Origin of the sequence: Enterococcus sp. DIV0574 (assembly GCF_051711125.1) — a bacterium.
Classification (GTDB): domain Bacteria; phylum Bacillota; class Bacilli; order Lactobacillales; family Enterococcaceae; genus Enterococcus_D; species Enterococcus_D gallinarum.
In genome coordinates this window covers 2,284,558-2,399,900 of the sequence record NZ_JBIOMA010000001.1, presented here as the reverse complement: position 1 = coordinate 2,399,900, position 115,343 = coordinate 2,284,558, and the positions used below count along the sequence as shown (strand labels likewise).

Here is a 115,343-nt window from a genome sequence, read left to right as displayed (position 1 = left end):
ACAGACAAATTAAAGGAGATTAGTTATGAAATTTATTGATAAATTAGCAGAGAAGATGGTTCCTTTTGCCCAAATCATTGCCAATAATAAGTATTTATTGAGTCTGCGTGATGGCTTTATGGTTGCTTTTCCCGCGACAATGTTTGCTTCAATCATGATCATTATTCAAAATTTACCCGCTACCTTTGGCTTATCTGAGAAACTGCCCGCAGGACTGATGACCTTTTTGAATGATTTCTTTGGTCCTATCGGGAACGCAACCATGAGTATCACAGCGATTTTTGTTGTTTTCGGGATCGGCTATCAATTGGCAGGAAAATATGGCCAGCCAAAACTTTTTGCCGGAGCAATCTCATTGTCCTCTTTCTTAATGCTTTTGCCCTACGGTTCTTCCGATGACCTGGGAACAGTGATTCCCCTTTCAAAATTAGGTGCGGAAGGGATGTTCGTTGGGATCATCACAGCGATTATCGCTACACAAATTTATTGCAAGATCAGTGCTTCTGGGTTAACGATCAAAATGCCTGAATCGGTTCCACCGATGATCGCTGAGTCTTTCCTTGCTATCATTCCAGGTGCTGCGCCATTGTTTTTATTTAATTTGATCCGTTACTTGTTTACATTCACGTCATGGGGCAATGCGGTCGACTTTGTCTACGAAATCTTACAGAAACCATTAATGGGATTGGGAGGCACGTTGCCTGCAGTCTTGATTGCCGTTTTATTCACCCAATTCTTCTGGTGGTTTGGGATCCATGGCACACTGGTTGTTAACGCCGTGATTGATCCGATCATGAATGCATTGGCGATTGAAAACTACGAAGCCTATAAAGCAGGTGCAGAACAACTGCCTCATATCATCAATACAACCTTCATGGGCGTTTTTGTAAACCAAGGAATGCAATTAGGGATCTCGATTACGATGGCATTTTTTATTGCTCGTTCGATTCGGATGAAGAAGCTGATGAAGACAGTCATTGCACCATCTGTTTTCAATGTGTCAGAGCCAATGACATTCGGGTTGCCGATCGTATTGAACCCGATTGCTTTTGTTCCGTGGATTTTGGCCCCGCTTGCTAGTACGACGATTTCTTATTTTGCAATCGCTGCTGGTCTTGTGCCTCGCCCAATCGGAGCAACGGTAGTCTGGACGACACCGGTCTTCTTATCTGGCTGGCTGGGAACTGGCTCTGTAGCAGGTGCCATTCTACAATTGGTAACTGTTGCTGTGATGACATTGATTTGGGTGCCATTCCTAATCGTGATGGATCGTGGCTATTTGAAAGAAGAAAAAGAAGAGCTAGCCAAAGAATCGCTCGCACAAACTGGCCCTGCCATCGACGAAAGAATCAAAGAAAGCTAAGCTTAGTATTCCGTTCTGTCAGCATGGCAACTGAAAAATGGAGGATCGAAGATGCGAACAGATACATTGACCTATACTTATCAGATGCGTACAACGCCGGAACGATTCTATCAAGTAATGATCGCGCAACAAGCGGCATTCTTTCGCTCAAAAGGAGCAGAAGAACCTTTCGGCGAGAACAGTCAAATTGATTTGATGATTCGCACAAAATCAGCGGCCACGCTGGTGCCAGCGGTGATGAAAGTCAAAAAAATCGCGCAAGATGAGATTGCTTTGATAACAGCCTATGAACAAGGAAAAATCTGTCAAAGGTATCGCTTTGTTCCTAGTGGAGCAGAAAAGATTGAGGTTACGTATTCGGAACAGAATTCTTTTGATCGTTCCCGCAATACGTATAGTTTCATGCTGGCAGCATTATTCTATAAGTTCTTTTTTAACAAAGGGGTCAAAAAACGCATGCAGTATTTGGAAACTGCATGCCAGAAACATAATGAAATAGACGAGAATAAAGTTGAAATTAGAGGAAAAAAATGATTGAGATAATAACCGATACGATTTTTCATTTATACAATGAAAAGATTAGTTATGTGATGCATGTTTTACCAAATCGACAATTAGGTCATCTTTACTTTGGTCCATCTTTGGGGCATTTGAGTGCCAATGACATGGACTATTTAACCAAAAAAGAAAATAAATCTGCCGGCACAGTCAAATTTTTTGAAAATGATGGCCTGTTTACGTTAGCAGATCGCTTTCAAGAGTTGCCAACCTATGGTTCTTCTGACTTTCGAGAAGGAGCCGTTACTATTTTTGCAGAAGACGTGCCTTTGTATGTGGATTTTAAAGTCGCAGAAGTCGAAACTTTCGCAGGAAAGGAACGAGAGCTGGCCAAACCGGCGAGTTTTGCCGAAAAAACAGAAAGCCAAAGCCTGCGAATAATGTTGATCGATGAGCAGCGGCAATTGAAAATGGAAATCACCTACACTATTTTTGCTGGTTTAGGCACGATTGCGCGCAATCAGCGGATCACCAATCTTGGCGCTGAGAAAAAACAACTTTCTTCGTTGATGAGCGGGGTACTGGAATTAAGAAATCAGCAATTTGAATTTGTTCACCTTTCTGGTGCTTGGCTAAAGGAACGCCAAATCAAAGCCACACCATTGACGCAAGGAACCATTCGAGTGGGGTCTTTAAAAGGGGCCTCTGGGCATCAGCACAATCCCTTCGTGGCACTGAAGGCTGCCAATGCCACCAATGATCAGGGACGTGTCTATGGAGCAAATCTGATTTATTCAGGGAATTTTCTCGCGCAAGTCGAGATGGATGAGTGGGACAATGTCCGCTTGATGCTGGGGATTCATCCCGAACAGTTTTCTTGGACATTGCAGCAAGATGCAGTCTTTGAAGCCCCAGAATGTATTTTGACATTTACCGATGAAGGGTTGAATGGGTTAGGGCAAGAGTCTGCTGCGTTTATTGAAAAGCACGTGATTGCCCCTTATTGGCAAAAACGGCCGCGGCCGATTGTCTTCAATAATTGGGAAGCAACTTATTTTGATTTTGACCAAGAGAAATTAGTAGCATTAGCAGCAGAAAGTCAGGCATTAGGAATGGAATGCTTCGTCTTAGATGATGGCTGGTTTGGTAAAAGAGACAACGATCGCAGTTCTTTAGGGGATTGGGTGCCAGATCCAGCGAAATTTCCTAATGGCATCGGTCATTTTGCAAAACAAATCCACGATCTAGGGTTGCAGTTAGGCGTTTGGTTTGAACCGGAAATGGTCTCTCCTGACAGCCAGCTTTATCAAAAACATCCCGATTGGGTGGTCCGACATCCTTATGAACGCATCTCTGTGGGACGCGGCCAGTATGTCTTAGATTTTGCCAATCCGGCAGTCGTGGAGGCGATCTTTGCTGCTATCAAAAAAGTCATCGTCGAAACGGATCTTGATTATATCAAGTGGGACATGAATCGGAATATCACAGAAGCTTATTCACCTTATTTAGCAGATGAAGGGATTCCCCAAACAGAATTCTTTCATCGCTATATTTTAGGGGTCTATGCCCTTTATCAGAAAATATTAACAGAATTTCCGGAGATTTTGATCGAAGGCTGTGCTGGCGGCGGCGGTCGTTATGATTTAGGGATCTTGTTTTACAGTCCTCAGATTTGGCCGAGTGACGACAGCGATGCCGTGGAACGACTACAAATTCAAACCGGCACATTACTTGGCTATCCGATGTCTTCATTCAGCAATCATGTCTCCGCTTGTCCCAATCATCAAGTGGGGCGCAATACGTCACTGGCATTTCGGCAATCGGTGGCTATGTTTGGCCCATTAGGCTACGAGTTGGATCTTTTCAGTTTATCAGCAGCTGAAAAACAAGCAATCAAAGAACAAATCATTTTCTATAAAGCTCATCGACAACTTCTGACTTATGGCGCCTTCTATCGGATGAACGATTTGAGCCAAAAAAATGAAGTTGTATGGGGAGTCTCTCATCAAGAGGAAGCACTGATTGCCTATTTTCGGATTCTTGCTGAAGCAAATCCTGCAGCGGAAGCTTTTATACCGGTACCGTTCATTGATCCGGATCGAAGCTATCTGCTGGAGAATGAGCAGTTGTCTGGCAAGGTTCTGAAGCAAATTGGACTGCGCAAACCGTACTTATTCAATGCTGTCAATCACCAAACGGCGCAAGTAACAGGAGATTTCCAGTCATTTGTTTATCAAATCAAAGCAATCAAAAAGGAGTAAAAAGATGACGAATTATTTCTTTGATCAGCGATTCCTGCATGGTGGGGACTATAATCCCGATCAGTGGCTTGATTATCCGGAAATCCTAAAGAAGGATTTGGCGTATATGCAAAAAGCCCACGTCAATACGGTCACACTTGGGGTGTTTGCTTGGAGCGTTTTGGAGCCAACAGAAGGGGTCTATCAGTTTGACTGGCTTGATGAACAGTTTGATGCGATCCATGCTATGGGGGGCAATGTCATTTTGGCTACCCCCAGCGGTGGTCGTCCCCAGTGGTTGAGTCAGAAATATCCGGAAGTCAATCGCACCAATGCGTATGGACAAAAACATACCCATGGCTTTCGCCATAATCATTGCTATTCTTCACCAATCTATCGCGAAAAAGTGCGGCAGATCAACACAAAATTAGCTGAACGCTATGGCGACCATCCGGCACTAGCCATGTGGCACATTTCCAATGAGTATTCAGGGGAATGTTTTTGCGAATACTGCCAAGAAAAATGGCGTGACTGGTTAAAGAAAAAGTACAAAAACCTAGAAGCATTGAATCATGCGTGGTGGATGAGTTTCTGGGGCAATCGCTATTCCGATTGGGAACAAGTCTTGCCACCATCACCTTTAGGAGAACATAAAGTTCATGGGATGGATCTGGATTGGAAACGATTCGTCACTGATCAGACCATTGATTTTTATTTGAATGAGATTGTCCCTATTCGGGAACGAACCCCTGATATCCCGGTAACGACGAATTTTATGGCGGAAGGTCATGCCACACAGGATTTCATTCCTCTGGAAGGAATCGACTATGGCAAGTTTTCTCAGTATGTGGATGTGGTTAGTTGGGATAGTTATCCCGATTGGAACAATCGCTTTGAAGCAATCGCTAAAACCGCTATGAAGTCTGCCTATGTCCATGATCAGTATTGGTCTTTGAAGAAACAACCCTTTTTAGTTATGGAATGTACCCCAAGTTATGTCAATTGGCACCAATACAACAAATCGAAGCGCCCCGGGGTCCATATTTTAAGTAGTATGCAGCAGTTAGCTCATGGGTCAGATAGTACCTTGTATTTCCAGTGGCGCCAATCTCGTGGCAATTCGGAGAAATTTCATGGCGCCGTTGTCAGTCATGATGATTCCACAAACAATCGAGTGTTTAAAGAAGTTGCTGAATATGGCGCTCGTCTCGAAAAAATCAGTGAAATCAAAGGAACCACTCGCAAGAAAGAAGTGGCGATTCTCTTTGACTGGGAAAGCAATTGGGCGTTGAAGCGCGGGGGAGGATTCGGCCGTCCTACGAGACGTTATCCCCAAACGTTGCAAGAGCATTATCAGGTTTTCTGGGAACAAGACATTCCGGTTGATATTCTGACTCCTGAGCAGGATTTTTCTGATTATCAATTAGTCATTGCGCCAATGCTATATATGATGACAGAAAAAACGATGCTAAAATTAACGAGCTATGTTGAAAAGGGTGGAATACTAGTATCCAGCTATTTCACAGGAATGGTCAATGAAACAGATTTGCTTTATATTGGCGGATTGCCTCAACCATTAAAGGCGCTCTTTGGCATTGAGGTATTAGAGCTTGAAACACTTTTAGAAGACGAACACAATCAGATTGATTTTCAAGATCAGCGATTTGTCACCAAAGACTATTCAGCAATCATTGACGTGTTGGATGCAGAAGTTTTAAGCCATTATCAGACAGATTTCTATCAAGGCACGCCTGCGGTTACGAAGAAGCCATTCGGTGCAGGGGCTTCGTATTATTTGGCTGCCCGAACGAACAGTGATTTCTTAGCTGCTTTTTATCAAAAGTTGATTGAAAAGTTGGGATTGAGAAGAACAGCGATTGCTGAAGCACTTCCTGAGGTGTCGATTCAAACGCGAGTTGGGACGCAACGAGACTATTCATTTATTATGAATTTTTCAGAGGAAGAACAGCATCTAGTATTGAAGCAGCCAGTAACCGATCTGGAAACCAATGGACATCTAGTGGGAGCAATCACGTTGGCACCCTATGAAGTCAGGATCGTATATCACCCCTCTGAAGTACACTAAGAAAAAAGGACCATTGGTTACGCCAATCAGCGCAACGAATGGTCCTTCATAAATGTAGGCAATGCTTCACTGATCTGTGTCGGCAAGACAACATAATTCGTGGCAGCTAAATGTTCGCCAATCAAACTGTGGAGATAAACCGCTGCGTGGATCGTTTCTTCGGTTCGATCAAATTGTGCCAAAAAACTGGTAATGATCCCGGCTAAGGTATCCCCGGTGCCGCCAGTGGCCATAGCTGGCGTTCCTAATGGGTTTTCGACGATTTCTGTGCCATAAATCTGGGTGCGATGGCTTTTTAAGACCACGATACTGGCTAATTTTTTTTGGAAGGCTGCGTTTTTCTCCGGTGTTTGCTCACTGATCTCAATGCCGCTTAATCGTTGCCACTCCATTTGATGAGGGGTAAATACGACGTGACTGGGGTAAGGAAAAGTCAATGGGTATTTCGCAGCTAAATTGATCGCTGACCCATCAACAACTAGCCATTGATGGCTTTTTTGTGCAGCGACGACTGTTTGCAACAGATTGAAACTGGTTTTGCCTTCACCCATGCCTGGGCCAATCAATAGGACATCCGCAGATTCAGTGACCGTGCTGATAAGCTCAGTCTGGTCCCAAGAGACGAACATCGCTTCTGGCAGTCGCGCATGTAGCGCCGTACGATTGACAGGATCGGAGATCACCGTGGTTAGTCCAGTTCCGCCATAAACACTGGCTTGTGCCGCCATCAAGATTGCGCCTCCGTACTGTTGGTTACCGCCAATCACTACGGCACGGCCAAAGGTTCCTTTGTGACTTTCGACGGGGCGTTTGCGAATCACTGCTGCTAAAATAGTTTGCTCCAGTTGCTTCATACAATGACTCCTTTTCTGCTTCTTTCACTGGGCTCATTTTCTAGAATAAACCTATTGCTTTTATTATACTCGTTTTATGAAAGATATCGTCTGAAAATACACAATTTTTTTTCCTTTTTTCAGCTAAGAGTGTTATCATAAAAGGCGAGAAAAGAATTGGAGGGAATCGTATGACAATCGATTGGAAAAAAGAAGTCGAAGCGCGTAAAGACGATTTGCTAAATGACTTGATTGATCTTTTGAAAGTAAAAAGTGAACGAGAAGATGACAAGGTAACGGCAGATGCTCCGTTTGGACCTGGACCTCGTGATGCCTTGCTGCACATGTTGGCTTATGGGGAACGTGATGGTTTCGCTGTGAAAAATGTCGATAACTATGCTGGACATATCGAATTTGGTGAAGGAGACGAAACATTAGGGATCTTCGGCCACATGGATGTTGTCCCTGCTGGTGACGGTTGGGCGACAGATCCCTACGATCCTGTGATCAAAGACAATAAAATTTATGCTCGCGGATCTTCCGATGATAAAGGTCCTTCAATGGCTGCTTATTACGGAATGAAGATCATTAAAGAGTTAGGGTTGCCATTATCTAAAAAAATCCGCTTTGTCGTAGGATCTGATGAAGAAAGCGGCTGGGGTGATATGGATTATTATTTCGAGCATGAAGAAAAACCTGATTTTGGTTTCTCTCCCGATGCGGAATTCCCAATCATCAATGGCGAAAAAGGGAATGTAACATTAGGGCTTCATTTCCAAGGAAATAACGAAGGTGCTTATCAACTGCAACAATTCACTGCTGGTTTGCGGGAAAACATGGTACCAGGAACTGCGGTTGCAAAATTGACTGCCCCATCTACAGAAGCTGCATTAGAAATGGAAAAAGCTTTTTTTGATTATGTCGAAGGTCAACCAGTGACTGGCACCATCGAAACAGAAAATGAAGAAGTTACCATTGAACTAGTCGGTAAAGGCGCCCATGGTGCAAGTCCTCAGTCTGGGATCAATGCGGGAACTTTCTTGGCAGTCTTTTTAGACAACTTTGCCTTTGGCGGCGGCGCAAGACAATTTATCCATACGGCGGCAGCTTATGTCCATGAAGATTTTTATGGTGAAAAATTAGGCGTGGCGCATGAAGATGAAAAAATGGGTAAACTAACCATGAATGCTGGTTTGTTTGCTTTTAAAGCTAATCAATCAGGTGTTCAAGCAGACAACTTTATTGCCTTGAATTTCCGCTACCCTCAAGGGGTAACTGCAGAAGGTCTGGAAATCGGCATTGAAAAAACCGTTGGCATGGAAGGCGCAACAGTGACTCGGAACGAGCGCAACATGGAGCCTCACTATGTGCCAATTGATGATCCATTGGTGAAAACATTGCTTGAAGTTTATGAAGAACATACTGGTCAAAAAGGCTATGAACAAATCATTGGCGGTGGCACTTATGGCCGTTTATTAAAACGTGGTGTCGCATATGGGGCAATGTTCCCAGGCTACACAGATACGATGCACCAAGCAAACGAATTTATGAGCTTGGATGATCTATTCAACGCGGCAGTGATTTATGCAGATGCCATCTACCGTTTGGCACGTTAGATCAATAATTTAATCGTTTTTCCTCTTTTTCATTCATCGATAAAAGTTGATAATTCAATAAAGTTGATTTTGAAAAGATGATTGAAAAAGTTGAATATAGAAATAGCGGTGTGATTTTGGTGTGATATTTTTCGAAATATCACCAAAAATCACACCGCTATTTTTAGTATCCATAATTACTACTATTCAGCTGTTTTGATACTATATTGATAACTTCGGTAGCAGTCTCATTTTGAATATGTGTATAGTACTCGGTCATAGTTTTATTTTTATGACCTAAATAAGCTGCAGCGTGTTCTTTAGGAACACCAGCTATTGCGGCTTGAGTTGCGAAAAAGTGTCTCAACATGTGCGGAGAAATTTTTATATTACAGCTTTTTGAAACTTTATCAAATAATCGGTTTAATTGACTAGGAACAAATGGATTGCAAGTTGTAGGATTGAGCAAGAGAAAATCATCTTGGTGTAAAATTTGTCCGTAATCTTTTTTTATTTCTTTCGCTTCATGAATGATACATTCAACTGCTTCTGTACCTTTTTTGTCTAAAACAATGTATCTGTGGCTACTTGATGTTTTAAGCCCACCTTTACCGTATTTTTGCGTTCGCTGTGTGCGACTATCCGCAATGTGTAGCGTTGCTAATTCTGGATGGTCACTGTATCGGATCGAAGATAATCGAAGACCACACACTTCACCTCGACGTAGGCCAAACACACAAAGATAAACCATGGAAAACTCGTATTTTGTCAATATTTTCTCTGCCATTTCCATCCATTGTTGATACTCTTGGAGAGATATACGTTTATTTTTCTCAGGAAGAGTGCCACTACCAATAATTACACGTTGTAATCTATTACGTTCGAGAACACCATTGTAAACAGCATCATTCAGTAAGGCCATGAACATAACATGGATTGATTGAACAGATCGTCGTCTCAATTTTTCAAGTTTTTGATTGATAAAAATTTCGTAACTATCTCGTTTTATTTTGTTTAATGGCATATTACCGAATGTAGGTTCAATATGATTTTTAAAAAGGGAATCGTTACTGTATCTTGATTCAACGGACCAGACATGAGTTCTAGTTTTGCGATTTGCATATTCTTTATAGTATTCTGTAACAGTTAATTTTTGAGATCGAATATAATCTATTTCTGATTTATCAATACTCTCTTCAATTTCTCTTAATCTGGCTTTAGCATGTGCAACAGTTTTAAAGCCAGATTCATCAATAATATCTTCTTTACCAGCTATACGTATTTTTTTTCGTATACGGTAACGAGTGCCAGCTTTTATCTCATAAATAAGAATGTTTGGGTATTTTGTTTTTTTATATTTAGCCATTTTATTCTCCTTTTGCTCCCGGACAGAATGCTCTAGAGAATTTTCGACCATCACCTCCTTTAAATTATAAATATCTTTCCATTTCAAGTGGAAGACCATAGTAATTAAGGATATCTCGTTTTGTTGGATCATAGAGTTCGGTTTGATGCAAACCATTAATCAATAAATGAGTTGCACCACAATTAGCTTGTGCTTCTATTTTTGAAGTGGATGAGAAGCTATCCGCAGACATATGTGCAGTATTCTCATTTTGATGAAAAATAGCATGGAACAATTCGTGAGCACAGACAAAAAGAGATTTAGAATAAGATAGTTCGGCATTCAAATGTATGAACTTACTGCGATGATTTTTGGTATAAAATCCATATACTTCCTCACCAAAATAGCCATAGAGAATAAAAATCCCTCTTTTTTTTGCTATTTTAAAAGGATCGTTTGTCCCATGCTGTAGTTTTAATTTATTGATTGCAGCAGGCACATCGGATAAAAGCATACGAAAATCCTCCCCTAATTGTTACTTTACTTATCACGATATTTTTTAGGAGTATACTTTTTCTTCGCGAGTGCCTTCCCTATTCGCAAAGATTCTTCAATGGAAGAAAGAATTGCAGCTCGAGCTTCGGGAGAGAGTTCTTCAGTATCTTTTGAGAAAGCAATTGCATCGGAATTTTTCATATCTTCGATAATCAGTTCTAATTCTTTTTGGATATCTCTTTCATCTTTTTCAGTGAGATCGTAGTAACGGCGCTTCTCAGTTCTTCCCAATAAGTAATCAGTACTAACGTCAAAAAAATCTGCAACTTTTTGAATTTTGTCTATACCAGGATTTTTTTTATTCCAATTTCTGATACTACCTTGACTTAAATCTAATCTTCGTTCCAACTCCGCTCGAGACATTTTTTTTTCGGCAATTAACCTATCAACGCGTTCTAAAAGCATTTACATCAAGCCTTTCAGCCCACAAATAAATAAAATGGTCTATTTTCCATTATAGTGTTGACAAATGCAATATAGTCCACTATACTATATTTTGTAAGCGAGATATTTACGACACACAAAACCTGTGAGCAATAACTAAATAGTCTCCCCGGATATCAGTAAAGCTCACATTTTGTGTGCTGCATTTTGTATGCTTACATTATGAACTATATTCCATTTATTGTCAACTGAATGGAAAATAAAAATGTAATTAATTCTATTTTGGAGGTGATGGACATGACATTAAAGCAACAAGTAAAAATTGCGCTTATTCAAAAGAAATGGAGCCAACGAGAATTGGCTCGTCAAATGGGTATCTCAATGGCTTATCTTCAAGACATCTTGGCAGAAAACCGAACACCTACTAAACGATTGAAACAAATCGAGGAATTACTAGATATTGATTTAGGAGTGGTTGACCATGAACCTGTTTGCAACTGACTTCGTTAATTCATTCAAAGAAATGTTGAAGTCTGTACTGACGAAAGCTATTCATGAAATTTTAGATGAAATTAACGACGAAGAAAAATTTCTTCTAAATAGAAAAGAGATTTCAGCTGCTATCGGTTGCGACCCAGATACTTTTGACAAATCGTTTCGTTACCTTGATGGATTTCCTTATCACATAAAAGGAAACACTGAATGTTGGAATAAAAAAGAAGTATTTGAATATTTACACAAGCATAAATTAATTAGATGAGACTCCCGGACAGAGTGTTATCGATAAAGAAGTATTGAAGGGCGTTATTCATTTTGAATCATGATCTTTTAATCATTAAGTTAATCGAGGAGAAGGTAAATGAGTTGCATTCTTTATTACATGATAAGAAAAGCGTATTAAGTGATAGACAGCTTGAAATTGCTAGAAGAGAGCTTAATCAGTATCAAGAGCTACTTTATCAAAACCGATTGAATCAGCAAATGGAAATGAGGTGAGGAGAATGAAAAAAATGGAACTCGAAGTAAATGCCGTAGTAGAAACATTTGAGCAAGCCAAAGAACTCCTAGCCGACCTAGAAGTTCTATGTGAAAAATATGATATTACCTTTGGCATCAATAAGAATAACTACTTGGTTACTTTAGCAGGTTTATCAACAGACGAAACTGTATCAAAAACAGTCTTGTAATAGCGTTTAACATGTTCAATGTCGATTTGTGAGTGGCTTGCTTTGACATCAATACGTCTATTTAAGTGTTCAATATACGCTTTGGTCAGTTCCAGAGAAATCTCCTTATCAGTCATACTCATATTTTTCACCTCCCTATAAGATATTTCAGTCTGTCACCCTGATAAGGAAATTATACGACAAAATAGTTATGAATTTTGGAAATAGTTATTTTCTAAAACCTCATATCCATCGGGCAAAACACTTATGAAGAGGCAATAAAATCTACCATTCGGCAAATAACCAACTTCACTATCGATAAGTTTTTTTGCAGTTAAGAACAATAAAGCGTTCTCAATTTATTCGCGAGAATAGGAAGTTAAATATGGATGCTGGAAGAAAGTGTCAGCTTTTGGATGATCTCTAGGAGCAAAAGATTCAGCAACCGCAAGAACATCATAAGCAATTACAGGAATTTGTTTCATAGAATCACCTCCCCATTAATTATAATAAGTTAATTTGGGGACGTAAATATTAAAAACTAATAGATGGAGGATAGTAAATGTTAAAAGAAAAATTAGATTTTATCAAAACGGTATTCCCGAATGTTGAAAAGATAATCCCGTTTGCGACAGAAGATAACTTAGAAAAGTTATTTGAACAAGCGCAACAAAAAGTAGACTACGAGTTGACGGAGGCGCAGTTTGAATGAAAATAATATCGTGTTTATTCGGAATAGGAACGATTATTGTTTTGCTTCAAACGAGAAGAGAGTTTATCAGACAAATAAAAAGGACACCAAGATCTAGGTATCCAAAAAATCATCAATGAGTAATTCTCGTTCTTTTATTTGATTATCAATAATGGTTTTCAATTGATAATAAGAACGGGTATCAATGGGATTGAGAGCAGATAGACGGGTTTTCTTATTGAATAAAAAAATACAGTATTCAAAATGATTTACTGAATGGATTAGTCCAGCGATATGTTTATCGTTTTCAAACCAGTAGCTGTCGAATGGAAAAATGGGAAGATTATTTGTTTTTTCTTTAAAAGCAATTTCGAGAATTCTATTTGGATGTTGTGATAAATCATTCCAATTATAGGATCGATGTAAAGAGTTATTTACTAGTTTATCAATGAGTTGTTTAGTTTTTGGTTGTGGATTCAAGAGATTTTCCCTTCTTTCAAAAGTTTTGCTTCTAGTTTCCTTAATAGTTCTTGGAATTGGAGAACGGAATTAAGATCATTTTTATTTAGTTGGATGTTTTCTAATTTCTTAATAGTTCTTTTGGTGGAAAAAGTAAAAAAAGTGTAATTGTATTTTAGTTTTGCTAAGTAATCATGGAGTTGAAGTTTTATTGCTTGTTCATTATAGATATCTGAATTAAGTAAATTAATAAATCCAGCGGCTTCTCCAGACCATTGTTCGTAATCTTTTCTAAATTCGATTCTTTCGATGGTTCTATTTACTTCTTTTTTCAAAAATAAAGCCAATAAAAAAGTAGCAATTCCAATGAAAGGATCAATTAGATTGACTAGGTTATAGACAATTTGAAATGAATTGTGAAAGGAATCTAGCATAACCTCAATACCTCCAAATAAATTTGTATGGATTATTTTGTCACTATTATAGCAAAAAAGACCGCCTAAGCGATCATTTTTTGTCGGTGCGGCCCACGAGGTAGTCGATAGAAACACCTAGGATATTTGCTATAGAAATTAGTTGATCAATGCTAGGCTCATACTTTCCAGATTCCCATATTCGTATTGTCCGTGGTGATACCCCTAATAATTCAGCGAGGGCTTTTTGTTGAATATTTTTAGATATTCTTAATTCTTTGATTCTTAAATTAGCCATGTTTAAATATTCCTCCTGTTGACAGGAAAGAAACTTACCTCTATAATAAAACTCGAAGAGGAAAGAAACTTACCTCTTTAATAAAGAAAGTGGGATGTGATTTGTTATTAGAAAGCTATCGTAAACAAAAAAAGCTAACTCAATCTGAGGTAGCAGAAAGACTTGGTGTAACAGCTAGATATTATCGTGGGATTGAATTAGGAACTTCTTTCCCAAGACAAAAAGTGCTAAACGCACTAGAAGACTTGTTCGAGCGACCTCAGCGTGTACTTTTGGCGAAGAACGCTGAGGAAGTTCCGAACTACATGAAAAACTATTTGTAAATAGTATACCACGGAGGAATAGACATGGAAATGAAAACGTTAGAAGAGTACAAAAAAGAAAATGAACGATTAAGACTTGAAATCCAATTATTAAAACGTCCGATGGAAAAGGTAACTCAGAATACGCTGTTTAAAGACATTGCTTTGGATGATGCTGATATTTTACGTATTAATCAAACACACGACACAACAAAGAAACTCGAATCATGGGAAGGATTACCTTTTTCAAGAATCTATACGCTTCATCCAAGAGCACATGGATTAGTGAAAAATGAATCTCCACATTATAACGTTTCAACGACTAATTTACATGATGCATTACGAAAACTCGCTTTAGGAGTTACAGGAGCGACAAAAAATACAGATTTAGATGTAACAGAGTACAGGCTTGTTAGAGAAACTTATCAAGCGTTGAAAGATTTATTCTTACAAAAGTATGATGAGAGATTAAAGCAGTTAGATAGAGAAAAATCAATGGAGGAGTAACCATGAAAAAAATCTACTGGGTCCGGCGGACCGCATTTATCTTAACGATTTTTGCGTTAGGCGCACTAATCACAGGACAAGTACCAATGTGGGTTAGAATCGGCTATCCAACAGCTGTCATGTGGTTGATGATGATTTATGATGAGGCATTATTTGAACTGAGAGAACAAAAAGAGCCTACACCGTTTTCCGCCAGTGTAAGCTCAAAAAAATGAAAAAGGTAAAAAAATTATAGCACAGCTAGGAGGAAAAAATCAAAATGGCTGAAAATATTAATGTTCCTTTGAGCGGGATCAGCGATGGAGAATATTCACGAATTTTTGAATAGTGAATTAGATGAATTGCTTAAAGAAGAGGTAGTAACCATTATTGCATAAGAACTATTAAGGAAAACAAAAAAGTGCTCACACCAGTTTCCGCTAGTGTGAGCCAAACAAAACTATAACAAAAAATCTATACAAAGGAAGTATAACAAAATGAACGAAAAAATTCAAAGATTAATTGAGGAACTAGCAGAAGAATGTCACAAAGAAAATGTTGGATTGTCCTTAGCCGTGCTTGATGATGAAGGAGAAATGGCATTAGCGCAAGCAGGTCCAGAATCACTTGTGTCAATCGCTACTCTTGAACAATATAACCATGTAAAAGAAGAATTAACCGAATTGGATTGCGACTGTCCGAAACACCGCATGTTGAAAGAATTATACGGCATCGAAACGGAAAATACTCCGAAACAAACGCATACATTCGTGACAGACAACCCAAACGATGTGCTTGATATTATTTCACGTGCTTTGCGAGGTGAATTTAAATGATGGATTACATCGCAACGAATTACGATACCTTAATGCAAGACGAAACCAGTCACGTGTTCCCGAACATCTTATCTGATGATATTCAAGAGGTAGAAGACCCATCTGCACACTGGAATGAAGACGATAACGGTACAACAGTTTACGAATCGGATTGGCTGTTTATCGGCTATCGAATGAATAAATGTGGCACACGCAATAAATTCGTTTTACACCATGAGAATTTCTTGGATATGATCAATGATTTCGGTGCAGATTCTATCACAATGCCAGAGCTACGGATTGTTAGCGGAAAAGACTGGCTCAAGCAAAGACAGGAGGAACTTTTTAATGAGTTATGATTTAGAAATGAGTTTTCAACAACAATCAGTTACAAACCAACAAGGACAAAGCGGATTAATGACTACTGCAATTAGCCGAGAAGTGGAAGAGGTAAAAGGTCAGATTTTCATGGCAAAGCAATTTCCAAGAAATCCATTTGATGCAGAACGGCGAATTTTAGATGCATGCAAACGACAGTCTTTAGCCAAAACAGCAGTTTATAACTATCCGCGAGGTGGTCAAATGGTCAGTGGTCCATCGATTCGATTGGCAGAAGTAATCGCTCAAAATTGGGGAAATTTATCCTTTGGTATTAAAGAACTACAACAATTGCCCGGGGAATCAATTGCCATGGCTTATGCATGGGACCTTGAAACGAATACACGGCAAGAGAAAGTATTCACAGTAAAACATGAACGCCACACAAAAAAAGGAGTTACTTTCTTAAAGGATCCAAGAGATATTTATGAGTTAGTGGCTAACAATGGTGCACGGCGTGTGCGGGCGTGTATTTTGGGGGTTATTCCGGGAGATATTATTGAAGCCGCAGTTGAAGAATGCAACAAAACGATGGCTGGGGCGAATGACAAACCGTTAAAAGAGCGACTGGATCAAATGTTCAAATTGTTTAAAGAAAAACTTGACGTTACTCAAGAAATGATTGAAGCCAGATTTGGTTATAAAGCAACTGCTTTTACCGAAAAAAATGGTGTGGATTTAGCAAATATCTATAACTCAATCAAAGATGGTATGAGTAAAGTAGAGGATTGGTTTGAGATTCCGACTGCTGAAAAGAAAGAATCATCGAAATTAGAGCAAGAATTTTCTAAAACAAAGAAAGACCCGTTGAAAGAAGCAAAGGCGGTAGGTACCGATGGACCTAAACAAGAAGAACTATTATAGCAATGAAGCTGACTGGCAATATATGTCAGTCAGCCAGTTTAAATCATTTCAAGAATGTGAAGCGGCTACTTTGGCAAAATTAAAAGAAGAGTGGTCACCAGAGAGCGATCCTACGGCTTTGTTAGTTGGAAACTATGTCCATTCTTATTTTGAATCTTCTGAGGCACACCAAGAATTTTTAAAGGAGAATGCAAGTGCAATCTATAAAAAGAATGGTTCTGAGCGTGCAGAATTTGTTCAAGCAATCAATATGATTGAAGCGTTAGAATATGATGATTTTTTCCGCTTTGTTTATCAAGGGGAGAAGGAATTGATTTTAACCGGTACGCTATTTAATACGCAATGGAAAGCCAGAATAGATTGTTTCAATCTAGAGAAAGGCTATCTTGTTGATTTAAAAACGACTCGAAGTCTCGATCAAAGGTACTGGTCAAAGAAATATGGTGGATATGTTTCATTTGTTGAACATTATGGTTACATTTTACAAATGGCTGTTTATAAACACTTACTCGAACAAAACTATAACAGGAAAATCACCCCCTATATCTTTGCAGTAACGAAAGAATCCCCTCCTGATATTGCGGGTATCAGCATCTACCCAGGACGGTTTGATTTTGAACTTCGATTATTGGAACAGGAACTTCCCCATATCTTACGAGTAAAAAACGGAGAAGAAGCACCAAAAATGTGTGGGAAATGTGAATACTGTCGTCAACATAAGGCATTAACAGGTTTTGTAGAAGTCGGCGATTTATTGGGATAAGGTGGTGATTTAAATGACCGGCGGATGGATAAAGATTTACCGTCAATTACTTGAAAAGCCAATATGGCAAGAATCTACACCAGAACAAAAAGTCATATTGATTACACTTCTTTCTATGGCGAATCATGAGAAAAAAGAATGGGAATGGCAAGGTAAACCTTACAAGGCTATTCCTGGTCAATTTATTACGTCACTAGAAAAGATTAAAAGCAAATGTGGTAAAGGAATCTCTGTACAGAATGTAAGAACTGCTCTAAAACGATTTGAAAAATATGAATTTCTAACAAGCGAATCAACAAACAAAAATAGGCTTATAACCATTGTCAATTGGGAGATTTATCAATCTAGGGAATCTGACTCAACAAAGGAATTAACAAGCAATCAACAAGCAACTAACAAGCAGCTAACAACTAACAAGAATGATAAAGAAATAAAGAATGATAAGAATATAAAGAATAAAACATTATCGTCGCAAACACGCAAAGCGCGCGTTTACGACCATGCCTCGAATTATTATCAACTCGCAGAACGGCTATTCAAACAGATTTGTCAGAATCAGGAAATCAAGGAACCGAACCTCCAACGTTGGGCGGATGACATTCGGAAAATGATCGAGATCGACAAGCGGACCGAAGACCAAGTAAGCCGGATGATTGATTGGAGTCAGAAAAATAATTTTTGGTCAGCAAATATCTTATCTGCCCGCAAGTTACGTGAAAAATACGACACCATGGCGGTACAAGCCAACAGGGAGTACAAACAAGCGGGAACAAGTTATAGCGCCTTATCCTACAAGCCAGTGCGCACAGAGCCTATTCCAGAATGGCTAGATGATCCAGAAGGATACAATGCCCGGAAAGAAGCGGAAATCATGGAACGATTACGAAAAGAAGCGGGGGACGATCCATTTGGAAATTGATCAATTAAACCGAATCACTGTAATTAAGCAAATCTACACTGCATTAGACCCTAGTCACAAGAACTTGATGGAAAATGTTAAGCGAATCCTTGATAGTGATCAGCCAGAAGAGGTCCGCTTTCGAATCTTCATGGTGATGTATCGCCATACTCGAATTAGCTTGGGCAAAGTATCAAAGATGCACTATGGCGAATTTCTCACTGCCGGAACTACTGAATCTATGTGGCAAGAAGCCAAGTTGCTATATCGAGGACTGATGGCAAGAAAGGAGAAGACCGGATGAAGCAAGCAAAGAAAACTCAATCGTCTCGATCCACCTATCAAAAACGGTTTTTACGTCAAAAAATCAGTGAATTGACCTACTTAGAAGGTTGGGACAATGATCCAGAGATTGTGGAGAAAGTCCAACGGCTGAGCAAAGCACTAGAACGAGTGGGAACGCAAGAAAAACAGTTGTCTAGTGATCGAGCGATCTGCACGATGGAGGAACTGAGTGTAAATAGTTATATACAGCTAAAAAAACAGGGCTATCTAGACCGTGAGATCAAGTATATTTTCAATATCACCGCATATGCTTTAGCTCGATGGAAGAAATCGCTCGGATTAACGAAAGGCGTCGTTCGCGATTTGTTAGAGGTGATGTAGATGGGCCTGAGACAATACAGAGTTGATTATGTGAATTGGAAAGGTCGCCATGCGGTGATGTATCTGCACGGCTACAGCTACTCAGAAATTGAACAACAAGCAATGGTTGCACAGGGTGTGTTCAAAATAATGAAGATTACTGTGAGTCAGTAGTTGAATTTAATAGTTCAATATATTGTAGGCGAAAATTAGTTCCCACAATATATTGTGTATAACTTTGTGGATATGTGCAAAACTAAAATTTGGAGGAATAAACATGGATGAGTTAATAAAATCAGTTGAGCAATGGGCTAGGAATAAAGGATTGGATGAAGCGAAATCTAGTAAACAGTATGCCTATATTGAAGAATTTCCCCATCATGTAATTACCAGTTTTGGGGAAGTTGTTGTTTTGAGTTATGTAAATCAAAGAGGGCATTATCGAAAAGCAAGAGTTTTGCAACAGCGTTTAAGTGCAGATGGGTATCCTACTGTAAAGTTAACCTATTTTGGAAAAAAGAAAACAGTAAAGGTTCATAGATTAGTCGCTGAAGCATTCATTCCCAATATTGATAATAAGGAGACTGTTAATCATATTGATGGGAACAAGAGGAATAACCATGTATCTAATCTTGAATGGGCTGATAGATCAGAGCAACTCTATCATGCGTATGGTTTAGGATTAAAAAAATATACGGAAATGATAAAAGTATGTCTAAAAATCAGGAATGCAAAGCCTGTTAAGTGTTTTGAAAAAGAAACTGGAATAACTAGATATTTTCTTAGTGCAAGAGATTGCTCCGAATACTATGGCTATTCAAGTAGATGGTGTGATAAAAACATTTCTGAAATGAATGGAGATACACGAAATTATATTTTTGAGTATGTGTCGCTTGAAGAAGTTAAAGAAAATACTGATAAAGTTACAATTTCAACACTGATTGATTTAATCAAATTATGGGCTGTAGACAAAAATTTGCATAATGCCTCTTCGGAAAAACAGATGCTTAAAGTTGTCGAGGAAGTAGCTGAAATTGCAGCTGGTATGGCTCGTGACAATATGGAAGCAGTAAAAGATGGTATAGGCGACACAATCGTTACCCTAATCATCTTAGCAATGCAACAAGACTTAAATATTCAAGAGTGTTTGAATTGCGCTTATGACGAAATCAAGGGGCGCACTGGACAGATGGTCAACGGAGTGTTTGTTAAATCAAGTGACCTGAAATAATTCTAAAAGCGGAAAAGAAAGGTAATTAAAAAAGGGGGATTATTATGGATAAATTATTTATACCAGTTGAAATAACAAATATGGAAGAATTAAAAAAACTGATCAATCGGGCCGGATACCAAATTGATCAGTTAAAAGATACTTTAGAAAAAATCGAAAAATTTAAAGCCCAAGCTGTTTTTTTGTCCAAAGACCAGCAGCTTTAGACTTCATAGAGTTCCAAGAATCAAAACTTGAATTTTCTTTTATGAAAGAATCTAATTCATTTTCGTCAATTGATTCCATGTTAGAAAAATCAAAACCTGACTTTTCAACAAATTCATCAATGTTAGAAAAGTTAGTATAAGACTGCATAAAACCATCATGAAATAATTCGTTAAAAGGAACAGAATGACTACCATTAACAGAATCTGCTTTCTTTTCTAAATTTTTTAGGTTTCTTTGCAGTTCTTTTAAACCTTTAATTTTAACTCCCATGTATATGTCTCCTTTCATTATAGATTTGAATAATACATTGGCAGACGCATTATTCAGTAAAAATATAGCACAATATACAGAGTTGCGTTTTACACTAACACTACATGTTGTGTCAATTTATTTACAAATGTTACGAACGTGAGTTCTTTTGGAGGTATGGAAATGTGGTGTAAAGTTGAACAAATATTAATTGAAAAAGATATATCACAATATGAACTAGCAAAGAGAATGGGCGTTTCAACTGGGACTATCACTGAATTGAAAAAAGGAAGAATAAAGAAACCTAGTTTTGAGCTGATAAAAAAAATCGCTGATGCTTTAGAAGTCAGTATGGATAGGTTTAGATAGGTTTCCATCAGTGGAAGAAATATACAAATAATAAAGGCGGTTTAACAATGACTGATAAAAAGATAAAGCAAATAGTGATTTACGTTGAAATCGAGGATGACTGTGTAGAAGTAGCAGGTTTCAAGATTCCAAAAGAGCTAGATGAAGAAAATGTTGAGTATATATTGGGTAGCGTACTCGCAAACATAATTGATGATTAAGTCAGCTATACGACAAAAAATAACTAAGCGGGGGTATAGAAATGCTTAACGAAGAAAATATTATGGGTATTATCCAATCACACAAAGACGAGATTAACGAAATTTCTAATGAATTAATTAAAGCAAAAGTGCTGGGGGTGAATATCCCAAAGCTTACTAAGATAGCTGAAAACAGATTGGCGTATTTGCACGACAACAAATATCGTTATGAAATGCAGGCGAAAGCTTGGGGATTGCTTGGATCAACTGATAAACAGGTGTCTAGTGAGTATGATGTGTGAGTCAGCTAACCGAAGAAGTAATAGAAAGCGAGGAATGAATGTGGGTGGGAAATTAATCATCCAAGGTAAAGCTTGGGGAGAATTCGAAAATGCTAAGCGATCAAAAGGAAATATCGAAATCAGTGGATACAGGTCATATGGAGGCACACACACTGTGCGAATGGTAGATCAACCGCAACTCAACGAGAATCAGCAAAAGTGGATTAATAGATTGACAATTAATTACGCTTGGTATGGCGAAACGGCGCAACATGCATTGCATGCAACTTTACAAGAACCTGAAATGCCTGATTTACCACAGAATGGATTTGCCCAAGTCTTAGAAGTATTTTCTAAATGGGTGCAGGAACAGGAGGAAGAATGATGATTCTTAGACCAGTAGTAATTCGAGAGAAGAAAGAAGAGCATGCTTTTAGTGAAATAACGAGTGTGCGGTATTGCGTTAGTTGCGAATACACAGACACAGAAATAAAAGGCAAATTTCATCAGTGGATATCCGAATATGCTGCTAACGAGTATGGAGAAAGATCCAACCTATACGCAGTAGTAGAAATGAACGATGGAACAATAGCGCTATATGAGCATGACTTGATAAGATTTATCGATTAATTCCACAATCGTCAGCGATAGCGAACAGGAGGGATAAGATGGAACCAAAATTTAGAGCTTGGGATAAAGAAAATGACAGAATGGTTTATCCAAGTACAGAAGATGTTTGCTTTGAATTAACCGAGGAAGGTATTAATATTTTAGATTTGTCAATTGAACCCTACGACTGGGTGTTCCCTCATTTAGATTCAGTCCTCATGCAATCCACTGGCTTGAAAGACAAGAACGGCGTGGAGATTTTTGAAGGCGACGTTGTAAAAGTATCTGACGGGGGCAACGAAGAAGACAGCTACACCAGTGTGGTTAAGAATTATGCGGACGAGGGTTACCCAGCCTTTGATATTGAAGCTCCCAGCTCGTGGTATTACGAAAGCAACGTTTTGTCTACAATTATGGGGGGAGATTACGAGACAATCGAAGTTATCGGCAATATCTACGAGAACCCAGAACTTTTGGAGGTGAAATGATGAATTGGTTAGATTTTTGTAAAAAAGTAAGTGAACTGTCTGATAAGTTGGAAAAACTTGATAGTGAGTTAGAACATGGAGAAAATTTTGGCGATGCACTCCGCAGAGAGTACGGTGGCGAGATTAAGTCTAGCAGTTATGAGTTGTGTTTTTGGGATGCGTTTGAAGGAAACAAGAAGCATTTTTGTGTTCCTCGTAAGATCTTGGAGAAAGCTATCAATGATGCGAAAGCTGATTTGTTTGAGCAGATTTATGAGGTAGAGAATGAATTACTCGTGTTAGTTCAGGAGCAAGTCGATGAAAATTAATCACTATACAGTACTAGCGATGGTATCAATACTGTTAACGATCGCAGGCTTGAGTTGGCTATCCTATACAATTGCTGAATTAGAGAGGGGAACAGATGAAAAGTAAACACGTGATTTATATATTGTTAGCAATGCTTGCTGTGTCATGCTGGGGATCAACGTACGTAATTTGGTCCCAATCAAAGCAAATTGAGCAGTTAGAGAATCAATTGCAAGAAGTGCAAAGGAAGTATGAAATTATCAAAAATGATCCGTTAGCTAAGGATGCAATGGAAGCAGGAGGGTAACTAATGACTTTTATAGTGTTAGGATTCGTGGCAGTTGTTGGGATTATTTTTGTAAGCATTATAATCGGTAAGTCTGTTGATGAAAAGGAGCATGATTTTATTGGGAAAGACGAAATCAAAAATCAAGAAGAAAAAGCGTAAACTGTTGGAGAAAGCACAGGCAAATGGAACAATAAGTAACAAATATCTAAAGAAGGAGAAGTCATCAAATGGAAACACCACAAATTTTTAGTTTTGAAGACAATCAAGTTAGAACAATTCTAGTGAATGATGAGCCATATTTTGTAGGGAAAGATGTGGCAGAAATTCTTGGTTATAAAAACACGAGTAAAGCACTTAAAGATCATGTCGACAATGAAGATAAAAGGGGGGAACGAATCGTTACCCCCTCAGGAGAACAAGTTGCCACCATAATCAATGAATCCGGACTATACAGCTTAATCTTAAAATCAAAACTTCTAAATGCAAGGAAGTTCAAGCGTTGGGTCACAAGCGAAGTGCTGCCACAAATCAGAAAATACGGTATGTACGCTAAAGATGAAATACTTGAAAATCCTGATTTGTTGATTGAAGTAGCTACGAAACTGAAAGAGGAACGAACGAAACGATTAATTGCGGAACAAAAAGTCGCTGAATATGAACCGAAAATCACCTATCTTGATACAATTCTAGCATCGAAAGATGCAGTGACTACCTCACAGATTGCAGCGGATTATGGAATGTCAGCAGTCAAATTAAATAAGCTGTTGCATCAATTAGGTATACAACGAAAAGTAGGCGGTCAATGGTTACTTTACAAGAAGTATATGAATTGCGGATATACAAAATCTCACACGAGCGAAATTCTTCAAACAGACGGAACGAAAAAAATTGTGATGAGTACCAAGTGGACACAAAAAGGAAGGCTGTTTATTTATGATTTGTTGAAGGAAGAAGGCTATTATCCTCAAATGGATCTTTGGGAAATAGCATAAAAAAACGAACCTTCTATGGAGAGTGATCTAGATGATTGATAAGTATATAGAAGGTTCGAAAAAAGGCTAGGTGGACCATGTTTTGATAGAAAGAAAACTAAACATTATTTTGGGCACAATAAAAAATCTAGCCTTTTTTACTAGAATAAATGGTTTTATAAAAAAATCAATATTATTTTATAATTAAATAAAAAAGAATCCTCCGTAGTTGATTGGGTGTTTCAGGGACTACAAAGGATTCAAAAAGGCTAAGAAGTGGATACAGCAAGTGAAAGCTTTTCAAAAATAAAACTTGCTAGTTAGCCTTTTTTACTAGAATAATAGGTTTTCATAAAAAGTCAATAGGTTAAAAATAAAAAACGAGCTTTCTACATGAACTAGAAAAGGACTGTAAAGTGTAGAAAGCTCGAAAAAGGCTATAGCTAAAAAGAAGAATACAAAGTTTTGTGCACTGCGTTTGGAGAATAGCCTTTTTTTATTAGAATAATACGTTTTATAAAATTGTCAATGTTATTTTATGCTTTAATAAAAAAACCGAATCTACTATGGATAGAGCAGGTTAGGCAACATAGAGATTCGGAAAAGGCTAAAAACTTTAAAAGGTACTATCAGAAAAAATAGACTGGATATGTTGTTTTTGTTCGAGACTTAGCCTTTTATTTTATGATATAAAATCATCATTATTTGTCAAGATTATTTGATAAAAAAGACAGCCGACCACTGGCTGCCTGTACATAGAATATTGAATGGTATCAAAAATCTTTTTTCATTTTAACATATCTTGGAGTGATTTGAAATGATTAAAGAGGCGGATATTAAACAGACGAAAGAGAATGCAAGAGTTATTTTAAAACAATATCGAAGTTTAGAACGGAAAGCTGAGCGAAGTCCGATCGATCTTCGCTCACCATTCATTGATGACATGCCGAAGGCACCAAGTAGAGGAAATAATTTAGAAAATGCATTGGTTCAAACTATTGAAATAAAAGAAAAAATCCAAGCTATTGAATATGCTTTGAGTCGATTGAGCTTGATGAGCCGACAGGTACTGTATTACACTTATTGTGTAAAAGAGATTATGACAAACGACGAGATTGCCGATAATCTTGGAGTAGCTACACGGACATTGAACCGCATGAAGTCAGAAGCGCTCTTAGAATTTGCGGATGTATTTGGAATCGTTGCTTATCGATGAAAATTTTGGCGTAAATGGCGTAAATTTGGCGTTTTTGGCGCAGATTTGGCGCAAATTGTCCGATTTTAGGTGTTATTATAGTAGTGTCGGAAAGATTAAGAGAGACGGTGATTGGACTACTCACAATATTCCATAAACCGAAAGGAGGCAATCTCCTTATCGCTTATTCTTCTTTGACAAAATAAAAGACAGCACACTATTTGATGGAGGTGATTCCTCTTTTCAAAATTCGCTAGGGCTGTCTTTTTGTGTTGGAAAAAGATATTATGTTGAATTAATATTTTAGAGGTGTTAAAATAATTATAGAATAAAAAAATATAGGAGGTTTGGTATGAAAAAGCTGTTTATTGTATCGTTACTTGTTTTAGTATTAGGAGGAACAATTTCATCAGGTGTAGTTGCAGTTGCCACGGAGGTAGATAACCAAGGACAGAATACAGTTACCGATAAAGACAATGACTTAGAAAATATTGTAGTGTACAAAGATGAAGATGGAAGTACAGTTGTTAGAAAATATGAGGATGAATACTATAATAGTCCCACCACTTTTGCAAGAGCTAGTACAAGTGTAACAAAATGGGGTAGTTGGCAATATACGAATATTGCAGTGTCCACAGGTGTTTTAGCTAATGCAATAAATGCTGCTTTTTATGCTGGTGGTGCGGCTGCTATCTCTATGTTTGGTATTCCTGGATGGGCCATTGCAGGCTTGTTGGGTGTAACAAGTTGGACGGAGTTTGGCTCAGCTCCAGGTAGAGAAATTGCCAAAAAATGGGATACGAACAAAAACGGATGGGTTGGTTTCTATATGAGAAAAGGTTACAATGCTAACGGTAAGCATGTGGCAACAGAATATAAAACCAAATAGCAAGTAGGTGAAGACTATTGTATAGAAAATGGGTTTCTTATACACGAGAACATCCAATTGTCAGCATTTTGATTGCTGTGGTGCTTGGTAGTGTTTTAGGAATATCAATTGAGTATTTAGTCAATAAGGATATTCGTTTTGAAGGATTGCTAGGATTAGTTATTGTAACTTTAATACAACTCCAAATTGTATCAAAGTCAAAAAAATAAAAAGAATATGAAAAGGCATCTGATCTCAGGTGTCTTTTTTTGTACATAAAAAGGAGCGGTAAAAATGAAGAGATCACAAGAACAAGATTACCTGAAAATTTTAAAAGATATCCGCGAATCAAAAGACATGGATGAGATTGCTGATTTGTTCATGACAATGATTAGCATTTGCGGATTGAAGATGGATGAAGTTGCTGCTTTGAATTATTACATTACTGAACGAACACTGAAAGCTGATCACAACGCTCGGTTTTTAAGGGAGCGAATGGAGATAGATATCAATGATCTTAGTATCGATGGAATCTTACAAATACAACGATCGCTAGTAAATGTCTACGTTGGCAAATTGAAGAAATGATTCCGATTGTCAAAACAAAAGCGGATCGTGCTAGGTTTTATGGATCTACTAAGTGGCGAAATCTAAGGCAGTCAATACTTGAGAGAGATCACTACGAATGCTTGTGGTGTAAAGCAGAAGGCAGACTGACTACACAATATGATTCTGTTCTTGAAGTCGATCACATTAAGGAGTTAGAAACAAATCCAGAGCTGGCATTTGATCCAGACAACCTAAGAACGTTATGCAAGGACTGCCACAACAAGCGACACGATCGCATGAACTATCGTGGCCAACCAAAGAAACGAAAGTGGGATGACGAATGGTGGTAAACGTAATAATCAAATCCCAAAATTAGACTGAATAACGAACTAAAGTGGGGATCAACATACCCCCGGTCGAATTATTTTGGGGTCAAATCCCAATCTAGGGAACCGGTGGAAGGGGTCAATTCTGCAAATGCGACGAATTTTTTGTACCCCTCCCCCCTCTACCCCTAAGTTAGTAAATATTGAAGGAAGGTGATTAGTTTGGATTCTAAGTTAGTTGGGACGAGAATGAAGCAAAAAAGACTCGAAAAAAAGATGACTCAAGTTGATGTAGCAACAAAAAGCGGGATTTCTAGTAAGTATTACGGAAGTATTGAGAATGGAAAAAATTCGCCGAGTATTGAAAAGTTAAGTGCTATTGCAAAGGTGCTTGGATGCAGTTTACATTTCTTACTAAATGATCGTATGGACGACATGGAAAATCGTGTGAAATTAGAAACTAACCGGCTTCAAGAAATTTTTGAAAAAATTCCTCGGGACAAACTTAGTTTGGTTGAAGGACTAATTACACAAGCTGCGCGACTAAGGGTCTTGCTAGATGATAATTGGAAGGACATCCTCGAAAACGGAGAGTATGAAAAATTCAAGCAAAGCGAAAATCAAATGGCATATGATAGGAAACGGCCTATTGTCGAGAATTACGATAATAGAGATAAAACATACCAAACTATTATCAAACAACTCACCGATTTATTACCTCCAAATGTGAAAGTAGATAAAAAAAGTAAGTTGCTTGGTAGGAAATAGAAATGCTTTCTAACAAGTATGTTGATCAATATATTCGTAAATGGAAATCTGGTGAGTTAATCCTTAACGAAAAAAGGATACTTCTTTTAAAACTAATAGAAAAAGAAATTTTACCTCGCAGCGATATTTATTATTTCGATGAGGAACAAATAAATAATTATATTGAGTTTAGTCAGGCTTGGTATTTTGAGTTGGATGAATGGGAAAAATTTATTTCCGCATTCATTTTTTTGTTTTACAAAGAAGATGATGAAGTTGTTTTTGATGAATTTGTCATCAATATGGGACGCGGTGGCGGAAAAAATGGTTTCATTTCAACTCTTTCAAATTACTTTGTCAGTTCACTTCATGGGATTGATTACTATGATGTTTCGATTGTAGCTAATAGCGAGAAACAGGCCAAACGAAGTTTTCAAGAATGCTATCGAGTTATTAATAAAAAAGGCAATGAAGATTTGAAAGAAGAGTTTGAAGCCTATAAAAGCAGCTTGACAGGTTTAGAAACGCAATCTGTTTTTGAGTATAAAACGAGCAATGCAAGTTCACAAGATGGCGGCCGAGAAGGTGCAGTAATCTATGACGAATATCATGAGATGGAAAATACAGATATTGTTGATGTATTTTCAGGCGGACTTGGGAAGGTAGATCATGGGCGACAGTTCTTCATTGGTACAAAGGGATTTGTACGTGAGGGATATTTTGATATTAAATATCGCGAATGTGAAGATATTTTGAATGGCTTAACAGAATTTAAAGGGGTGTTTCCTTATATCTGTGAGTTGGATGCCATTGAGGAAATGGATAATCCGGAAAATTGGCCAAAAGCAAACCCAGCATTGCAACCACCTTTGAATAAGCGTGGAAAGCGTCTTTTTAATGAAGTTATGAAAAAGTACAAGAAGTTGGCTACTGAGCCTTCTGGACGTGCTGCATTTGTTACTAAACGTATGAATTTTCTTGAGGACAATATGGAGAATTCTGTTGCTACAAGGGAAGAGATGATGGCAACGAATCGTCCTTTCTTTGAGCTAGATACAGTACCAATCGGGTCAATTGACTTTGGTAGTGTTCGAGATTTTGCTACTTGCGGTTTACTATTTAAAAATCGTAAGAAATTGGAATATGCATTTAAGACATTTACGTTTGCGATGAAACATTTTTGTGACATTCACTACGGATATTCATTGAAAGAGCAATTAGTTGGTAGTGAAAAACGCGCACCAATAAAAGCTTGGGAAAGAATGGGACTGATGAAAGTTATAGACGAACCATCTTTGAATCCTAAGTATATTGTTGACTGGTTTATTCAAGCAAGAGAAGAATATGGCATGAGAGTAATTGTCATGGATAACTACAAGGCAGATATTTTAGGACCTATGCTTGAAAAAGAAGGATTTGAAGTAGTCCGATTGAAAAGGCCGTCTAACTTGCACCCATTATTAGCTCCTCGTGTAGAAGATGGATTTGCAAATCACAAATTTATCTTTGGTGATAATCCATTAATGCGATGGTTTACCAATAATGTATATGTAAAGGAAACGCAAGCGGGAAAACAATTCTTAAAAAAAGAAGAAATTAAGCGAAAAACAGATGGATTCCAAGCATTTGTCCACGCGTTATATAAAGCCACAGAGTTAGATGATCAGATTGATTATGACGAAGCTTTTGATATGCTTGATGACATTGATTTTTAGAAAGGTGGTGAAATTATTTGGGAATCTTAGATATTTTTAAAAAGAATAATGAGATCGAATGGATGCTAGATTATGAGTTTGCAGAAAACTTAGCGCAACGATCTTATTTAAAAACTATGGCGAAAAATACTGTTCTTGATTTTGTCTCAAGAACGATGTCAACACTGGAAGTGAAATTTCAAGGTAAGAATAACACAGCCGATTGGGATTATATTTTAAATGTGCGTCCTAATTCGGATATGTCAGCCGCTACGTTCTGGGAAAAATTTTTCTATCGTCTTTTGGATGACAATGAAGTCTTAGTGATTTTTACTGATGATAACCAGATGCTAATTGCAGATGATTATTATAGACAAGAGTATGCGGTATATGAAGATACTTTTTCTATGGTAACAGTCAAAAACTACACATTTAAGAGAACGTATAAAATGTCGGAAGTTATATACCTTGAATACAACAACGAAAAGTTAGAGAAATTTACAAAAGGGTTGTTTGATGATTACGCGGAACTTTTTGGACGTATACTGGAAATATCTATGCGTAACAACCAAATTCGTGCATCAGTCGGCATAGATGCCACAGGTGGTATTGGTGATGAAAAAGGAAAAGACGGGAAATCTAAAAGTGAAAGATTACAAGCGTTTATCAATAAAGTTTATAACTCTTTTCGAACCAACTCAGTAGCGATCGTACCAAAATTAAAGGGATTCGAATATGAAGAATATACCAACAAGCAGGGTGTGTCTAATCAGTCATTAGAAGAATTGAATAAAATGAAATCCTCTCTCATTGATGATATCGCCAACGCCATAGGAGTACCCACGGCGCTTATTTATGGTGAGAAAGCTGAATTAAATTCCAATATCAAAGCGTTCCGCCAATTATGTATTGTTCCGCTGGTAAAAAAACTACAAGATGAATTGATCGCAAAGATCATCAGTTGCCAAGAATATACAAAAGGTGAACGCATCAAAATTAACAACGTTTTACCTAAAGACATATTAGAATACGCAACTCAGATTGACAAGATTGTTTCATCTGGAACGTTCTTACGAGATGAAGTTCGTGAGCCACTCGGTTTTGACCCATTGCCGAATGGAGAAGGACAGAAATTAATCATGACTAAAAACTATCAAAAAATATTAGAAGGAGGTGAGAATGAAAATGACGGTGAAGATTAAAATTAACGGTCCAATCATTTCAAGTGATGACAAATGGTTTTATGACTGGTTTGACATGGAAGCAACTTGTCCAAAAGATGTATTATCTAAACTTCCCACAAATGGAGAAGATGTAGAAGTTACAATCAATTCATATGGTGGTTTAGTTGACATGGGAAATGAAATCTATACTGGATTACGTGCTTACAGTGGTAAAGTGATTGCTAATGTTGTAATGGCTGGAAGTGCGGCAAGTATTATTGCAATGGCTGCAACCCAAATAAAAATTAGCCCAGTCGGTCAAATCATGATCCATAACGTTTCTATGGGGTCACAAGGCGATTATCATGAAATGGACAAAGCCAGCGAGATTCTACAAAAGGCTAATCTTTCTCTAGCTAATGCATATGTGGCTAAAACTGGTAAAAGTAAAGATGAAATCTTGTCACTGATGGATAAAGAGACTTGGCTCACTGCTGAAGAAGCTGTTGAGTATGGTTTCGCAGATTCAATTATGTTCGAAAATACAGAACGTCCACAACTTGTCGCTGATGGAGGTAGCGGATTGATTCCGTCTAACGTTATCAACGAAGTGAATAAACTTAGAAACCAAAAACCTTTTGCACAAGTTGTGATTGATGAAGAAAAAATGAAACAAATTGTGGATGATAGTATTGAAGATTTAAAAACAAATACAATTATTCAAGGAAAGTCTATCCAAGAGTGGATGGATGAAAAACAAAATACTAAAAACGCGGAACCAACAAATGAATCTCCATTTGCTAGGTTTCTTTTTTAATACAAAAAATGAGGAGGACATAAAATGACTATTAAATTATCACAAGATTTTGAGAACGCAAAAAAAGCATGGATTCAAGCTGTACAAAATAACGAATCAACTGAAAAAGTTGGGGAACTTTACGGTGAAATGTTGGATCAAATGATTTCAGAGGCGAAAAAAGCCGGTGAAATTGCTGCTGAATCATACGCTGCTGGAACTAAATTAGATGCAAAACTCGCTGCCGAACAACGTAAATTCTTCAATGAAATCAACAAAGAAGTTGGTTACAAAGAAGAAACACTATTGCCACAAGAAACAATTGACACTATTTTTGAAGATGTTGTTTCTGAACATCCGTTGTTAGCTGCAATCGGTGTGAAAAATGCTGGATTACGCTTGAAATTCTTGAAATCTGAGACAAGCGGTGTAGCTGTTTGGGGTAAGATTTTTGATGAAATTAAAGGTCAGCTAGATGCTGCGTTCAGTGAAGAAGAGTCAATTCAAAACAAATTGACCGCATTTGTAGTCTTACCAAAAGATTTAACGCAATTTGGTCCAGCGTGGGTTGAATCATTTGTACGTTTACAAATTCAAGAAGCGTTTGCTGTAGCTATGGAATTAGCTTTCTTATCAGGAACTGGTAAAGATCAGCCAGTCGGGTTAAATCGACAAGTTCAAAAAGATGTATCGATCACCGGTGGTGTGTATCCAGAAAAAACACCAGAAGGGACTTTGACAATTGATCCTTTAGCAAATGGAAAAGAAAACCTTTTGGAAATGGGGAAAATTAAGAAATTTCATTCCGTAAAAGAAAATGGGAAACGATTAAACACTGCTGGAAAACTTTGTTTGGTAATCTCGCCAGAAGATGCCACAGATTTAGATGTCGCTTTTACAATTGTCACTAATGCTGGATTGTATGTTAAGAACACACCATTCAATATTCAAATTATCGAGTCAGAGGCGCAAGCAACTGGTAAGTGTTTGAGCTTTGTAAACGGGCGTTATGATGGCTATGTTGGTGGTGGTGTGTCAATCAAGAAATTTGATCAAACACTCGCATTGGAAGATCTAGACTTATATGCTGCTAAGACATTTGCATATGGTAAAGCAAAAGATAATAAAGTGGCGGCTGTTTGGACACTTACTATTACCGGTGGTGGTTCGGGGGAGTAATTCCCCCAACAATTGGCGAAGTAACGCCAACGACTGATGGGGCAGTCATTAATCTTTCATAAAGGAGTGGGACTATGAACGATAAAAAATATATCGATGAGTATAAAGCTCGGTTTCGTATTTTCCACTCGTCAGAAGATGCAGACATCGGCGAACAGCTTGAAAGTGGCTTTTCTGATATTAAATCACTGATTGGTACTTTTGATCCTAGTGAGTACAAAAAAGGGAAAGAGTTAGTTTATGAACGAACTCGTTATTTGAGGAACGAGGCGCTTGAATACTTTTATGACAATTTTCAAACTATGATCATGGACGCGTCAATTGACTTGGCAGGTGATCAAGTTGCCGATTAAGTCAAAATATACACGACCTGAAATTGTGGCCGGTGATTTAAATACGCCGGTTACCTTTTTTGAAGTCATGCCAAACAAAGGACCCGAACCAGGCGAACAAGAAAGTAAGAAATTGTTCAACTGTACTTGTTTAGTCTACAGTCCTTCTTCTAAGGATAGAGATATTCTTAGTGGAAAAGGCACAAAGAAAGCTGTCACAATAAAGATTCGAGACCCATTCACAGACTATTTGCCAGACAATGGCCATAAAGTAGTCTTGGATGATTATCGATATAAAGATGATGTCTGGGATATTGTAGATTTTGCGCCAGATATTGAGAATAACGATTTCCTTAAAATCATCTTGGGGGTGACCTCATGACATTTTCTATCAATGGTGTAGATGATATCTTAAAAAATCTAGAATCTAAATTAGGGGAAAAACGAACTACAAGAGTCGTGAATAAGGCTCTAAGAAAATACGGTGAAACACTCAAGAAGGATGTTGAAGAAGCGACAGCATCTTATATGGACACAGGAGAAACACACGATACAGTCATCGTTTCAAATGTGAAAAAAGGTCCTCCAAAACAAGTTCAAGTCGGTTGGGGGCAAGGATCAAGATGGCGTTTAGTCCATTTGAGCGAGTTCGGATATACTCGTTTTGGTAGATATATCAGTCCTCGTGGGAAAGGAAAACTACAAGCTGTGGCAGATAAAACAGAAACAACTGCTTTGCAAGAATTACGAACTGATTTGGAGGAATTAGCACAATGAAAGATATGATGATGGAAGTCTACAATGCTTTGATCGCTAATCCTCTGATTGAAGAAAAAGTCACAGCTGAACAAATCAAGTTTTATGAAGCGCCCGAATCATTTGACAGATCAAAAGCGTTTATTATTATTGATACTTTTAGCGGTCCGCCGACACCTGCTTACTTTGCTGCGAATAAAGAATTGTCGCAGAAGTTCAGCTATCAGATCAATGTTGAATCAGCTAGTCGTATGCTGACTAAAGAAATTGCAAAAGCTGTCAAAGACACAATGTGGGAATTTGGCTTTTCTCAGTTATCAGGTGGATTAGACGAGTATTTCCCGGAAACAAAACGTTTTGTTGATGCAAGACGATATCGAAAAAATACAAAAATTTATGACACTGATTATTGATCGGTGTCTATTTTATTAGGAGGAATTAACTATGGCAGTTCCATACGGATTTTCAAAAGCAACAATTTTACGTTTAGGTGATGATTTGAAACCAGCAACGAGTGCTGAAAAAGTTGAAATTAAAGGCGTTCCTCGTGAAGGAGCGACCGCCAGTTTTGAAATTACCGGTTTAACAAAAACACCAGTTAAAGTGTTTGGATCGAATATCGCTTATTTCTTAGCACGAAAAGGATATGGCGATGTTGCAGCAAATTTAGGCTTGTTAGATGTACCATACGAGCTTGACCATGAGATGGCAGGACACAAGAGGTCTAAAGAAGAAGGAGGAATTCCTTTAGTCGGTAATGACACTGAGCCACCGTACTATGCAATTCTATTGGAATCAGAAGATGCCTCAACTGGTGATGTTTTGGGTACAGGGATATTTGCGGCAACATTTGGTCGTGATGCTTATAAAGCTGCGACAATTACAGATGAGGATTTTACGCCAGAACCTGACGAGTACGTTTGTACGCCAGTTGCTAAAAAATTAGATGGCATCGACAAACCACAAATCGTTGGCTTTGCACAAGGTGATGCCGAAATGACAGAGCTTAAAAGCTTATTGTTTGGAGAAACAACGCCGGGGGAGTAACGGTCCCTGTCGTTGGAACAATTACACCAACCAATGATGGGGCCACAGTCGAATTATCATAGAAAGGAGCAAATGAAGATGGCAGATACATTTCGAATTTACAAAGGTGATACTAAAATTGTTGAGGGAGCAAGTCCTTTATCGATTACAGGTATAGAGCCAGCTACAGAAGTGGCAGCCGGGGAGTATAAAGCAACAAGGGTACAAAATGGTAAAGAATCGGCAAAGGTCGATATTCCAGCATTTACTGTTAAGTCCGCAGAGACGTTTAGTGCTGATGTGGATGTAAAACCGACATCCTCTAACACCGTTGAAGAAATCAAAACGTGGTTAACAGCACATCACATTGATTATGCTGGAAAGACCGTTAAAGCAGATCTATTAGCTTTAGTACCGAAAGACTAGTCGATGTGACTAGTCTTTTTATATTGATTTTAGGAGGATTTATTGATGACTGAAAGAACAATCAAATTACGCTTACGAAATGCTAAAGGTGACGTTGAAGAATTTTTTCAAGACTTCGTACCTTTTTCGAAACGATTAGATTATATCCGACTAGAAAAGGAATTGGAAAACCGCAAAGACGAAAGCGGAGAATTGATCAAGCCGACAGAGTCGGACTACATGGAACTACAAGCAGAGTTTGTCGCTAGCTTATTTAACGATAAGAAAGTCAATAAGAAAGCGATTCTGGAAGGATTGGATACGCAAGACCTTGACGTGATTTATGATATTGTCCGTTATCGTGTTCTTGGTTTTTCAAAGGAAGAGGACGAAGCGTTAAAAAAAGCTCTGGCAGCGGAAATGTCAGCTGGTCAGAATTCTACGACTTAGAAATTAGCTTTATTCGTGATGTAATTTCCGCTATGCCGTCCATGACAATCAAAAATCTAATGGACACTGAGTGTTTGGACGTAGACGAGATTCTGCTGAGTTCAGAATCAAAAAAGAAAAAAACGAAAAAACGAAAAGAGATACGTCCGATGAGCGAATTGATCAAAAATATGAGAGGAGGTAACTAATTTGAGCGGTGCTGCTACACCATTAGGTAATATGGTCATTAAGCTAGGACTTGACGATGCGGACTTTGGACGTGGAGTCCAGAATGCAAAGAAACAAGTCACCTATCTTGCAAAAGAAATGCAAGCAAACATGAAGATCGCTGATATGGCTGGAAATCAGCTAGGGAAACTAGGGACTCGTTACGATGGTTTGACGAAAATAATTGGCGCACAAGAAAAACAAGTTGCCTCACTCAAGAAAGCTTATGATGAGTCTTTTGTCGATGGGAAAGCCACCGATTCCACAAAGCGGTTAGCAGCCCAATTGCAAGATGCAAATGGAAAACTAGCTAACTATAAACAGCAATTGATTAATACTGCCGGGCAGATGGCTGAACTACAAGTGCGAACTACTGGTGTCACTGGTCAAATAGCCAAAGTTAGTGCTGAAATGGTCAAGCATGGTGATCGTATGCAGTCGGTTGGATCAGCAATGACTAAAGGATTGACTGTACCGATTGCAGGATTGGCAACGGTGGTAACAAAAGCAGCTATTGATTGGGAATCCGCATTTGCTGGTGTAAAGAAAACAACCGATGAGGTTGTGGATTCTAACGGTAAGGTTGTTTACAGTTATGACGATTTAGAATCTAGTTTACGCAGTATGGCAAATGAATTACCAGCAACACATACTGAGATTGCAAATGTTGCTGAAGCAGCAGGGCAATTGGGGATTCAAACAGAAAATGTTTCGGCATTTACTAAAGTAATGATCGATTTAGGTGAGTCAACAAACATGAGTGCTGAAACAGCTGCTACTGAGTTGGCTCGTTTTGCAAATATTACTCAAATGTCACAGGACAAGTTCTCTAATTTAGGATCTGCATTAGTAGATTTGGGTAATAACTTTGCTACAACTGAATCAGAGATATCTGCAATGGCATTACGTTTAGCTGGTGCTGGAACACAGATTGGGATGTCCGAAGGTGACATCTTAGGCTTTGCGGCAGCCTTGAGTTCCGTTGGTGTTGAAGCAGAAGCAGGTGGATCCGCTTTTTCTAAAGTAATGGTTCAAATGCAGTTAGCTGTAGAAAAAGGATCCGGAGCTTTTGAAGAGCTAAAAGGTCACGCTGAGGACCAAGGTGTTTCATGGGAACGTCTAGTTTCTGCTGTTCGTAATGGTGGCAAAGAATTAACTGGTGTTTCTAAAGAGATGGGCTTCACATCGTCTGAATTGAAGAAGATGTACAAAGAAGCTGATAAATCCAAAACTTCATTGGAACAATTTGCTGATGTTGCTGGGTTAACAAGTGAGCAGTTTTCGAAGATGTTCAAAGATGATCCCAGCACGGCAATCATGAAATTTGTTGAGGGACTTGGTAAGGCTGAAAAAAATGGTACTTCTGCTATCAAAGTCTTAGACGACATGGATATTAAAGAAGTGCGACTTCGTGACAGTCTATTACGTGCGGCGAATGCTTCTGATGTTTTCTCTGGCGCAGTCGAAATGGGTAACAAAGCGTTTGGCAAAAATAACGCTCTTGCTGAAGAAGCAGGTAAAAGATATGAAACAACCGAATCTAAATTGAAAATGCTGAGAAATGAAGCAACCAATGCTGCAATTGATTTAGGTGGACCTTTTGTTGACGCATTGCGTGACGGTTTAGAATCATCTAAACCGCTAATCAAAGGCCTAGGAGATTTGGCTAAGAAATTTAGCGATATGGATCCTAAAGCTCAGCGAACGATTATCAAATGGATAGGCTTAACAGCTGCCGCTGGTCCGTTGCTATCAATTACAGGTAAAGTTACATCTGGAATTGGCAAGCTCGGTGGCTCTTTTGTTGATCTTTCAGCAAAAATGGCTAAGAAAAAGGCCATTGCAGAATTTACAAAACAGTTTGCTGACGGCGCAGTAGATGTGGATACTTTATCAGTTGCGTTAGGCGGAGGAGCTTCTAAGTTCAAGTTATTCGGTGGTGCTGCTGCAACTGCTAGTGGAACAGGCGGTTTAGGTGCAATGACAGCTGCTTTAGGACCTTTGGGACCAGCAATACTTGGCATTGTCGGTGTAGGTGGAGCGTTGGCTGTAGGCTATGGTGCATGGAAGTTGTTTGGGGAAGAGGCTTGGAATTCTAGTCAACGTGTGAAACGTTGGGGATCAGATGTGGGTTCAGCCACAGACGAAACATTAACAAAAATCCAAACGAACACACAAAAAGCATCCGGACAATTTGGTTTAATGGCTGACGGGTTTTCTACAGATTCTGAAGCGATGGTTTCAAACTTTGAAAAGATTGGTCAAACGATTGAAGATAGTTTGGTTAAGAAAATAACTGGGCTGGACAGTCTTTTAAAAGAGTTGCCAGAAAGCGTTAGTGATTCTTTAAAGCAGATGGTCACAGATGAAAAAGAAAGTGCTGAGGGCGCTCTTAAGACGGTTCAAGAGAATACTGAAAGAATCACCGAGATTAAGAAGAATGCTTCAAAAAATAATCGAGAAATAAGTGCCAGTGAAGCCAAAATCATTCGTGATCTCGCAAAAAATACGACACAAGCTTATGTCGAAACACTTGATGTTTCAGCGAAAGAAAAACAAAAAATTCTTTCTGCCATGACTGGTGATGTAGCAAATGCGACTGAGGAAGAAGCGAAATTATGGTTACAGTCACTCGGTAAGCAAAGACAAGCCGCGCAACAAAATGCAAAAGCTAGTCGCGAAGAAAAAGAGAAGTATTTAGAAGAGCTTGGTTATAATCTTGACGGAGAGTTTGCTCAAAAGTACCTGAAAGCTTGGGATGAGATAAACGCCACTACAACACAAGGTTTTGACCAGCAAATGGCAACTATATTAGAGAAATATCCTGAATTACAAAATGAAGTAGCTCTTGCAAATGGGCAATTGATTAATGGTACAGACAATGCGGCACAAGCATTAATTGAAAGCAATAAACGTATTGTTGAGAACGCAAGAACATTATCATCTGAATTGGCAAAGAATGCTGAGGCAAATGCTGAGAAGATGGCTTGGACTGCTTCTGAAGTAAGTGCATCAGGCAAGAAAGCAGCACAGACATGGAATGACTTAGTCTTTGATGAAAAAACAAGTGAATTAAAATCCAATGTTCGTGAAACAGTCATTGAAGCAACCAAGGATTCAAAAACATGGAATGATTTAAAATTAGTTGTTCACGATGCAGATTTGGATTCAAATGCTAAAAAAGTAATTGGGGAAGCTGCGATTGTCAATGGATACTGGGATGGGATGGCTTGGGAAGATAAACAAGCTATTTTGGAAGATGAATTTAGCCAAACAATGTATAAGGCATTGGATGATTCAGGTAAATGGAATGAGTTAAGCATTGATGCCAAAACCGCGTTGTTATATTCAAATACTCCAGAAACAATGGCTGAAACTATGTTGAATTTAGGGTTGTGGGATGATTATCAACCTGAGATAAAAGATTTAGACGCTAAGAACTATAAATTTCTTACTACTCTGAGCGAGTCAGAAGATAAATTGAAAAATTGGAATGACTTACCAGACGAAACAAAAGAGCTATATGCTGATAACTACGATTTCTTGACTAAGATTTATGAATCCGAAGATTCGTTTAATCGATGGAATCAACTACCGAACAGCGATAAAAAGTTGTTAGCTGATAATACTGATTTTCTCAATAAGATACTTACCTCTGAATCAAGTTGGAACCAATGGACGGCGCTACCTGAAGCGGAAAAGAAAATTTTAGCGGATAATACCGACTTAATGACAAAAGTATTTTCTTCTCAAGAATCCTATAGTGCGTGGTCAGCGTTGCCGGACAATGTGAAACATATGCTCGCAAATAATGAAGATATATTATCTAAAGTTCGAGATGGAACAATATCTGTTGAAGATTATAACCAGAACGTACTTCCAGCCTTGAAAAAATTATTGGGGGACAATAGTGATATCATTCAAAAACTATCACAAGGTGAAAGCAGTTTGAATTCTTATGATAGTAATAACCCAGCGATGAAGATTCTAAACGGTGATTCGTCATCTACTCAACAAGCTGCTAAAACAGGCGGTAGTGCATTAAGTATTTACGATCGTAATAATCCAGCCATGAAATATTTAAAGGCAACGGATAATGCGAGTGGCCCAGCATACCAAGCAACGGAAGGTGTAAAAGCCTTCAGACAACAAAGAGACCATACCGTCACATTAACCAGTATTGTTAAAAATGTGACACAATGGATCACTGAAAAGATTTCCGGACACGCAACAGGAACAAATTTCCACAAAGGCGGACACATGATGGTCAATGACCAAAAAGGTCCGCTCTACAAAGAACTAATTGTTGAACCAGACGGCAATGCCTATATTCCAGAAGGTCGGAATGTCATTATTCCTAATGCGAAAAGAGGAACAAAAGTATATACCGCAAGACAAACAAAACAAATGATTCCACAGTATAAAAATGGTGTTGGAGTTCCTAGAGATGCTACATTGATTCGCAATTTGCAGTCTGTTCGCAATAGTGAAAGCACACAAACAATTACTGTTGATAATAGCGATTTAGTGCAATTGATGCGTCAAATGCTAAATGCAATTAGTAGATTAACTCCAGAAATAAATGTGTATCCACAAAACTGGGATACTAAAAATGATATTCGGCGAACTGCGCAAGAATTGGCTTTATTAACTCAAATCGAAGGGAGAGGAGCATTAGAATGACCTATGGATATTTTGAAATTGACAATCAAAAGTCAAGTGATTTTGATTTGTATATCGATACAGAGATCTCTTTTGCCTCTCCTGGGGTTAAAGGTGAATTTGTTGAAGTAAGTGGTCAAGATGGTGAGCCGTTTTTGACAGACGGCAAATTAAAGAATGTAAACAAGAGCTTTCCGGCATACTTAATACCTACAGAAGTATCTCAGCAGCAACGAGCAACAGAGATATCGAACTGGCTTAAAAACAATGTGGGATGGAAAGAGTTATTTTTTAGCGGAGACAAGGAATATATTTATCAAGCAATTTATACAGCCGAATATGAGGTAGAAGCGAATATTGTTGAACATGGAAAAACCATACTAACGTTTAGCGTTAAGCCATACAAGTTTTTAAAGTCTGGCCTAGTTGAACAAGTTCTATCAACATCGATTACCAACCCTACTAATCGAATTTCAAGACCTAAAATCACGATCAGAGGGACAGGCAATATAACACTACAAATAGGATCGTCAACATACAAATTAAGAGGTGTAGATGGCGGTGTAATTATTGATGTATTGTACGATCAAGTGAAGTCTCTTGATGGTACTCGCCCACAGTGGAATAAGATCACTACTTATCCTTTGCCTGGGATTAATCCTGGACTTAACAATGTGCTGACTACTGGATCAGTAACTGAGATGAAAATTGTTCCTCGCTGGGAGGTGATTGTGTGACCTATCCAATTTTGTATGAGGCAAACGAAATAGATTTTTTTAGTTTGGGTTTAGGTCCAATCAAAACAGCAACAGAAGCTTTTGTCACAGAAGAAAGAAATGGTACCTTTATTCTTGAAGCTAAAGTGTTAGTTGATGATGAAATCTATCCGTTGTTGCAAGAAAACCGAATAATCAAAGCTGATGCAAGTCCGACACTAACTGATCAACGGTTCAGAATCAAACGGATTGTGCCAAATCATGACGGACAAGCTAAAATCTACGCAGAACACGTTAGCTACTTGAGTCAAGAATTACCAATGAAGCCAGAAGTATTTATCAGTGGAAACGCAAGTGCAGCTTTAAATGCTTGGAAGTTAGCAATTTTAGACAACAATCCATTTATTGTGGACTCGGATATTGATACAAGCAACAAAACGAATTGGCGAATCGACAAAGTGGAAAATCCTCGACAAGCCTTAGGCGGCGTGGAAGGTTCTATCTTAGATGTTTGGGGTGGTGAATATCGTTTTGACAACTATCACATTAGTTTGTTAAAGAAGCGTGGAACTACCGCCAACACTATTCTAGCATACGGTCGTAATATTACGGATTTTGAACAGGAACGTAATATCATGACGACTTATACAACAATTTATCCGTATGCTATTTATACGGATGACGATGAAAATGAACAAATAGTTACTATTGATGGATATGTAGTTGATTGCGAGAATATTAATGAATACCCAAACCGTAATGTGTTGCCAGTTGATTTTAGTAATAAATTTGAACATGATGAAGTTCCAACCAAGGTAAAACTAAAACAATTGGCTCAGGATTATATCAAAAATAATGATATTGGTATTCCAAAGACATCAATTAAGGTGTCTTTTTTGGATTTGGCACAGACCGCTGATTATGCTGATATTGCTACATTGGAGACTGTCGAGCTATGCGATGATGTTCGAGTATATTATGAAAAGTTAGGTGTAGACACGACTGCTAAAGTGATCAAAACAAAGTGGAATGTGTTGCGTGATGCCTATGATGAAATAGAAATCGGTGAAAAACGTACTACTTTATCATCGATCATAAATGACACTCAAACATCGATCAAAGAAATAGGAAATCAAATGGATTCAGCAATTACTGCTGCGAATGGAAAGAACATGATTTTCCATGGTCTCTTTGGTAAAAATGGTGAAGGAGAACCAACAGCAACACGTGTCGGGGATATGTGGTACAAACCAAGTGGTGAGGATATTGAATTTTATATTTGGGATGGAACTGTTTGGACATTCATTATGTCTACAGCGAAGTTTGATGAAATCGCTAATAAAGTGAGTGAGGTAGAAAGTGATACAAAACGAGCTGTTGAGAAAGCAAATAATATTCAAATCAATGTTAACCATCTTGTCTCTGATATTTCTGCGATGAATCGGGATATCAGTACAATCAGTTTTAAAGCAAGTGAAGCATATAGTAAGGTACGATCCGTAGAGGGCAAGACTGTTTCAATAGAAAAGTCAGTTGATGGTTTAAAAGGAAGGATCACGACAGTTGAGACTACATCAACAAGTACAACAAAGAAACTCAACGAGTTAGAAATCACAGTAGATGGGCAAAAGCAGACTCTTGCTACTATGCAAACGACAGCTAATAGTGCGTTAAGTAAAGCTAGCGTTCTACAAACAACAGTTGATGGTGTAACCCAGACTTTGGCAAGTGTCGAACAATGGCAAAACAATTTTCAAGTTGGTGGTAGAAACTGGGTTAGTGAATCTGAATCTCCAAAATTTAGACCATATCAAGGTGCTTCAATTACTCATTCAATAGTTCAAGTTCCTGAATGGAATGCAAAAAATGCAGTTAGGCATGTTGTTACGGGCGGTACTGGTACAATTTGTGGTACTCTTCCCGGAAATATTATTACTTATGTTAAAAACAATACGAGCTATGTTCACTCTATATATGTTAAGAACAATGGAGACAAACGTATTAGGTTTAGTAATAATTTAGGTAAGACTGATTATGTTGAACCAGGTCAATCTAAACGTATTTCAATGGTAGCTAAACACCTTGAGAATTCAGCAGCAATGCAATTTGTACTATATCGATCCACGAATGCTGACAGCCTAGATTTTACCGTATGGCGTGCTCAGATTGAAGAAGGAAATCAGTTGACTGACTGGTCTCCAGCACCTGAGGATAAGGCACAAATAACCAAAGTTAACGAGATTGAGACAACAGTAGACGGTGTCAAAACGACAGTATCTTCTGTAAAAACAACAGCAGAGTCAGCTCTCTCAAAAGCTGTTCAAACTGAAATAACAGTGAACGGTTTAAAGACAACTATTTCAAGTGTTCAGACTTCAGCAAACTCAGCACTGACAAAAGCTACGCAGCTTGAAACTACTGCTAATGTTATTAGACAGACAGTTACAGAAATTCAAGGAAATATTACGGATATCACAAACAAATTTCCTAATCCAAACTTCAAAAAACAAGAGCCAAAGCCAGCTGTTGAAGGAACAGGAATTCACATAGTTTATGATAGTCAAGGAATGACTATTAATAATAACGGAGGAACAACAAGAAACAGAGCTTACTGGGGATCACCACCACTTTCCTTAGAAATCGGGAAAACATACAATATTAAAATGTATGTAAATGTGGGGGTTAACTCTGGGAGGAAACCCATAGAGGTAGGAACAAGTGAAGGAGAAAATTTTACGTTCTCTCTTCCTAATACGAATCCTGTATGGATATATGGAACAATTAAATTGACAAAATGGACTGACTTGTCATTTTGGCTGCCACCAGCAACTACGATTAAGATTCGTCAGTTATATATTTATGAGGCAAATACTAATATTACTTCATCACAGATTACCCAACTATCAGATACAATTAATTTAAAAGTTTCTAAAAATGATGTTGTTAATCAAATCAATATATCTAATGAATCAATATTGATTGCTGGTAATAAGATTCACATTACAGGTCAGACATCAATTGATAATGGAGTGATCAAAACCGCTCAAATTGCGGATCTTTCAGTATCGACAGCTAAAATTGCGAACGCAGCAATTACTGATGCAAAAATTGCGTTTGTCGATGCTGCAAAAATTACAACGGGCTATCTTTCTGCACAACGGATTCAAGCTCGATCAATTACTGCAGATAAATTAGCAGTCAATGCGATTCAAGTTGGTTTTAATAATTATAGCCAGAATTTAAAGATAGATCCTTACACCCTAAGTTTCTTCAATAAAAATCAATTAAGTGGGAAGTTAACCAGTGAAGGAATGGAATTTTGGCATGGAACAAGAAAAATAGGAAGAATAGGTGAAAATTCAAAAATAGGAAATGAAACTATCCGTGGGATTGCAATGAACTTAGATCACGAGGGGGATTATATCTCATGGTCTTATCGAAAAGCTCAAAATGATAGTGCATTTACTTCTATGTTAATGCTTGATCCTCGTGGAAAATTTTCAGGAAAAGCAGGAATTCATATGGATGCAGATGTTCATATGATCAAAGTTAAGCCAGGAATTCCTAGTGCAAGAGAGTTTTTACGATTTGGTGTAGTGAATTATAATAATACCTTTTATTCTGCTCTATTAAACGATAGCGGAAAAAGTGGTGTAATGTTTGGTAGTGGTTATTTGTATCTTCTGCATAATAATGTTGTATTACCTGTGGAAGATATAAGAAATATTGTTCGTGCATTAAAAGGATTGGGCACATTACAACTGCCAACTTCTATTCGTACCTCTGGTCAAGGTAGTGGAACGGTAGCGTCTTTTAAAACAGTAAAATTATAAAAGGAGATAGGAGAATGAAAATTACATTGAAGAATAATGAGTTAGTACCAGCAATCAACTTTTTGGAATCTATCGAATTATCTACAAAAGATAGCCGACACCGAACAAAGTTGATAAAACGTATTCGAGAAGCGCTCATAGAACTTTCTGACGAGGAGAAGTCTTTGATGGAAAAATTCAATTTGCTTGATGAAAACGGTCAACTCAAAGATAGCAAAGAACAAGACATAAAAGATGTAGCTATATTTAATAAGGAACAAGCGATATTACTTAATGAAGAAGTTGTGATTGAGGGAGGGCTGTATGCCCGAAATTTTGATGAAATTCCACGCATTTTAGAGGAGTATGATGGAATGATATCTGGAAAAGATGCCGAGATCTACGATCGTTTATTAGATGAGTTTGAAAAGGAAGATATTAAGTAATCATCATTTTTTATAAAAATTTGGAGGGATGTATCATGGCATTAGAAGTAACAAAATCAGTTACTTTATCTGGACAATCAATCATTGATGAAAAAACAGTAGTATATCTTTCTGCAAGTGTTTCTACAGAAAGTATGGGGAATACGAATATTTCGCAAACTATCCAAGATGCTAAAAAGTATCGTGAAAATCGTACACAATGTCGAAAAGATATTCAAGCTTTCCAAGATAAAGTATACGAAGTAGAAGATCAATTAGCTACAGAATTAACAAAAGAAAAAGTGGAAGAATCAGATGAACTTAGTCAATAGACTGAGTTCTTTTTTATAGAAGAGGTGAATTCTATGCGTTTATTTGGTTTGTCGATTACCGAGTTTATTGCCATAGTAGGATTAATCGGAAGTATTCTCTTTGCTTTGATGAAGTTTCATCATGTATTTTCAAAATTAGAGGAAAGCCTACAGGAATTGAAAGATGCGGTAAATCGATTGAATAATCATGAGATTCGAATTACGCGATTAGAAGAACAAAATAAAACGATTTTTAAAAGTATTGGAGGAAGAAAACATGAATAAGATTAATTGGAAAGTAAGAATTCAGAGTAAAGTATTTGTGATCAGTCTTTTAGGACTGATTTTTTTATTACTACAACAAATCTTGTCAATTTTCGGTATTCAGTGGGACTACACTGTTTTAAATGAGCAATTAACTCAAATTATTAATACTATCTTTTTGTTATTGGCATTGATTGGTGTTGTTAAAGATCCTACTACAGAAGGTTTGTCAGATAGTGATCAGGCAATGACCTATGATAAACCCAAAAAAGACATTATTGATTCCGGAGATGGACAGGAGTTTACAGAACGGAGAGATAAAAAATGAGAGGAAGCATAAAAAAATTTATTGAACGCATGAACTATTGGTGCCAAACAGTTAGCCTTGGCTACGACCAAAGCAATCGGCAAGATTTCCGAGATGGTGGAGAAACGGATTGTTCTGCATTAGTGATTCATGCGTTGAAAGAAGCAGGCTTTGACACTGGATCAGCTACATATACCGGCAATATGCGCTCTAATCTGACAAAACGTGGCTGGAAAGTTATAGCAAACAATGGTCGACCTCAAGCAGGAGATATCTTGTTAAACGATGTAAACCATGTGGCAGTGTATATTGGCGGTGGAAAATTGGCGCAAGCATCGATTGATGAGAGAGGTCGAATCACAGGTGGTCGCGGTGGGGATCAGACAGGATGGGAAACCAATGTCCGCTCCTATTACAACTATCCGTGGAATTGTTATTTGCGTTACGTTGCCGCAACAACCAGCTCTAAGCAAGCCACAGGAGGATGGATTGCGGAAAAGGGGCATTTTAAATTGAATGCAGCAATCAAACTTCGAAAAGGTCCATCAACGAGTGATCGAGAAATTGCGATAATAGGCGCTGGTTCTGTGATCATTTACGATGCGTATAAAATCGATCCGAATGGTTACGTGTGGATTCGTCAAAAACGTGGAAATGGTTATGGCTATATGGCGACTGGAAGAAGTAAAAACGGAAGACGTATTGACTGTTGGGGAAGATTTTACTAAAATATTTTTTTACTTTTCCACATGAAAGAACCACACTCTTTTAAAGGGTGTGGTTCTTTTTACTTATAACTTTTTCTAAAATGACTCAGACAGTTTATTTGTGTTAGAATTAATAGGTTTTAACAATCCTTTTTCTTTCTTTTATAAGCTGTAGAAATTGATCTAAACGCGCATTGTCTTCTATCGAGTTTATCGTATAAGCGATCAATTTTTGTATCGCTTTTTCTCCATAATGCTCTTTTAAAAACTCAACAATAGAAAAACTAGGTACATAAGCTCTAGCTAAAACAGTGCGAGAGTATTTTACTTTATTTACTTCTAAATAGCCTTTTTTTAATAAGCCGGCAAGCGCAAGAGCAGTAGTATTGCTGTTTAAATCAGGTACTCTTTCTACTAATTCTGTCTTAGTTAATGCCTGATCAAACTTGAATAAATAAGTTAAAATTTGATATTCTGACTTTGTTAACTCTAACATACTATTCCACCTTTAGCTTTTTATTGATTTAAAATATTTTTTATTATACACCTAATAGCTGATTCTATGAATTCCCTTTCAATAAAAATTAAAAAATTATAGAAAACGATTCCAGTTTCTATTGAAAAAACTTATTTTGTGTTTTAAAATATGAGTATCTAAAAAGTGTTCATTTATTCTTCTTTCAAAATCGCCCACTCCGAAGAGTGGGTATTTTTTATAAACAAATAGCCCGCTTCGGCGGGCTTGTACATAATAAAAAAAGATATTCAAGGGAATATCTTTTAATCTTCGATAAAAAGCTGATTAGTTGTGTAGGCCATACTAATGTTACAATCTCTAGTTTCACCAGTTTTTTCAAATCCTATTTTTTTATAGAAATTCTGGACATCTTTTTCACTTTGAACTGTGATTAAGCATGAGCCAACATGAGGCAAAATTGTATATTTTATAAACGAAAAAATATAAAACATTAAATTGATACCATAATTCTGTTTTTGCAATTCTTTTTTTACAGCAAAATGATGAATTTGAATCCCTGGTATAGACTGTCGTTTTACAGGATTATCCCATTTTTTTAAATTTTTATGTATGTTTGACTTATTAGTAACCAGAACTCTATCAGTTGTTAAGGTGAAATACCCCACTAATTGTTTGTTACCTTTAATTTCCATAAAAAATAGAAAAGTTTTTGTAATGCCAAATAGTAAATCTTCTAGAGCATCATTTTTCAAGTAATCATCAATATGAGGTTTTCCACAAGAAAAAGCCTGTACTAAGGCTTTTTCTTCGTCATCAATGTTTGAAAGCTTCTTAATTTGTACTTCATTATCAATAAACATATGATTTTAGTAACCTCTTAGATTTTGTAAGATTTTCCATCGATATTGAGTGTTTTAATAGCATTCACTCTTTTTGCTGTTTTTTTTGCATTTTCATTTGTAAATTGTTTATCTTTGCCAAAAATACTATCCATAAATCGGTTATAGCTTTTAGAGTCAGTAAAAACCATTTCTGTACATTTGATAGATGTATTGGCCATATTATTTCTCCCCTTTCTATTGTATTAAGAATATCATCGGTAAAAAAAATAATCAATAATTTTTCATCGCCTAAAGACTACTTGTTGATTTTACTGAAAACGCTGATTTTTGATAAGATCGATATTGAAAAAATTCATTTTGTATTTTAAAATCTAATTACCCAATAAACAATTTTTTCATTAATCTCCTTTCAAGGAAGCCCACTCTTTGGAGTGGGTATTTTTTATAAACAAATAGCCCGCTTCGGCGGGCTTGTACATAATTTTAAAATAGAGTATTGATAAAAGTTAAATAGCAATCAATTACACGATTATAGGTATCTGGATATTCTAAATCTAAATGAACTGGTGCACTACAGTACATAGTTGAACTATTCAATGTCATCACTTTGTGAGTTCTGATGTATTGTTTAGGATATTGCATGTTTAGTCTAGGATGGTTATGAGTAGTTATTTCGACATCGTAATTTGGATTGATTCGATTTGAACAAGTTACTCTTGAAATAGGTAAACAAGTATAGTCACATTTACCATCTATATCTTCTTTCCCTATAACTAAAATAGGTCTAATACAACTTTTATTGCCTATATTTAACATGCTTGCACAAATAGTCCCTACTGGAATTTCGTGACGTCGCACCTATGTTAAAATCCTTTCGTGAGGAATTTCATCAAATTCATCTAAATACATATCATAGTTATAATCGTATACTCTAATGTTAGCTGCATCAAACTTTATATCATCAATAGATATATCAACATTGCCATTTTCATTTTCGTCTAGACCTTGCCTCGAATTTTTCCAAGAGGTTTCCTCATGCGTTAAATCTACCAATGATCGAGCAGTCATATTGCCGAATTCGTAGATTACACTTTCGATAATGAATTTTTCCTCAACTGTCAATTCGCCCTGAATTTCATTTGGAATGGTATTATGTTGAAAACATTTTCGTAACTCCGGAAGCACAGGACCTAAAATCCATCCTTTAAAACTTTCTTCAAAAAGGGGCTCGTTTTGTAGTGCTAAATGTTGTCTTTGAACGAGATACATTAATTTTTGTAATTTTAATTCACTATCGCCAAAGTCATGTCCGTAAATTTGTTTGTAAGACAGCAAAAGAAAGCTTGCAACATCCATAACTTTTGACATTTCAATTCCTCCTTTGTTTCACAAGTGTTCCACACCTTTATTATATATATCATATGACTAATAGTAAATTAAAATACGCAAGTTATACAAAAAATATATTTGTAAATCTTTCTAGAAAATAATTCCACCCCATCCTACTTCTGAGTGGGCATTTTTATTTATCTAACATGACATAAATACAGTAAAAATCATCATAAGAAAACCCTCACAAGTGCTAGTATTTCATTTGCAAATAAAAAGCATCGGGAGTACACTTTAGTTACCAAATACTTAAGGAGTGTGTCAATTATGTCAAACTATGAAGAAAAAGAAGCAAAAGCATTGGTCAAAATTGGAGAAGTATTGAACAAGTTAGACCGCGATTTAGAGGAACTAGATTCTCTAAATGATGATGCGAAGAAACATAGTATGAAGAAATGGATTGTAGAGAAAAAAGCAATGCATGAGATCAAAAAGATTGCGCACGAAGCAGGTAAGTATGAAAAGTATGATGAGAAAGAACTCCAAAAAGAGATTGAACACGTAGAACAATACATGTAATAAAAAACATGTTATTTTTAATACGAATATGTATTGAAAGAATAAAACGTGCGAGTTAAAATTTATGTACCAGTCCTTTCTGATTAACTCTCTGTTTACCCACTCTACGAGTGGGTATTATTGTTTCTTTAAAAGCTATAAAAAAACGTATATTTTAAAAAAACTGATATTGAAAAATATAATTTCACGTTTTAAAATATACTCAGCTGAGATTTTTTCATTAATCTCCTTTCAGGGAAGCCCACTCTTCTGAGTGGGTTGTTTCGTACCTTTAGCTCAGTTGGTCAGAGCAGACGGCTCATAACCGTCCGGTCGTAGGTTCGAATCCTACAAGGTACATAAAAACTCTTGCTCAGTTAGAGTTTTTATTTATCACTTTCTAGTGGTCTATTAATAGTATTTTTAGAATCATCTAAAGGGGATAGAAATACAAAACTTCATAACTATCTTTGTCTGTGAGTGAATAGAGCATATCAAAATCATAAATTTTGTCTTGATAAGTAAAATTACCGATTGCACTATAAACATTTTTGTACTCTTTACCAGTATCGGAGTTTTTATCATACGGCATACGGTACACTTTAAATGTATCATTAATAAAATTAACTTCCAAATTATCTATCTTATAGTGTTTTTTCAGAACATTCTCTGCAATTATTGAAGCCTCGGATCGTTCCTCATTGTCAGTTTTTTTCACTATTGAATTTGTCTCACTGTAATTTCTAGATTCTTCTGCTGAGTCGGAGTTAGTACAAGCGCTCAGAAATAAAACTGAAAGTAATAATCCAGCGACTAATTTTTTTCACTTTTATCCCTCAATTCATTTTTTCTTTTATTTTATTAAATATTCACAATTGATGTAAAGGTAAAAATAGTTTGTTTCAATCCATAAAAATGAAAAGCATTTTGTCCAGGAAATTTAGTGTGATTTTGGTGTGATAAAATAATATTTTTGGGTTTAATCGTTGATTTATTAACGTTTATATAGTTTTGCTATCTACCGTTTGGCAAAATAAAACAACTCGAAACACCTCATGAAGAACTTCTTCATGAGGTGTTTTTTTGATGGAGATAGTCTAGCGACCGATAACAAGGAGCAGGTGCTTGTTTTCGTACTTACTGTGTCAAAAAGCCTTGCCTTTTCAAAAATTTTTCTACGTCCGGACGGCGAGGTTCTTGGAAAAAGCCAGTCATTTTGGTTTGCCAATCCGTTTTTTGTTGATTGCTTCTCCGATGGGCATAGTAGTCCGCGGTAGTTTCATTGTAGCGAGCAACGAGGTCTTCGGTCAGTGGCTGATAGTGGTCGACACTTAACACAGCGGATTGCGGTAAGCGAACTTTCGGCTCATTTTTCGTTGCGGGATAACCGATAGTCAACCCAAACAATGGCAGTGTATACGGGGGCAGCTCCGTGAGTTCAGCGATACGGAACAAGTCATTCCGGATTCCGCCAATGTAACAGATTCCCAGACCTTGGGTTTCTGCAAAGGCTACCATATTTTGAGCGGCGATGGTGGTATCTACAACCGAAACCAAGAGGGCCTCCATATTCGATAGTCCAGCACTAGGCAAATTTGCTTGCTGCAACAATTGATGGTGTTTATATAAATCTGCTACGAACAGATAAAAGACACCCGTCTGTGTGATATAGTGGGGAGCACCGGCGATTTTCTCGATTTCTGCCAATCTTTTAGGATCTTTGATCTCGATGATTGAATAGGCTTGAACGAAATTTGAACTTGAACCGCTTTGTGCTACTTTGACAAGTTGTTGCTTCATTTCTGCTGATAAAGACTTTTTTTGGAAGTCTCTAACCGATGTGTGACTTGTAAAAAAATCAATGGTTTCCATTATTGTTCCTCCTCTGTCACGCTTGTTACGCTGTAGATTAGTGTAACAGAAAAAAGAAGCTTTTTTCAAAAAAATATATCTGAGAAAAGACAAATTTGTGCATAAAGGTTGCTATCTTCAAAAAATTTCGTTATGATGATTCTACATTCTGATAAACCCTTAGGGGAGTAACCAGTGGCTTCGGCTGCGATAATATCAACAGTAAGTAAACTGGCGACAGTTTTCTGGTATTATATGAAATGGTGAGACCTAAGACAAGCATCCACTTGTCTTAGGTCTCTTTTTTTCTAAAAAAGGACTCATGCAAGGGATAGCAACTATGAAGGAGAGAAATCATTGGCAAAAGAAATGTATCAAAAAGAAATCACAGAGGTTATGAACGAGGTAAACAGCAGTCCATCTGGATTGTCCCAGCAAGAAGCGGCAAAGCGCTTAGAAAATGGCTTGAATCAGCTGAAAGAAGCTCCCAAAAAATCAAGTTTGATACTCTTTTTAGAAACCTTCAAAGATGCGATGGTGATCGTTTTGCTGATCGTGGCTATCGTTCAGATGATCATGGGCGCCCATGTTGAATCGATTGTCATTTTTGCTGTTTTGCTACTGAATTCGGTTGTTAGTGTCATCCAAACGAAAAAAGCAGAAGGATCGTTAGATGCATTGAAAAGCCTCTCGGCACCCAATGCAAATGTCATCCGAGATGGAAAGGAACAAACGGTACCGGCAAAAGAATTGGTAGTGGGTGATATCGTTATTCTAGAAGCAGGGGACTATGTACCTGCTGATGGCCGTCTGATTGAAGAAGGGGCATTGAAAGTCGATGAAGGAATGCTGACCGGTGAATCGACACCTGCTGAAAAAGAACTTGGGGTTATTGACCGCACAGCGCCTATTGGAGACCGCGATAACATGGTCTTTAGTGGAACGATCGTGACTTACGGCCGTGGACGTTTCATTGTGACTGCCACAGGAAATGTGACAGAAATCGGGCAAGTCGCTGGTTTATTAGAAAACACAGTGGAACACAAGACGCCATTACAACGCGGGCTGGATCGCTTCAGCAAAAAATTGAGCTTGGCGATCCTCGTTCTTTCCTTGATTATTTTAGGTGTCCAAGTTGCTCGGCTATTTTTAGGTGATGGGTCTGGCGATATGACCGCCGATCTAGTCAACGCTTTTATGTTTGCAGTCGCTGTTGCGGTGGCTGCTATTCCTGAAGCACTCCAATCGATCGTTACGATTGTTTTATCGATCGGTACCAAACAAATGGCTCGTCAACATGCGATCATTCGTAAGTTGCCGGCAGTTGAAACACTAGGATCTACTAGTATCGTTTGTACAGATAAAACAGGAACATTGACCCAAAATAAAATGACGGTCGTTGATTTTTATTTGCCAAATGGACAGACGGGTGAATTTTCTGAGAATCCTTCTGAATGGACATTGCCTGAACGTCGCTTGATCGAGATCAGTGTGCTTGCAAATGATGCGGCAATCAGTCCCGAAGGAGCTAAACTAGGAGATCCCACAGAGATTGCCTTTCTTGATTATACAGAAAAATTGAATCAACCGTATCGTGAGATTCGTCAACAATACCCGCGATTACAAGAATTGCCTTTTGATTCCGATCGGAAACTGATGTCCACATTGCATACCATTGATTCGGAACAACTCCTTTTGACAAAAGGGGGACCGGATATTGTGATCGGAAGAAGTACAAAGGTTCTTATCAATGACGAAATCGTTCCACTGACTGAGGAAATCAAACATCAGTTGCAGCATCAAAATGAAGAATTCTCTAAACGCGCGCTGCGGGTTTTGGCTTTTGCTTATCGTCCGCTGACAGTGTCTGAAGACGAAGAACTGCATTTAGGTCTCGAAGAAGAGTTGATCTTTGTTGGTTTGATGGCGATGATTGATCCCCCTCGGAAGGAAGTCAAGCAAGCCGTGGCAGACGCGAAATCGGCTGGCATCAAAACAGTGATGATCACTGGTGACCACAAAACGACGGCTGTGGCCATTGCTCAGGAGATCGGGATTGCGCAAGAAGGTGACTTAGCATTGACCGGTACAGAGCTTGATGCACTGTCGGAAGAAGAACTGACGAATCAATTGGAGAAAATCACTGTCTACGCCCGCGTCTCTCCTGAGAATAAAATCCGCATTGTGCGAGCATGGCAAGATAAAGGGAAAATCTCTGCTATGACCGGTGATGGCGTAAATGATGCACCAGCATTGAAGCAAGCGGATATCGGGATTGCGATGGGGACCGGAACGGACGTTGCAAAAGATGCAGCAGCAATGGTCTTGACAGATGACAACTTTGCTTCAATTATTCGAGCGGTAGAAGTTGGCCGCAATGTGTTTGATAATATCAAAAAGGCGATTTCTTATCTTTTTGCTGGTAACCTCGGCGCGATTATCGCCATTGTGTTTGCTTTAGTAATGGGCTGGGACAATCCATTTACAGCCTTGCAATTGCTGTTTATCAACTTAGTGAATGATTCGCTTCCTGCTATCGCTTTAGGGATGGAAAAAGCGGAACCAACTATCATGCAAAGAGAACCTAGAAATCCTGATGCTGGCATCTTTTCTGGTAAAACGCTGATCTCAGTTACTTATCGTGGGATCTTGATTGCGGCAGTGGTGATTATAGCGCAATGGATCGGGATGAATCAATCGCCGGAGTTAGGTGTTGCAATGGCATTCTCAACTTTGATCTGGAGCCGTACATTACAAACATTGCCTGCTCGTTCCAATACAGAGACTGCTTGGCAAGCTGGATTGTTTGCGAATAAAATGGTTTGGCTGGCGATCGTGGTTTGTGGTCTGCTTTATAGTGTGACATTGCTACCTGGAATTCGGGAAGTCTTTGCGATTCCAGAAACCTTTACAATGAACCATGTTGGGTTAAGCATAGCTATGGCAGCTGGTGCTGTCTTGATGATGGAAATCACAAAACTGATTATTTTAGCGGTACAATCTCGAGGGAACAACACGAACTCATGATACTTGCGGGAGTGTTTTCGCTAATCAGATGAACAAAATAAGAACCGAAGGCGCAGCATGCAGCACTGCGTCTTCGGTTCTTTTTCTTGCTTTCATTTAATGGACTTGATTGATTTTCTTTAATTGACTGATTTGCTGGGCGACATGAAGAATCAGCTGTTGTTGGCCGTCTATTGGTTTCCCACCGTAAAGATAATCTTCATAGGTTGCCGTCAGTTGGATAAAACTCCCGTGGAAAATAGGATAAACAGCTTCCAATCGGCTGGCGTACTCACTAAGAGGTTCCGAATCAGCATGGAAAAGAACTTTTGCTGCTTGTTTCATCAAGACAGGATAGGCGGTTGGTAATGGTTCGGAGCGAAAGCGAGCAATCAACCAGATGCGAATTCGGAAAAAGTAGCGGCGCAAAAGATACAGTAATCCCAAGAAAACCAAGCATGCGATACCTTGCAGAAAATAACGGATCCATTGCCATGTTTCAGGTGAGAAAAGGTGTTCTTCTGCTGGCGCAACAGTTGCCGTCATTGTTGTGGAACTGCTGGTCTCACTACTGCTGCTGGTAGAAGACTCGCGACTAGAACTGCTCGTTTCAGGTAATACTTCAGAAGAGACAGTTGTTGTTTGCAATTCGGGACGATCAGGATTTTGAAAGTTCGGCGTCGGCTCAAACGGTACCCAGCCAAAACCGGCAAAATAGACTTCCGCCCACGAATGCGCGTTGCGGTTTCTCACGGTAAATGTTGTCAGGCCATTTTCAGTTTGAGCATCTCCTGGCGAAAAACCCTTGACCCAGCGCGCCGGAATATCGAGCGTTCGTAATAATACCACCATCGCAGTCGAGAAATTATCACAATAGCCAACTTTTGATTCAAACAAAAATTGATCGACATAGTCTTGTTCTTCTGCTGGATAGACGGCATCCGTTTTTGAATAACGGAATTCAATTGAATTTTTCAAGTGATTTTCAATGGCTGTGACTTGTTCGAAGATGGTACTTTGATCTTCTGTGATTGAGCGCGCAAGCTGCCGAATCCGTGCAGGAAGGTTCTCTGGTAATTGTGTATAGTCAACAGGAGTATCTGGCTGTTGCAGCGGCAAGGATTGCAATGTTTCAGCGGCATAGTCCGCTGGCTGCCAAGCCAGTGAAACTTCAATCTGTTGTTGCGGCTCCATTAGATCGACTCGTTGAACCGCATCATCCACAATAAAACCAGAGGCTCCTTCTTCAATAGTGAGGTGATTGCTTCCATAAGGTAATGGCAAATAATCTCCCTGATTCTGCAAATAAAGCTGGACTGTTTCTTCTTTAAGATAATCTTGTTGATAATTATCATCTGCAATCCGCAGGGAATCAGGCACTGTTCGCAGATCTTCTTCCCGTATCGTATTGATCCAACCCTTGCCAGAATAAAAATCTTTGCTTTCTACTCGCCAATAATGGCGGGTATCTTGTTGGGCTGTAAATAACACGGTATCATCGTCTAATAAAGGACCGCCTAATTGCCGATCATTTTCGCTAAAGCCTGTACGGGACCCGCTAGGTGCACCATGTTCTTCGATAAACTGATAAAAGCCGCGTTGATTCGCTTGTGTGCGTATACCAGTGGTAGCTGCTACCAAGCGATCGCGAATCGCGGTTCTTGGCAGCAGTGTTGCTCCAACCAACAGCAACGAACATAGCAGGGTGAGCCCCAGCCAGAACGACCATTCTCGTACTGTTTTCAGCTGTTGGGTTTTGATCAGGCTGCAAAGAACTCCGCAAAAACACACCCCCAACAAATGCCACGTTAGATTGAAATCATTAAAAATCACGACAGTCAGCAGATAGAGACACATTGCACCGTAGACAATATAAAAATGCTGGATGTAGATCGAGAACACAGCAAACAGAAGAATGCCGGTGACGATAATGGTCACTGCAACAAGTTCAGTGATATAACCAACTTTGCCAGCCAGAATCTCGCTGAGAGCTGTTTGCAAATCATAAAAATATCTTTGGAACCAAGTGAAGGAAAATCCTTCACCATAAGGAAAAAAGCGGTAAAGAGTGACAAACCAGCCTACGATGTAAAAAGGCAGACTGTAGCGAAGACGAGGACTTAAAATACTCACGAAGCAAATCAGAAAGGCGTACAGAAGCAACGTAGTTTGGTGCCCCAAGTGGTAGACTGCTAAAAACGGCAGCACCGTCAAAATGATCGCAATGTAAGTCAGAGCTCCGATTATGGCTTTTTTGATCAAAGGATTCATTCAGACACCTCTTTGTTCGACAGTCGTTGGATCAGGTCATGATACGTATAAACTTGCAGCATGTTGCTTGGCGTCAAGGATTCCAGATAGACTTCTAAGGATTGCGAGACAGCCGGTGTGATGATAATCACCTGACGCCCTGAGATTTTGGGCAATGGTTCTGGGACTGTGATAAATGGCTGAATCGCTGCGAAAGCTCCAGCATGGATTTGATAAGGAGAATCCAGGTCCTCGCCGATCAATAGTTGCTGAAAAGGCATCTTTTTAGGCAAGAGATTTTGGAGCGAAAAGAAGATCGCCAATGTGTCTTCAAAAGCAGGGTGAGATTCACCCCAAAACAACAAAGTCAACTCCTGTTGTTGTTCCGTTTCATGTTCTCGATAAATCAGTTCTTGCTGTTTACTGGAGAGCTTCCAGTCAATATGCTTTAATGAATCCCCTTGCTGATAGTTACGGTAGTTTCGAATGGTGAAATTTGATTCCCCGTAAGTATATTTTCGCGGCTTTTTTTCAAAAAGTGTCATCAAGGATAGGACCTCGGGTCGATATTCTGGCAAAATGAGGATTTCTTGTTGGATTTTCATTTGCCGCCTTTTTCTGAAGAATCCCCAAAGTTCCTGGCTTGTGAGGGTCAATGGCAGTCCATTATATGCTCCTCGAGCGGTAGGAAGCCACAGCACCTCTAAGCGGATGGATTCGCCCCGATAAAAAGTGAGCGTCTGTTCCTGATTTTGAAAGAGCAAAGACAGCTTTGGGATTGGCAACAGCGTTGGCCGATACTTGAAAACTTGCAGCGGCAAAGGTGTTTCTTTGTTTATTTGTGTTTGGATCGATTCTTCAAGAGTCACTTGGATTTTATTAAGGGAAGGCAGAATGAATAACAAGTCTGCTAGTACCAATAAAGTAACAAAAAAGAAGAGACTCCAACCTGCTTCATTATTGAAAACGATACAATAGCTTAGTAAAAGAAAATAAGTAACAAAAAATACCAGATATTTTCCGAATAACCGCTGTTTGCTCATCATCAGCGCCTCACTGGTACAGGAACGCGTTGGATCATTTGCTTCATGATCTCAGAGAGACTTTCCTGGCTGGCGGTAATCCCGCCTTTTAATAATAAGCGATGACCAAAAACGGCTGGCAAAATTCGTTGCAAGTCTTGCGGCGTCACATAGGTTCTTCCTTCGGTCAAAGCCAATGCTTTTGCCCCTTTCAAAAAGGCAATGCCGCCACGAGGGCTGATGCCTAAATCAATGGCATTATGGTTGCGGCTAGCTTGGACCAGTTGCAGCGCATAGCGAGCAACTTGATTGTCCACGAAAACTTGATCGACCATTTGTTTCAATGCGGTAACTTCCTGCGAGGTCAATATTGTCTGAATTTGATTGAGGGATTGCTGGCGTTGTCCAATCAGTAAAGCAAGCTCATCTTGAAAAGCAGGGTAGCCAATGTGTAATCGAAACAAAAAACGATCCAGTTGTGCTTCCGGCAAAGGATAGGTTCCTTCATATTCGATTGGGTTTTGAGTCGCCAACACAAAGAAGTGAGGGCTTAGCGCGTAGGTTTGATTATCGATGGTCACGTGATTCTCAGACATTGCTTCCAATAATGCTGCTTGTGTACGAGGTGTTGTGCGATTGATTTCATCTGCTAATAACACAGAAGTAAAGATAGGTCCCGGTCGAAATTCAAATTGCTGGTTTTCTGAATTGAAGATCGATACACCTAAGATATCATTGGGCAAAAGATCTGGGGTAAACTGAACACGCTTATAGTCGCTTTGGATGGCTTTTGCCAATGATTTGACTAGCATCGTTTTCCCTACTCCGGGAATATCTTCAAACAAAACGTGACCACCTGCCAATAATGCCGCCACAGTTAATTGGATCACATCACGTTTTCCTAAAATCACTTTCTCGACTTCATTGATCAACGCATCGATCTTTTGTAGTTCATCTGCCATTTTTCAACCTCCTTGAGCCTTTTCTTTTATTGTATCGGTTTTTATTTGCAATCGCAATTTATTGAAGGCAGCGCCTATCCCCAAGAAGAGAACTAGTCAAGCAATGGGCAGCAATCTGATCTGCTTGTCGTAAATTAAAAGCATTGGTTCCCGGTTGTGCTGTGGCGGCGGTTAGCCAGTGAATGCCTTCTGTTGGGATACCAAAACAGTAAAGTCCTTCTTGAATCTGATCATTTGGATCAAGCAACTGGCTTGTGGCCGGATCAATCGCAATGGCACCTGTGTAAAACGGAGCCTCCTTAGGAATGTATAACTTATGAGGACTGGCAATGCCATCAGCTAGTAATTGTCTTAACAATGGATTAGCGGTACGACGAATATCCGTCGATTGAATCCGAGCTTCCAATACCTGCTTAGCGGCGTATCGTTGTTGGGGATAGCTGGCTGAATAAGCCACAAAGGTGCCGCTTCCTTCAACGATCATCTTTGGACCAAGAATCGTGACGATATCCGCTTCGATCAGTGCGAGCAATTCACGAATGCGCTGAAGTGGGGGGCCAATCGATAAAAAGGCGTTCAATGGAACGAAAGACTGCCAGAATTTTTCTTTTAATGCTTTTGGTGAAAACAATTGCTGATCAAGCATAAAGCGAACCGGATCACGCAAATCTTTTAACAATTCAAACATACTACTGATCGGACTTGTTAAATTTCCTTTGGCCGCTTCTGTAACATCCCAAGTAAGGTAGGTCAACAGAAAGTCGCGAACCGATTGGCTTTCTTTTCTTTTGTAAGGATCGAAGATATAGCGCCAGTCCAACCAATTTTGGCGAGGAATTTGGAAGTCTGTCAAAACATCGGCGGCGCCATTTTGGCGGACAAATTGTTCAGTAAAAGCCGCTTGATTATCTTCAGACTCTTGAGACAGCCAGCGTTGATAATAAACAAGTTCCATTTCTTTTTGCAAATAAAAGAAAAACTCAGTGGACTGATCTTGCCCTTTCGCTTGCCAAGAGCGGAGTCGTTCCGTTGTCAAGAAGCGAGGCAGAATCTGTTCTGTTGGATGCTTCTGATTGGCTCCTCGTGCGTGGTATGGCAAACCTCTTCCTGATCCGGCAATGATTGTTGGTTCATTGCCAGAAGGAATGTAGCGAAGGCGATCAGAACCAATAAAGACACCGCCGCGATCAGTGGTCAAACGGGTGACATAATCAAAGAACGCCAATCCTAGACCTCGGAGAATAACGTGTTCTCCGCCTTTAACTTTATTAAAATCGACATCCGCTGCATTCTGAGGCGGAGAATACAAAAAGCCTTTTTGGCGGGCGAATTCGTTTAATCGATCTTCTTCTTCAGTGAGCGAGACTTGATGATGCCCAACTGCCAGAATCACTCGGTCCGATTGAAGAGAATGCCTGTCTGTTTTTAGTAAATAGTGCGTTTGTTTCGGTATTAGGCCGATGGCGTTTTCCTGCAAATACGTGAATGTGATGAATGGGGGCAATGTTTCAATCAATTGCTGATAAAACCATTTCTGATACAGCCCGTATAATGCGCGAGAACAATGACCGTCAGGATCCAACTTGTCAATTTCTGATACCAGTGAGGGCTGATTTTTTTTAGCAAAATTCCTACCGTCTTTTTTTGCCCATTCGTAAAGACTGGGACCGGGGTTGATCGGGCCGCCAGTTTCTAGCGTTTCGTCAGTAAAAAGGGTGACTTGACTGGTCACAGAATTGAGTAGCAAACTTTGCGGTTGATTCGTTTGCCAAATAGCGCCTCCAGGGGGATAGGGATCAATCAATGTGAGAGATAGAGACTGCTGATTGATACTTGCTTGAGCAATCAACCTTTCACATAGTGACAGTCCTCGTGGTCCAGCACCGATGATTGCGATGTTCATTTTCATTCCTCCTTCGCAAACTGGAGAATCTTTTTTGATCGATGACTTATTTTCTTTCACTTTAGAGAAAATTTTGAGGAACTGCAACTATTGCGACTGATTTCAGAAAAACCATTCAAGTAATGGCTTAAAATAAGAGGAAATAAGAAGAAAGAGGATTGCTCTGTGATAGGAATAAAATTGCTGGAAAGAAGAAACTTCGATACAATGAATAAGAGAAGAATTTGGATGTGCATGATTAAAGGACAAGTAAAGTGGATTCTTTTCATAAAAAAGCGAAAAGAGGGATACAATGTTTGTGGAACACATTGCCATTTGGGTTCGTGATCTAGAAAAAATGGCCGAATTTTATGAAACGTATTTTGGTGCCCAACGTTCTGAAAAATATCACAACACCAAGACTGGGTTTCAATCTTATTTTTTGCGTTTTGATTCTGGCAGTCGTATCGAATTAACGACAAAGCAGCATCTTCACCCTGGTGGAACAGATACACTGGGTTACACGCACTTAGCGATGGCTCTGAAAAGCCAAGCGGAAGTGGATGCTTATGCCCAACGTTTTGTCGCAGATGGCTTTCCTCTGCTGAGCGGTCCCCGCACAACAGGGGATGGTTATTATGAAGCGGTGATCCAAGATCCTGAAGGGAATTTGATCGAAATTACTGTTGCGTAAACAAAAAACGAACGGTGGTCCCCTGATTTGGCGTAACTTTTCGCCTGCAAAAAGGAGAGATCTACTCGTTCGTTTTTTTGGCGCAACTCCCAATGCCCAACGGAAAGGTTTAGTAAGATAGATCGTAGGGGGTATTGCGGAAAAGCAGCCAGTGCATACCCAAGATCATGGCTTGGTCGAAGTCGTGAACAAAGGTATATACAGGATGATTCGGCTGTTTGGTAATAAAAGGGTCGTGAGTGATAGCCGCTAGCAAGTCTTCTTCTATTGCTGCTGTACTGGCAAAAACAAAGTGATCAGGAGCAAAAGCAGCATTATAAAAAGGCACTAAAGCAGATAAGCGGGCCACCAATTCTTGAGTACTTTTTGGAGCACCTTTGTCGATAAAGCCTGGTAAGTATTTTGCTTCTCCAGCAAGCGCATTTTGGCCTTCTAACAGAGAAGCATTGAAGATCAACGTGATCCCTGGCATGCTGTTTTCGGGATTATAAATACCTACGATGTTTTCCGAGAGAGAAATCTGCTTGGCGATACAATGGCCAACGGTCAGCAAATGGGCATCATTTTGATAAAAGCAAGGAATAGGCGTAATCTCCTTGAATAACTGGTCAAGATCCCATCCATCAAACTTTTCATACCAGCTGGAAGTCACGACACCCTCACTGATTTTTCCTGGCAACAGCACAGCGATCTGTTCGACATCAGCGAAAGCTTCGATAGATTGTCGGACAAGATTCTGAAAGGCTGTCGGTGTGATCTCGGAAAAAGCTTGGTGCTGCGCAGCTAAGATCGTTCCTTTCAAATCGATGTGGTAGCTTCTCAACTCCAATTGACGATTTACTTCTATCAAAGCGAGCAACAATGATTTTGAGTACTTATAGTTAAAGCAATATTCGATAGCTGGGCGCCCAATCTCTCTTTGAACGAGCTTGCCTTTCGTTACCATTCCCTCTGAAACAAGATCTTTTAATAAAGAATTGATCGTCACCATGCTGATGCCGGTCTCTTTTACCAGATCGGATGCAAAAGAGGTCCCTTTTTGAAACAATTCTTTTAAGACGACTTGAATATTCTGGTGGCGAATCAAGTTTTTATTGGCAGACATGTTATTGCCTCCTTTAGTGAACCTAGTTTATTAAGTATAACGATGAAGCGCAGCAATGTAAAGAAAGTTCCTAAAGCGATTGACGGTTTTCAGTTAAATAAGTATATTTAATTAAGGTAGTTAAATAAATAGAGCGGCAGCGACGCGGCGAAGGATGTGGAATGAGATGATCAAACTGATCATTACAGATTTAGATGGAACATTTTTAAATAGCCAGGGGGCCTTTGATCAAACCTATTTTGATAAAGTCAGCCAGATGATGGAACAAAGAGGGATAGCCTTTGCCGCTTGTACTGGCAAGCAGTGCGAGCGCGTAGAAGAACTGTTTGGGGATCAAGCAGCGAAAATCTGGATATTAGGGGATAGTGCCACACGAATCAAACATCAAGGAGGCTATGTTTTTGAATCCTTACTCCCAAATGCATTGGGGCAGCGTTTGATCCAACGATTAGAAAAAATAGCAGATGACCATGTGATCATTGCTTGTACCCCAACAGTCGCTTATATCAAGGAAACGACAACGGAAGAAAATGCAGCCCGGGTTCGAGGTTCTTATCGTGTTGTCAAAACGGTCACCAGTTATAGTGAGATCCAAGAAGACTTCGTGAAAGTGACGGTATATGATCCTAAGTTACGTTGTTTCGATAGCGTCAAGCAGCTGTCTTCTTTTGCAGCAGATGCCTACATCGTTGCTTCAGAAGCTGCGTGGATCGATATCACTAATCAAGGTGTCCATAAAGGGACAACAGTAGCCCAATTACAGAATTTGCTGGCAGTGAGTCCCCAAGAAACGATGGTCTTTGGGGATGGATTGAATGACAGCGAATTAATGGCCGCTGGCACCTACAGCTTTGCAATGAAAAATGCTTTTGAGGAAATCAAGGAAGCTGCAGCTTTTGTGACCCGCTCCAATGATGAAAATGGTGTGCTGCGAACCATTGAACTGATTTTGGCGTTACAGGAATCTAAGCATTGATCTAATCGATTTAGGCTATCGGTTCATTGATTGATAGCTGCAAAAGAGCAACCAGCAAAAAAAGGTCTGCAACATAAGTTCTTCAACAAACTGACTATCTGAAGGTTGTTGTAATTGTCCTGCGGTCAGCAGGGTATCTCCATAAGTGGGAAATACCTCGCGCAATTCAATTACTGTCATTCAGATAGTTTAGTTTGGTTGATCCTTATGTCGCAACCTTTTTTTCTTTCGGTATTGCTCGTTCTTTAAAAAAGGTACCTACCGATTTTCATTATGGTCTTCATTCGACTCTTGACTATGCGACAGACTATAAGGATAAGCTTCCGCTGACCAAGTCTTACTGCGGGGAACGATGCCTAGAGTATAGCGGATCGTCGAACCAGCGATCAGTTCATCATGAGTAAAGAACAACCGAGAGTGTTGTTTACCATTTAGAGTCACATTGTCGATAAATTGCTGCTGCGGCTGATTTGGCGTGCTGTGGATTTTAAGTTCTTTTCCATTCGACAAAAAGAGTGTCGCTTCGTCAAGCAAAGGCATCCCCAAAACGTATTCGCCGGTACCAGGAGTGACAGGATAGAAACCTAATGCGTTAAAAACATACCAACCGGACATGCTGCCATTGTCCTCATCTCCAGGATACCCTTTTGGAGAATCATCGAAACATTGGGTCAGCAATTGTTTAATCAATGGTTGTGCCATTTCTGGTTTGCCAATGTAACTAAAGAGATAAGGATAGTGGAAACTAGGTTGATTCGAGATAGCTAACTGACCAAAATCCAAAGCCGCCATTTCACTCATTTCATGAATCTCAAAACCGTAGCCCTCGGTAGTATAATGGGGAGCTTGATTGCACAAATCCACCAGTTTTTGTTCAAAGGATTGTTTGCCGCCATGAGCTGCGATCAGGCCAGCAAAATCATGGAACACAGCAAAGCTACTTTGCCACGCACTCCCTTCTGCATAATCACGACCCCAACGATAGGAATCAAAATCCGTCCGAAAATCACCGGCTTTGTCTTTTGCTCGCATAAAGCCTGTTTCTGAATCAAAGATCGCTAAATAGTTTTTTGCTTGCTGCTGATAGTAGCTTGCTTCAGGGTCAGCCAGAGAACTTGCCACTTGGGCAATGCAAAAATCACTGTAACAATAATCAAGGGTATGATTGACAGATTCATGGTACTCACTAGGAACATAGCCGTATTTCAAGTAATCGGCAGTTCCTTGCCGGCCGTAATTTGGATTTGGACTCTGAATGGAGGCTGCTTTCTTCATAGCTGTTAAGAACTCTGGCATCAAGTCAGGTCGAATTCCTTTGACGCAGGCATCAGCGATCACAGCATCGATCAATGTACCTGGCATCAGCCCTCGCTCATCAGGTGATAACCATTTTGGCAAGAATCCGCTTTCTTTAAAGCTGTTCAAAAATCCTTCCAACATATCTTCTAGCTGCTCGACCGCAATCAGAGAAAAGAGTGGGTAGACTGTTTTGTAAGTATCCCAGAAACCATTGTTTGTATAAAGCGGTCCTGGTTTGATGGTCTTGGCAAGTGTATCGTAATGGATTTTTTGACCAGATTGATCTCGTTCATAAAAAGTCTGTGGGAATAAAAACAACCGATAAAAATTATGATAAAAAGTTGAAACTTGTTTTGGATCGTGGTGCTTGATATCTATTCGATTCAAGTAATTTTCCCATGATTGCTGCGCATTAGACAAGTAGTCAGCTGTTGTTTGATCCAACTCACGGCTGAGATTCAGAAAGGCTTGCTGAGAACTTAAAAAGGATGTCCCCAAACGGATCGTTTGCTGATTTTTTTCTTCAAAACGAATCACCACAAAGCCATTTTCTCCTGATAATTCCCCTTCAATCGCATGAACAGCTGTTTCAAAACGCAAGATGAAGTGAAAAGCAAAGTCATTGTCTTCACAGCCAGAGTAATTGATGACCTGTCCTTTGACGGTCTGTTCGTCGACTTGCTGCAGCTGATAGCGCCCAGGCAAAGAGATTCCTAAGCCAGGATCAGTCACTGCACCATCTAGAGCCAGAATGCCTCCGTACATGCTTGGGATCAATGTTGTAGTGAGTTGGTAGCGTTGGCTTTTCACTTGTAAACAAGCTGGATTGAAGACACTTTCTTCTGGACGATAGGAACTTTGGGCATGAAATAGTGTATTTTCTGATAGCTTCCCATTAATAGGCAAAAAAGTAAGGTGACTAAAATCGCCCATCCAAGGGCTTGGCTGATGGGTCAGTCGAAATCCTTGAAACGTACGGTCTTCAGGATGGAACCACCAACTTCCACGTTGGTCGCTTGTTTGAGGGGCAAAATAGTTCATGCCAAACGGAACCCCTGTATAAGGGAGACAGTTGCCGTGAGAAAAGCTGTATTGATTATCTGTCCCATGCCTCGTATCGATCATTGTTACTTTCATTTTGTTTGCTCCTTTATGTCATTGTTTTTGGTCAATTGTTGAATCTCTGACAACTAAAGTGACTGCGACTTTCTGATTCGCTGTTGCAGACTCATCTTCTTTGGCGAGCGTAGATAAGTCGGCAGCAGTTGACTGAATCAACTGTACTAATTTTGTACCAGCCAAACGACCCAACTCGGCAAAATTTTGTTTTACAGTGCTGAGAGGTGGATCCACCAATGCAGCCGCTTGAATGTCATCGAAGCCGATCACAGCAAACTCTTTTGGAACCTGAACCCCAACTTGTTTCAATTGGCGCATCAATTCGATGGCGACAAGATCATTCTCGCAGACAGCCCCAGTCAACTGATTCTCTTGAATATAACTAACAGCTGATGACAAAAGTGCCTGAGGATCATCAAGTTTTGTTCGAAAAGACGACTGTTGCTTTTTTAATTGATCCACATAGCCTAGATAACGTTGGCGGACAGACTGTGGATGGTGACGTTCACCAAAAATATAGCCAATGCGTTGATGACCTTGTGCCAAAAGATGTTCAGTCGCTAACTGTCCTCCTTCAAAGTTGTCTGCCAAAACAGCTGGGAATGAGAACTCATGCAGTGCTTTATCAAGTGTGACGACAGGGAACCCTTGTGAAGCCAGTTCGAAAAGCAGATCATAATTTGAATTCGTGTTGTTAGCGTAGTAGATCATTCCGTCAAATTCTTCTGTCAAAGCTTCGGCCGTGGTTTGCTCCAGATAATCAACAGGTGTCAGCATCAATTCGAATCCCTGTTCCTGCATGACTGGATAGATGCCTTCCGTAAAATTGCCAAGGGAAAGGTCATTCGCGAAGGGTAAAATAAACAGCACTTTCCCCTTTGATTGTGTTTGGATCGGTCTACGAACAAAACTGCCACTTCCTTGAATACGATAGATCAGCTGATTTTGTTCCAATTCAGTTAAGGCTCGCTTGGAGGTGATGCGACTCACTTGGTATTTCTCTGACAATTCCTTTTCAGTAGGGACACGGCTTTCCGGAGCTAACTCACCGCTTTGAATCTGCTCATACAATTCGTGATAAATTTTTTTGTATAATGGTTCTTTCATGAGTTGATCTCCTTTTTTTGATATATCATATTCACAGGATAGCATATTCGTTCAAAATTGAAAATAGAGTTTTGTCAAATTGCACTAGACAATGCTGAGAAACATCGTTATACTGAATTCGTAAAATGATATATCAAATTTAGGACGGTGACCAAATGGCTTATCAAGAAATACCAAATTCAGTTGCAAACTTTATGCAGGAAATAACCGAACGTTGCGGAAGTGAACATGCGGATTGGGCAAAAAACTTCAATGCTGCTTTTGCTAACACATTGTTGACAACGGTCAAACGCCATGAAGATGGCACAACATTTCTACTGACAGGGGACATTCCGGCGATGTGGTTGCGAGACTCAACCGCGCAGGTACGGCCTTATTTAGTAATTGCCAAGGAAGATGAAGAGCTGGCAGCGATGATCAGCGGATTAGTCAAGAAGCAATTTTTTTATATCAATATCGACCCTTATGCCAATGCCTTTAATGAAGCAGCAAATGGCGCCGGGCATCAAAGCGATTTGACAGAGATGAATGATTGGATCTGGGAACGAAAATATGAGATCGATTCTTTGTGTTATCCCATTCAATTGGCGTACCTGTTGTATAAGAATACTGGCAGAACAGATCAGTTTAATGACGATTTTGTGAGCGGTATCAAAAAAGCCCTTCATGTTTTTGCCACGGAACAAAATCATCAAGAATCTCCTTATCGCTTTGAGAGAGAAACATGGCGTAAAGAAGATACCTTGATCAATGACGGGAAAGGAGCGCCTGTCGTACCAACTGGTATGACCTGGTCGGGATTTCGTCCCAGTGACGATGCATGTGCTTATGGTTATCTGGTTCCTTCGAATATGTTTGCTGTAGTGGTTTTAGGCTACATTGTTGAGATTTTTAGTTCTATCTTGAATGAACCAGAGATTGTTACTCAAGCAAAACAGCTCCAATCAGAGATCCAAGCAGGGATCGATGCGTTTGGCAAAACCACCAATCAAGCGGGTCAAACGATCTATGCCTATGAAGTCGATGGTCAAGGCAATGCCACTGTGATGGATGATAGCAACGTACCGAATTTGATTGCCGCCCCTTATTTAGGTTACGGATCAGATCAAGATGAAACCTATTTAGCCACACGCAAAACGTTGCTCAGTTCCGAAAATCCTTACTTCTATGAAGGAAAATATGCGAAGGGGATCGGAAGCTCTCATACACCAGAAAACTATGTGTGGCCGATCGCGATGGCAATGGAAGGCATGACGACACCAGATAAGGCGGAGAAAGAACGAATCCTCAATCAATTAGTTGCAACCGATGCTGGCACCCATTTGATGCATGAAGGATTCGATGTGGATGATCCGACGAAATATACCCGGGAATGGTTCTCATGGGCCAATATGATGTTTTGTGAGCTTGTCATGGATTACTTTGATATTCGAGTAGAAAAATAAGCATCTCCGGCAAAAACGAGAGGAGTTAGACAATGAAAAAACAAATTTATATCGTATCTCATAGTCATTGGGATCGTGAGTGGTATATGCCTTATGAGCAACACCATATGCGCTTGATTGAATTGATGGATGATCTATTGGAATTGTTTGAGAAAGATCCTGAGTTCCACAGTTTTCATTTAGATGGTCAGACCATTATCCTAGATGATTATTTGGAAGTTCGTCCGGAAAAGCGGGCAGCGGTCAAACGAGCAATCGATCAAGGAAAATTACAAATTGGTCCCTTTTATATTCTTCAAGATGACTTTTTGATTAGTTCAGAGTCCAATACCCGCAACATGTTGATTGGGATGGCTGAAAGCAAAAAATGGGGAACACCCGTCATGCTGGGCTATTTCCCGGATACATTCGGGAATATGGGCCAAACGCCGCAAATGATGAAGCAAGCCAACTTACACAGTGCAGCTTTTGGTCGAGGAGTTAAGCCAATCGGGTTTGATAACGAAGTTTTACCGGATGATCAGTTTACCTCCCAATACTCAGAAATGAATTGGCGAGGTCCAGATGGCAGTGAGATCTTTGGTCTACTTTTTGCCAACTGGTATTCCAATGGCAATGAGATTCCGGTTGATCGGGAAGAAGCACACCAGTTTTGGACTCAAAAATTGCAAGATGTTGAGAAATTTGGTTCGACAAATCATTACTTGATGATGAATGGGGTGGATCATCAGCCTGTCCAAAAAAATATCAGTGAAGCGATCCGCTTAGCGAATGAATTGTTCCCTGATTATGAATTCAAGCATGCTGGGTTCACAGAGTACCTTGCAGCAGTTCAAGCGGATTTGCCAGCAGACCTTGGGACCGTGAGCGGCGAATTGACAAGTCAAGAGACAGACGGCTGGTATACGCTAGCCAACACGGCCTCCTCGCGGGTTTATTTGAAACAATGGAATACGCGCGTCTCACGTCAATTGGAAAATGTGGCTGAACCATTAGCAACGATGGCGTATGAGGTAACGAAGAAGTATCCCCACGATGTGCTGGACCACGCTTGGAAGCTATTGATGCAAAATCATCCTCATGACAGTATTTGTGGCTGTTCGGTGGACGAAGTGCATCGGGAGATGATGCCGCGGTTTGAAAAAGCCAATGAAATCGGCAAATATGTCGCTGATGAAGCAGTAGCACAGTTGCTAAATGCCATCGATACTTCCGCTTTTCCAAAAGAAAGCCGACCATTTGTAGTTTTTAATACCTCAGGGACGACACGTTCGGGCATCGTTGAAGTGGAAGTAGAACTGATCCGGAAAACATTCCGAGAAGGGCTTCCTAGCCGGTTATATCAAGAGTTGCAGCAACAGCCTAAAGGTTCTTACCAAATCATTGATTCTGAAGGAAAGATCTTACCGGCAAAAATCAGCGAAGAAGAAGTGCTTTTTGACTATGAATTACCGAAAGACGCTTTTCGGATTCCTTTTATGAAGCGTTTTGTCAATGTACAAGTCCAAGTGTATCAAATGCCGGAATTTTCATGGCAGACCTTTGCACTGATTGAGGCTGACAAGCCACAAGTAGCATCTACGACAGAAAAAATCGTTTCAGCAGATGGTCGTGTTTTAGAAAACGCGTTTGTCCAAGCAACGATCACTTCAAACGGCAGTCTGACCATCAAAGAAAAAGCAACCGGGAAAGAATTGACGGATTTATTGGTTTTTGAAGATGTTGGCGATATCGGCAATGAGTATATTTTCAAACAACCTGAAGGGGACCGCGCCATTTACTCAACAGCTTTTCCTCATCAAATTGAGGTCATCGCAAATTCTGCTCTTTATGGCGTCGTTAAAGTAACGCAGATGATGCAAATTCCAGTATCGGCTGATGAGCAATTACTTGAAGAACAAAAAGCAGTCGTCGATTTCCGTTTCCGTAAAGCACAAAGGGCGCAACAAACAGTGCCATTTACCTTGGAAACAGAAATTCGCTTGGACTGCAACAGTAAACGAATCAGTTTTAAAACGACAGTGAACAACCAAAGCAAAGACCACCGGTTACGGGCGCTTTTCCCTACGGGTATCCATACGGATCAACATGAAGCTGATAGTATCTATGAAGCAGTTAGAAGGCCGAATAAAGTCTCTAGTCATTGGCAAAATCCGACAAATCCGCAGCATCAACACGCATTTGTTAATTTACATGAGGAAGATTTCGGCGTCACAGTTTCCAATACTGGTTTGAATGAATACGAGATCGTAGAAGACAAAATTTGTTTGACATTGTTACGATGCACAGGAGAACTTGGCGATTGGGGCTATTTCCCAACACCAGAAGCGCAATGTATCGGTAAGCATACATTTGAGTACGGGATTGAGTTGCATGCTCAAGCCAACGAACGCTACGAAACCTATCGACAAGCACAAGCAGCTCAAGTGCCTTGGATCGCCCGGCAAACAGCCATCCACTCAGGTCTATTAGAAAAACAGTCACAATTCGTGGAAGCCAATGGCGCTACAGTGGCGATCACGGCTCTTAAACGTCGTCGCCAAGATGACTTGCTCGTTCTAAGAGGGTACAATCTTGCCGATACAGCAACACCTTTTGTCGCGAAGAAAGAAAAGACAGATCGTTGCCTGCTTAATTTGTTGGAAGAAGAACAGCCTCAATCAGTCGGAGAAACACTGGCTGCTTATGAAATTCGCACAATCGGTTTGAAGGAGTGAAAAAGATGTTTTATGGTGCAATTGAAGCCGGTGGAACAAAAATGAATTGTGCGGTCGCTGATGAACGATCTATCATTGATGAGTGCTCACTACCTACGACGACACCAGAGGAAACGATGGCTGCTATTTTTGCTTTTTTTGATAAGTACACCTTAGCCACCATGGGGGTAGGATCATTTGGTCCGATTGGGATCGATCCTCAACAAGAAACGTATGGCAAAATCTTAGCAACACCCAAAAAAGGCTGGCAGCAGTTTGATTTTTTAGGGACTTTGAAAAAACGGTATCCCGCCACTCGTTTTGCCTGGACGACAGATGTCAATGCTGCGGCTTTTGGGGAACTGAAACAAGGTGCAGCACAAGGAATGCGCAGCTGCGTGTATCTAACTATTGGCACTGGTATTGGAGCTGGAATCGTAATCAATGAGGAAATCTTCCAAGGCGCAGGTCATCCGGAAGTTGGGCATACTTTTGTGAAACGGCATCCGCAGGACGATTATGTCGGCACCTGTCCCTATCACAAAGATTGTCTGGAAGGGTTAGCAGCTGGTCCCTCACTGGAAGCACGGACAGGTATCAAAGGACAACATTTGCCAAAAGATCATGAGATTTGGGATTTACAAGCCTTTTATATTGGGCAAGCACTTGTGAATATCACTTTGACAGTTGCCCCTGATCGAATTGTATTAGGAGGCGGAGTGATGAACCAACCGCATCTTTTGACGAAAATCCACGATCAGTTTACTGAGCAAATGGCTGGTTACATGGAAACACCGACAGTCACAGAATACATTGTTGCTTGGGGGCTGCCGAACAAAAGCGGCATTATTGGCAGTCTGTTATTAGGAAAAGAAGCCCAATAAAAAAAGTAAAACAAGCAGCAATACGTGCTGCTTGTTTTTTTGTGAAGAAAAATCGTCTTTTGATCGATGGGGAAAATCATACAAAAGATAATAGAAAAGACAAAATCTTTAATTTGTTTCTTTTTACCTTTAGTTTGTTCCTTAATTATTCACAATGAAAGCGTTATTCTTATAGCAGAAGGAGTTGATCAAATGTGAAGAAAAAGGGATTTTGGAAAAATGTGTGGCAATTTAAAGCACTTATCTTAATGGCACTTCCCGGTGTCATTTGGTTCATCTTTTTTTTCTATATTCCAGTATTTGTCAATGTCGTTGCATTCAAAGATTTTCGTCTTTCACCAGACGGATTTTTTGCCAGTCTGCAACAGAGCCCGTGGGTCGGGTTTGATAATTTCAAATTTTTATTTGCATCAAATGATGCTTGGCTGATCACTAGAAATACATTGCTTTACAATATCGTGTTTCTAGCATTCAATCTATTTTTTGCCATCGCCTTTGCGATCGTGATGAGTGAATTGCGGAACAAGCGATTGGTCAAAGTGTATCATACCATGTCATTGCTGCCTTATTTTCTTTCATGGGTAGTTATTTCCTATTTTGTCTATGCCTTTTTGAGCCCTGACAAGGGAATTATCAATCAATGGATCACCAACATGGGTGGTGAAGGAATCAACTGGTATGCCGATCCAAAATGGTGGCCATTTATCTTTGTGTTCATGAACGTCTGGAAGAGCTTGGGCTACAACAGTATCATTTATTACGCATCGGTGATGGGTATCGATCAAACCTATTATGAAGCAGCGATGGTGGACGGGGCCAATAAATGGCAGCAAATCAAAAACGTGACACTGCCGCAATTATTGCCGATGATCTCTGTCTTATTGATTTTGAATATTGGCGGGATCTTCCGGGCCGACTTTGGTCTATTCTACCAAGTTCCTCGCAACTCAGGTGCATTGTATCAAGTTTCTTCCGTTTTAGATACCTACATCTATAACGGCTTGACGGCCACAGGTGACTTTGGCATGACTGCTGCCGCCGGACTTTATCAATCCGTAGTGGGTATGTGCTTGCTCTTAGCTGCCAACTTAGTGGTACGTAAATTAGAACCAGATTCAGCATTATTCTAAGGAGGATGGACGAATGAAAAAGAAAGTAGCAAAGGTCGAAGTCCGTTCCTTTAATCCAACGGTCAACCTGATTTTCAATATTGTTTTGGCGCTATTTGCCTTTTCTTGTGTCTTACCATTTTTATTTGTAATTGCAATTTCTCTGACGAGTGAAACCTCGCTAGCTGAGAATGGCTACCGCTTTTGGCCCGGTGAATTTTCTTTTGCCGCCTATAGCTATCTCTTTAGTGGCGCCATGAGCAGTAAGATTTTTCAAGCATTTGGGATCTCCGTCTTTATCACCGTCTTCGGGACAGTCATCAATGCAACGATGACTTCATTGTATGCCTATGTGATTTCTCGTTCCAATTTCCCATTTCGGCGATTCTTTACGCTCTTTGCATTGGTAACGATGCTTTTTGCCCCAGGAATGGTAGCCAATTACCTAGTAATGGTTAATTTGATTCAATTAAAAGATACGATTTGGGCATTGATTTTACCGATTGCATTAGGTCCTTTCAATATTTTAGTGATGCGGACTTTCTTCAAGAAGACTGTGCCAGACAGTATTATTGAGTCAGCTCGGATCGATGGTGCCAGCGAAATGAAGATTTTCATCTCGATCGTCTTACCATTAGCGGTTCCAGGAATCGCTACGATCAGTTTATTTGCGGCACTTGGTTACTGGAATGATTGGTTCAATGCATTGTTATACATTCAAAAGGATTCACTAGTGCCGTTACAAGCACTATTGATGCGGATTCAATCGAACTTGGATTATTTAGCTAAAAGTACCGGTATGGCTGCTCAAGTTCAAGGTGGATTGGCCGCATTGCCAAACGAGACTGCTCGGATGGCAATCGTTGTAGTAGCAACATTGCCAATTGCCATTACTTACCCATTTTTCCAACGATATTTCGTGGGTGGCTTGACAATTGGCGGTGTCAAAGAATAATAAGGATATAGGAGGAAAACAAATGAAATCGTGGAAAAAAACAATGTTTGCAGGATTCGCTTCAGCAATGCTGTTGAGCTTAGCTGCTTGCGGGTCAAACGGGGAGTCGTCGGATTCTGATTCTAATAGTGCGGATGGCGTAACGACTTTGTTGATGTATCAAGTCGGGGACAAACCAGAGAACTTTGATCAATTGATGGAGATCGCCAACAAACGGATCGAGGAAAAAATCAATGCACGGATCGACCTACAGTACATCGGCTGGGGCGATTGGGATCAAAAAATGAGTACGATCATTTCTTCTGGCGAGAACTATGATATCTCTTTTGCATCTAATTTTGTGGCAAATGCCCAAAAAGGAGCATATGCGGATCTGACCGACCTCGCACCAAAATATGCTAAGGAAGCTTATGATCAATTAGATGAAGCATATATCAAAGGCAACACCATCGATGGGAAGCTGTATGCCTTTCCTGTTAATGGAAACGTGTATGCGCAACAAGTATTGACATTCAACAAACAATATCTCGATAAATACGACATTGATATCAGCAATATCAATTCTTATGCTGATGCAGAAGATGCCTTGAAAAAATTCCATGATAAGGAACCGAATATTGCCAGCTTCGCAATTGGTCAAACCTTCAACATTTCAGGGAACTATGACTATGTCATGGGGAAAGACTATCCATTTGCGGTCAAACTTGACGGAGACACTACAAAAATCATCAACCCATATGAAGATGACGAACAAATGGCAAACTTGAAATTGATGCACAAATGGTATAAAGAAGGATTGATCCCAACAGATGCCGCAACCAATACCACTGGCTATCCATTAGAAGGAAATACTTGGTTTATGCGTGAAGAAACCCAAGGACCAATGGATTACGGCGATACAATTTTGAACAATGCTGCCGGTCACGAATTGATTTCTCGTCCGCTTACCAAACAATTGAAATCAACAGGGCAAGCCCAAATGGCGAACTTTGTGGTGGCAAATGTTTCTAAAAACAAAGAAAAAGCTGTCGAATTCCTTGGTTTGTTAAACAGCGACCCTGAATTGTTGAATGGACTTGTCTGGGGTGTTGAAGGAGAAGCATGGGAAAAAGTGGAAGGGCAAGATAACAAAATCAAATTGTTGGATGGCTACAAACCAAACACTCACATGGCGGCATGGAATACTGGGAACAATATGATCTTGTATACGCAAGAATCGATCACTGATGAAATGATCAAAGAACGTGACGAAAACATTGCTAAAGCCGAAGAATCACCAATTTTAGGTTTCAACTTTAAAACAGATAGTGTGAAGACTGAAATCACCAACATCGCCAATGTGATGAATCGTTACAAAGCAAGTCTAGCAACAGGGACCATTGATCCAGAAGAAAATGTGCCAAAACTAGTGGAAGAATTGAAAACAGCTGGTTGGGACAAAGTTCGTGATGAAATGCAAAAACAATTCGACGAATACCGTGAATCTGGAAAATAATTAGTTAAAATAAGCGGAGCAACTGCGCGTAGGAGCAGATGAGGAGTAGCCGATGAATGATTTCGTCACTCCTCATTTGTTGTACATAATAGAATAAGATAGAATAAGCGGCGATAAGCGACAGAAAAAGTAAAGACTCGCATTTTGAGAAGTGACAAAAAAACGCTATAATAAAACGGGCAAATACCAAGAGGGGATGAGGAAGAATGAAAGAGACAACAAGTGGAGGATTAGTGAAGGCTTTTCGTCTGATTTGGGCGGTCATTAAACTGAATCTTTTCTTCGTATTGTTTACAATGATGGGCGCAGTTTTGTTTGGGGTTGGTCCGGCATTTCAAACCATCAGTGATTTGATCGAAGAAGAGGGGTTATCTTACGAGGACCAAACGTTTAGGAAGGCCTTTCGCTGTTGGAAGCAAAACTTTTGGCGAGCCAACGCCCGTTTTTATTTATTTTTCGGTTTGTTGGCGATCGCAGCGTATAATTTGTATCTCTCCAGTCAGATCCAAGGACTACTGTGGCTGATGATCGACTTTTTGCTAGTAGTAGTAAGTGGTCTCTTGGTTTTACTGTATTTGTATAGTTTATTGTTTGAATCAATTTATGAAACCTCTTTATTGAATACGATCAAACTGGCATTTGTCAGTTTATTTCTAAATTTTGGCACCTTCGCTAAAGTCATTTTTGGTCTCGTATGTATTTTGGTGTTTACTTGGAGCATGAAAGGATTGTTTTTATTTGGTACCTTCAGTTTGATCTTATTATGGGTCCATTCTGCTTCCCGGAAAGACCGTGCATTGATCGATGGAAAACTGCAATATGAATAAACGAATCTTAGCCCTTTTCAAGCGTGACTTCCTGATCAATCAATTGATGCAGCTTTATAGTGCCTTGTTGATTCTGATTTCGATTTTGATCATGTTAGGGTTGAGTGTCTATACGGGTGTGGATCGGTTTCGGATGAGTAATCGACTCGTCGATGCAACAAGCACGTATTTAGATACATATATCCAAGAGCGTAATACGATTGTTTCTGAAGTATTAGGAGAATTCACCAGTTCGGATGCCACCTTTGAATCATTACGCAACTATTTACAGTTATCGATCGCCGATTATTTTTCCTATAGTAATGATATGTTTCGACAATCAGGACAAAATATTTATCTACCAAATATCCTTTACCGTTTGATCAGCAGTCATCCTGACATTGAAGAAATCATTGTTCAATTGGATGAAAGCAAAGAATATTTAGTTGCTACACCAGACAGACCTTACGGAGAGAAACTGCGGGGCGACCAGATCCAATTGAAAAATCGCCTATATTTTGCGCGGTCGATCGCACAACCGAGTAATTTTGCGCAACCAATGGGACAAGTGTTTGTGGTATTTAATGAAGAAAACGTATTAGCTAATCGTAGTGATGAAAATAGAGAACACGGTATCAAAAGTTTCATATACACAAGCAGTGGACAGCGTCTCTATAAAGATGCACCGAATCTGAATCAGGCGATGATCGACAAAATCGATCAAGCAATGGCCAATAATCAAAAAGAGATCGTGCCGAAATTGTCCCATGATTTTTACATAAAAAAACAAGGGAATATCAACGGAGAAATCACGCTGGTTTTACTAGATAAGCAAGTGATTTGGCGGGATGTCCTAAATTATACATTGTTGATTTTTGGTTGCGGTACGCTGATTCTTTTTGTGCTGCTATTGATTTTGCATCGTACGTTCAAGCGTTACACCCAGCAGGTCAAACAGATCGTTCAAGCAACCCAAAAAGTCAGTCACGGAGATTTTAATGAGCGTATTGATACCACGGGGGTTCAACAAGAATTAAAAACAATCGCCGAGGCGATCAATCAAATGACAGGCAGTATCAATGACTACATTGAGGACATCTATACCCTGGAAATCAAACAGCGGGATGCGGATATGCGGGCATTGCAGGCTCAGATCAATCCTCATTTCTTATACAATACACTCGAATACATTCGGATGTACGCATTGAGCCGCCAGCAGGAAGAATTAGCGGATGTCGTATACGCTTTTTCGGCACTTTTGCGCAACAATACGACACAGGAAAAGATCAAAACATTGGCAGAAGAAGTGACGTTTTGTGAGAAATACGTTTACTTGTATCAAATGAGGTATCCGGATAAAATCGCCTATCACGTAACTATCGAAGAAGACCTGAAACATCTGCTCTTGCCTAAGTTCACTTTGCAACCTTTAGTAGAAAATTATTTTGTGCATGGAATCGACTATCAGCGAAATGATAATGCCATCAGTATCAAAGCCTTCCGACAAAATGGCAAGATTCTTTTGCAAGTACGGGACAACGGAAAAGGAGCAGATCCAGAGCAATTAGCGATGATCCGCCAAGAGCTTGCAGATGATCGAGTCGTCGTACAAACATCCATAGGCATGAAAAATGTTCATGAACGATTAAGGGGGATGTTTGGCGATCATTATCAGATGGAAGTTGAATCTGAAAAAAATCACGGATTCAAGATTTCCATTGCGATCGATGAGGAGATGTTGAATGATGAGTTTATATAAAGCCATGTTTGTGGACGATGAGTACATGATTCTAGAAGGCCTAAAGATGATCATTCCTTGGCAAGAATTAGGCTTTGAAGTCGTTCACACAGCTAAAAGCGCTTCTGAAGCGTTGGAATATTTAGAAACACAAGCCATTGATCTACTGATCACTGATATTCGCATGCCGGAAATGAATGGGATTGATATGATCGCTAAAGCACAGGCAAAAGGCAATACCTTTTTTTCCATCATCTTATCTGGTTACCAAGAATTTGCATTTGTGAAGCAAGGCATGCAGTTAGGAGTCCGAAATTATCTCGTTAAGCCAGTCAACAAGGTCGAACTCTATGAAAGTGTGCAGGCAATTGCGGAGGAACTGGCACATCAGCAACGAATCGATGAACAAAATGACTTGTATCGAGAATCCAGCTTGTTGCTTTGGCTGAATGATGAATTAAATGAAAGTGAGTACCACTTATTATTGGAACAGTCCACACAACCCATCCATCCGCCTTATACGATTCTACAGCTGACAGGGACACCTGAAATCTTAGAAAATGGGTTTCGTTTTTTTGTCGAAAAAGAACAGCCATTGCTACTGCCAGGACGATTGGGAGAGAATCAGGTGCTGATCGTTTTTTATGGTGAACGTCAACGTCTCTGGTGTCTGCTCAAAGAACTGTCAGCGATTCTAGCAGGGGATTGGCAATTGGTGGTCAGTGAAACGATCAATGAATGGGAAAACTTATACAAAGGGTATGAGAAAATCAAGCAAGTCCAATCACTGCAGACCTTTTACCCGGATTTGCTGCTTAATGAACAAATCATTCAAGTCGATATCTTAGACCGCAACGAAGCGCTACCTTTTCTCTCTTTCAATAAAGCATTGACGATCGGGGATACAAAAACCGTTCAAGATGAATTAGACAAAATCTTTTCAAGTCTCGAGGGGATGCAGGCTGACCCTGAGCATGTCCGTTACGTAGCCTTTCTATTATTCAATGATATTTACCGCCAGTTCCCTGTTTTGACTAGAGAAAATTATGATCGCATCATCACTCGGATTCGAGCATCGAATACGATCCAGGTACTGCGGCAACTCTTCAACGAGATTTTGCAGTTGGCCAAAGACCAGCCTCAGCAAAAGCGTTATTCTGAGATTGTTCAAAAAGCGGTTGGCATGATTGAAGAGCACTATACGCAAGAGCTGACGGTTAAATCGGCTGCCGAAGCTCTGCATGTTAGTGTAGTCTATCTGGGACAAGTGTTCAAAAAAGAAACGGAATTAAGCTTTAATCAATACGTCAATTTTATTCGGATCAAAAAAGCTCAGCAGCTTCTGCTGCATACGGGACAAACAATTAATGAGATTGCCGATGCGATCGGATACAATAATACGAATTATTTTTCAAAGATGTTCAAGAAATTGAATGGTCTGACGCCAAAAGAATTTCGAGAGAAGTATGAGCAAAGTTACGAATCACTGGATTGACCGCTTGAAGGGTTTTTTAGACAGATAAAAGAAATAGTAGTAATCTCTGAAACGGCAAGGTACACTAAGAGAGTCTAGAAAACTAAATTGGAAAAGAGAGTGATGTCGTGAAAAAAATTTGGCAAATCTTGTTAGGTACGTGTTTGATTGCGTTAGCAATTTCATTGCTGATCACTGCCCATCAGGGGTATGATACGATCAGTACATTTTTGCTGGGAATCTTGAATTATGTGTCTGTTCCGTTTTGGATCGCCAGTCTATGTTTTAATCTGGTCGTCTTATTGATCGTAGCTATTTTCGATCGCCAGGAGCTTGGAATCGGCAGTTATATCAATGGGATCGGTCTTGGTTTGCTGATTGGGATTTTTGAGCCGGTTATGGATAAGATTTTTGTTCATTTGCCATTCTATTCTTGGTTGGCGATTTTCATCGCCCCCATCTTGTTCGGCGTTGGGGCAGGGATCTATGTCTCTTCAAATCAAGGATCAGCAGCATTAGAAGCACTAACTGCGCTGATTTATAAACGTACAAAGCTGACCCAAAAGACGATCCGGATCGGCTTGGATGCAGCGATGGTCTTGATTGGCTTTGGTTTGGGTGCCAATGTCGGTATCGGTACATTGCTCTGTATCATCTTTATTGGACCAATTTTTGAAGCCACAGTCAAAATGCTGGCAGCACATTCCAACTAATCTGCTGTCTCGGAAAAGCGCAAGTATAATCCTTTTCGGACAACTTATTCAAAATAAAAGAACTGTTGGACAGAATTAGTACAACGACCAAGGATCTTCAGCCAGTAGAGATCTTCAATCGTTGTGTTTCAAAAAAAAAACGATATTTCCAGATTGCTGAAATCGGCAGGGGAGATTCGTTTTTTTTTATGATACTAGCACTTATCACCACTAGCTTTATTGAGATCTGACTTGCAATACCAGTAGGGAGCATTTTTCAACTGATAATACACCAAAAAAGAGAACATACTCTAGCAATTTGAATAGCATTTTCCATGGCGATTGTGAAAGTTCTCTTGCTATACTAAACAAATCTGGAGGAGGTAAAAATGAAAAATTATCAACGAACGATCATTGCTTGCTTTGCTGGGTATATTGTTCAAGCAATCATCAATAACTTTGCACCTTTATTATTTTTGACATTTCAAACACAGTATCAGATTCCGCTAAGTCAAATCACGCTTTTGGTTACATTTAATTTTCTAACGCAGCTGGGTGTGGACTTTGCAGCGATCTTTTTTGTCGATCGGATTGGTTATCGTATCTCGATTGTCGCGGCGCATTTTTTTGCGGCTGTAGGATTGATTGGGTTGGCTGTTTTTCCACTTATCTTTCCGACCCCTTTTACCGGTTTATTGACGGCAGTCTTCCTCTATGCAATTGGTGGCGGACTTCTGGAAGTATTAGTGAGCCCAATCGTCGAAGCTTGTCCAACCCCGAATAAAGAAAAAACCATGAGTATGCTGCATTCGTTTTATTGTTGGGGATATGTTGGGGTCGTCTTAGTCTCAACACTCTTTTTCTTTGTCTTCGGTATTGCTCGTTGGCCATTTCTTACATTGATCTGGGCTATTTTGCCGCTGGTCAATTTGGTTGTTTTTACTCAAGTTCCATTAGCACCAATCGTAGCAGAAGGCGAAGTAGGACTGAAGAATCGTGAACTGTTCTCATTGAAAAGCTTTTGGCTGTTTCTAGTCATGATGGTCTGTGCCGGGGCAAGTGAACAATCAGTTAGTCAATGGGCATCCACTTTTGCAGAGCAAGGACTTGGTGTGTCCAAAACGGTCGGTGATCTTGCGGGTCCAATGTTGTTTGCGATCATGATGGGACTTGCTCGTCTGTATTATGGGAAATTTGGCGAACGTATCGATCTACGGAAATTTATGTTTGCAAGCTTATTGCTATGCTTGGTGGCGTATTTGCTGATCGGGTTATCAAGTGTCCCAATTCTAGGCTTTATCGGTTGTGGATTGAGTGGATTTGCTGTCGGTATATTGTGGCCGGGAATTTTTAGTTTAACGACAAAATACATTCGTAATGGAGGTACAGCAATGTTTGCTTACCTAGCCTTAGCGGGTGATTTAGGTTGTTCATTGGGACCTTCATTGGTCGGTTTGTTGGCAGAAGGCAGCGACAAAGGTTTGCAGCAAGGAATTTTGGGAGCGGGGATCTTTCCTTTGATCTTGTTGCTTGCAGTTTTCTTAGTGAAACGAATGCACCAAAGGCGTACACAAGTTTTGGTTTCAACAGTAAATAAATAAAAGGGATAGCTGTTGAAAAGCAGCTGTTTTTTTGTGGTCCAAACGAATCACTCTAGCCAACAAAGCATCTATCCGCTATACTTTGATTTAGTCAAAAAAAGGAGCGTGAGTATTTGAAGAGTCAACTAAAGAAAGAAATCACTTTTTTCGGAGCACTTTCGACAGTCATGGGAACTGTGATTGGAGCCGGGGTGTTCTTTAAAGCGGCTGCAGTGGTCCAACATACGCAATCCTCTGGCTTAACATTGCTTGTGTGGTTGATTGCGGGCTGTTTGACGATCTGTGGCGGACTAACGGTAGCGGAGCTAGCAACAGCAATACCAGAAACTGGTGGTCCTATTCGCTACATTGAACGAATTTACGGGAAATTGCCTTCTTTCTTGCTAGGATGGGCTCAAAGCATTATTTATTTCCCTGCCAATATAGCAGCGTTGAGTATTATTTTTGCCACTCAGTGTTTGAATCTGTTTCATTTGCCCGCAAGTTATCTCTTGCCGCTATCGTTGATCACCGGTACCAGTGTTAGTTTGATCAATCTATTAGGGACAAAAACCGCCGCAGGCGTACAGTCATTTACATTATCAATCAAATTGATTCCCATCGCATTGATCGTTTTAGTGGGATTGATGACACCAGGACGAGTGTCAGTCTCGGTAATCAATTTTTCTACAACAAGTGATGGTTCGATCATCGCAGGAATCAGCAGTGCATTACTAGCGACTCTCTTCGCTTATGATGGCTGGTTAGGTGTTGGAAATATTGCTGGTGAAATGAAGCGGCCGGAAAAGGATCTTCCGAAAGCGATTATCTTTGGATTAAGTTTTGTAACCTTGGTTTATCTCCTGATCAATCTTGTTTTCTTGAAAACATTGCCCTTAGAACAGATTGCTGGAAACTTAAATAGTGCTTCAGAAACCGCATTGCAGTTATTTGGTGATTTTGGGGGCAAACTAGTGACGATTGGTATTTTGATTTCAGTTTATGGCGCACTCAATGGGTATACGATGACCGGATTGCGGGTGCCTTATGCCATGGCACTCGAGAATGAAGTTCCATTCAGTTCGACCTTTGTTAAATTAACAAATAAAACCAAGGCTCCTTATGCGGCGGTTTTTTTCCAATTAGCAATTGCGTGTTTAATGATGTTGTTGGGTAGTTTTGATCTCTTAACGGATATGTTGATTTTTGTGATGTGGTTTTTTAGTGTGTTATTGTTTGTAGGTGTGATCTTGTTAAGAAAAAAAGCACCTGAGCTCAATCGTCCATACAAGGTTCCGTTGTACCCGATCACACCGATCATTGCTCTTTTAGGGGGCGGATTCATTTTAATAATGACGATACTTACGGCCCCTGTGCTTGCATTGATCGGTATTTTGATCACCTGTTTAGGGATTCCAGTCTTTTATTTCCAACAGAGAGGAGCAAAAAAATGAAAATTGTTGTTTTAGACGGCTATGCGTTGAATCCAGGAGATTTAGATTGGCAGCCATTAGCTGGATTAGGGGAAATCACGATTTATGATCGCACTTCCTATACAGATACGAAGGAGATCATTGAGCGAATCGGCAAAGCAACGGCTGTTTTTACGAACAAAACGCCCCTTACAAAGGAAATACTACAAGCATGCCCTAACATCGATTATATCGGCGTGTTGGCAACTGGCTACAATGTTGTGGATTTACAAGCTGCAGCATCTCAAGGGATTACCGTCACAAATATTCCCAGCTATAGTACGAATTCAGTAGCGCAAGCTACATTTGCTTTATTACTTGAGGTAACGAATCAAGTAGGGCGGCACAACCAATCCGTCCATCAAGGAGATTGGCAAAACAGTCCCGATTTCTCTTATTGGCAAACGCCACTGACTGAAATTGCCAACAAGACGATCGGTTTGATCGGCTATGGTGCGATTGCTCAGGCAGTCGCTGAAATTGCTCATGCGTTTCAAATGAAGGTCATCTATTACAATCATCGACCAAAAACGCCGCAGGCTGAATGGGCAGAACAAGTTTCGTTGGAGAGACTCTTTCAACAAGCAGATGTGATCAGTCTCCATGTACCGCAATTTCCCGATACTGAAAGGATGATTGACGCCCGTGCATTGTCTCAAATGAAAAAGGATGTTATCTTGATCAACACTGCTCGCGGTGGATTACTAGATGAACAAGCGGTAGCAGAAGCGTTGTCAGCTGGACAAGTTGCTGCTCTGGCAGCTGATGTTGTTTCGAAAGAACCAATCACGGCTGACAATCCATTGTTGCATGCGCCTAACTGCTATTTGACGCCGCATATTGCGTGGGCACCATTAGAGACCCGGCAACGATTGCTAGCTATCGCTGTCTCAAATTATAAGCATTTCTTAGAGAATCAACCAGTCAACGTAGTATCTGAGTAGTGACGAGTATATTGCCGACAATTGGTACTCCAGGTTGATTCTTCATCACAAATTTTGAAAAAAACAGCGAATGCTGATTAGAAAGTTTTCTTTTAAAAAGTTTCCCTCAAAGGAGTGGAAACTTTTTTTGTTTGGTCACACTAAAAGTAACGGCGAATGAATAAAACGATCTGCTAGGGGCAAGGAAGTTGAAGGGACACTTTATTTTTTCTTATTGGATTTTATTTGTGTAAAAAATCCCTTGCATTCAACAGGAGAATCGGTATAATTGGAAATAAGTTAGGCATACCTAAAAAATAAATAAACGATACTTTAACATAGATGTAAAGGAGCGCAAACTATGATCACATTTTCAAAAATTTCCGCCAGCTATGATGGGAAAAATCAAGCTGTCTCTGGAGTATCTTTCTGTGTTGATAAGCCGGCCATTGTAGGGATCATCGGACCGAATGGTGCGGGAAAATCTACCTTCATCAAAGCTGCACTGCAGCTGATCCCTTCTGAAGGACATGTCACATCGAATGGAATGGCACTCAATAAGTTCCAAAAAAAGATAGCCTACGTGGAACAAAAGACTGCAGTCGATTATACATTTCCGATTACAGTAAAAGAAGTGGTGTCATTAGGACTCTATCCGCAGCTTTCTCTGTTTCAACGAATAACGGCCAAAGATTGGCAGAAAGTCGCCGTTGCATTGGAGTCTGTCCAAATGGCTGACTTTGCTGAACGGCAGATCGGCGAACTATCTGGCGGTCAGTTCCAAAGAGTATTGATCGCTCGCACATTACTGCAAGAAGCGGAATTCATTTTTTTAGATGAACCATTTGTAGGAATCGATGCGATGAGTGAAGCAATTATTGTAGGACTTCTGCGTGAATTTCGCCAACAAGGAAAGACAATTTTTATTGTTCATCATGATTTAGGCAAAGTGACTGAATACTTCGATGAACTAGTGATGATGAATCAGCATTTAATCGCATATGGTCCGACGACGACTGTTTTTACTGAAACAAATTTGAAAGAAACATTCGGCGATACGATCATCGTGAAAGGAGGGGCTTAAGATGATTAGTCAGTTTATTGATGGATTAGTTCATTACCATTTTCTGCAAAATGCCTTGATCACCGCCGTAGCGATCGGTGTTGTTGCAGGGGTGATTGGTTGTTTTATTATTTTGCGGGGAATGTCATTGATGGGAGATGCCATTTCTCACGCCGTACTTCCCGGAGTAGCATTATCCTATATTTTAGGGGTGAACTTTTTTGTCGGAGCAATTTTCTTTGGTGTTCTTGCATCGATCATTATCACCTATATTTCTAACAATAGTTTGATCAAAAGTGATACGGCGATCGGGATCACCTTCAGCTCCTTTTTAGCTTTGGGAGTTATCTTGATTGGCGTAGCTAACAGTTCTACGGATTTGTTTCATATCTTATTCGGAAATGTGCTCGCAGTCCAAGAGGGGGATAAATGGGTCACGATTGCGATTGCTTTACTGGTCATTGCACTGATTATGATCTTCTTTCGGCCATTGCTGATCACTTCTTTTGATCCGATGATGGCAAAAGCTTTTGGAATGAATGTACAGGTATATCATTACTTGTTGATGCTGCTTTTGACATTAGTTTCCGTTACTGCGATGCAAAGTGTCGGTACGATCTTGATTGTAGCTTTGCTGGTTACGCCAGCAGCAACTGCTTATTTATTTACAAAACGCCTTAGCCATATGATGGTGATTGCAGGGATTCTAGGCGGTGCTTCTTCTGTGATTGGGTTATTTATCGGTTATTCCTTTAATATTGCAGCCGGATCAAGCATTGTCCTCACTGCAGCTGTTTTGTTTGTCTTAGGATTTCTCTTTTCACCAAAACAACAAACGAGTCCTGCCAAACGCTGGCTGACCACGGCAATGGTTTCTGCTGCCGCTGTTGCAGGAGGATTCTTGATTTATCAGCAAGCAGAGCAGGCGGCAACCGTTGATGACAAATTAAATGTTGTAGTGACCAATTCGATTTTAGCAGATATGACCAAAAACATCGCCGGGGACAAAATCAATCTCCACAGCATCGTTCCTGTAGGGCGTGACCCTCATGAATATGAACCACTGTCAGAAGATGTCCAAAAAGCCACTGATGCAGACATTCTATTTTATAATGGCTTGAATTTAGAGACGGGCGGCAACGGCTGGTTTACTAAATTAATGAACAACGCCAACAAAAAAGCGGGTGAAGATTATTTTGCCGTCAGTGATGGCGTGGAAGTCCTGTATCTATCGGATGATGCTGATCATACAAAGGCAGATCCTCATGCATGGCTTAATTTGGAAAATGGGATGATCTATGCGCGAAATATCGCCCAACAATTGAGTAAGAAAGATCCTGCAAATCAGGGGGTCTATCAAGAAAACTTGGAACACTATCTGCAGCAGCTTTCCGAATTAGACCAACAAGCGAAAGATAATTTTGCTTCAATTCCTGAAGAAAAGAAATTGATCGTGACAAGTGAAGGCGCCTTTAAGTACTTTTCGAAGGCCTATGGTGTGCCATCCGCTTATATCTGGGAAATCAACACCGAAGAAGAAGGAACGCCTGCTCAGATCAAGAATTTAGTCGACCAATTGCAAGCATCGGCAGTTCCTTCATTGTTTGTCGAGAGTAGCGTTAATACTCGCCCAATGCAAAGCGTGTCTCGGGATTCTGGTATTCCGATCTACGGCACTGTCTTTACAGACTCCATCGCTGAACCTGGACAAGATGGCGATAGTTATTATGCGATGATGAAGTGGAATTTGGAGACGATCTATAACGGATTACGCCAATAACGAAAACAAGCTCTTAAGTATCCTAACTATCCAAACGAAGATAGGAGGATCACTTAAGAGCTTGTTTTAGGCTACAGCATGTTTTTCGGCGGGCACGAGATGATAGTATGTGATTTCTGGCGGCACAGCAAAGCGCGCTGGAATCGCCGTGGTCCCCACACCATTGGACACACTTAGAAGTGTGTTCGCGGCCAAAAGATAGAGACCATCTGTGTATTTGAGGGCGCCTTTCGTTTTCGCACGATAAAAGGGCACACGAATCTGGCCTCCATGGCTGTGACCGGATAGAACGAGATCATAGTCACGAATGTTGTCTACTCGAGAGACATAGTCAGGTTCATGGATCAAGAGAATCTGCCATTCTGCTAAGGTTGGCTCGTAATGGTAGTGGGCACTTTTGCTTGCACTATCGATCCCTACGATATTCATCGAGGTTTTCTCATCAGAGCCAAATACAGATTCATTGTCCAACAAGGTGAAATTGGCGTTTTCATACACTTCATTCACAAAATATTGCCCATCATTCAAATGATCATGATTTCCTAACACAGCGATTTTCCCCATTGGCGCATTCAATTTCTTTAACTTTTCAATGAGGCGGCTGGTTGAACGGTGAGGCCACTTACGGTAATTGTCGATCAAGTCACCCGTGATGATGATCAAATCAGGTTTGTTTAAGATCGTGGAACGGATGATGCGATTGATGCGTTGCGGTTTGAACCAACGAGAAAAGTGTAGATCACTGATATGTGCGACTACTACATTCTGTTCATTTTGATAAAGATCATAGGCTTTGGAAATATCAAGGACCGTTTGCTTTTCTTTTTTGATCAAATAATGCCGCTGTTTTAAGCGGCGCGGCTCAATAATAAAGGCGTAAAAAAGCAAGCCCACAAGGAAGGAAAAGATAAAAATGAAGGTCAGCATAGCGGGTCTCCTTTTTTGTTTAGCTAACTAATAGCATAGTAGATTCACCCCAAAAAAGCAATCAAACAAAAGACATTCAGTAAAAAATTTTTTCCTTTTTTTTATTGATTTTCAAAAAATAAAAAAACAAATTCACTTTTTCCATTGTTTTTGTTTAACGATGAAAATATCCAGCTTAGATAACAAGAGCAGCAGTCAAGCACATCTTAAATAATAGGCGAAGGGCTCCTGCATTGCAGAAGCCCTTTGTAGGAAGTCTAAGTGTTCATGTCCGCGTCCTTTTCCACTAGGCATGCATCTTAAATGTTGGCAAATCAGTTTCAATGTCAGCGTGGAATCAAGATTTAGGTTCCGCAAAAATCATTTGTTTCGCAGCCGTTGTAATCGGCGTCCTTTCTTTGAAGGAATCAATGCAGTCAAACAATCATAAGGAGTGGTGATCAGTCGCCAAGCAACTGCTTTACTAGAGGCAAACTGATAATTTCGCTTGAACAAAAGATGCCCGCTGATCAAGGCAAAAATAACCGCTGCAATCATGATCCATTGATCATCGAATGTTGTAAAATGATGAATCGCTGTGATCAAGAAAGGGTAGCTGTAAAAGTACACGGCTGTAAAAATAAAGGTCAAGTTTCTTGTCAACTGTCTGAGAGTGAGCAGAAAGAAAAGCGCTGAAAGCAACAAACCAAGAGGAGGAAAGAGTGTCACTAGAAACGAATAGACAACTCCCCAGAGAATCATTCCAGGACCTTTGACTAGTGCTGCAATGACAAAAACAAATAAAAGAAATAAGAGCTGTTGGGTAAATGTGGCTACAGTCACTAAACTAAATAGAATCAGTAAGAACCAGTGAGAAAATGTCGCTGTTTGATCTTTGGCAATCGGCTTTTGCTGCAATTTAAGCCAGTTAGCAAAACTTGGGAAATCTTTTTGGAAGTTTTGTTGAAAATTCCCGTTAAATTGTTGATGAGCATTTTGCTGACGATAATAGTGATAGCGTTGCCGTAAAGTACATTTTGTAAATGGTTTTGATTTTTCCATCTTTTCACCTCCGAATCTGATGGATCATAGGTCTATTATAATCGACTGGCTTTTTTTCTCCCTCCACCTTTGGGCTGATTTTTCTTGATTGCTGAAAACTTTCTTTAGCAAATGAAAAAACAAGAAGGATTCGTTTCTTAAAGCCGCAAAATATGCTAGAGTATAGAGGAAACAAGGAGGAAGTTTTATGATTTTTGATTCACATACGCATTTAAATGCAGAACAATTTAATGAAGAGATTCCCGAAACGATTGCCAGAGCTCACGAGCTAGGAGTAACGAAAATGGCAGTTGTCGGATTTGATCAACCTACGATTGAAAAGTCATTGGCATTAAGTCAAGAATATGATGGGATATACAGTATCATTGGATGGCATCCAACAGAAGCGGGATCTTACACAAAAGAGATTGAGGCATTCATCCAAGAGCGCCTGACACAACCCAAAGTTGTAGCTTTAGGAGAAATTGGATTGGACTATCATTGGATGGAAGATCCAAAAGAGGTACAATCGGCTGTCTTTCGTCGGCAAATCGCGATCGCTAAAGAGATGCATTTACCTATCAGTATTCATACCCGAGAAGCGATCGAAGACACGTACCAGATTTTAAAAGAAGAAAAAATCACTGATATCGGCGGCATCATGCATAGTTTCAGTGGTGATGGTGAATGGGCAAAGCGCTTTTTGGATTTAGGTATGCACATTTCATTTAGTGGTGTAGTGACCTTCAAAAAGGCGTTGGATGTCCAAGAAGCTGCGCAAGTGGTTCCGATCGATCGTCTATTAGTGGAAACTGATGCACCTTATCTTGCACCAATGCCTTACCGAGGAAAACGCAATGAACCAGGGTATACCCGCTATGTAGTCGAAAAAATCGCGGAACTGCGTCAGATGTCTTTTGAGGAAGTCGCCAAGCAAACGTATATCAATGCTGAGAAGTTGTTCAACCTTTATGAAGGATAGATGGAGAATCGAAGAGATCATTGTCGTCGAAGGGAAAGACGATACGCGCCGATTGCAAGAAGTGTTTGATGTCGATACGATTGAAACGATCGGATCAGCGATTGACGAAACCATCTTAAGTCAAATTGAACATGCCCAAGAGACTCGTGGCGTGATCGTTTTTACAGACCCTGATTTTTCAGGTGAAAAAATTCGTAAAATCATAATGGAAGCTGTCCCGGCTGCCCAACATGCCTTTTTGCCTCGAAGCCAAGCTGCACCAAAGAAAAAGGGCAGTTTAGGAGTGGAACACGCTAGTGATGAAGCGCTTAGAGAAGCACTTCGCAAAGTCGTCACGCCAGTCAGTCAGCAAGATGAAGACGAGAGTGAGAAAATTTCTCGTCAAGTTTTAGCAAGCTATGGGCTGATTGCTGGTGAGCAAGCACGAGCAAAACGGGAAAAACTCGGAGATGTTTTACGAATCGGTTATACGAATGCCAAACAGTTGGAAAAACGTCTTGCCATGTTTCGTATTACTGAAACAGAATTGGCTGAAGCAATGAAGATAGTGGAGGAAGAATTGTGAAAGAACAAAGGGATATTGCAACCCCATCAAGAACGAAAGAAATATTAGCAAAACATGGCTTTACCTTCAAAAAGAGCCTGGGGCAGAATTTCTTGACTGAACCTAATATTTTGCGCAAAATCGTTGCGACTGCTGCAATCGATGATCAAACAAATGTGATAGAAGTCGGACCGGGGATCGGCGCTCTGACCGAGCAATTGGCGAAACATGCGCGTCAAGTCCTGGCTTTTGAGATTGATGACCGTTTGATTCCAGTTTTACAAGATACATTGGCTCCTTATTCGAACATTCAAGTGATTCATCAAGATGTTTTACAAGCAGACTTGTCTACAATGATCAGAGAAGCTTTTACCGATGAACGGCCAATCAAAGTCGTAGCGAATCTTCCTTACTATATTACGACGCCGATCATGATGCATTTCTTAGAATCACAGGCACCAATCCATGAAATGGTTGTCATGATGCAAAAAGAAGTGGCTGACCGTATTTCAGCTGTTCCAGGAACGAAAGCGTATGGCTCTTTATCGATCGCTGTCCAATACTACATGGAAGCAGAGCTTGCTTTTATTGTCCCTAAGACGGTTTTTGTGCCCCAACCAAATGTGGATTCCGCAATCTTGAAGCTGACTCGTCGTGCAACTCCTGCGGTTGAAGTAACAGATGAAAAAGAATTCTTCAAGTTGACGAAGGCAGCCTTCCAATTACGACGGAAAACGTTGTGGAATAACCTGCAGAATTCCTATGGAAAAGATGAAAAAACGAAAGAATGGCTTAAAGCGAGTTTAGCTGCCAGTGAAATTGATCCAACTCGTCGCGGAGAGACATTGTCATTAGCAGAATTCGCACGTTTGAGCAATGAAATGCTGGCGCACAAAAAGGGACTTGAAATAAATGAATAATGAAACAGCAGGGGCTGTGGCATAAGTGAGGCAACAAACTGAATATCTGAAGGAAAGGGGAAAGGACCTATTCCAACCGTATCGTTGGTTCAAGGGGCACTTTTAACAGAATTCGCTACCTTATCTCCTTCAGGTATTTTTGTCTGTTCATACTTAGGTCATCGTCCTGTTTTTTGTGTCTTGACACCCTGGTGTTTTCAAGCTACAATGAGCGAGATAAATGTGTCAAGACACATTGAAGGAGGAATTATTCATGAAGAAACATTCAGTACGTCATTTAACGATTGCAGCACTTTTGATTGGTATGGGAATCGTTATTCCAATGGTGATGCCCAAGATCGTCATCGGGCCGGCTTCCTTTACTTTAGCTAGCCATGTGCCATTGTTTGTGGCGATGTTCTTTTCACCAGGGATGGCGATAGCAGTAGCTTTAGGTACCACATTTGGCTTTTTTATCACATTACCGCCGATCATTGCTTTGCGGGCATTGTCGCACGTTGTTTTTGCCGTGATCGGGGCATTTTATTTACAAAAAAATCCAAGTATTTTATTAAAGAACGGCAAGCCAACATTATTCAATGCTCGTTTTCAAGCCTTTAATCTTGTGATTGGCCTTATCCATTCTATTGTGGAAATGCTTGTTGTAGCTGTGTTCTATTTTACCGGCAATGTACCAGGCACCGCGTTTGATGGCAATTTTTACTACTTCTTGTTTGTCTTGATGGGTATCGGTGGCTTGATCCATAGTTTGATAGATTATAACTTAGCCTATTTTGTTGCCGGGGCACTAAGCAAGCAGTTCGATATTCGTTCCTTTTCAAGCGCAAAAAAACTATTACTAGGAAAAAAGAAACAAGTCCTTTCTTAGAAATAGACAACAAATACGAAGCGTAATGGTAAATGCTAAGGGAACTTTCTCCATGTTCTCTTAGCTTCTTTTTATGCTCATTTAGGGATGGTCTAAATCATTGGATTCAACGCTTTGAGAAGCATTGTTTTCCTAAATTATGGTTCTAAAACATAAATTCTTTTCGTTCCTTTGACATTCAAGGTATAATAGTCAAAGAAGAAAGGAGTAAACTGATGAAAAAGAAAAGCATTCGTTTGCTTTTAGGTCTGCTCACCTTTAGTTTGTTCTTTATCTTGCTTTTCTATGATAAAGCTGGAGCAACTCCTTATGTGAAGAAGCAAGAACAAGCGGCACAATCGGTGACTTCGATATCAGGACTGGATCTGACTGCAGAAAAAGAAGAGCCCGTGATTCGATTAGATGTACCATTGGAAAGCCAATTTGATCCAGAATATTTAGGGAATGGCTGTGAAGTCACTGCTTTATCCATGCTGTTGAATTTCTACGGGTATGATACAAATAAAAATGAGCTGGCTGCCAAATTAGACTATGTCCCTGTTTACGCAGATGAAACTCATCGAGGAGACCCACGAGAAGGTTTTGTGGGGAATATTTATGGCGGCGATGGAGCAATGGGGGTTGCGGTAGAGCCAATCGCCAAAGTTGCGAGCCAGATGGTAGGGGCATCCTATCAAGTGGTAAGTGGTCGAGACAAATCTTTTGATGAGATTATTGAAGTTTTGGAGCAGGGCACGCCTATCTGGATGATTGCTACCCTTGAATTGCAAGTACCTACCAATGCTGATTTTTTTGAGTGGCCGACGCAATCGGGAATGATCTACGAAACGACATTGATCCATTCCGTTGTTATTACTGGAATAGATGGAGACAAAATGTATGTCAACGATCCTTATGGCTACAAGGATCGTGAAGTTTCACGAGATGATCTGCAAGAAATCTATGAACAAATGGATCAACAATATCTCTATCTTTCAGAGAAATAAGCCAAAGTCTTAAAAGCGGATTGACATTGAATGGAAGAACGATTATAATTCTTAGAAATTACAAATAGAGATGAAACGTTGAAGAGAAGAGTAAGCGCTACGTTGAAGGTACAGAGACTCCGGTTGGTGAAAAAGGAGACATGAGACAGGCGTTGAAGATGAGCTCTGAGTTTTTATTTGGTTCACGCCAAATAGACGGTATGCGCCCGATAACGCGCCAAGTATCATTGGTACTGTTGAGGTGCACGCCTGCAAAGGCAGCACGAATTAGGGTGGTAACACGAGTCAGTCGTCCCTTTTATCGTTAATGTAACGATAAAAGGGACGACTTTTTGCTGTGAATCACTGCGACTGGCATGCAAGTCCTTCTTAGCGAACTATGCTTAGAAGCGACTGTAGGCGAAGCACAGAGTAGACGAGCAGATGATGAACAGTACTAGGGGACCGAAGGGAACGTAGTCACCACGTCTCGAATCACTGCGACTGACATGGAAAGCATGGCATGCAAGTCCTTCTTAGCGAACTATGCTTAGAAGCGACTGTAGGCGAAGCGCAGAGTAGACGAGCAGATGATGAACAGTACTAGGGGACCGAAGGGAACGTAGTCACCACGTCCCGAATCACTGCGACTGACATGGAAAGCATGGCATGCAAGTCACACTGAACCAACCATGTTCAGAAGCAACGATAGGTGAAACCACGAGAAACGATAAGGTAATAAAAAGTAAATGTTCATAGGAGTCGATTGAAAAAGGAGTGAGAAGATGCCAATCATCATCCCCAAAGAATTACCGGCAGCAGCTATTTTGCAGCACAACATTTTTGCTTTACAACAAGAGCGAGCTATCAAACAAGAAATTCGCCCTTTGAAAATTGCGATCGTCAACTTGATGCCGCAAAAAATCACTACAGAAAATCAATTGTTGCAGCTTTTGTCCCAAAGTCCTTTGCAAATCGAAGTAACATTATTGAAAATGCAGCAACATGAAAGCAAAAATACTAGCTCGACTCATCTAGACAAGTTTTATGTCGCATTTAAGGCAGTCAGTGAGGAACGTTTCGATGCCTTGATCATTACAGGAGCACCAGTCGAAAAAATGCCTTTTGAAATGATTGATTATTGGCAGGAACTTCAGGAAGTCATGGCTTGGAGTCAAACAAATTGCACATCGGTATTGCATATCTGCTGGGGAGCACAAGCTGGGCTGTACTATCATTATGGTATCGAAAAAGTGCTTCATAAGCAAAAACTTTTTGGTATTTTTGAACAGCGAGTGATCGAGGCTCATCCGCTGATACGAGGGTTTAATGATTCCTTCATGATGCCCCATTCTCGTTATACGGGGATCAATGAGGCGCAGCTGCAACTTGCACCTCTGAATGTGCTTGTTACAGGAATAGAGACCGGTCCAGCACTCTTAGTTTCCCATGACCATAAAAATAGTTTTCTTTTAGGGCATTTGGAATACTATACAGAAACGTTGAAAGAAGAATATTTGCGAGATAAAGCCAAAGGGCTCAAAACGGCACTCCCCAAAAATTATTTTTCCGACCAGCAAGGAACGGTCATCAATCGCTGGCGAGGGCATGCGTCCTTGTTTTTCAGTAACTGGATCCACGAAACCTACCAGCGCACGCCCTATGATTTACAGATTCTGCCAACGCGTACTGGTTATTATATAGGTAATGAATGGGAGGGCGGACATAGGCGGCAGTGACTTTAGTCAATGTTTTTTTCAGTGAAACAAAAGAGCGCTAGACAAAGAAGGTTGATCTGAAAAGCCCGCTAGTTTTAAACCAGTGACTGCTGTACTCATTTACTGCTACCCTCCATCAATGGTCAGGTTTTCCACAGCGAATGATCAAAACAGCTCATTTTGCTTCATTGTTTCACAAAAGGCTATGATTGCTTCATTCTACTCATCAACGAACAATTTGGCAGTTAAGGCAACTAGTTTCACTACTATCGTCAGAATCTTGCGACAACGACTTTATCCCGCTTCATTGAGCACACTAAACAAAGAAAGGAAAATACGATTATGACTGTTGATATGACGACTTTTTTAGCACAACTAGGCAATCGTTCGGATCAAGCGACGGGAGCTGTCAGTGCACCAATCTATCTCTCTACCACCTATGCGCATCCTGAATTAGGTCAAAGTACCGGTTATGATTATACACGTACCAAAAACCCGACGAGAGAGCTATTAGAATCCGGACTGGCTACCTTAGAAAATGGCGCTCGAGGAATCGTCACGAGCTCAGGTATGAGTGCGATCGCATTGATTTTTGAACTTTTCCCAAGCGGTAGTGAATTTCTCGTATCAAGAGATTTATATGGGGGTAGTTATCGTTTTTTTGAAGAGTTACAAGCGCGCCAGATTGCTTATTTTCATTATTTCAATACGCTAAACGAACTTGAAGAACAAATCAGTTCAACGATTGCGGCGGTCTTTTTAGAAACTCCGACAAATCCATTGATGACAGAAATCGATGTGTCCGCGGTCGCCGAGATCGCGCATCAAGTCAATGCTTTACTCATCGTTGACAATACTTTTTTGACACCATTGAGACAAAAACCGTTGGAACTAGGCGCAGACCTCGTTCTTCATTCTGGGACCAAGTTCCTGACAGGTCACAATGATATTTTGGCTGGTGTGATCATTGCAAAAGAAGTCTCCCTTGGTGAACGCTTGACCTATCTTGCCAATACCACTGGCCCAACTTTAAGCAGCTTCGACTGTTGGTTGTTCATTCGCAGTTTAAAAACGTTGCCGTTACGGTTTGAAAGACAAGAGCAAAACGCAAAAGAAATCGCTGCGTTTTTAAAACGCCAGCCAGCAATCAAAGATGTACTGTATCCTGGTGTAGGAGGTATGATCAGTCTTCGGTTAAAGGAGGCAGTGAAAGTCCGTTCATTTTTGAAGGAACTCTCAATTTTTACATTTGCTGAAAGTTTGGGCGGAGTTGAAAGTCTCATCACTTATCCTACGACGCAGACACATGCAGATATCCCTAAAGAGTTACGGGAGTCCTATGGTTTGACGCCGGCTCTCTTGCGGCTCTCTATTGGGATCGAGAATAGTCAGGACTTGATTGCGGATCTTACGCAGGCATTGTCTTACATCTAAAAAAACCCCTTTTTGCGAGTACTATAGAAAGATATAGCGCAAGGCTTTACTAGAGTTTCTTTATTGACAGTTTTTGGTGTATAAGATAAAGTTACACTACATATGAATAGTTAGTCCGATGATCAACTGACTACAGCAGAAAATGTAAAGTTGTAGTTAAGTACTAAGTATTCTATCCAGTCATTGCGTCTATTTGCGACAATCACAAGAAAGGGATCGTTGCTTCTGTAGGCTTCGCTCAAAGGGGGAAAAAGGGGAAGAAAAAAATGAAAATAAGCTGGAAAAAATGAGTTAGCGTATTTTTAGGCGTATTGGTTTTTGCTTTGGCAGGCTGCAGCAAACCTGCCTCAGAGGCAACTACAGTAAAGCTTGGGGTTGTTGGAGAGCAAAATGAAGCTTGGGAATATGTTCAGGAACAATTGTTGGAAAAAGAGCAAATCAATCTACAGCTCGTTAAATTTACTGATTATCGTCAGCCCATCCTGGCACTAGAGGACGGTTCGATTGATCTGCACGCAGCCTTGACAGAGATTTTTATGGATAATGTCAATCAGGAAAGCGGATATTCCAATACAACGATTGCTTATACCACACTCAATCCACTGGGGATTTATTCAGACAAAATCAAAGACATTGCTGAATTGGCTGATGGTGCTACTGTCGCGTTACCAAATGACGTTTCAAATGAGAGCCGCGCATTATTGTTGCTGCAGACGGCCGGGGTGATCACATTGGATCAATCAAAAGGTCTGCTGCCAACGACGAATGATATCACCGATAACCCGAAGCAGCTGACGTTCAAGTTGCTGGATGCCAATCAGACCGCGCGAGCAATAACGGATGTCGATATTTCATTGATTAACAATGGGATGGCTGTTGATGCCGGATTTGTGCCAACAGAAGATGCGATTTTCTTAGAGCCTGTCGCAGATTCGTCCAAACCTTATTACAATGTGATCGCGGCCCGAGCGGAGGAAAAAGAAAATCAGACGTATCAGACGATCATTGAGTATTATCAAACAGATGAAGTCAAAGAAATTATTGATAAAATAACAAAAAAATCAAGTATACCTGTATGGTAAGAAAGTAGGAGAACGATGAAAAATTGGAAAAAAGGATTGATTGGGACAGCGATTATCAGTATAGGTTTATTCTTAGCTGCGTGCTCCTCATCCAGTACACAAGATTCAACAACAAAAACTTCAACTCAAGCAGGAGATAAAGACACGTTCACTTATGCGATCAGCGGTGATCCAACGTCAACGAATCCAATCAATACGAGTGACCGTTGGGGGCTGACTGTCACCAACATGATCTATTCTCCTTTAGTGATTGTTGAAGCGGATGGAACAACCCAAAATGCACTAGCAGATTCCGTTGAGCCAGCTGAGGATGGCTTGTCCTTGACGGTTCATTTGAAAAAAGATGTGAAATGGTCAGATGGCGAAGCCTTTACCGCAGGGGATGTTGTTTTTACTTATGAACAAAAAGTGAAAAAAGAAAACGGCAATGCAGATGCGTTATGGGTAGATGGAAAACCGGTCAGCATTGAAAAAGTTGATGATTATACAGTGAAGTTTGTGTTACCTTCTGCAAGTGCAGCGGCATTAAATAATATCGCAACTGAAACGTATATCATTCCTGAACATATTTATAAAGATGTGACTGATTTTTCTGTTAGCGAATTGCCTGAAACCCCCGTAGGAACAGGGCCTTACAAATTAAAGGAATACAAGCGCGGCGAATATTTTACTTTTGAAGCCAATGAAAACTATTACGGCGGCGAAGCAGCAATCAAAAATGTGACGTTGCGGATCATTGAAAGTACTGATACGGCTAAAGTCGCTTTACAAAAAGGCGAAGTAGATGCGGCAGTTGTCTTGCCTTCTGATATTGAAGATTTGGATGAATCAATGATCTCAGTATATCCGTATACTGAAAATCGGGTTGGTTATCTAGGATTGAATACTCATTCTGATGCCCTCAAAGATGTCAAAGTAAGACAAGCGGTTCTTTATGCTTTGAACAAAAATGAAATGAATCAGGCAGCGTATTTGAGTGATGAATATTATGATACGCCATATTCTTTCTTGCCACCGAACAATCCTTACGCGACCGAAGACGTGGAAAAATATGAAACAAATGTGAAAAAAGCCAAAGAACTTTTGCAAGAAGCGGGTGTATCCAATCTCCAACTGAATCTAGCATTTACTTCAACGGATCCTGCACAAACGATTCAGGCAACATTGATTCAACAACAATTACAGCAAGCAGGTATCAACGTTTCATTGGAAGGCGGCGATGGAACAGCGATCTTTACAGAATTGAAAAAAGCCGGTTCGACAAAATACAATTTATTTTTAGGCGGCTATATCATGGGAAATGACCCAGATCTTTATGGTATGCTTTTCAAAACGGATGGCAGCTCAAATTATTTCCAAACACAGAACAAAACTACCGATGATTTGTTTGCTAAAGCAGCGGTTGAGTTAGATGAAACAAAACGGAAAGAGTTATATGACCAGCTGCAACAAGCCATTGCCGATGATGCTCGAATCTATCCTATCGTAGATAATAAAAAGATTTTAGCCGTCAACAATCGCATTGCCAATGTAGAAGAAGCTGGCTTGATTCCAATCTACACATTTGAAGATATGTCAAAATTGACAATCAAGTAACATGAATGGTTGTGACAGAAGTCAAAGAAAGACGGAAAACATAGACGGATTCGCCTTCTTTAAAGTTGGCGGATCTGCACCAAGAAGTTGGGCTGTGCCCTAAGTAACATCCAGATGAAAATGCCTGAAATGGTTGAGATAGAGGTAGACGCTGAAGGTACAACCGCTCTTGTATGACAGGAGCCATCTCAAGTTTCTTCGGATATCAGTTGGATGAAATACTTAGGTTCTTGCTCCTCTGGTGCATGCGATTTGTTATCTGTCTAGCTGCCTTCTGTCATGATTTTTTTTGAGAGAAAGAAGGGAAACCATGTTCCGATATATTATGAAGCGAGTATTGCAGGCTATTCCTCTGCTATTCGTTATTTCATTCATCGTTTTTTCACTGATTCATATCGCACCTTATGATGTGATCGATTCAATCACAACGCCAAATATGACACAAGAGCAAATTGATCTGTTGCGGCAACGCTATGGATTGGATCAACCATTTCTAGTGCAATACTTTCTATGGATCAAAAACATCCTTACAGGGAACTTGGGATTTTCATTAGTATCCCAGAACAGTATCGCTCAAGAATTAGCGGTCAGAATCCCTAATACGATTCGACTGGTTCTGCCAGCGTATCTGAGTGCATTGCTGTTAGCAATTTTACTCGGACTGTTGGCGGCAGCAAACAAGGGAAAAGTATGGGATCGTCTGATCGACGGTATTGCTTCTTTAGGAATCGCGGTGCCTACATTCTGGTTTGCAATGATTTTGATTTATCTTTTTGGGTATCGGCTGAATCTGTTTCCTATCATTGGGATGTATACTGTTGGAAAAGAAGGAGATTTCAACGATTTTCTGCAACATTTTATTTTGCCTTATGCAACACTGACGGTCGCTTTTTTCCCAGAATTAACTCGGTACATTCGCGCCTCAGCTACGCAACAAGTATCTGAAGATTATGTCGTTGTACAGCAGGCATTTCACGCTACGAAATGGCAGATTTTTAGCCGTCATATCAGTCGCAATGTGTTGATCCCGATCGTGACGCAAATTGGTTTGGCACTGCCAATGCTGGTCACAGGAGCAATCATTACAGAAACCATCTATGGCTGGCCAGGGGTCGGTCCTTATTTGATGAGTGCTACGAAAAGTTTGGACTATCCCGTGATCATGGCAATCATGTTGCTGTCAGCGACCTTAGTTATTTTAGGCAATCTATTGGCGGATGTTCTTTATTCGATTGTTGATCCAAGAATACGTAAAGGAGGGAATCGTTCATGAAACGATTGAAGAAAATCAGAAAGGCGATTTTCTCTTCTCCAGTTTACGCCTTTTCTTTTATCTTTTTGACGTTGCTGATTTTGTTGTCATTAGCGGCACCTTTGATTCCAATCGATCCGAATGCGACGGATGTCAGCAATATGTCCCAAGCACCTAGCTGGGCCCATCTGTTCGGAACGGATGAAGTTGGACGAGACTATTTCATTCGAGTTGTCTACGGCGGTCGGGTCTCGTTATTAGTGGGAGTACTAGCGATGATTACAGCGACATTGATCGGCACGATGGTCGGTTTAGCTGCTGGATACTTTGGTGGTTGGGTGGACAGTCTTTTGATGCGTCTTGTTGATGTCTTGTCTTCCATTCCTTGGTTGGTATTAGTGATTGTTTTAAGTGTCTTTCTGCGTCCGGGATTGACGACGATCATTATTGTAATTGGCGGCTTTTCGTGGATGAATATCGCTCGTCTGATTCGGGGAGAAACACTTGCTGCGAAAGAAAGAGAATATGTTGTCTATGGTAAGTTTATTGGTCGGACATCCTTTAGTATTATTTTCCGCCATATTTTTCCAGCAGTTTTACCTACGCTGATCGTGGCAGCTTCTGCCAGCATCTCAGGAGCGATCATGACAGAATCTGCGTTGAGTTTTTTGGGAATGGGAATCCAACAGCCAATGGCTTCTTGGGGGAGTTTGCTGCAAAATGCCCAAAGCAGTTTGCAACGAGCCCCTTATATGGCAATTCTGCCCGGCTTATTCGTGATTTTTACCATCTATTCATTTAATAATCTGGGGGACATGATCAAACGTGTCTTGCAGCGGGAGGTGTAGCAAGCATGACAGAGCCATTACTGACGGTGAAAAACTTAAACGTGTTTTTTCATAGAAAACAAGGAGATCAGCAGCTGCTGAAAGAAATCGACCTAGTCATTCCTAAAGGACAAGTCGTGGGGATCGTCGGTGAATCAGGCAGTGGCAAGAGTATGACGATGAAAAGCGTGATGGGGATCTTACCAGAAAATATCTCCGACTCCTTTGACTCGTTTGTTTTTGAAGGCCAACCAGTTGTTGATCGCAGCAAATTACCGCTAGCCATGATTTTTCAAGATCCAATGACATCATTGAACCCTTTGCGAACCATCGGGTATCACTTGATTGAAGTCATTCGCAGACATCAGAAAATGTCAAAAAAAGCTGCGCAAACAATTGCCATTGCGGAGTTGAACAAGGTAGGGATCCCCCTTCCTGAACAGCGGATGAAGCAGTATCCCCATGAATTATCAGGGGGGATGCGGCAGCGGGTCATGATCGCTATGGCACTGTTGGCACAGCCGAAGTTGCTGATTGCAGATGAACCAACGACTGCATTAGATGTAACGATTCAAGCTCAGATCTTGGCATTGATCAAGCAATTGCAGCGAGCAGAGAACCTTTCGGTCGTTCTGGTGACCCATGATTTTGGGGTTGTCGCTGGCATGTGTGATTTTATCAAGGTGATGTACCAAGGAAGAGTGGTAGAGGAAGGGACTACTGAAGAAATTTTCTATCAACCTCAGCATCTCTATACGAAGCAACTGCTCGAGGCCGCCCACTTAGGGGATAAAGAAGAAACAGTTGTCTTTGACTATCAGGAAGAACTTCCTGATGTGTTACACGTTCGGGAAATCTCTGAGACGCATCGTGTTTGGGAAGGAGGGGCAAGCAATTGAAGGAATTGATACGAGTCGAAGAGGCCAGCAAAACGTTTCGAAGCAAAAACTGGCGTGGGGTAGTGACAGAAGTGCGCGCAGTAGAGAATGTTAGTTTGACGATCCATCGGGGCGAAACTCTAGGCCTTGTAGGAGAATCAGGCAGTGGTAAAACAACATTAGGCCGTAGTATTTTGAATCTGGAAACTTTATCTGCAGGCAAAGTCTTTTTTGAGGGACAAGAGCTGGCAAGTTTGTCACCAGAGGAACAAAAGAAACGCTATCAGCAGATGCAAGTAATTTTTCAAGATCCTTATTCTGCGTTGAATCCACGAATGACTGCTTTGGAGTTAGTGATGGAGCCTTTACTGAAAGAAACGAAAGACGCTGCACGAGCAAAGGCTAAAGAGATACTTGCGATCGTTGGAATCAAAGGAGAGGACATCCATAAATTTCCTCGGAATTTCAGTGGTGGACAACGTCAACGGATCGGGATTGCTCGAGCAGTCGTTAATCGACCAGCCTTTGTCTTGTGTGATGAACCAACTTCTGCATTAGATGTGTCGATTCAAGCGCAGATCATTCAATTACTTCTAAAGCTGCAAAAAGAATTTTCATTGTCCTATTTATTTATTTCCCATGATTTATCCGTGATCCGTCATATCAGTGACCGCACCGCAGTCATGTATCAAGGAAAATTGGTTGAATTGGCGCCAACAAAACGACTCTTTGAAAGCCCTCAGCATCCTTATACAAAGAAACTATTGGCAGCAGCACCAATCGCTGATCCAATTCTGGCTCGAGCAGCAATGGATCAGAAAGACATCCAAGAAACGATCACTTTAAGTCCTCTTTTTGAATGGATAGAAGTAGAAAAAGAACATTATGTAAGGAGAGAAAAAAATGACAGTTGAAACCTTAACACTGGTTCAAGGAAAAGATAAATTAGAATTACCACAGCAAAATGGCAACTGGGTCTTGGCTCGAGAACTAGGATACTCACCGGTTCAGATGCTTGTAACTGCAGCCGCAGCTTGTGGCGGTTATGTGTATACTTCTGTTTTGGAAAATTCTCATGTGCCTGCTGAGATTGAAAAAATCGAAGTCAGTTATACGAGAGATTCTACGAAGAAAGCAGAGCCGATCTCTTCGATCCAGATCGATTTTTATGCGCGGATTTCAGCGGAATATCAAGAAAAAGCCATTCGCTGTCTCAAACTCGTTTCTCCGAATTGTCCAGTCATCCAATCATTAGATCCAACGATCACGGTAGCAGAAACAGTTCATTTCATTTAATTCAAACAACACAAAACACGTTAAACAAAAAGGCAGCTAGTCAAAAGAAATTCGACTAGCTGCCTTTTTTAATAAATAATATTTTCGCGAATTGACCCGATATCTAAAACCAATAGTTTCCGGTCTTGAGTTTTGATAGCACCGCTTTCTCTCAACCGCTGCATCATTCGATTGACACTACTTGCTGAAGTGATACCGCAAAAGCGGGCGATTTCCTCATTGGTTACCTCAAAATCAATCAAGGTTCCTTCACCCACTGGTACCCCAAAGGTTTCGTATAATTCATTCAATTGTGTACAGACCGCACCAAATTTGCCATTCATCAGCATTTGCTGCATTTTTTTCATGGAGTACATTAGATTTTTGCGATAGTACTCTTTGACATAATCTTGTAACGCCCGATTTTGATTGACATCTGTCCAGAATTGATCGCGCACGATCTTATATAATTCGGCTTCTTCTGACTCGACACGCACATTGAAGGGCGCTTCGACTTCTTGTGAAGATTCATCTTTAAAAAGAGAAACAATATCGAAATCATTCATATAGCGCAAATTGAATTCACGCCCCTCATGAGTGACGACACTTGTCTTGATGATCCCTTTTTTCAAAATATAGACATAACGATCAGGGATTCCTTCATACGTCAAATAACTTCTTTTTTTACGTATGACTACTGGAATATTATTTTGTTCTAAATAGTCCATTAATAGCTGTTTTACCAAACAAAGCACTCCTCTTATTCCTATAGTGTTTCCTTTTCAATGAACAGTCACATTCGCCAAATCTGGGTGAATATTCTTTTTTAATTAAAGAACATTCTAACTCAAAAAGCAATAACAAATGTTAATGTATTATGTTTTTGCGTTTTTTCAGCAACAAAAGCGAATTTGCGCTCTTGAAATATCAGGTATAGTTAGACCTGTCATCTGAGAAAGAGGATGATGAAACAAAGAAACAATAAAAAAGGAGCAAAACACAACATGTCAGAACAGGAGCAACAAACAGAAAAACTATGGAACAAAGGTTTTATTACTATTACATTGATTAATTTTATTGTTTTTCTGGTCTATTATTGTTTTGTCGTCATCACGGCAAAGTTTGCTACGCAAGAATTAGGGGCTTCCGCTGCACAAGCTGGGTTTGCAGCAGGGATCTATATTATAGGAACATTGATTGCCCGCTTGTATATTGGTAAGGTATTGGAGCTAGTTGGACGAAAAGCCATCTTACGTTGGGGAATGATTTTTTATGTCATAACTACGGCGGCTTATTTGATTTCATCGAATATCATGATTTTGGATGGTGTCCGTTTCTTGAATGGTTTCGCCTATGGAGCAGTGTCTACAGCGGCAAATGCAATTGTTACGGCGTACATCCCCTCTTCAAAACATGGAGAAGGAATCAACTACTATGGATTAAGCACGAGTTTAGCAGCTGCTGTCGGTCCATTTATCGGAATGCTGCTGTTACCCTCTTTTGGTTTTGATTTTATTATCCTATTAGCAACTGCTCTTTCGATAGTAACAGCCATTGCTTGTTTCGCTTTCCCAGTGAAAAATATTTCCTTAACACCAGAACACCGAGCAGAACTAAAGAAATGGTCATTCAGCAGTTTTGTTGAGCCAAAAGTCTTGTTTATTTCAGGTCTGGCCTTTTTGATTGGGTTGTCTTATTCCAGTGTATTAGGTTTCCTTTCTATTTATGCCGGAAACCTTGGCCTAGAAACCGCAGGCGCATTCTTCTTTGTTGTTTATGCATTATCCGTAACCTTCACTCGTCCAATGACAGGCCGCTTGTTTGATCGTCGTGGTGCAGATGCAGTGATGTATCCAAGTTTTATCTTCTTGACATTAGGATTGTTCTTGTTGAGTATTACTGGAAATAGCTTGATGCTGTTGATTTCTGGCTGTTTTGTTGGACTTGGCTATGGTACATTCATGTCTAATGGACAAGCCGTATGTCTAAAAGAAGTCGATTCTCATCGGATCGGTGTTGCACTTTCTACTTATTTCATTGGTCTAGACTTAGGATTAGGTGTCGGTCCTTATGCATTAGGTAGCTTAAACGGGATGTTTAATTATTCTCAAATCTATATCATTTGCGGAGTGATTCCAGTCGTTGTTATTGGACTGTACAAATTCTTTTATAAAACCAAAAAAGTCGTCGAAAGCGCCGCTATTTCAGAACGTTCGAGAGAAGAATAAAGACAAGGAGTGTAGGAATAATGGACAGCAATCAATTGATTTTAGAAGCACTGAAAAATTTGGTAAACAATGTCAATGAATTGAACAAAGAAATCCATTCGATGGAAGAAGTAAATCAACGTTTGACGATCGAGCAAGTTGAGATTGCTCACGAATTGAAAAACATCAAGCGTGTGTTGATCAACGATAATATCATTGGCTGATCAACGTTAATCAAAGTGGCAGAGCAGTAGTATTGGGTTCCACTACTGCTCTGCCTTAATTTTTGCCCAAGATACGGCAAAAAAAACGAACGATTCTTAAAAAACAGCTGTCATTAAAGGGACTAAAATTGAAGACCACTAGAATCTGTGCTATAGTTTGTCTGGGTAGAGATACCTAAATAAATCAGAGTAGGAAATAAAGCGTTAAGTGCCGAAAGGATGGGATGTTGCCTTTTGGACGAAGAACGATTCGTTCGCGGTTTTATTTTCGCATTCGCTGCATGAATTTGTAGCAGCTCTAAAAGGAGATGCTCGTTATGAAAAGAAAAGTCGACGCACACATGATCGCGGTCATGGGGCTTTTGATTGCCCTGATGGTGGTCTTGTCGCAAATCTTGGGGTTTGAAACAGCCTATTTGAAACTCACCTTCACTTTTGTTCCTGAGTTGATTATGGGGATGCTTTTTGGGCCATTCTGGACTGCTGTAGGGGCTTCGGTCGCTGATATAGCAGGAATGATTTTATTCCCTAAATCCGCTTATTTCTTCGGATTTACGATCAATGCATTCGTAGGTGGGTTGATCTACGGTTACTTTTTTTATAGAAAGGAAGTAACTTGGAAACGGGCAGCAACAGTGGTCTTGCTGAATACCCTTCTGATCACATTGATTTTGACACCGATCTGGTTGGCAATGATGCTGAATATTCCATTAACAAGCTGGGCAATTTGGTCGGCTCGATTGATGAAAGCTGTTATCATGTTTCCTATTCAGACAGTTTTGATCTACTTTGTTGGGCGCGCAGTGCCTTATAAACGCTTGACTCGGCGTTTTACCTAATCATTTTAGCAACAAAAAAAGAATAAAAAACAAACATCCATTAAAGCGAACAGTACACTTGAGTGTGTCGTGTTCGCTTTTTTTACCTTAAAAGGCATGCTAAAATAGGCTGATGTAAAATAAGACGAGGAATTGATGAACTGGAGGAATTTATGAATAAAAAAGGAATCCTTATGGGTGGCTTTATTTTGCTTCTGTTGCTCATTATAGGAGGAATGAAGTGGCTGATGGACCAACAGTCAAATGGGGAAGAACCGACAAACGCTTCACAAACAACGTCAACAAGTTCTCTAAGTACCGAGTCGAGTATTCCCGAACAATCAACTGAGGAGGAAACGACGATTGATAAGCGGATTGACCAAATGAGTCTAGAAGAAAAAGTCGGGCAACTATTTTTTGTACGAGTGCCTGAAATCAATCAAGTCGAAGATATACAAACCTATCATTTAGGCGGCTATGTCTTATTCGGACGTGATACGGAGAATGAGACAGCTGAGACGTTGAAGCAAAAGATTGCTGATTATCAGCAAGCCAGTTCCATACCTTTGCTGATCGGAATGGACGAAGAAGGGGGAACTGTCACTCGAATCAGTCGCAACCCTGCATTGGTACAAACACCATTTTTATCCCCTCAGCAACTTTACCAACAAGGGGGCTGGCAAGCAATTGAAGAAGATACTGCTCAAAAGGCAGCTATTTTCCACGAATATGGCATTTCTACCGGTCTGTTTCCGGTCGCCGATGTATCCACTGACCCTAATTCATTTATCTATGATCGGACCATAGGTTTAGATGCAGCAGGAACCAGTGAATTTGTTCGTAGAAACATTGCCGTTTTAAAAGAGAATCGGATTGGTTCGACATTGAAGCATTTTCCGGGTTACGGCAATAACCGTGATTCACATGTAGAGATCGTTACCGATGATCGTCCGTTAGAAGAGTTGGAAACGAATGATTTCTTACCTTTTGAAGCCGGGATCAAAGCAGGAGCTGACAGTATTTTAGTCTCACATAATATTGTCACAAGTATTGATGACAGCGCACCAGCCTCTATCTCGAAGCCTGTCCATGAATTATTGAGGAAGCAGCTGGGGTTCAAAGGAGTAATCATGACGGATGACATGGATATGGCGGGTCTAGCTGACTTTATTTCTCAATCAGAAGCAGGGCTGAGAGCATTAGAAGCAGGGAACGATTTAGTGATGTCATCTACCTATCAGCAACAGATCCCAGTGATTGTGGATGCTGTCAGAAGTGGTAATTATCCGGAAGCAGCCATCGATGCTTCCGTCAAACGAGTGCTTGAATGGAAAGCTTCCATTGGGTTAATCAATTAAAGAAAACGATCTGAAAGACACTCTTTTCTGCTAACAAGTATTGGCGCAGAAAGAAGACTTTCAGATCGTTTTTTTTTATCCTATACAGATTTTTCCGGCAGCAACATTATAAAAAAGGTTCTTCAGATGGTGCCACTGTCAAAAGGACGTTGGTTGCTAATTCTGATAGTTCAGCAGCGTAGGCAGATTGACCTAAAAAGTGTAGGATCTCAATTGCTTTCGTGATTGTTTGTTTTCCAGTTTCGATTTCACCATGGAAGATCGCGATGATCCCTTCGAAATAGCGGATCATCAATCGAATCCGGTCGTTATCCAATGGAATATTTTTGGTCATATAAAACAAAATTTGTTTAAGATGATCGATCTGATTGCGGTCAATGAAAAGAAAGGCCGCGTTAGTCAACAACTTAGAATAAATATGATAATTGAGACTAAGCAAATTATTATAAAATTCCTGCTTGTTTAGTTGCTCGATTTGAAACAAAATATATTCGTCCGTGAAAAGAAACATTAGATTTGCAAATATGGTAATCTCAAATTTTCCCCAGGTTTCTATTTTGTCGAGGTAGCTCTTTATCGCTGCCTCGATTTTTTCTGTTTCATCGATGGTATGTAGAAAACCCTTTTTCTTTAGGATCAAATAGTACTGGCTATAAAGAAGATAGTAGAAAAAGTCTTGTGTTTCTTGGTAGGTTGTTTTTGACTCGTCAATCAAGATTGCTAGCTGATCATAATCATGTTGGTAATAAGCATTGTGAAATTGTTTCGAGAGTTGCTTCTTTTCATTTAATTGATTGTTTGTCAAATGATACTCAAATTCTTCGAGAGTCACATTCAAGCGATCAAGGTATTTGTAAAGAATATCAAAAGCAATTCGATGTCCTTTTTGTTCAAAAGTAGCTAACGTGCTCCGCTCAGATATATCGGCTGCTAACTTTCTTTGGGAAAGATTACGTTCAGTACGTAACTTTTTCAGTAATAGATTGGCTTCCAAAAAAGCACCTCCTAAATGCACCTAGAAAATAGGTGGACGAAAAAATAGTCCAAATCAACTATAGTACTATTTTCCAATTAAACTGAAGGAAAGTCAATTAAAGGAGGAAAAGAAAATGTTTCAATTATTTGGGTTTCCATGGGAAGTTGTTGAAAATATGATCAACATTTTTTCTTTCTTACGCTAAAAGTTCGTTCAGTAAATCTGATCAACATCAGATTTCAGTAACGCAAAAATAGGTGGTTTCTAGTAATAATTTACTATTTGCTCCTCCAAGGTCGTTGACCTCTCCCCAAAGTCCTGCTTAGCAGGCATTCCAGGCTGTCGATCTTAGGAGGAAACAGGAACTTGAAGTAGGAAAAAGCAGGAAAACAGCGATTTCTGCTTTTTCCTATGTTTAAATCAAGAATGATAGACAGAAAACCAGTGGCATTCCAAAAAGGAAGCCACTGGTTTTTTAGTTTATCGAAAAGTCGTTGATTGTCAGATATTCCTCCCATAAAGCGTCAAATAATGGCGACAACTCTTTTAGAGTCTCAGTTTCTTCCATGACATAAGCAGGATACTCAATTGCTGGCAACAATCTATTTGCTGGAACGATGTAATAGTCAAAGTCTTTTTCGTGGTTTCTTACGATATCATAGTCCACAAATTGAATTTGATCCAATAAAAAACTGATTTGCTGAATGGCTGATAAATTCAATGAAGGAATGATTCCCACCTGTAATTTTTGTAAATGATGCTGTTGATAAAACGGATATATGAAAAAAGTCAGATAGTCTAGGACTAGCGATTTGGCTTTTTTGAGCCATTCATAACCAACACGTCGAGTGTATTTTGTCAAAAATGGACGAATCTTTTTCTGTAGATTTGTAAATCCTTTCTTTTGAAAGGATAGATTCAACTCATTTTGAGACCAAAAATCAATCAATAGGCCATTGTTTGCATAAAAAATATACAGAATAATGAAGCTATCTTTTTGAATTTCAGAAAATACTTCTTCATCAAAAGGGATCCCAACGATTTCTGGTAATAATACGTGACTAAAATCAGCCATAAACTCATGAAAAATAGGATCATCTTCTTTGATCTGTTCATAGAAATCACAAAGTAGAGCAGCTCTTTCTGGTGTTGGCTCAGCGAAACGGACTAGAAAGAACAGCATTCCTTTGACATAATTGATCTGATAAGTTACTTGCTTTTCGTCAGTCATAAATGCCGTAAAATAATTTTCTAGAGGATGGTTCATCTTTGAAAATAATTTTTCAAAACCATTGATTGGGTTAAGCAAATAGCCTTGTTCGAATCGAAGTTTGGATACAAATAAAATGACTAAGATCAGTCGTTGGTTAACAGGAGAAAACTTTTGTAATGCTAATTCGTTGATCAAAACCGTTTGATCACTGAAGTCCGTTAAGTAATCCGCTTCTAATGGTGAGTTCTCTAGATAAGTTAAAATTTGAACGTAAAATGAACGGATATTGATTTCATTTCCAGTCAGTTTCAACTGAGAAACATTCAAATGGATTTCTTTTCCCAATAAATAAGTCTTCAGTGGTTTAAGTGCCCGGGTGATCGTTGAATGACTGACAAAATGAACAGTTGAAAAATCATTGATGGTCATTTCCGGGTTCATGATCGATGTAAGTAGAAGTTGGAAAGCAAGGCTTTCCTGAATCAAATACTTCTGATAAAGTGAATAGGAAAGTGGTTCTTCTAATGAACGAACCTTGAAACCTTTTTCACATAACGAAACTTGATAAAGCGCTGAAAACTCTTGTTGCATTTCCTCTATGAGTGGTGCTATCCCGTGATAAGACAAGCCCAGATGCTCGGCGATTTTACTGATATTGATTGGTTGATTGGTATTCTCATTTAAATAAGTCAAAATTGCTAATTTTTTCTTTGCATGATTGGTGAGTAACAGATCTTCAAACATAATCATCCTCCTTTTAAAAATATTATCATAAATATTATTTAATAATGAATCAAAAATGTAAGTTTGAGATGCCAATTTTTGATTAAAAAAGTTCTTCTTTTGTCGTGTTGTGTAATTAAATAATCTCGGTGTAAAATTATCATTGGATTTTATGTGAAGAAAATCGCTATTCAAAAATAGCAGATTTTCTCTTTTTTTTATGCGTTTTTTTAGAGTAAAAGAATCACTATAGAATAATTATTCGGTCTTTAAATATATGTACGTAATTAATAAACGAACGATATAAGAAGATTTTTTGTTTTTAAAATAACACATAATACCTGTTCCTACAAGTTAAAAAACAGTGACAAGTGCGTGTACTTATTTTTATCCATGTGATTTCAGTAAATAGACGATGCTGATCCTTAGGAAATCCTACATGCTGAACTTAGAAAAAGGCGGTACAAAAGCTTTTTGACGATTATTCTTAGCGAACAAGAGAGATGTTAGTTGTGCTTTTTTGTTTACATGGAAATAATCTGAAAAATTGTTGTCCATTTAGGAGTGAGAATGGTTAGGAGACAATTGAGAATGGCGTGGGTTTCTTCAAAAACGATTATTTTTATTATCTATCAAGAAATGGTGACAAAACCTAATAAATATAAGTTGAAAAGCTAGTGCTGATGAATAGAAAAACAAATGTATTTTTACTTCTGGGCGAGGGATAAGTCGTCTTGATTGATAAAAAAACGTAGGGTTGTTAGACTGGTTTTAGAGGAAAAAAAGGAGGACGTAAAATGAAACACGGATTTAGAGATTATTTAGGAGCAAATGAGCGGGAGGCCGGTTATAACTTATCCTGGGGCTCAATTTTCGCAGGAGTCGTGACGTTTATTGCATTATTCATGACATTTTCATTAATCGGCTCAGCGATCGGCTTTGGAATGGTAGAACCTACTTCAAACAACCCGCTGGATGGTGTGGGAACAGGCTTGATGATTTGGACTGTTGTGACACTGATTCTTTCATTATTCGGCGCAGGATTTGTTTCTGGTGTAGCAGCTAGACGCGTTGGTTTGGTACATGGATTTCTTACTTGGGCAACCAGTATGATCGTTACGATCGTTATGTTATCATATTTAACGATTGGGGCTTTTTCTGTAGTTGGTTCACTATTGGGCAATATCGCTTCAGCTGTCGGAAGTGGCGTAGAGAATGTCGCATCGGGAACAGCAGATGTCGCATCAAAAGCCTTTGATGAAATTACAGGAAACATGGGAGATATTGATACAGATCAATTGCAAACGGACGTCCGCGACGTATTAAAAGACACTGACGTTCCTGAATTGCAGCCAAACTATTTGCAAGATCAAGTTTCTGATGCAACGAGTGATATTACCGATGCAGGTAAGAAAATCGCTACGGATCCAAATAAAGCAGACGAAATCATCGATGATCTTTCAACAAAATTACAAGATCGGGCAACGAAAATCAGCGATTCCGTTGATGAAGATGCCATTTCAAATGCGGTAGCAAAAAATACCGATCTAAATCAACAAGAAGCACAAGAAGCTACCCAAAATATTGTTAATGGGTTGCAAAAAGCTTCTGACGAAGCACAACAGCAAATTGAAACAGCACAACAAAATCTTGAACAAGCAAAACAAGATATCGATCAAGCAGTCAAAGATGCGCGTAAAAAAGCTGATGAAGTAAGTGATGCAACTGCTAAAGCATCAATTTGGGGCTTTGTAGCAATGGTCTTAGGACTAGCTCTAACATCGATCGGCGGCATGGTCGGAGCGAACTTAGTCAAAACTGCCGATCATGAAAATCGGATCTAAAGGAAAAAGACAAACACGAAAATAGTAGTGAGTGACCAATCATCAATGCAGTATCTCCATGGGAGACGGATCATTGATGGTTGGTTTTTGTATCAACAAGTCATTGCCTCCAATGGTGAAAACTTAAACGATTACTATCAAAATATATCCAACCATAAGCCCTCTGAAGAAGCTGTTTTTCTAAAAGTTGAGAAAAATAGCCGGAGTGCTAATGGTTGGATTTTTTATGTTCTTTCAATAGTTATACTGCTTACTGGTTTGGTAGTAATAGGCGTACAGTAGTTCCTTCATTGACGCGAGAGGCAACGGTCAAGCCATATTTTTCCCCGTAGAGTAACTTGATTCTTTGATCGATATTCTCCAATCCGATACCAGAATAATGTTCGATCGACTGATTCTTATTCAACGAGGATGCTTCATCAAAGCCGATACCTGTATCAATGATTTCGATGATTAGCCCTGATTTACTGATGCGAGAAAAGATTTGAATATAGCCTTTTTCTTCTTCAGGAAACGCATGCAGATAAGCGTTTTCGATGATTGGCTGCAAGATCATTTTAGGAACCAAACAATTTTCACATTCTTCTGCGGAGAAGATCGTTGATTGAATCCGGTCACCATAGCGAACGTTCATCAGGATCAGATACTCTTCTACGATGGCTAGTTCATCCTTTAATGGAACGATCTCTTTGCGGTTGAATGTATGGCGAAGCAATTGAACGAAACTATCGATGGCTTGAGTTGCTTTCTCTTGTTCATTTTGCCAAATCAAAAATTTGATTGCTGTTAGTGTATTATAAACAAAATGGGGTTGGATCTGCATCTGTAAGGAACGGATCTCAAATTTGCGTTTTTCCGCTTCGGTGATCATCAAATGGTCGACATAGGATTCTAAATCCTCCAGCATCAAATTATAGGCACGACCTAGTTCTTGCGTTTCATACGTGCCATTGATTGAGACTTTATTGCTGAAATCACCTTGTGTGACTGCCGGCAGCTTGTCGATCAATTGATAGATAGGTTGTGTGATTGTTCGAATGATCCAGAAAGCGAACAGACTAAAAAGCAAAATACTAAGAAAAGCGATCAGTACGGCTGGTTTGATCAGATTCATATTGCGTACTAAATGAGATTCATCTAGCAGATCATAAAATGTGAATTGATAAGAATAAAGAGGCATTTGATTAACAGAATCATTTTTCACTTCGATCATTGCTGGATCAAAAGCTGTTCCTAGTTTTTGTTCTTCAGAAGTGGACAAGATCTGTCCTTGATCATTGACCACGTAGATGGTATGCAATGTTGTGTCTAACAACTGCCGATAAATAGAAGAAAAATCAGATTCTTTCAAAAAAATCAATGCGTAACCGAATAAAGCATCGTCTTTCATTAATTTCCGCACGTACATCAGTCCTGGTGAATGGCTCGTAGAAGTGCTCAACCCTTGTTCCAGAAAATAGTATTGACTAATAGCCTCATTTTCATTGATTTGCTGCGTAAATTCACTTGCCAAAAAAGTTTCAACCGACTGGTTTCGGACAGCATCATTTTGAAAGAATGATCGTCCGTTCGTTCCAATCAATACCAAGTTGGAAGGAATCGTTTGAAAAAGCGAGCGAGTATCTTTCAACTGTTCATTGAGTTCTAAAATCGTTCTTCCCTGATTTAGCTGTCCTTTTAAATAATTTTCTACGGCTTTGCTCTCATCGACGACATCAAAAATACGATTGATATTCTCATTCAAGCGCTCATAATCTTCCTGGATCTTATCCAAAAGCAAGCGGTTCGAGCTCTGATACGAAGCCACATAAGCATCTTTGGACCGTCCATAGATAACGATCACTGTCAGTAAACAAACACTGATTACTCCTACCACAACAAACAAAAAGATTCGGCTGAACAATTCATTTTTTTTGAGCCACTGTTGGATTCTCATAATTGGTTCAACCGCCGATACTTAGAAGG

The 115,343-nt window shown here is 39.8% G+C and carries 122 protein-coding genes, 1 tRNA gene, 2 pseudogenes and 1 riboswitch (1 of these 126 running past the window's edge); of the genes and pseudogenes, 96 read left to right on the top strand and 29 right to left on the bottom strand.

Annotation, left to right across the window (positions count from 1 at the left end):
• The first annotated feature begins 25 nt into the window (after positions 1-25).
• The 4 genes from IGJ45_RS11620 to IGJ45_RS11605 are packed head-to-tail and all read left to right on the top strand — an operon-like array spanning position 26 to position 6,187.
• Entirely contained in the window at positions 26-1,363 is a 1,338-nt protein-coding gene (locus IGJ45_RS11620; protein WP_176333007.1) for a PTS sugar transporter subunit IIC, read from the top strand.
• Between the two features lie 51 nt (positions 1,364-1,414).
• The gene (locus IGJ45_RS11615) at positions 1,415-1,897 is read left to right on the top strand and encodes a hypothetical protein (RefSeq protein WP_176333008.1); all 483 of its coding nucleotides are present in this window, start codon (positions 1,415-1,417) and stop codon (positions 1,895-1,897) included.
• Entirely contained in the window at positions 1,894-4,122 is a 2,229-nt protein-coding gene (locus IGJ45_RS11610) for an alpha-galactosidase (protein ID WP_349703600.1), read from the top strand. The genes IGJ45_RS11615 and IGJ45_RS11610 overlap by 4 nt, the downstream gene beginning before the upstream one ends.
• 4 nt (positions 4,123-4,126) lie before the next feature.
• Positions 4,127-6,187 (top strand): beta-galactosidase, encoded by a 2,061-nt coding sequence (locus IGJ45_RS11605; protein ID WP_409531508.1) that lies wholly within the window; start codon positions 4,127-4,129, stop codon positions 6,185-6,187.
• 26 nt (positions 6,188-6,213) lie between these two features.
• Here the strand turns inward: IGJ45_RS11605 and IGJ45_RS11600 are convergent, their stop codons facing one another.
• A complete protein-coding gene (locus IGJ45_RS11600; RefSeq protein WP_156247954.1) occupies positions 6,214-7,041 on the bottom strand; it encodes an NAD(P)H-hydrate dehydratase in 828 nt (275 codons plus the stop codon).
• Positions 7,042-7,211: 170 nt separating this feature from the next.
• Between IGJ45_RS11600 and pepV the strand changes: the two genes are divergently transcribed.
• On the top strand, positions 7,212-8,636 hold the full coding sequence (gene pepV / locus IGJ45_RS11595; RefSeq protein WP_113849430.1) for a dipeptidase PepV: 1,425 nt from the start codon (positions 7,212-7,214) through the stop codon (positions 8,634-8,636).
• A 163-nt stretch (positions 8,637-8,799) separates the two neighbouring features.
• Here the strand turns inward: pepV and IGJ45_RS11590 are convergent, their stop codons facing one another.
• From IGJ45_RS11590 to IGJ45_RS11580, 3 genes are all read right to left on the bottom strand, one after another.
• On the bottom strand, positions 8,800-9,981 hold the full coding sequence (locus IGJ45_RS11590; RefSeq protein ID WP_113850292.1) for a tyrosine-type recombinase/integrase: 1,182 nt from the start codon (positions 9,979-9,981) through the stop codon (positions 8,800-8,802).
• 64 nt (positions 9,982-10,045) lie between these two features.
• Positions 10,046-10,474, bottom strand: coding sequence for an ImmA/IrrE family metallo-endopeptidase (locus tag IGJ45_RS11585; RefSeq protein WP_171918066.1), 429 nt, complete (start codon positions 10,472-10,474; stop codon positions 10,046-10,048).
• A gap of 26 nt (positions 10,475-10,500) precedes the next feature.
• Positions 10,501-10,920, bottom strand: a complete 420-nt coding sequence (locus IGJ45_RS11580; protein ID WP_171918065.1) for a helix-turn-helix domain-containing protein — start codon at positions 10,918-10,920, stop codon at positions 10,501-10,503.
• A gap of 276 nt (positions 10,921-11,196) precedes the next feature.
• On the opposite strand from IGJ45_RS11580, the gene IGJ45_RS11575 reads away from it, so the two are divergent.
• The 3 genes from IGJ45_RS11575 (at position 11,197) to IGJ45_RS11565 (ending at position 12,086) form a co-directional block, all read left to right on the top strand.
• Positions 11,197-11,400, top strand: coding sequence for a helix-turn-helix domain-containing protein (locus IGJ45_RS11575; protein WP_171918064.1), 204 nt, complete (start codon positions 11,197-11,199; stop codon positions 11,398-11,400).
• Positions 11,381-11,659 (top strand): hypothetical protein, encoded by a 279-nt coding sequence (locus IGJ45_RS11570; RefSeq protein ID WP_113849434.1) that lies wholly within the window; start codon positions 11,381-11,383, stop codon positions 11,657-11,659. The genes IGJ45_RS11575 and IGJ45_RS11570 overlap by 20 nt, the downstream gene beginning before the upstream one ends.
• A 250-nt stretch (positions 11,660-11,909) precedes the next feature.
• Positions 11,910-12,086 carry a hypothetical protein gene (locus tag IGJ45_RS11565; protein ID WP_154731711.1) on the top strand — a complete coding sequence of 59 codons (177 nt, stop codon included), beginning with the start codon at positions 11,910-11,912 and terminating at the stop codon, positions 12,084-12,086.
• 338 nt (positions 12,087-12,424) lie between these two features.
• On the opposite strand, the gene IGJ45_RS11560 is transcribed toward IGJ45_RS11565, so the two are convergent.
• Positions 12,425-12,550 (bottom strand): hypothetical protein, encoded by a 126-nt coding sequence (locus IGJ45_RS11560; RefSeq protein ID WP_301540573.1) that lies wholly within the window; start codon positions 12,548-12,550, stop codon positions 12,425-12,427.
• 77 nt (positions 12,551-12,627) lie between these two features.
• Here IGJ45_RS11560 and IGJ45_RS11555 point away from each other — a divergent pair, with 77 nt between their 5' ends.
• The gene (locus tag IGJ45_RS11555; RefSeq protein WP_171918063.1) at positions 12,628-12,777 is read left to right on the top strand and encodes a hypothetical protein; all 150 of its coding nucleotides are present in this window, start codon (positions 12,628-12,630) and stop codon (positions 12,775-12,777) included.
• Positions 12,778-12,870: 93 nt separating this feature from the next.
• Here the strand turns inward: IGJ45_RS11555 and IGJ45_RS11550 are convergent, their stop codons facing one another.
• The 3 genes from IGJ45_RS11550 to IGJ45_RS11540 form a co-directional block, all read right to left on the bottom strand.
• A complete protein-coding gene (locus IGJ45_RS11550; protein ID WP_154731713.1) occupies positions 12,871-13,236 on the bottom strand; it encodes a hypothetical protein in 366 nt (121 codons plus the stop codon).
• Positions 13,233-13,649: a hypothetical protein gene (locus tag IGJ45_RS11545; protein ID WP_154731714.1), complete on the bottom strand. Its 417-nt coding sequence runs from the start codon at positions 13,647-13,649 to the stop codon at positions 13,233-13,235. The genes IGJ45_RS11550 and IGJ45_RS11545 overlap by 4 nt, the downstream gene beginning before the upstream one ends.
• A gap of 73 nt (positions 13,650-13,722) precedes the next feature.
• Positions 13,723-13,926, bottom strand: coding sequence for a helix-turn-helix domain-containing protein (locus IGJ45_RS11540; RefSeq protein ID WP_171918062.1), 204 nt, complete (start codon positions 13,924-13,926; stop codon positions 13,723-13,725).
• An 89-nt stretch (positions 13,927-14,015) separates the two neighbouring features.
• Here IGJ45_RS11540 and IGJ45_RS11535 point away from each other — a divergent pair, with 89 nt between their 5' ends.
• From IGJ45_RS11535 to IGJ45_RS11475, 13 genes and pseudogenes are all read left to right on the top strand, one after another.
• Positions 14,016-14,249 carry a helix-turn-helix domain-containing protein gene (locus IGJ45_RS11535; RefSeq protein WP_311828307.1) on the top strand — a complete coding sequence of 78 codons (234 nt, stop codon included), beginning with the start codon at positions 14,016-14,018 and terminating at the stop codon, positions 14,247-14,249.
• Between the two features lie 24 nt (positions 14,250-14,273).
• Positions 14,274-14,735, top strand: a complete 462-nt coding sequence (locus tag IGJ45_RS11530) for a hypothetical protein (protein WP_171918060.1) — start codon at positions 14,274-14,276, stop codon at positions 14,733-14,735.
• Positions 14,736-14,737: 2 nt separating this feature from the next.
• On the top strand, positions 14,738-14,950 hold the full coding sequence (locus IGJ45_RS11525) for a hypothetical protein (protein ID WP_171918059.1): 213 nt from the start codon (positions 14,738-14,740) through the stop codon (positions 14,948-14,950).
• Between the two features lie 261 nt (positions 14,951-15,211).
• Positions 15,212-15,550 (top strand): hypothetical protein, encoded by a 339-nt coding sequence (locus IGJ45_RS11520; protein ID WP_171918058.1) that lies wholly within the window; start codon positions 15,212-15,214, stop codon positions 15,548-15,550.
• Positions 15,547-15,888, top strand: a complete 342-nt coding sequence (locus IGJ45_RS11515; RefSeq protein ID WP_171918320.1) for a hypothetical protein — start codon at positions 15,547-15,549, stop codon at positions 15,886-15,888. Before IGJ45_RS11520 ends, IGJ45_RS11515 begins: the two co-directional genes overlap by 4 nt.
• A complete protein-coding gene (locus tag IGJ45_RS11510; RefSeq protein ID WP_311828308.1) occupies positions 15,878-16,771 on the top strand; it encodes a hypothetical protein in 894 nt (297 codons plus the stop codon). The genes IGJ45_RS11515 and IGJ45_RS11510 overlap by 11 nt, the downstream gene beginning before the upstream one ends.
• Positions 16,743-17,534 (top strand): PD-(D/E)XK nuclease-like domain-containing protein, encoded by a 792-nt coding sequence (locus IGJ45_RS11505; protein WP_311828309.1) that lies wholly within the window; start codon positions 16,743-16,745, stop codon positions 17,532-17,534. The genes IGJ45_RS11510 and IGJ45_RS11505 overlap by 29 nt, the downstream gene beginning before the upstream one ends.
• A gap of 13 nt (positions 17,535-17,547) precedes the next feature.
• The gene (locus IGJ45_RS11500; protein WP_311828310.1) at positions 17,548-18,453 is read left to right on the top strand and encodes a DNA replication protein DnaD; all 906 of its coding nucleotides are present in this window, start codon (positions 17,548-17,550) and stop codon (positions 18,451-18,453) included.
• Positions 18,443-18,736, top strand: a complete 294-nt coding sequence (locus IGJ45_RS11495; RefSeq protein WP_225585851.1) for a hypothetical protein — start codon at positions 18,443-18,445, stop codon at positions 18,734-18,736. The genes IGJ45_RS11500 and IGJ45_RS11495 overlap by 11 nt, the downstream gene beginning before the upstream one ends.
• Complete coding sequence (locus tag IGJ45_RS11490) at positions 18,733-19,098, top strand: hypothetical protein (RefSeq protein ID WP_123836338.1); 366 nt, start codon at positions 18,733-18,735, stop codon at positions 19,096-19,098. The genes IGJ45_RS11495 and IGJ45_RS11490 overlap by 4 nt, the downstream gene beginning before the upstream one ends.
• A 256-nt stretch (positions 19,099-19,354) precedes the next feature.
• A pseudogene (locus IGJ45_RS11485) lies at positions 19,355-19,723 on the top strand (HNH endonuclease); the annotation flags it as partial.
• A 282-nt stretch (positions 19,724-20,005) separates the two neighbouring features.
• The gene (locus tag IGJ45_RS11480) at positions 20,006-20,308 is read left to right on the top strand and encodes a MazG-like family protein (RefSeq protein ID WP_252704484.1); all 303 of its coding nucleotides are present in this window, start codon (positions 20,006-20,008) and stop codon (positions 20,306-20,308) included.
• 44 nt (positions 20,309-20,352) lie between these two features.
• Positions 20,353-20,514 carry a hypothetical protein gene (locus IGJ45_RS11475; RefSeq protein WP_185079740.1) on the top strand — a complete coding sequence of 54 codons (162 nt, stop codon included), beginning with the start codon at positions 20,353-20,355 and terminating at the stop codon, positions 20,512-20,514.
• Here the strand turns inward: IGJ45_RS11475 and IGJ45_RS11470 are convergent.
• The gene (locus IGJ45_RS11470) at positions 20,471-20,785 is read right to left on the bottom strand and encodes a hypothetical protein (RefSeq protein WP_123836407.1); all 315 of its coding nucleotides are present in this window, start codon (positions 20,783-20,785) and stop codon (positions 20,471-20,473) included. The genes IGJ45_RS11475 and IGJ45_RS11470 overlap by 44 nt on opposite strands.
• A gap of 162 nt (positions 20,786-20,947) precedes the next feature.
• Between IGJ45_RS11470 and IGJ45_RS11465 the strand changes: the two genes are divergently transcribed.
• From IGJ45_RS11465 to IGJ45_RS11295, 35 genes are all read left to right on the top strand, one after another.
• Entirely contained in the window at positions 20,948-21,133 is a 186-nt protein-coding gene (locus tag IGJ45_RS11465) for a helix-turn-helix domain-containing protein (RefSeq protein ID WP_123836406.1), read from the top strand.
• 47 nt (positions 21,134-21,180) lie between these two features.
• Positions 21,181-21,333: a hypothetical protein gene (locus IGJ45_RS11460; protein WP_156424254.1), complete on the top strand. Its 153-nt coding sequence runs from the start codon at positions 21,181-21,183 to the stop codon at positions 21,331-21,333.
• Positions 21,334-21,374: 41 nt separating this feature from the next.
• Positions 21,375-21,614, top strand: coding sequence for a hypothetical protein (locus IGJ45_RS11455; protein ID WP_060815513.1), 240 nt, complete (start codon positions 21,375-21,377; stop codon positions 21,612-21,614).
• Positions 21,615-21,768: 154 nt separating this feature from the next.
• A complete protein-coding gene (locus IGJ45_RS11450) occupies positions 21,769-21,978 on the top strand; it encodes a hypothetical protein (protein WP_260281649.1) in 210 nt (69 codons plus the stop codon).
• Entirely contained in the window at positions 21,978-22,223 is a 246-nt protein-coding gene (locus IGJ45_RS11445; protein WP_171918296.1) for a hypothetical protein, read from the top strand. Before IGJ45_RS11450 ends, IGJ45_RS11445 begins: the two co-directional genes overlap by 1 nt.
• A 38-nt stretch (positions 22,224-22,261) precedes the next feature.
• Positions 22,262-22,690 (top strand): YopX family protein, encoded by a 429-nt coding sequence (locus IGJ45_RS11440; protein WP_123836404.1) that lies wholly within the window; start codon positions 22,262-22,264, stop codon positions 22,688-22,690.
• Positions 22,690-22,998: a hypothetical protein gene (locus IGJ45_RS11435; RefSeq protein ID WP_123836403.1), complete on the top strand. Its 309-nt coding sequence runs from the start codon at positions 22,690-22,692 to the stop codon at positions 22,996-22,998. The genes IGJ45_RS11440 and IGJ45_RS11435 overlap by 1 nt, the downstream gene beginning before the upstream one ends.
• A 95-nt stretch (positions 22,999-23,093) precedes the next feature.
• On the top strand, positions 23,094-23,285 hold the full coding sequence (locus IGJ45_RS11430) for a hypothetical protein (RefSeq protein ID WP_123836402.1): 192 nt from the start codon (positions 23,094-23,096) through the stop codon (positions 23,283-23,285).
• 3 nt (positions 23,286-23,288) lie between these two features.
• Positions 23,289-23,426, top strand: a complete 138-nt coding sequence (locus tag IGJ45_RS11425) for a hypothetical protein (protein ID WP_154731721.1) — start codon at positions 23,289-23,291, stop codon at positions 23,424-23,426.
• Between the two features lie 68 nt (positions 23,427-23,494).
• Positions 23,495-24,259, top strand: coding sequence for a phage antirepressor (locus IGJ45_RS11420; protein WP_123836401.1), 765 nt, complete (start codon positions 23,495-23,497; stop codon positions 24,257-24,259).
• 796 nt (positions 24,260-25,055) lie between these two features.
• Positions 25,056-25,454, top strand: a complete 399-nt coding sequence (locus tag IGJ45_RS11415; protein ID WP_123836400.1) for an ArpU family phage packaging/lysis transcriptional regulator — start codon at positions 25,056-25,058, stop codon at positions 25,452-25,454.
• A gap of 331 nt (positions 25,455-25,785) precedes the next feature.
• Positions 25,786-26,322 (top strand): hypothetical protein, encoded by a 537-nt coding sequence (locus IGJ45_RS11410; protein WP_123836399.1) that lies wholly within the window; start codon positions 25,786-25,788, stop codon positions 26,320-26,322.
• Between the two features lie 17 nt (positions 26,323-26,339).
• A complete protein-coding gene (locus IGJ45_RS11405) occupies positions 26,340-26,531 on the top strand; it encodes a hypothetical protein (RefSeq protein ID WP_060814704.1) in 192 nt (63 codons plus the stop codon).
• A gap of 64 nt (positions 26,532-26,595) precedes the next feature.
• A complete protein-coding gene (locus IGJ45_RS11400) occupies positions 26,596-26,889 on the top strand; it encodes a hypothetical protein (RefSeq protein ID WP_123836398.1) in 294 nt (97 codons plus the stop codon).
• Entirely contained in the window at positions 26,886-27,200 is a 315-nt protein-coding gene (locus IGJ45_RS11395; protein WP_123836397.1) for an HNH endonuclease, read from the top strand. Before IGJ45_RS11400 ends, IGJ45_RS11395 begins: the two co-directional genes overlap by 4 nt.
• 189 nt (positions 27,201-27,389) lie before the next feature.
• A complete protein-coding gene (locus IGJ45_RS11390) occupies positions 27,390-27,944 on the top strand; it encodes a helix-turn-helix domain-containing protein (protein WP_123836396.1) in 555 nt (184 codons plus the stop codon).
• A gap of 2 nt (positions 27,945-27,946) precedes the next feature.
• Positions 27,947-29,638 carry a terminase large subunit domain-containing protein gene (locus IGJ45_RS11385; RefSeq protein ID WP_123836395.1) on the top strand — a complete coding sequence of 564 codons (1,692 nt, stop codon included), beginning with the start codon at positions 27,947-27,949 and terminating at the stop codon, positions 29,636-29,638.
• 17 nt (positions 29,639-29,655) lie between these two features.
• Positions 29,656-30,819, top strand: coding sequence for a phage portal protein (locus IGJ45_RS11380; protein ID WP_171918250.1), 1,164 nt, complete (start codon positions 29,656-29,658; stop codon positions 30,817-30,819).
• Positions 30,803-31,597: a head maturation protease, ClpP-related gene (locus tag IGJ45_RS11375; RefSeq protein WP_171918252.1), complete on the top strand. Its 795-nt coding sequence runs from the start codon at positions 30,803-30,805 to the stop codon at positions 31,595-31,597. Before IGJ45_RS11380 ends, IGJ45_RS11375 begins: the two co-directional genes overlap by 17 nt.
• 24 nt (positions 31,598-31,621) lie before the next feature.
• Positions 31,622-32,755 (top strand): phage major capsid protein, encoded by a 1,134-nt coding sequence (locus IGJ45_RS11370; RefSeq protein ID WP_123836393.1) that lies wholly within the window; start codon positions 31,622-31,624, stop codon positions 32,753-32,755.
• Positions 32,756-32,829: 74 nt separating this feature from the next.
• Positions 32,830-33,108, top strand: a complete 279-nt coding sequence (locus IGJ45_RS11365) for a phage gp6-like head-tail connector protein (protein WP_311809957.1) — start codon at positions 32,830-32,832, stop codon at positions 33,106-33,108.
• On the top strand, positions 33,077-33,469 hold the full coding sequence (locus IGJ45_RS11360; protein WP_409534376.1) for a phage head-tail adapter protein: 393 nt from the start codon (positions 33,077-33,079) through the stop codon (positions 33,467-33,469). The genes IGJ45_RS11365 and IGJ45_RS11360 overlap by 32 nt, the downstream gene beginning before the upstream one ends.
• Positions 33,466-33,864 (top strand): HK97 gp10 family phage protein, encoded by a 399-nt coding sequence (locus tag IGJ45_RS11355; protein WP_311809958.1) that lies wholly within the window; start codon positions 33,466-33,468, stop codon positions 33,862-33,864. Before IGJ45_RS11360 ends, IGJ45_RS11355 begins: the two co-directional genes overlap by 4 nt.
• Entirely contained in the window at positions 33,861-34,256 is a 396-nt protein-coding gene (locus IGJ45_RS11350; RefSeq protein ID WP_311809959.1) for a hypothetical protein, read from the top strand. The genes IGJ45_RS11355 and IGJ45_RS11350 overlap by 4 nt, the downstream gene beginning before the upstream one ends.
• A 31-nt stretch (positions 34,257-34,287) precedes the next feature.
• The gene (locus IGJ45_RS11345) at positions 34,288-34,890 is read left to right on the top strand and encodes a phage tail protein (protein ID WP_311809960.1); all 603 of its coding nucleotides are present in this window, start codon (positions 34,288-34,290) and stop codon (positions 34,888-34,890) included.
• A 78-nt stretch (positions 34,891-34,968) separates the two neighbouring features.
• On the top strand, positions 34,969-35,295 hold the full coding sequence (locus tag IGJ45_RS11340) for a hypothetical protein (protein WP_252651062.1): 327 nt from the start codon (positions 34,969-34,971) through the stop codon (positions 35,293-35,295).
• 45 nt (positions 35,296-35,340) lie between these two features.
• On the top strand, positions 35,341-35,724 hold the full coding sequence (gene gpG, locus IGJ45_RS11335; protein WP_123836386.1) for a phage tail assembly chaperone G: 384 nt from the start codon (positions 35,341-35,343) through the stop codon (positions 35,722-35,724).
• A gap of 219 nt (positions 35,725-35,943) precedes the next feature.
• Positions 35,944-40,614, top strand: a complete 4,671-nt coding sequence (locus tag IGJ45_RS11330) for a phage tail tape measure protein (RefSeq protein ID WP_438768770.1) — start codon at positions 35,944-35,946, stop codon at positions 40,612-40,614.
• The gene (locus IGJ45_RS11325; RefSeq protein WP_438768680.1) at positions 40,611-41,330 is read left to right on the top strand and encodes a hypothetical protein; all 720 of its coding nucleotides are present in this window, start codon (positions 40,611-40,613) and stop codon (positions 41,328-41,330) included. Before IGJ45_RS11330 ends, IGJ45_RS11325 begins: the two co-directional genes overlap by 4 nt.
• The gene (locus IGJ45_RS11320) at positions 41,327-45,142 is read left to right on the top strand and encodes a phage tail spike protein (RefSeq protein ID WP_438768679.1); all 3,816 of its coding nucleotides are present in this window, start codon (positions 41,327-41,329) and stop codon (positions 45,140-45,142) included. The genes IGJ45_RS11325 and IGJ45_RS11320 overlap by 4 nt, the downstream gene beginning before the upstream one ends.
• Positions 45,143-45,156: 14 nt before the next feature.
• The gene (locus IGJ45_RS11315) at positions 45,157-45,567 is read left to right on the top strand and encodes a DUF1617 family protein (RefSeq protein WP_311828221.1); all 411 of its coding nucleotides are present in this window, start codon (positions 45,157-45,159) and stop codon (positions 45,565-45,567) included.
• A gap of 35 nt (positions 45,568-45,602) precedes the next feature.
• Positions 45,603-45,878: a hypothetical protein gene (locus tag IGJ45_RS11310; protein ID WP_171917418.1), complete on the top strand. Its 276-nt coding sequence runs from the start codon at positions 45,603-45,605 to the stop codon at positions 45,876-45,878.
• Positions 45,879-45,911: 33 nt separating this feature from the next.
• A complete protein-coding gene (locus IGJ45_RS11305) occupies positions 45,912-46,142 on the top strand; it encodes a hypothetical protein (RefSeq protein WP_113849465.1) in 231 nt (76 codons plus the stop codon).
• Complete coding sequence (locus tag IGJ45_RS11300; RefSeq protein ID WP_171917417.1) at positions 46,135-46,449, top strand: phage holin; 315 nt, start codon at positions 46,135-46,137, stop codon at positions 46,447-46,449. The genes IGJ45_RS11305 and IGJ45_RS11300 overlap by 8 nt, the downstream gene beginning before the upstream one ends.
• Positions 46,446-47,156 (top strand): NlpC/P60 family protein, encoded by a 711-nt coding sequence (locus IGJ45_RS11295; protein ID WP_205223751.1) that lies wholly within the window; start codon positions 46,446-46,448, stop codon positions 47,154-47,156. Before IGJ45_RS11300 ends, IGJ45_RS11295 begins: the two co-directional genes overlap by 4 nt.
• A gap of 109 nt (positions 47,157-47,265) precedes the next feature.
• On the opposite strand, the gene IGJ45_RS11290 is transcribed toward IGJ45_RS11295, so the two are convergent.
• The 4 genes from IGJ45_RS11290 to IGJ45_RS11275 all read right to left on the bottom strand — a co-directional run bounded on the left by IGJ45_RS11290 (position 47,266) and on the right by IGJ45_RS11275 (position 49,823).
• The gene (locus IGJ45_RS11290) at positions 47,266-47,631 is read right to left on the bottom strand and encodes a transcriptional regulator, BlaI/MecI/CopY family protein (protein ID WP_113849466.1); all 366 of its coding nucleotides are present in this window, start codon (positions 47,629-47,631) and stop codon (positions 47,266-47,268) included.
• A gap of 284 nt (positions 47,632-47,915) precedes the next feature.
• Positions 47,916-48,473: a GNAT family N-acetyltransferase gene (locus tag IGJ45_RS11285; protein ID WP_137264352.1), complete on the bottom strand. Its 558-nt coding sequence runs from the start codon at positions 48,471-48,473 to the stop codon at positions 47,916-47,918.
• Between the two features lie 17 nt (positions 48,474-48,490).
• Positions 48,491-48,673, bottom strand: coding sequence for a hypothetical protein (locus IGJ45_RS11280; RefSeq protein ID WP_137264353.1), 183 nt, complete (start codon positions 48,671-48,673; stop codon positions 48,491-48,493).
• 640 nt (positions 48,674-49,313) lie between these two features.
• Positions 49,314-49,823 carry a Panacea domain-containing protein gene (locus tag IGJ45_RS11275; protein WP_113849467.1) on the bottom strand — a complete coding sequence of 170 codons (510 nt, stop codon included), beginning with the start codon at positions 49,821-49,823 and terminating at the stop codon, positions 49,314-49,316.
• A 288-nt stretch (positions 49,824-50,111) separates the two neighbouring features.
• Here IGJ45_RS11275 and IGJ45_RS11270 point away from each other — a divergent pair, with 288 nt between their 5' ends.
• Both IGJ45_RS11270 and IGJ45_RS11265 read left to right on the top strand, forming a co-directional pair.
• Positions 50,112-50,363: a hypothetical protein gene (locus tag IGJ45_RS11270; protein WP_113849468.1), complete on the top strand. Its 252-nt coding sequence runs from the start codon at positions 50,112-50,114 to the stop codon at positions 50,361-50,363.
• A 265-nt stretch (positions 50,364-50,628) separates the two neighbouring features.
• Positions 50,629-50,702: transfer RNA gene (locus IGJ45_RS11265), tRNA-Ile, on the top strand.
• A gap of 73 nt (positions 50,703-50,775) precedes the next feature.
• Here the strand turns inward: IGJ45_RS11265 and IGJ45_RS11260 are convergent.
• Positions 50,776-50,934 carry a hypothetical protein gene (locus tag IGJ45_RS11260; protein ID WP_162787467.1) on the bottom strand — a complete coding sequence of 53 codons (159 nt, stop codon included), beginning with the start codon at positions 50,932-50,934 and terminating at the stop codon, positions 50,776-50,778.
• A 545-nt stretch (positions 50,935-51,479) separates the two neighbouring features.
• Positions 51,480-52,214: an NADPH-dependent oxidoreductase gene (locus IGJ45_RS11255; RefSeq protein WP_349703885.1), complete on the bottom strand. Its 735-nt coding sequence runs from the start codon at positions 52,212-52,214 to the stop codon at positions 51,480-51,482.
• Between the two features lie 348 nt (positions 52,215-52,562).
• Between IGJ45_RS11255 and IGJ45_RS11250 the strand changes: the two genes are divergently transcribed.
• The gene (locus IGJ45_RS11250; RefSeq protein ID WP_138372233.1) at positions 52,563-55,220 is read left to right on the top strand and encodes a cation-translocating P-type ATPase; all 2,658 of its coding nucleotides are present in this window, start codon (positions 52,563-52,565) and stop codon (positions 55,218-55,220) included.
• A gap of 96 nt (positions 55,221-55,316) precedes the next feature.
• On the opposite strand, the gene IGJ45_RS11245 is transcribed toward IGJ45_RS11250, so the two are convergent.
• The 4 genes and pseudogenes from IGJ45_RS11245 to IGJ45_RS11230 form a co-directional block, all read right to left on the bottom strand.
• The gene (locus IGJ45_RS11245; protein WP_231477673.1) at positions 55,317-57,470 is read right to left on the bottom strand and encodes a DUF4129 domain-containing transglutaminase family protein; all 2,154 of its coding nucleotides are present in this window, start codon (positions 57,468-57,470) and stop codon (positions 55,317-55,319) included.
• A complete protein-coding gene (locus tag IGJ45_RS11240; protein ID WP_349703884.1) occupies positions 57,467-58,495 on the bottom strand; it encodes a DUF58 domain-containing protein in 1,029 nt (342 codons plus the stop codon). The genes IGJ45_RS11245 and IGJ45_RS11240 overlap by 4 nt, the downstream gene beginning before the upstream one ends.
• Complete coding sequence (locus IGJ45_RS11235; protein WP_003125938.1) at positions 58,495-59,433, bottom strand: AAA family ATPase; 939 nt, start codon at positions 59,431-59,433, stop codon at positions 58,495-58,497. The genes IGJ45_RS11240 and IGJ45_RS11235 overlap by 1 nt, the downstream gene beginning before the upstream one ends.
• Positions 59,434-60,817: 1,384 nt before the next feature.
• Positions 60,818-61,336, bottom strand: a pseudogene (locus tag IGJ45_RS11230) (FAD/NAD(P)-binding protein); the annotation flags it as partial.
• A gap of 292 nt (positions 61,337-61,628) precedes the next feature.
• On the opposite strand from IGJ45_RS11230, the gene IGJ45_RS11225 reads away from it, so the two are divergent.
• Positions 61,629-62,009: a VOC family protein gene (locus tag IGJ45_RS11225; RefSeq protein WP_156247948.1), complete on the top strand. Its 381-nt coding sequence runs from the start codon at positions 61,629-61,631 to the stop codon at positions 62,007-62,009.
• A 109-nt stretch (positions 62,010-62,118) separates the two neighbouring features.
• On the opposite strand, the gene IGJ45_RS11220 is transcribed toward IGJ45_RS11225, so the two are convergent.
• Complete coding sequence (locus IGJ45_RS11220) at positions 62,119-63,114, bottom strand: ROK family protein (protein ID WP_349703882.1); 996 nt, start codon at positions 63,112-63,114, stop codon at positions 62,119-62,121.
• A gap of 166 nt (positions 63,115-63,280) precedes the next feature.
• On the opposite strand from IGJ45_RS11220, the gene IGJ45_RS11215 reads away from it, so the two are divergent.
• Entirely contained in the window at positions 63,281-64,090 is an 810-nt protein-coding gene (locus IGJ45_RS11215; RefSeq protein WP_349703881.1) for an HAD-IIB family hydrolase, read from the top strand.
• A 258-nt stretch (positions 64,091-64,348) separates the two neighbouring features.
• Here IGJ45_RS11215 and IGJ45_RS11210 read toward each other — a convergent pair whose 3' ends face one another.
• Both IGJ45_RS11210 and IGJ45_RS11205 read right to left on the bottom strand, forming a co-directional pair.
• Positions 64,349-66,526, bottom strand: a complete 2,178-nt coding sequence (locus IGJ45_RS11210; protein WP_086269079.1) for a GH92 family glycosyl hydrolase — start codon at positions 66,524-66,526, stop codon at positions 64,349-64,351.
• An 18-nt stretch (positions 66,527-66,544) separates the two neighbouring features.
• Positions 66,545-67,615: a GntR family transcriptional regulator gene (locus IGJ45_RS11205; RefSeq protein WP_349703879.1), complete on the bottom strand. Its 1,071-nt coding sequence runs from the start codon at positions 67,613-67,615 to the stop codon at positions 66,545-66,547.
• Positions 67,616-67,770: 155 nt separating this feature from the next.
• On the opposite strand from IGJ45_RS11205, the gene IGJ45_RS11200 reads away from it, so the two are divergent.
• The 15 genes from IGJ45_RS11200 to IGJ45_RS11130 all read left to right on the top strand — a co-directional run bounded on the left by IGJ45_RS11200 (position 67,771) and on the right by IGJ45_RS11130 (position 87,727).
• On the top strand, positions 67,771-69,060 hold the full coding sequence (locus IGJ45_RS11200) for a glycoside hydrolase family 125 protein (protein WP_349703878.1): 1,290 nt from the start codon (positions 67,771-67,773) through the stop codon (positions 69,058-69,060).
• A 32-nt stretch (positions 69,061-69,092) separates the two neighbouring features.
• Complete coding sequence (locus IGJ45_RS11195; protein ID WP_409531505.1) at positions 69,093-71,777, top strand: alpha-mannosidase; 2,685 nt, start codon at positions 69,093-69,095, stop codon at positions 71,775-71,777.
• 5 nt (positions 71,778-71,782) lie between these two features.
• Positions 71,783-72,640 carry an ROK family protein gene (locus IGJ45_RS11190; RefSeq protein WP_005470873.1) on the top strand — a complete coding sequence of 286 codons (858 nt, stop codon included), beginning with the start codon at positions 71,783-71,785 and terminating at the stop codon, positions 72,638-72,640.
• A 248-nt stretch (positions 72,641-72,888) separates the two neighbouring features.
• The gene (locus IGJ45_RS11185; protein ID WP_086269301.1) at positions 72,889-73,770 is read left to right on the top strand and encodes an ABC transporter permease; all 882 of its coding nucleotides are present in this window, start codon (positions 72,889-72,891) and stop codon (positions 73,768-73,770) included.
• A 13-nt stretch (positions 73,771-73,783) separates the two neighbouring features.
• Positions 73,784-74,704 carry a carbohydrate ABC transporter permease gene (locus IGJ45_RS11180; protein WP_003125954.1) on the top strand — a complete coding sequence of 307 codons (921 nt, stop codon included), beginning with the start codon at positions 73,784-73,786 and terminating at the stop codon, positions 74,702-74,704.
• Between the two features lie 22 nt (positions 74,705-74,726).
• On the top strand, positions 74,727-76,199 hold the full coding sequence (locus IGJ45_RS11175) for an ABC transporter substrate-binding protein (protein WP_349703876.1): 1,473 nt from the start codon (positions 74,727-74,729) through the stop codon (positions 76,197-76,199).
• A gap of 206 nt (positions 76,200-76,405) precedes the next feature.
• Positions 76,406-77,026, top strand: a complete 621-nt coding sequence (locus IGJ45_RS11170) for a YesL family protein (RefSeq protein WP_349703875.1) — start codon at positions 76,406-76,408, stop codon at positions 77,024-77,026.
• Positions 77,019-78,764, top strand: a complete 1,746-nt coding sequence (locus IGJ45_RS11165) for a sensor histidine kinase (RefSeq protein ID WP_003125959.1) — start codon at positions 77,019-77,021, stop codon at positions 78,762-78,764. The genes IGJ45_RS11170 and IGJ45_RS11165 overlap by 8 nt, the downstream gene beginning before the upstream one ends.
• Entirely contained in the window at positions 78,748-80,238 is a 1,491-nt protein-coding gene (locus tag IGJ45_RS11160; protein ID WP_349703874.1) for a response regulator transcription factor, read from the top strand. Before IGJ45_RS11165 ends, IGJ45_RS11160 begins: the two co-directional genes overlap by 17 nt.
• A gap of 107 nt (positions 80,239-80,345) precedes the next feature.
• A complete protein-coding gene (locus tag IGJ45_RS11155) occupies positions 80,346-80,930 on the top strand; it encodes a YczE/YyaS/YitT family protein (protein ID WP_003125961.1) in 585 nt (194 codons plus the stop codon).
• A 368-nt stretch (positions 80,931-81,298) separates the two neighbouring features.
• Positions 81,299-82,510, top strand: coding sequence for an MFS transporter (locus IGJ45_RS11150; protein ID WP_029486566.1), 1,212 nt, complete (start codon positions 81,299-81,301; stop codon positions 82,508-82,510).
• A 113-nt stretch (positions 82,511-82,623) separates the two neighbouring features.
• Positions 82,624-83,943: an APC family permease gene (locus IGJ45_RS11145; protein ID WP_081131484.1), complete on the top strand. Its 1,320-nt coding sequence runs from the start codon at positions 82,624-82,626 to the stop codon at positions 83,941-83,943.
• The gene (locus IGJ45_RS11140) at positions 83,940-84,905 is read left to right on the top strand and encodes a D-2-hydroxyacid dehydrogenase (protein ID WP_096710677.1); all 966 of its coding nucleotides are present in this window, start codon (positions 83,940-83,942) and stop codon (positions 84,903-84,905) included. The genes IGJ45_RS11145 and IGJ45_RS11140 overlap by 4 nt, the downstream gene beginning before the upstream one ends.
• A gap of 340 nt (positions 84,906-85,245) precedes the next feature.
• The gene (locus tag IGJ45_RS11135) at positions 85,246-85,968 is read left to right on the top strand and encodes a metal ABC transporter ATP-binding protein (protein ID WP_208774894.1); all 723 of its coding nucleotides are present in this window, start codon (positions 85,246-85,248) and stop codon (positions 85,966-85,968) included.
• A 1-nt stretch (position 85,969) separates the two neighbouring features.
• Positions 85,970-87,727, top strand: coding sequence for a metal ABC transporter solute-binding protein, Zn/Mn family (locus IGJ45_RS11130; protein ID WP_081131482.1), 1,758 nt, complete (start codon positions 85,970-85,972; stop codon positions 87,725-87,727).
• A 66-nt stretch (positions 87,728-87,793) separates the two neighbouring features.
• On the opposite strand, the gene IGJ45_RS11125 is transcribed toward IGJ45_RS11130, so the two are convergent.
• Positions 87,794-88,654, bottom strand: a complete 861-nt coding sequence (locus IGJ45_RS11125) for a metallophosphoesterase (protein ID WP_005470881.1) — start codon at positions 88,652-88,654, stop codon at positions 87,794-87,796.
• Between the two features lie 360 nt (positions 88,655-89,014).
• Positions 89,015-89,695, bottom strand: coding sequence for a hypothetical protein (locus IGJ45_RS11120; protein ID WP_005470882.1), 681 nt, complete (start codon positions 89,693-89,695; stop codon positions 89,015-89,017).
• 187 nt (positions 89,696-89,882) lie between these two features.
• On the opposite strand from IGJ45_RS11120, the gene IGJ45_RS11115 reads away from it, so the two are divergent.
• From IGJ45_RS11115 to IGJ45_RS11050, 14 genes are all read left to right on the top strand, one after another.
• The gene (locus tag IGJ45_RS11115; protein WP_081131481.1) at positions 89,883-90,656 is read left to right on the top strand and encodes a TatD family hydrolase; all 774 of its coding nucleotides are present in this window, start codon (positions 89,883-89,885) and stop codon (positions 90,654-90,656) included.
• Positions 90,646-91,221 (top strand): ribonuclease M5, encoded by a 576-nt coding sequence (gene rnmV / locus IGJ45_RS11110; RefSeq protein ID WP_005470883.1) that lies wholly within the window; start codon positions 90,646-90,648, stop codon positions 91,219-91,221. The genes IGJ45_RS11115 and rnmV overlap by 11 nt, the downstream gene beginning before the upstream one ends.
• Positions 91,218-92,120, top strand: a complete 903-nt coding sequence (gene rsmA, locus IGJ45_RS11105; protein WP_195957026.1) for a 16S rRNA (adenine(1518)-N(6)/adenine(1519)-N(6))-dimethyltransferase RsmA — start codon at positions 91,218-91,220, stop codon at positions 92,118-92,120. Before rnmV ends, rsmA begins: the two co-directional genes overlap by 4 nt.
• A 253-nt stretch (positions 92,121-92,373) precedes the next feature.
• A complete protein-coding gene (locus IGJ45_RS11100; protein WP_003125974.1) occupies positions 92,374-92,988 on the top strand; it encodes a hypothetical protein in 615 nt (204 codons plus the stop codon).
• 215 nt (positions 92,989-93,203) lie between these two features.
• Positions 93,204-93,974, top strand: coding sequence for a C39 family peptidase (locus tag IGJ45_RS11095; protein ID WP_371823123.1), 771 nt, complete (start codon positions 93,204-93,206; stop codon positions 93,972-93,974).
• A gap of 764 nt (positions 93,975-94,738) precedes the next feature.
• Positions 94,739-95,692: a homoserine O-succinyltransferase gene (locus IGJ45_RS11090; RefSeq protein WP_170081274.1), complete on the top strand. Its 954-nt coding sequence runs from the start codon at positions 94,739-94,741 to the stop codon at positions 95,690-95,692.
• Between the two features lie 321 nt (positions 95,693-96,013).
• Entirely contained in the window at positions 96,014-97,105 is a 1,092-nt protein-coding gene (locus IGJ45_RS11085; protein ID WP_409531504.1) for an aminotransferase class I/II-fold pyridoxal phosphate-dependent enzyme, read from the top strand.
• Positions 97,106-97,416: 311 nt separating this feature from the next.
• A complete protein-coding gene (locus IGJ45_RS11080) occupies positions 97,417-98,187 on the top strand; it encodes a MetQ/NlpA family ABC transporter substrate-binding protein (protein ID WP_349703872.1) in 771 nt (256 codons plus the stop codon).
• A gap of 15 nt (positions 98,188-98,202) precedes the next feature.
• Positions 98,203-99,783, top strand: coding sequence for an ABC transporter substrate-binding protein (locus tag IGJ45_RS11075; protein WP_349703871.1), 1,581 nt, complete (start codon positions 98,203-98,205; stop codon positions 99,781-99,783).
• Positions 99,784-100,093: 310 nt separating this feature from the next.
• A complete protein-coding gene (locus tag IGJ45_RS11070; protein ID WP_195957029.1) occupies positions 100,094-101,056 on the top strand; it encodes an ABC transporter permease in 963 nt (320 codons plus the stop codon).
• Positions 101,053-101,883 (top strand): ABC transporter permease, encoded by an 831-nt coding sequence (locus IGJ45_RS11065; RefSeq protein WP_003125985.1) that lies wholly within the window; start codon positions 101,053-101,055, stop codon positions 101,881-101,883. The genes IGJ45_RS11070 and IGJ45_RS11065 overlap by 4 nt, the downstream gene beginning before the upstream one ends.
• Before the next feature lie 5 nt (positions 101,884-101,888).
• Entirely contained in the window at positions 101,889-102,761 is an 873-nt protein-coding gene (locus IGJ45_RS11060) for an ABC transporter ATP-binding protein (RefSeq protein ID WP_005470890.1), read from the top strand.
• Entirely contained in the window at positions 102,758-103,654 is an 897-nt protein-coding gene (locus tag IGJ45_RS11055; RefSeq protein ID WP_103299487.1) for an ATP-binding cassette domain-containing protein, read from the top strand. The genes IGJ45_RS11060 and IGJ45_RS11055 overlap by 4 nt, the downstream gene beginning before the upstream one ends.
• Positions 103,644-104,036, top strand: a complete 393-nt coding sequence (locus IGJ45_RS11050) for an OsmC family protein (protein ID WP_060813947.1) — start codon at positions 103,644-103,646, stop codon at positions 104,034-104,036. The genes IGJ45_RS11055 and IGJ45_RS11050 overlap by 11 nt, the downstream gene beginning before the upstream one ends.
• Before the next feature lie 68 nt (positions 104,037-104,104).
• On the opposite strand, the gene IGJ45_RS11045 is transcribed toward IGJ45_RS11050, so the two are convergent.
• Complete coding sequence (locus IGJ45_RS11045) at positions 104,105-104,761, bottom strand: Crp/Fnr family transcriptional regulator (protein ID WP_003125990.1); 657 nt, start codon at positions 104,759-104,761, stop codon at positions 104,105-104,107.
• Positions 104,762-105,019: 258 nt separating this feature from the next.
• Between IGJ45_RS11045 and IGJ45_RS11040 the strand changes: the two genes are divergently transcribed.
• From IGJ45_RS11040 to IGJ45_RS11025, 4 genes are all read left to right on the top strand, one after another.
• Positions 105,020-106,243 (top strand): MFS transporter, encoded by a 1,224-nt coding sequence (locus IGJ45_RS11040; RefSeq protein WP_349703870.1) that lies wholly within the window; start codon positions 105,020-105,022, stop codon positions 106,241-106,243.
• 20 nt (positions 106,244-106,263) lie between these two features.
• Positions 106,264-106,446, top strand: a complete 183-nt coding sequence (locus IGJ45_RS11035; RefSeq protein WP_003125992.1) for a hypothetical protein — start codon at positions 106,264-106,266, stop codon at positions 106,444-106,446.
• Between the two features lie 183 nt (positions 106,447-106,629).
• Positions 106,630-106,728, top strand: a riboswitch (THF riboswitch).
• 26 nt (positions 106,729-106,754) lie between these two features.
• On the top strand, positions 106,755-107,285 hold the full coding sequence (locus tag IGJ45_RS11030; RefSeq protein ID WP_029486579.1) for a folate family ECF transporter S component: 531 nt from the start codon (positions 106,755-106,757) through the stop codon (positions 107,283-107,285).
• Positions 107,286-107,437: 152 nt separating this feature from the next.
• Entirely contained in the window at positions 107,438-108,622 is a 1,185-nt protein-coding gene (locus IGJ45_RS11025) for a glycoside hydrolase family 3 N-terminal domain-containing protein (RefSeq protein ID WP_103299491.1), read from the top strand.
• A 106-nt stretch (positions 108,623-108,728) separates the two neighbouring features.
• Here IGJ45_RS11025 and IGJ45_RS11020 read toward each other — a convergent pair whose 3' ends face one another.
• Positions 108,729-109,616, bottom strand: a complete 888-nt coding sequence (locus IGJ45_RS11020) for an Rgg/GadR/MutR family transcriptional regulator (protein WP_103299493.1) — start codon at positions 109,614-109,616, stop codon at positions 108,729-108,731.
• 457 nt (positions 109,617-110,073) lie between these two features.
• Positions 110,074-111,555, bottom strand: a complete 1,482-nt coding sequence (locus IGJ45_RS11015; RefSeq protein ID WP_228073953.1) for a helix-turn-helix domain-containing protein — start codon at positions 111,553-111,555, stop codon at positions 110,074-110,076.
• Positions 111,556-112,331: 776 nt separating this feature from the next.
• Here IGJ45_RS11015 and IGJ45_RS11010 point away from each other — a divergent pair.
• The gene (locus IGJ45_RS11010; RefSeq protein ID WP_138372157.1) at positions 112,332-113,378 is read left to right on the top strand and encodes a hypothetical protein; all 1,047 of its coding nucleotides are present in this window, start codon (positions 112,332-112,334) and stop codon (positions 113,376-113,378) included.
• Between the two features lie 250 nt (positions 113,379-113,628).
• Here IGJ45_RS11010 and IGJ45_RS11005 read toward each other — a convergent pair whose 3' ends face one another.
• Both IGJ45_RS11005 and IGJ45_RS11000 read right to left on the bottom strand, forming a co-directional pair.
• Positions 113,629-115,314, bottom strand: a complete 1,686-nt coding sequence (locus IGJ45_RS11005) for a sensor histidine kinase (RefSeq protein ID WP_349703869.1) — start codon at positions 115,312-115,314, stop codon at positions 113,629-113,631.
• Positions 115,311-115,343: the 3' end of a response regulator transcription factor gene (locus IGJ45_RS11000; protein ID WP_138372155.1), read on the bottom strand. The gene runs 1,485 nt beyond the window's last position; the window shows 33 of its 1,518 coding nt (coding positions 1,486-1,518); the start codon falls outside the window, past its right edge — the gene reads right to left on this strand; it ends in the stop codon at positions 115,311-115,313. The genes IGJ45_RS11005 and IGJ45_RS11000 overlap by 4 nt, the downstream gene beginning before the upstream one ends.

What these genes read in the sequence shown, in the direction of transcription:
- IGJ45_RS11620 (WP_176333007.1), top strand. Translation starts at nt 26, where the DNA reads ATGAAATTTATTGATAAATTAGCAGAGAAGATGGTTCCTTTTGCCCAA.
- IGJ45_RS11615 (WP_176333008.1), top strand. Translation starts at nt 1,415, where the DNA reads ATGCGAACAGATACATTGACCTATACTTATCAGATGCGTACAACGCCG.
- IGJ45_RS11610 (WP_349703600.1), top strand. Translation starts at nt 1,894, where the DNA reads ATGATTGAGATAATAACCGATACGATTTTTCATTTATACAATGAAAAG.
- IGJ45_RS11605 (WP_409531508.1), top strand. Translation starts at nt 4,127, where the DNA reads ATGACGAATTATTTCTTTGATCAGCGATTCCTGCATGGTGGGGACTAT.
- IGJ45_RS11600 (WP_156247954.1), bottom strand. Translation starts at nt 7,041, where the DNA reads ATGAAGCAACTGGAGCAAACTATTTTAGCAGCAGTGATTCGCAAACGC.
- pepV (WP_113849430.1), top strand. Translation starts at nt 7,212, where the DNA reads ATGACAATCGATTGGAAAAAAGAAGTCGAAGCGCGTAAAGACGATTTG.
- IGJ45_RS11590 (WP_113850292.1), bottom strand. Translation starts at nt 9,981, where the DNA reads ATGGCTAAATATAAAAAAACAAAATACCCAAACATTCTTATTTATGAG.
- IGJ45_RS11585 (WP_171918066.1), bottom strand. Translation starts at nt 10,474, where the DNA reads ATGCTTTTATCCGATGTGCCTGCTGCAATCAATAAATTAAAACTACAG.
- IGJ45_RS11580 (WP_171918065.1), bottom strand. Translation starts at nt 10,920, where the DNA reads ATGCTTTTAGAACGCGTTGATAGGTTAATTGCCGAAAAAAAAATGTCT.
- IGJ45_RS11575 (WP_171918064.1), top strand. Translation starts at nt 11,197, where the DNA reads ATGACATTAAAGCAACAAGTAAAAATTGCGCTTATTCAAAAGAAATGG.
- IGJ45_RS11570 (WP_113849434.1), top strand. Translation starts at nt 11,381, where the DNA reads ATGAACCTGTTTGCAACTGACTTCGTTAATTCATTCAAAGAAATGTTG.
- IGJ45_RS11565 (WP_154731711.1), top strand. Translation starts at nt 11,910, where the DNA reads ATGGAACTCGAAGTAAATGCCGTAGTAGAAACATTTGAGCAAGCCAAA.
- IGJ45_RS11560 (WP_301540573.1), bottom strand. Translation starts at nt 12,550, where the DNA reads ATGAAACAAATTCCTGTAATTGCTTATGATGTTCTTGCGGTTGCTGAA.
- IGJ45_RS11555 (WP_171918063.1), top strand. Translation starts at nt 12,628, where the DNA reads ATGTTAAAAGAAAAATTAGATTTTATCAAAACGGTATTCCCGAATGTT.
- IGJ45_RS11545 (WP_154731714.1), bottom strand. Translation starts at nt 13,649, where the DNA reads ATGCTAGATTCCTTTCACAATTCATTTCAAATTGTCTATAACCTAGTC.
- IGJ45_RS11540 (WP_171918062.1), bottom strand. Translation starts at nt 13,926, where the DNA reads ATGGCTAATTTAAGAATCAAAGAATTAAGAATATCTAAAAATATTCAA.
- IGJ45_RS11530 (WP_171918060.1), top strand. Translation starts at nt 14,274, where the DNA reads ATGGAAATGAAAACGTTAGAAGAGTACAAAAAAGAAAATGAACGATTA.
- IGJ45_RS11525 (WP_171918059.1), top strand. Translation starts at nt 14,738, where the DNA reads ATGAAAAAAATCTACTGGGTCCGGCGGACCGCATTTATCTTAACGATT.
- IGJ45_RS11520 (WP_171918058.1), top strand. Translation starts at nt 15,212, where the DNA reads ATGAACGAAAAAATTCAAAGATTAATTGAGGAACTAGCAGAAGAATGT.
- IGJ45_RS11515 (WP_171918320.1), top strand. Translation starts at nt 15,547, where the DNA reads ATGATGGATTACATCGCAACGAATTACGATACCTTAATGCAAGACGAA.
- IGJ45_RS11510 (WP_311828308.1), top strand. Translation starts at nt 15,878, where the DNA reads ATGAGTTATGATTTAGAAATGAGTTTTCAACAACAATCAGTTACAAAC.
- IGJ45_RS11505 (WP_311828309.1), top strand. Translation starts at nt 16,743, where the DNA reads ATGGACCTAAACAAGAAGAACTATTATAGCAATGAAGCTGACTGGCAA.
- IGJ45_RS11500 (WP_311828310.1), top strand. Translation starts at nt 17,548, where the DNA reads ATGACCGGCGGATGGATAAAGATTTACCGTCAATTACTTGAAAAGCCA.
- IGJ45_RS11490 (WP_123836338.1), top strand. Translation starts at nt 18,733, where the DNA reads ATGAAGCAAGCAAAGAAAACTCAATCGTCTCGATCCACCTATCAAAAA.
- IGJ45_RS11475 (WP_185079740.1), top strand. Translation starts at nt 20,353, where the DNA reads ATGGATAAATTATTTATACCAGTTGAAATAACAAATATGGAAGAATTA.
- IGJ45_RS11470 (WP_123836407.1), bottom strand. Translation starts at nt 20,785, where the DNA reads ATGGGAGTTAAAATTAAAGGTTTAAAAGAACTGCAAAGAAACCTAAAA.
- IGJ45_RS11465 (WP_123836406.1), top strand. Translation starts at nt 20,948, where the DNA reads ATGTGGTGTAAAGTTGAACAAATATTAATTGAAAAAGATATATCACAA.
- IGJ45_RS11460 (WP_156424254.1), top strand. Translation starts at nt 21,181, where the DNA reads ATGACTGATAAAAAGATAAAGCAAATAGTGATTTACGTTGAAATCGAG.
- IGJ45_RS11455 (WP_060815513.1), top strand. Translation starts at nt 21,375, where the DNA reads ATGCTTAACGAAGAAAATATTATGGGTATTATCCAATCACACAAAGAC.
- IGJ45_RS11445 (WP_171918296.1), top strand. Translation starts at nt 21,978, where the DNA reads ATGATTCTTAGACCAGTAGTAATTCGAGAGAAGAAAGAAGAGCATGCT.
- IGJ45_RS11440 (WP_123836404.1), top strand. Translation starts at nt 22,262, where the DNA reads ATGGAACCAAAATTTAGAGCTTGGGATAAAGAAAATGACAGAATGGTT.
- IGJ45_RS11435 (WP_123836403.1), top strand. Translation starts at nt 22,690, where the DNA reads ATGAATTGGTTAGATTTTTGTAAAAAAGTAAGTGAACTGTCTGATAAG.
- IGJ45_RS11430 (WP_123836402.1), top strand. Translation starts at nt 23,094, where the DNA reads ATGAAAAGTAAACACGTGATTTATATATTGTTAGCAATGCTTGCTGTG.
- IGJ45_RS11425 (WP_154731721.1), top strand. Translation starts at nt 23,289, where the DNA reads ATGACTTTTATAGTGTTAGGATTCGTGGCAGTTGTTGGGATTATTTTT.
- IGJ45_RS11420 (WP_123836401.1), top strand. Translation starts at nt 23,495, where the DNA reads ATGGAAACACCACAAATTTTTAGTTTTGAAGACAATCAAGTTAGAACA.
- IGJ45_RS11415 (WP_123836400.1), top strand. Translation starts at nt 25,056, where the DNA reads ATGATTAAAGAGGCGGATATTAAACAGACGAAAGAGAATGCAAGAGTT.
- IGJ45_RS11410 (WP_123836399.1), top strand. Translation starts at nt 25,786, where the DNA reads ATGAAAAAGCTGTTTATTGTATCGTTACTTGTTTTAGTATTAGGAGGA.
- IGJ45_RS11400 (WP_123836398.1), top strand. Translation starts at nt 26,596, where the DNA reads ATGAAGAGATCACAAGAACAAGATTACCTGAAAATTTTAAAAGATATC.
- IGJ45_RS11395 (WP_123836397.1), top strand. Translation starts at nt 26,886, where the DNA reads ATGATTCCGATTGTCAAAACAAAAGCGGATCGTGCTAGGTTTTATGGA.
- IGJ45_RS11385 (WP_123836395.1), top strand. Translation starts at nt 27,947, where the DNA reads ATGCTTTCTAACAAGTATGTTGATCAATATATTCGTAAATGGAAATCT.
- IGJ45_RS11375 (WP_171918252.1), top strand. Translation starts at nt 30,803, where the DNA reads ATGACGGTGAAGATTAAAATTAACGGTCCAATCATTTCAAGTGATGAC.
- IGJ45_RS11370 (WP_123836393.1), top strand. Translation starts at nt 31,622, where the DNA reads ATGACTATTAAATTATCACAAGATTTTGAGAACGCAAAAAAAGCATGG.
- IGJ45_RS11365 (WP_311809957.1), top strand. Translation starts at nt 32,830, where the DNA reads ATGAACGATAAAAAATATATCGATGAGTATAAAGCTCGGTTTCGTATT.
- IGJ45_RS11355 (WP_311809958.1), top strand. Translation starts at nt 33,466, where the DNA reads ATGACATTTTCTATCAATGGTGTAGATGATATCTTAAAAAATCTAGAA.
- IGJ45_RS11350 (WP_311809959.1), top strand. Translation starts at nt 33,861, where the DNA reads ATGAAAGATATGATGATGGAAGTCTACAATGCTTTGATCGCTAATCCT.
- IGJ45_RS11345 (WP_311809960.1), top strand. Translation starts at nt 34,288, where the DNA reads ATGGCAGTTCCATACGGATTTTCAAAAGCAACAATTTTACGTTTAGGT.
- IGJ45_RS11340 (WP_252651062.1), top strand. Translation starts at nt 34,969, where the DNA reads ATGGCAGATACATTTCGAATTTACAAAGGTGATACTAAAATTGTTGAG.
- gpG (WP_123836386.1), top strand. Translation starts at nt 35,341, where the DNA reads ATGACTGAAAGAACAATCAAATTACGCTTACGAAATGCTAAAGGTGAC.
- IGJ45_RS11330 (WP_438768770.1), top strand. Translation starts at nt 35,944, where the DNA reads ATGGTCATTAAGCTAGGACTTGACGATGCGGACTTTGGACGTGGAGTC.
- IGJ45_RS11325 (WP_438768680.1), top strand. Translation starts at nt 40,611, where the DNA reads ATGACCTATGGATATTTTGAAATTGACAATCAAAAGTCAAGTGATTTT.
- IGJ45_RS11315 (WP_311828221.1), top strand. Translation starts at nt 45,157, where the DNA reads ATGAAAATTACATTGAAGAATAATGAGTTAGTACCAGCAATCAACTTT.
- IGJ45_RS11310 (WP_171917418.1), top strand. Translation starts at nt 45,603, where the DNA reads ATGGCATTAGAAGTAACAAAATCAGTTACTTTATCTGGACAATCAATC.
- IGJ45_RS11305 (WP_113849465.1), top strand. Translation starts at nt 45,912, where the DNA reads ATGCGTTTATTTGGTTTGTCGATTACCGAGTTTATTGCCATAGTAGGA.
- IGJ45_RS11300 (WP_171917417.1), top strand. Translation starts at nt 46,135, where the DNA reads ATGAATAAGATTAATTGGAAAGTAAGAATTCAGAGTAAAGTATTTGTG.
- IGJ45_RS11295 (WP_205223751.1), top strand. Translation starts at nt 46,446, where the DNA reads ATGAGAGGAAGCATAAAAAAATTTATTGAACGCATGAACTATTGGTGC.
- IGJ45_RS11290 (WP_113849466.1), bottom strand. Translation starts at nt 47,631, where the DNA reads ATGTTAGAGTTAACAAAGTCAGAATATCAAATTTTAACTTATTTATTC.
- IGJ45_RS11285 (WP_137264352.1), bottom strand. Translation starts at nt 48,473, where the DNA reads ATGTTTATTGATAATGAAGTACAAATTAAGAAGCTTTCAAACATTGAT.
- IGJ45_RS11280 (WP_137264353.1), bottom strand. Translation starts at nt 48,673, where the DNA reads ATGGCCAATACATCTATCAAATGTACAGAAATGGTTTTTACTGACTCT.
- IGJ45_RS11275 (WP_113849467.1), bottom strand. Translation starts at nt 49,823, where the DNA reads ATGTCAAAAGTTATGGATGTTGCAAGCTTTCTTTTGCTGTCTTACAAA.
- IGJ45_RS11270 (WP_113849468.1), top strand. Translation starts at nt 50,112, where the DNA reads ATGTCAAACTATGAAGAAAAAGAAGCAAAAGCATTGGTCAAAATTGGA.
- IGJ45_RS11260 (WP_162787467.1), bottom strand. Translation starts at nt 50,934, where the DNA reads ATGCCGTATGATAAAAACTCCGATACTGGTAAAGAGTACAAAAATGTT.
- IGJ45_RS11255 (WP_349703885.1), bottom strand. Translation starts at nt 52,214, where the DNA reads ATGGAAACCATTGATTTTTTTACAAGTCACACATCGGTTAGAGACTTC.
- IGJ45_RS11250 (WP_138372233.1), top strand. Translation starts at nt 52,563, where the DNA reads ATGTATCAAAAAGAAATCACAGAGGTTATGAACGAGGTAAACAGCAGT.
- IGJ45_RS11245 (WP_231477673.1), bottom strand. Translation starts at nt 57,470, where the DNA reads ATGAATCCTTTGATCAAAAAAGCCATAATCGGAGCTCTGACTTACATT.
- IGJ45_RS11240 (WP_349703884.1), bottom strand. Translation starts at nt 58,495, where the DNA reads ATGATGAGCAAACAGCGGTTATTCGGAAAATATCTGGTATTTTTTGTT.
- IGJ45_RS11235 (WP_003125938.1), bottom strand. Translation starts at nt 59,433, where the DNA reads ATGGCAGATGAACTACAAAAGATCGATGCGTTGATCAATGAAGTCGAG.
- IGJ45_RS11225 (WP_156247948.1), top strand. Translation starts at nt 61,629, where the DNA reads ATGTTTGTGGAACACATTGCCATTTGGGTTCGTGATCTAGAAAAAATG.
- IGJ45_RS11220 (WP_349703882.1), bottom strand. Translation starts at nt 63,114, where the DNA reads ATGTCTGCCAATAAAAACTTGATTCGCCACCAGAATATTCAAGTCGTC.
- IGJ45_RS11215 (WP_349703881.1), top strand. Translation starts at nt 63,281, where the DNA reads ATGATCAAACTGATCATTACAGATTTAGATGGAACATTTTTAAATAGC.
- IGJ45_RS11210 (WP_086269079.1), bottom strand. Translation starts at nt 66,526, where the DNA reads ATGAAAGTAACAATGATCGATACGAGGCATGGGACAGATAATCAATAC.
- IGJ45_RS11205 (WP_349703879.1), bottom strand. Translation starts at nt 67,615, where the DNA reads ATGAAAGAACCATTATACAAAAAAATTTATCACGAATTGTATGAGCAG.
- IGJ45_RS11200 (WP_349703878.1), top strand. Translation starts at nt 67,771, where the DNA reads ATGGCTTATCAAGAAATACCAAATTCAGTTGCAAACTTTATGCAGGAA.
- IGJ45_RS11195 (WP_409531505.1), top strand. Translation starts at nt 69,093, where the DNA reads ATGAAAAAACAAATTTATATCGTATCTCATAGTCATTGGGATCGTGAG.
- IGJ45_RS11190 (WP_005470873.1), top strand. Translation starts at nt 71,783, where the DNA reads ATGTTTTATGGTGCAATTGAAGCCGGTGGAACAAAAATGAATTGTGCG.
- IGJ45_RS11185 (WP_086269301.1), top strand. Translation starts at nt 72,889, where the DNA reads ATGGCACTTCCCGGTGTCATTTGGTTCATCTTTTTTTTCTATATTCCA.
- IGJ45_RS11180 (WP_003125954.1), top strand. Translation starts at nt 73,784, where the DNA reads ATGAAAAAGAAAGTAGCAAAGGTCGAAGTCCGTTCCTTTAATCCAACG.
- IGJ45_RS11175 (WP_349703876.1), top strand. Translation starts at nt 74,727, where the DNA reads ATGAAATCGTGGAAAAAAACAATGTTTGCAGGATTCGCTTCAGCAATG.
- IGJ45_RS11170 (WP_349703875.1), top strand. Translation starts at nt 76,406, where the DNA reads ATGAAAGAGACAACAAGTGGAGGATTAGTGAAGGCTTTTCGTCTGATT.
- IGJ45_RS11165 (WP_003125959.1), top strand. Translation starts at nt 77,019, where the DNA reads ATGAATAAACGAATCTTAGCCCTTTTCAAGCGTGACTTCCTGATCAAT.
- IGJ45_RS11160 (WP_349703874.1), top strand. Translation starts at nt 78,748, where the DNA reads ATGATGAGTTTATATAAAGCCATGTTTGTGGACGATGAGTACATGATT.
- IGJ45_RS11150 (WP_029486566.1), top strand. Translation starts at nt 81,299, where the DNA reads ATGAAAAATTATCAACGAACGATCATTGCTTGCTTTGCTGGGTATATT.
- IGJ45_RS11140 (WP_096710677.1), top strand. Translation starts at nt 83,940, where the DNA reads ATGAAAATTGTTGTTTTAGACGGCTATGCGTTGAATCCAGGAGATTTA.
- IGJ45_RS11135 (WP_208774894.1), top strand. Translation starts at nt 85,246, where the DNA reads ATGATCACATTTTCAAAAATTTCCGCCAGCTATGATGGGAAAAATCAA.
- IGJ45_RS11130 (WP_081131482.1), top strand. Translation starts at nt 85,970, where the DNA reads ATGATTAGTCAGTTTATTGATGGATTAGTTCATTACCATTTTCTGCAA.
- IGJ45_RS11125 (WP_005470881.1), bottom strand. Translation starts at nt 88,654, where the DNA reads ATGCTGACCTTCATTTTTATCTTTTCCTTCCTTGTGGGCTTGCTTTTT.
- IGJ45_RS11120 (WP_005470882.1), bottom strand. Translation starts at nt 89,695, where the DNA reads ATGGAAAAATCAAAACCATTTACAAAATGTACTTTACGGCAACGCTAT.
- IGJ45_RS11115 (WP_081131481.1), top strand. Translation starts at nt 89,883, where the DNA reads ATGATTTTTGATTCACATACGCATTTAAATGCAGAACAATTTAATGAA.
- rnmV (WP_005470883.1), top strand. Translation starts at nt 90,646, where the DNA reads ATGAAGGATAGATGGAGAATCGAAGAGATCATTGTCGTCGAAGGGAAA.
- IGJ45_RS11100 (WP_003125974.1), top strand. Translation starts at nt 92,374, where the DNA reads ATGAAGAAACATTCAGTACGTCATTTAACGATTGCAGCACTTTTGATT.
- IGJ45_RS11095 (WP_371823123.1), top strand. Translation starts at nt 93,204, where the DNA reads ATGAAAAAGAAAAGCATTCGTTTGCTTTTAGGTCTGCTCACCTTTAGT.
- IGJ45_RS11090 (WP_170081274.1), top strand. Translation starts at nt 94,739, where the DNA reads ATGCCAATCATCATCCCCAAAGAATTACCGGCAGCAGCTATTTTGCAG.
- IGJ45_RS11085 (WP_409531504.1), top strand. Translation starts at nt 96,014, where the DNA reads ATGACTGTTGATATGACGACTTTTTTAGCACAACTAGGCAATCGTTCG.
- IGJ45_RS11075 (WP_349703871.1), top strand. Translation starts at nt 98,203, where the DNA reads ATGAAAAATTGGAAAAAAGGATTGATTGGGACAGCGATTATCAGTATA.
- IGJ45_RS11070 (WP_195957029.1), top strand. Translation starts at nt 100,094, where the DNA reads ATGTTCCGATATATTATGAAGCGAGTATTGCAGGCTATTCCTCTGCTA.
- IGJ45_RS11065 (WP_003125985.1), top strand. Translation starts at nt 101,053, where the DNA reads ATGAAACGATTGAAGAAAATCAGAAAGGCGATTTTCTCTTCTCCAGTT.
- IGJ45_RS11060 (WP_005470890.1), top strand. Translation starts at nt 101,889, where the DNA reads ATGACAGAGCCATTACTGACGGTGAAAAACTTAAACGTGTTTTTTCAT.
- IGJ45_RS11050 (WP_060813947.1), top strand. Translation starts at nt 103,644, where the DNA reads ATGACAGTTGAAACCTTAACACTGGTTCAAGGAAAAGATAAATTAGAA.
- IGJ45_RS11040 (WP_349703870.1), top strand. Translation starts at nt 105,020, where the DNA reads ATGTCAGAACAGGAGCAACAAACAGAAAAACTATGGAACAAAGGTTTT.
- IGJ45_RS11035 (WP_003125992.1), top strand. Translation starts at nt 106,264, where the DNA reads ATGGACAGCAATCAATTGATTTTAGAAGCACTGAAAAATTTGGTAAAC.
- IGJ45_RS11030 (WP_029486579.1), top strand. Translation starts at nt 106,755, where the DNA reads ATGCTCGTTATGAAAAGAAAAGTCGACGCACACATGATCGCGGTCATG.
- IGJ45_RS11025 (WP_103299491.1), top strand. Translation starts at nt 107,438, where the DNA reads ATGAATAAAAAAGGAATCCTTATGGGTGGCTTTATTTTGCTTCTGTTG.
- IGJ45_RS11015 (WP_228073953.1), bottom strand. Translation starts at nt 111,555, where the DNA reads ATGTTTGAAGATCTGTTACTCACCAATCATGCAAAGAAAAAATTAGCA.
- IGJ45_RS11010 (WP_138372157.1), top strand. Translation starts at nt 112,332, where the DNA reads ATGAAACACGGATTTAGAGATTATTTAGGAGCAAATGAGCGGGAGGCC.
- IGJ45_RS11005 (WP_349703869.1), bottom strand. Translation starts at nt 115,314, where the DNA reads ATGAGAATCCAACAGTGGCTCAAAAAAAATGAATTGTTCAGCCGAATC.